The 115343-nt window shown below is 71.3% G+C and carries 80 protein-coding genes, 1 tRNA gene and 3 rRNA genes (2 of these 84 running past the window's edge); 61 read left to right on the forward strand and 23 right to left on the reverse strand.

Annotation, left to right across the window (positions count from 1 at the left end):
* The 11 genes from B446_RS26730 to B446_RS26780 all read left to right on the forward strand — a co-directional run.
* A protein-coding gene (locus B446_RS26730; RefSeq protein WP_043476509.1) for an ATP/GTP-binding protein crosses the window boundary here: on the forward strand, positions 1-1759 show its 3' portion. Its footprint begins 671 nt before the window's first position; the window shows 1759 of its 2430 coding nt (coding positions 672-2430); its start codon lies beyond the left edge, outside the window; its stop codon occupies positions 1757-1759.
* A 144-nt stretch (positions 1760-1903) separates the two neighbouring features.
* Entirely contained in the window at positions 1904-3475 is a 1572-nt protein-coding gene (locus B446_RS26735) for a PucR family transcriptional regulator (protein WP_020942547.1), read from the forward strand.
* 131 nt (positions 3476-3606) lie between these two features.
* On the forward strand, positions 3607-5052 hold the full coding sequence (locus B446_RS26740; RefSeq protein WP_020942548.1) for an aldehyde dehydrogenase family protein: 1446 nt from the start codon (positions 3607-3609) through the stop codon (positions 5050-5052).
* A gap of 256 nt (positions 5053-5308) precedes the next feature.
* Complete coding sequence (locus tag B446_RS26745; protein WP_020942549.1) at positions 5309-6685, forward strand: S53 family peptidase; 1377 nt, start codon at positions 5309-5311, stop codon at positions 6683-6685.
* A 564-nt stretch (positions 6686-7249) separates the two neighbouring features.
* Positions 7250-9187, forward strand: a complete 1938-nt coding sequence (locus tag B446_RS26750) for an acyl-CoA dehydrogenase family protein (RefSeq protein ID WP_020942550.1) — start codon at positions 7250-7252, stop codon at positions 9185-9187.
* A gap of 311 nt (positions 9188-9498) precedes the next feature.
* Complete coding sequence (gene dxr / locus B446_RS26755) at positions 9499-10764, forward strand: 1-deoxy-D-xylulose-5-phosphate reductoisomerase (RefSeq protein ID WP_043479164.1); 1266 nt, start codon at positions 9499-9501, stop codon at positions 10762-10764.
* Positions 10761-12065, forward strand: a complete 1305-nt coding sequence (locus tag B446_RS26760) for a M50 family metallopeptidase (RefSeq protein ID WP_020942552.1) — start codon at positions 10761-10763, stop codon at positions 12063-12065. The genes dxr and B446_RS26760 overlap by 4 nt, the downstream gene beginning before the upstream one ends.
* A gap of 170 nt (positions 12066-12235) precedes the next feature.
* Positions 12236-13393 (forward strand): flavodoxin-dependent (E)-4-hydroxy-3-methylbut-2-enyl-diphosphate synthase, encoded by a 1158-nt coding sequence (gene ispG, locus B446_RS26765; protein WP_020942553.1) that lies wholly within the window; start codon positions 12236-12238, stop codon positions 13391-13393.
* A 152-nt stretch (positions 13394-13545) separates the two neighbouring features.
* Positions 13546-14394, forward strand: coding sequence for a GNAT family N-acetyltransferase (locus B446_RS26770; RefSeq protein WP_020942554.1), 849 nt, complete (start codon positions 13546-13548; stop codon positions 14392-14394).
* Between the two features lie 92 nt (positions 14395-14486).
* The gene (locus B446_RS26775; protein ID WP_043479167.1) at positions 14487-15017 is read left to right on the forward strand and encodes a GNAT family N-acetyltransferase; all 531 of its coding nucleotides are present in this window, start codon (positions 14487-14489) and stop codon (positions 15015-15017) included.
* A gap of 73 nt (positions 15018-15090) precedes the next feature.
* Entirely contained in the window at positions 15091-16794 is a 1704-nt protein-coding gene (locus tag B446_RS26780; protein WP_020942556.1) for a proline--tRNA ligase, read from the forward strand.
* Positions 16795-16912: 118 nt separating this feature from the next.
* Here B446_RS26780 and B446_RS26785 read toward each other — a convergent pair whose 3' ends face one another.
* The 3 genes from B446_RS26785 to B446_RS26795 all read right to left on the reverse strand — a co-directional run bounded on the left by B446_RS26785 (position 16913) and on the right by B446_RS26795 (position 19467).
* Positions 16913-17821 (reverse strand): aminoglycoside phosphotransferase family protein, encoded by a 909-nt coding sequence (locus B446_RS26785; protein WP_020942557.1) that lies wholly within the window; start codon positions 17819-17821, stop codon positions 16913-16915.
* Between the two features lie 567 nt (positions 17822-18388).
* Positions 18389-18868 (reverse strand): ferritin-like domain-containing protein, encoded by a 480-nt coding sequence (locus B446_RS26790; RefSeq protein ID WP_043479169.1) that lies wholly within the window; start codon positions 18866-18868, stop codon positions 18389-18391.
* 74 nt (positions 18869-18942) lie between these two features.
* Entirely contained in the window at positions 18943-19467 is a 525-nt protein-coding gene (locus B446_RS26795; RefSeq protein WP_020942559.1) for a hypothetical protein, read from the reverse strand.
* A gap of 217 nt (positions 19468-19684) precedes the next feature.
* Here B446_RS26795 and rimP point away from each other — a divergent pair, with 217 nt between their 5' ends.
* The 9 genes from rimP (at position 19685) to B446_RS26840 (ending at position 31735) form a co-directional block, all read left to right on the forward strand.
* The gene (rimP, locus tag B446_RS26800; protein ID WP_020942560.1) at positions 19685-20194 is read left to right on the forward strand and encodes a ribosome maturation factor RimP; all 510 of its coding nucleotides are present in this window, start codon (positions 19685-19687) and stop codon (positions 20192-20194) included.
* 2 nt (positions 20195-20196) lie between these two features.
* Positions 20197-21195, forward strand: coding sequence for a transcription termination factor NusA (nusA, locus tag B446_RS26805; RefSeq protein ID WP_020942561.1), 999 nt, complete (start codon positions 20197-20199; stop codon positions 21193-21195).
* 112 nt (positions 21196-21307) lie between these two features.
* Positions 21308-21589: a YlxR family protein gene (locus B446_RS37420; RefSeq protein ID WP_020942562.1), complete on the forward strand. Its 282-nt coding sequence runs from the start codon at positions 21308-21310 to the stop codon at positions 21587-21589.
* A 163-nt stretch (positions 21590-21752) separates the two neighbouring features.
* The gene (gene infB, locus B446_RS37425; RefSeq protein ID WP_078614809.1) at positions 21753-24818 is read left to right on the forward strand and encodes a translation initiation factor IF-2; all 3066 of its coding nucleotides are present in this window, start codon (positions 21753-21755) and stop codon (positions 24816-24818) included.
* Between the two features lie 197 nt (positions 24819-25015).
* Positions 25016-25309, forward strand: coding sequence for a DUF503 domain-containing protein (locus tag B446_RS26820; RefSeq protein WP_020942564.1), 294 nt, complete (start codon positions 25016-25018; stop codon positions 25307-25309).
* Between the two features lie 49 nt (positions 25310-25358).
* Positions 25359-25829: a 30S ribosome-binding factor RbfA gene (rbfA, locus tag B446_RS26825; RefSeq protein WP_020942565.1), complete on the forward strand. Its 471-nt coding sequence runs from the start codon at positions 25359-25361 to the stop codon at positions 25827-25829.
* Positions 25826-26731: a tRNA pseudouridine(55) synthase TruB gene (gene truB, locus B446_RS26830; protein ID WP_020942566.1), complete on the forward strand. Its 906-nt coding sequence runs from the start codon at positions 25826-25828 to the stop codon at positions 26729-26731. Before rbfA ends, truB begins: the two co-directional genes overlap by 4 nt.
* 298 nt (positions 26732-27029) lie before the next feature.
* A complete protein-coding gene (locus tag B446_RS26835; RefSeq protein ID WP_020942567.1) occupies positions 27030-30647 on the forward strand; it encodes a trypsin-like peptidase domain-containing protein in 3618 nt (1205 codons plus the stop codon).
* A 140-nt stretch (positions 30648-30787) separates the two neighbouring features.
* Positions 30788-31735, forward strand: a complete 948-nt coding sequence (locus B446_RS26840; RefSeq protein WP_020942568.1) for a bifunctional riboflavin kinase/FAD synthetase — start codon at positions 30788-30790, stop codon at positions 31733-31735.
* A gap of 72 nt (positions 31736-31807) precedes the next feature.
* Here B446_RS26840 and B446_RS26845 read toward each other — a convergent pair whose 3' ends face one another.
* From B446_RS26845 to eccE, 3 genes are all read right to left on the reverse strand, one after another.
* Entirely contained in the window at positions 31808-35269 is a 3462-nt protein-coding gene (locus B446_RS26845) for an SCO5717 family growth-regulating ATPase (protein WP_052352190.1), read from the reverse strand.
* 329 nt (positions 35270-35598) lie between these two features.
* On the reverse strand, positions 35599-36339 hold the full coding sequence (locus B446_RS26850; protein ID WP_043479177.1) for a hypothetical protein: 741 nt from the start codon (positions 36337-36339) through the stop codon (positions 35599-35601).
* Positions 36340-36374: 35 nt separating this feature from the next.
* The gene (gene eccE, locus B446_RS26855; protein ID WP_193384501.1) at positions 36375-37712 is read right to left on the reverse strand and encodes a type VII secretion protein EccE; all 1338 of its coding nucleotides are present in this window, start codon (positions 37710-37712) and stop codon (positions 36375-36377) included.
* A gap of 196 nt (positions 37713-37908) precedes the next feature.
* Between eccE and eccB the strand changes: the two genes are divergently transcribed.
* Positions 37909-39438 (forward strand): type VII secretion protein EccB, encoded by a 1530-nt coding sequence (gene eccB / locus B446_RS26860; RefSeq protein ID WP_020942572.1) that lies wholly within the window; start codon positions 37909-37911, stop codon positions 39436-39438.
* Positions 39439-39449: 11 nt separating this feature from the next.
* Positions 39450-40712, forward strand: a complete 1263-nt coding sequence (gene mycP / locus B446_RS26865; protein WP_020942573.1) for a type VII secretion-associated serine protease mycosin — start codon at positions 39450-39452, stop codon at positions 40710-40712.
* A gap of 126 nt (positions 40713-40838) precedes the next feature.
* Here the strand turns inward: mycP and B446_RS40430 are convergent, their stop codons facing one another.
* The 3 genes from B446_RS40430 to B446_RS26880 form a co-directional block, all read right to left on the reverse strand.
* Entirely contained in the window at positions 40839-41132 is a 294-nt protein-coding gene (locus B446_RS40430) for a hypothetical protein (protein WP_234967560.1), read from the reverse strand.
* Between the two features lie 242 nt (positions 41133-41374).
* Positions 41375-43681 carry a hypothetical protein gene (locus tag B446_RS26875; protein ID WP_020942575.1) on the reverse strand — a complete coding sequence of 769 codons (2307 nt, stop codon included), beginning with the start codon at positions 43679-43681 and terminating at the stop codon, positions 41375-41377.
* 11 nt (positions 43682-43692) lie between these two features.
* Positions 43693-44163 carry a hypothetical protein gene (locus B446_RS26880; RefSeq protein WP_020942576.1) on the reverse strand — a complete coding sequence of 157 codons (471 nt, stop codon included), beginning with the start codon at positions 44161-44163 and terminating at the stop codon, positions 43693-43695.
* 507 nt (positions 44164-44670) lie between these two features.
* On the opposite strand from B446_RS26880, the gene B446_RS26885 reads away from it, so the two are divergent.
* The 8 genes from B446_RS26885 (at position 44671) to B446_RS26920 (ending at position 54461) form a co-directional block, all read left to right on the forward strand.
* Positions 44671-45132, forward strand: a complete 462-nt coding sequence (locus B446_RS26885) for a hypothetical protein (protein WP_020942577.1) — start codon at positions 44671-44673, stop codon at positions 45130-45132.
* Positions 45129-46901, forward strand: a complete 1773-nt coding sequence (locus tag B446_RS26890) for a hypothetical protein (RefSeq protein ID WP_020942578.1) — start codon at positions 45129-45131, stop codon at positions 46899-46901. Before B446_RS26885 ends, B446_RS26890 begins: the two co-directional genes overlap by 4 nt.
* A 198-nt stretch (positions 46902-47099) precedes the next feature.
* Positions 47100-48197 (forward strand): S8 family serine peptidase, encoded by a 1098-nt coding sequence (locus tag B446_RS26895; RefSeq protein WP_052352191.1) that lies wholly within the window; start codon positions 47100-47102, stop codon positions 48195-48197.
* A 112-nt stretch (positions 48198-48309) separates the two neighbouring features.
* On the forward strand, positions 48310-48651 hold the full coding sequence (locus tag B446_RS26900; protein ID WP_020942580.1) for a WXG100 family type VII secretion target: 342 nt from the start codon (positions 48310-48312) through the stop codon (positions 48649-48651).
* 37 nt (positions 48652-48688) lie between these two features.
* The gene (locus B446_RS26905; protein WP_020942581.1) at positions 48689-48991 is read left to right on the forward strand and encodes a WXG100 family type VII secretion target; all 303 of its coding nucleotides are present in this window, start codon (positions 48689-48691) and stop codon (positions 48989-48991) included.
* A 140-nt stretch (positions 48992-49131) separates the two neighbouring features.
* Positions 49132-50094 carry a serine/threonine protein kinase gene (locus B446_RS26910; RefSeq protein ID WP_020942582.1) on the forward strand — a complete coding sequence of 321 codons (963 nt, stop codon included), beginning with the start codon at positions 49132-49134 and terminating at the stop codon, positions 50092-50094.
* Between the two features lie 10 nt (positions 50095-50104).
* Positions 50105-52333, forward strand: a complete 2229-nt coding sequence (locus B446_RS26915) for a protein kinase domain-containing protein (protein ID WP_020942583.1) — start codon at positions 50105-50107, stop codon at positions 52331-52333.
* Between the two features lie 34 nt (positions 52334-52367).
* The gene (locus B446_RS26920) at positions 52368-54461 is read left to right on the forward strand and encodes a protein kinase domain-containing protein (protein WP_020942584.1); all 2094 of its coding nucleotides are present in this window, start codon (positions 52368-52370) and stop codon (positions 54459-54461) included.
* Positions 54462-54584: 123 nt separating this feature from the next.
* Here the strand turns inward: B446_RS26920 and eccCa are convergent, their stop codons facing one another.
* Positions 54585-58550: a type VII secretion protein EccCa gene (eccCa, locus tag B446_RS26925; protein ID WP_078614811.1), complete on the reverse strand. Its 3966-nt coding sequence runs from the start codon at positions 58548-58550 to the stop codon at positions 54585-54587.
* Between the two features lie 311 nt (positions 58551-58861).
* Between eccCa and eccD the strand changes: the two genes are divergently transcribed.
* The gene (eccD, locus tag B446_RS26930; RefSeq protein ID WP_020942586.1) at positions 58862-60358 is read left to right on the forward strand and encodes a type VII secretion integral membrane protein EccD; all 1497 of its coding nucleotides are present in this window, start codon (positions 58862-58864) and stop codon (positions 60356-60358) included.
* An 80-nt stretch (positions 60359-60438) separates the two neighbouring features.
* Here the strand turns inward: eccD and B446_RS26935 are convergent, their stop codons facing one another.
* The gene (locus tag B446_RS26935) at positions 60439-60732 is read right to left on the reverse strand and encodes a DUF397 domain-containing protein (protein WP_020942587.1); all 294 of its coding nucleotides are present in this window, start codon (positions 60730-60732) and stop codon (positions 60439-60441) included.
* Positions 60733-61082: 350 nt separating this feature from the next.
* Between B446_RS26935 and rpsO the strand changes: the two genes are divergently transcribed.
* The 5 genes from rpsO to B446_RS26960 all read left to right on the forward strand — a co-directional run bounded on the left by rpsO (position 61083) and on the right by B446_RS26960 (position 66562).
* Entirely contained in the window at positions 61083-61370 is a 288-nt protein-coding gene (gene rpsO, locus B446_RS26940; RefSeq protein ID WP_005479656.1) for a 30S ribosomal protein S15, read from the forward strand.
* A 313-nt stretch (positions 61371-61683) separates the two neighbouring features.
* Entirely contained in the window at positions 61684-63906 is a 2223-nt protein-coding gene (locus B446_RS26945; protein ID WP_020942588.1) for a polyribonucleotide nucleotidyltransferase, read from the forward strand.
* On the forward strand, positions 63903-65282 hold the full coding sequence (locus B446_RS26950; protein ID WP_020942589.1) for a M16 family metallopeptidase: 1380 nt from the start codon (positions 63903-63905) through the stop codon (positions 65280-65282). The genes B446_RS26945 and B446_RS26950 overlap by 4 nt, the downstream gene beginning before the upstream one ends.
* Positions 65283-65331: 49 nt before the next feature.
* Complete coding sequence (gene dapB / locus B446_RS26955; RefSeq protein ID WP_020942590.1) at positions 65332-66084, forward strand: 4-hydroxy-tetrahydrodipicolinate reductase; 753 nt, start codon at positions 65332-65334, stop codon at positions 66082-66084.
* A gap of 25 nt (positions 66085-66109) precedes the next feature.
* Positions 66110-66562: a tetratricopeptide repeat protein gene (locus B446_RS26960; RefSeq protein WP_020942591.1), complete on the forward strand. Its 453-nt coding sequence runs from the start codon at positions 66110-66112 to the stop codon at positions 66560-66562.
* A 79-nt stretch (positions 66563-66641) separates the two neighbouring features.
* Here B446_RS26960 and B446_RS26965 read toward each other — a convergent pair whose 3' ends face one another.
* The gene (locus tag B446_RS26965; protein WP_020942592.1) at positions 66642-67196 is read right to left on the reverse strand and encodes a hypothetical protein; all 555 of its coding nucleotides are present in this window, start codon (positions 67194-67196) and stop codon (positions 66642-66644) included.
* A gap of 90 nt (positions 67197-67286) precedes the next feature.
* Positions 67287-67523, reverse strand: coding sequence for a hypothetical protein (locus B446_RS26970; protein ID WP_020942593.1), 237 nt, complete (start codon positions 67521-67523; stop codon positions 67287-67289).
* Positions 67524-67680: 157 nt separating this feature from the next.
* Here B446_RS26970 and thyX point away from each other — a divergent pair, with 157 nt between their 5' ends.
* The 8 genes from thyX (at position 67681) to B446_RS27010 (ending at position 77934) form a co-directional block, all read left to right on the forward strand.
* A complete protein-coding gene (gene thyX, locus B446_RS26975; RefSeq protein ID WP_043476511.1) occupies positions 67681-68424 on the forward strand; it encodes an FAD-dependent thymidylate synthase in 744 nt (247 codons plus the stop codon).
* Between the two features lie 209 nt (positions 68425-68633).
* Positions 68634-69533: a 4-hydroxy-tetrahydrodipicolinate synthase gene (gene dapA, locus B446_RS26980; protein ID WP_020942595.1), complete on the forward strand. Its 900-nt coding sequence runs from the start codon at positions 68634-68636 to the stop codon at positions 69531-69533.
* 155 nt (positions 69534-69688) lie between these two features.
* A complete protein-coding gene (locus B446_RS26985; protein ID WP_020942596.1) occupies positions 69689-71374 on the forward strand; it encodes a ribonuclease J in 1686 nt (561 codons plus the stop codon).
* A 493-nt stretch (positions 71375-71867) separates the two neighbouring features.
* Positions 71868-73393, forward strand: a 16S ribosomal RNA gene (locus B446_RS26990).
* A gap of 301 nt (positions 73394-73694) precedes the next feature.
* A 23S ribosomal RNA gene (locus tag B446_RS26995) occupies positions 73695-76814 on the forward strand.
* Positions 76815-76883: 69 nt separating this feature from the next.
* Positions 76884-77000 (forward strand): 5S ribosomal RNA (rrf, locus tag B446_RS27000).
* The 16S, 23S and 5S rRNA genes sit together here, the layout of an rRNA operon.
* A 115-nt stretch (positions 77001-77115) precedes the next feature.
* Positions 77116-77778, forward strand: a complete 663-nt coding sequence (locus tag B446_RS27005) for a DegT/DnrJ/EryC1/StrS family aminotransferase (protein WP_020942597.1) — start codon at positions 77116-77118, stop codon at positions 77776-77778.
* Between the two features lie 83 nt (positions 77779-77861).
* Positions 77862-77934, forward strand: a tRNA-Thr gene (locus B446_RS27010).
* 66 nt (positions 77935-78000) lie between these two features.
* Here the strand turns inward: B446_RS27010 and B446_RS27015 are convergent.
* A complete protein-coding gene (locus B446_RS27015) occupies positions 78001-80757 on the reverse strand; it encodes a SpoIIE family protein phosphatase (protein WP_043476512.1) in 2757 nt (918 codons plus the stop codon).
* Between the two features lie 421 nt (positions 80758-81178).
* Here B446_RS27015 and B446_RS27020 point away from each other — a divergent pair, with 421 nt between their 5' ends.
* The 9 genes from B446_RS27020 (at position 81179) to B446_RS27060 (ending at position 95790) form a co-directional block, all read left to right on the forward strand.
* Complete coding sequence (locus B446_RS27020) at positions 81179-86641, forward strand: HAMP domain-containing protein (protein WP_106960623.1); 5463 nt, start codon at positions 81179-81181, stop codon at positions 86639-86641.
* Between the two features lie 273 nt (positions 86642-86914).
* Positions 86915-87595, forward strand: a complete 681-nt coding sequence (locus B446_RS27025) for a response regulator (protein WP_020942600.1) — start codon at positions 86915-86917, stop codon at positions 87593-87595.
* Positions 87596-87758: 163 nt separating this feature from the next.
* Positions 87759-90530 carry a DNA translocase FtsK gene (locus B446_RS27030; protein WP_043476513.1) on the forward strand — a complete coding sequence of 924 codons (2772 nt, stop codon included), beginning with the start codon at positions 87759-87761 and terminating at the stop codon, positions 90528-90530.
* 385 nt (positions 90531-90915) lie between these two features.
* Positions 90916-91758, forward strand: a complete 843-nt coding sequence (locus tag B446_RS27035; RefSeq protein ID WP_043476514.1) for a helix-turn-helix domain-containing protein — start codon at positions 90916-90918, stop codon at positions 91756-91758.
* Positions 91759-91852: 94 nt separating this feature from the next.
* Positions 91853-93325 carry a 30S ribosomal protein S12 methylthiotransferase RimO gene (gene rimO / locus B446_RS27040; RefSeq protein WP_078614814.1) on the forward strand — a complete coding sequence of 491 codons (1473 nt, stop codon included), beginning with the start codon at positions 91853-91855 and terminating at the stop codon, positions 93323-93325.
* Complete coding sequence (pgsA, locus tag B446_RS27045) at positions 93322-94095, forward strand: CDP-diacylglycerol--glycerol-3-phosphate 3-phosphatidyltransferase (RefSeq protein ID WP_020942604.1); 774 nt, start codon at positions 93322-93324, stop codon at positions 94093-94095. The genes rimO and pgsA overlap by 4 nt, the downstream gene beginning before the upstream one ends.
* Complete coding sequence (locus tag B446_RS27050; protein ID WP_020942605.1) at positions 94092-94637, forward strand: CinA family protein; 546 nt, start codon at positions 94092-94094, stop codon at positions 94635-94637. Before pgsA ends, B446_RS27050 begins: the two co-directional genes overlap by 4 nt.
* A gap of 109 nt (positions 94638-94746) precedes the next feature.
* Positions 94747-95121, forward strand: a complete 375-nt coding sequence (locus B446_RS27055; protein WP_016432287.1) for a helix-turn-helix domain-containing protein — start codon at positions 94747-94749, stop codon at positions 95119-95121.
* 198 nt (positions 95122-95319) lie between these two features.
* A complete protein-coding gene (locus tag B446_RS27060) occupies positions 95320-95790 on the forward strand; it encodes a Dps family protein (protein ID WP_020942606.1) in 471 nt (156 codons plus the stop codon).
* A gap of 311 nt (positions 95791-96101) precedes the next feature.
* Here the strand turns inward: B446_RS27060 and B446_RS27065 are convergent, their stop codons facing one another.
* The 3 genes from B446_RS27065 to B446_RS27075 form a co-directional block, all read right to left on the reverse strand.
* Positions 96102-96866, reverse strand: a complete 765-nt coding sequence (locus tag B446_RS27065; RefSeq protein ID WP_020942608.1) for an SDR family NAD(P)-dependent oxidoreductase — start codon at positions 96864-96866, stop codon at positions 96102-96104.
* A 163-nt stretch (positions 96867-97029) separates the two neighbouring features.
* Complete coding sequence (locus B446_RS27070) at positions 97030-97884, reverse strand: Fpg/Nei family DNA glycosylase (RefSeq protein WP_020942609.1); 855 nt, start codon at positions 97882-97884, stop codon at positions 97030-97032.
* Between the two features lie 57 nt (positions 97885-97941).
* The gene (locus B446_RS27075) at positions 97942-102948 is read right to left on the reverse strand and encodes an ATP-dependent helicase (RefSeq protein WP_020942610.1); all 5007 of its coding nucleotides are present in this window, start codon (positions 102946-102948) and stop codon (positions 97942-97944) included.
* 110 nt (positions 102949-103058) lie between these two features.
* Here B446_RS27075 and B446_RS27080 point away from each other — a divergent pair, with 110 nt between their 5' ends.
* Genes B446_RS27080 through B446_RS27090 form a run of 3 tightly spaced genes read left to right on the forward strand, consistent with a single transcriptional unit; the run spans position 103059 to position 105033 of the window.
* Entirely contained in the window at positions 103059-103898 is an 840-nt protein-coding gene (locus B446_RS27080) for an AraC family transcriptional regulator (protein WP_020942611.1), read from the forward strand.
* 23 nt (positions 103899-103921) lie between these two features.
* Positions 103922-104728 (forward strand): AzlC family ABC transporter permease, encoded by an 807-nt coding sequence (locus B446_RS27085; RefSeq protein WP_020942612.1) that lies wholly within the window; start codon positions 103922-103924, stop codon positions 104726-104728.
* Positions 104725-105033, forward strand: a complete 309-nt coding sequence (locus B446_RS27090; RefSeq protein WP_020942613.1) for an AzlD domain-containing protein — start codon at positions 104725-104727, stop codon at positions 105031-105033. Before B446_RS27085 ends, B446_RS27090 begins: the two co-directional genes overlap by 4 nt.
* Before the next feature lie 46 nt (positions 105034-105079).
* On the opposite strand, the gene B446_RS27095 is transcribed toward B446_RS27090, so the two are convergent.
* A complete protein-coding gene (locus tag B446_RS27095; RefSeq protein ID WP_043476515.1) occupies positions 105080-106024 on the reverse strand; it encodes a hypothetical protein in 945 nt (314 codons plus the stop codon).
* An 80-nt stretch (positions 106025-106104) separates the two neighbouring features.
* Between B446_RS27095 and B446_RS27100 the strand changes: the two genes are divergently transcribed.
* A complete protein-coding gene (locus tag B446_RS27100; RefSeq protein ID WP_020942615.1) occupies positions 106105-106299 on the forward strand; it encodes a DUF3046 domain-containing protein in 195 nt (64 codons plus the stop codon).
* A gap of 59 nt (positions 106300-106358) precedes the next feature.
* Positions 106359-107609, forward strand: coding sequence for an AI-2E family transporter (locus B446_RS27105; protein WP_078614816.1), 1251 nt, complete (start codon positions 106359-106361; stop codon positions 107607-107609).
* A gap of 39 nt (positions 107610-107648) precedes the next feature.
* Here B446_RS27105 and B446_RS27110 read toward each other — a convergent pair whose 3' ends face one another.
* A complete protein-coding gene (locus B446_RS27110) occupies positions 107649-108392 on the reverse strand; it encodes a hypothetical protein (protein ID WP_020942617.1) in 744 nt (247 codons plus the stop codon).
* Between the two features lie 290 nt (positions 108393-108682).
* On the opposite strand from B446_RS27110, the gene recA reads away from it, so the two are divergent.
* From recA to B446_RS27125, 3 genes are all read left to right on the forward strand, one after another.
* Entirely contained in the window at positions 108683-109807 is a 1125-nt protein-coding gene (recA, locus tag B446_RS27115) for a recombinase RecA (protein ID WP_020942618.1), read from the forward strand.
* Between the two features lie 3 nt (positions 109808-109810).
* A complete protein-coding gene (gene recX / locus B446_RS27120) occupies positions 109811-110632 on the forward strand; it encodes a recombination regulator RecX (RefSeq protein ID WP_020942619.1) in 822 nt (273 codons plus the stop codon).
* A gap of 270 nt (positions 110633-110902) precedes the next feature.
* A complete protein-coding gene (locus tag B446_RS27125; protein ID WP_020942620.1) occupies positions 110903-113431 on the forward strand; it encodes an FtsX-like permease family protein in 2529 nt (842 codons plus the stop codon).
* Between the two features lie 85 nt (positions 113432-113516).
* Here B446_RS27125 and B446_RS27130 read toward each other — a convergent pair whose 3' ends face one another.
* From B446_RS27130 to B446_RS27140, 4 genes are all read right to left on the reverse strand, one after another.
* Positions 113517-113927 carry a rhodanese-like domain-containing protein gene (locus tag B446_RS27130; protein WP_020942621.1) on the reverse strand — a complete coding sequence of 137 codons (411 nt, stop codon included), beginning with the start codon at positions 113925-113927 and terminating at the stop codon, positions 113517-113519.
* Positions 113924-114469, reverse strand: a complete 546-nt coding sequence (locus B446_RS27135; protein ID WP_043476517.1) for a cysteine dioxygenase — start codon at positions 114467-114469, stop codon at positions 113924-113926. The genes B446_RS27130 and B446_RS27135 overlap by 4 nt, the downstream gene beginning before the upstream one ends.
* Before the next feature lie 67 nt (positions 114470-114536).
* Positions 114537-114698, reverse strand: a complete 162-nt coding sequence (locus B446_RS41175; protein WP_388065958.1) for a putative leader peptide — start codon at positions 114696-114698, stop codon at positions 114537-114539.
* On the reverse strand, positions 114695-115343 hold the final stretch of the coding sequence (locus tag B446_RS27140; protein ID WP_020942623.1) for an FAD-dependent monooxygenase. The gene runs 971 nt beyond the window's last position; the window shows 649 of its 1620 coding nt (coding positions 972-1620); its start codon lies off the right edge, out of view; it ends in the stop codon at positions 114695-114697. Before B446_RS27140 ends, B446_RS41175 begins: the two co-directional genes overlap by 4 nt.

Consider the following 115343-nt stretch of genomic DNA (forward strand, 5'->3'; position numbering starts at 1 on the left):
CTCACTCATCGTCCTGGTCACCGGCAGTTACGACGTCTTCGGCTCGCGACTGCTCACGGACGGGCTGGACGCGCTCGTGGTCGTGCTGGTGCTGTGGCCGTTCTCGCGCGTCGGCGGCTGGTGGCCGCTCGCGAAGGAGGCCCTTGCCGCGCGAGCCGGCACCGCCCAGGTCGCTCAGCCGGTCGTGGACCGGCGCCCTTCGCAATGGCCCGAGCTGCGGGAAGCCGGTCAGCACCAGGCAGCCGACGTGCTCGGCGCCGAACTGCATGGTGGCCGGATGAACGACGTGGACTGCGCCCGGATCGGCCACATGTGGTCGACGGCCAAGGCCCGGGCCCAGCTCGCCTCCTTCACCGATACGGTGCTGCGCGAGGGCGCCGCCGCCTGGACGCACCCGTCGGGCGCCCGCGACCTGCCGGGGGGCCGGACCGCCCAGCACGACCTGCTCGCCGCACAGGTGCGTCTGGGACAGTGGGCGCCGGGGGACCGCACCCCGCTTGCCTACGCCGGCGCGGGAGCGGCACTCGCCCCGGACAGCCTCGGCACCTCACTCCTGGCCGTCGGGCCCTCCGGCTCCGGCAAGACGCGTCACCTGGTCCGGCCCGTCGTCGAGTCGCTCGGTCTGCAGGCGCTCGCCGGACGGTGCGCCGTCGTCGCCGTCTGCGCGGCCGGCACCCCGCTCGGACCCGACTCCGCCCACGACGTCGTCGTACGCCTCGGTGATCCCGCCTCGGTCCACGACCTCGACCCCTACGCGGACTCCGAGGACCCCGATGAGGCGGCCTTCTTCCTGGCGGAGGGGCTGGCCGGTGACCTGGACGCGACGACCGGACAGCGGGCGGCCACCGCGCTGGCCCAACTGCTCGGCCCGTACCGGGCGGCGTACGGACGCTTCCCGGCACTGCCCGTGCTGCGAGAACTCCTGGAAGGCGAGCCCTCGGCTCTCGCTGCTCTCCGCGACGCGCTGGGGGAGGACGGGCAAGCCGCGATGCGCCGCGAACTCGACGCCCGCGCCCGGCAGTCCGGCACCGCAGGCGACCCCGGCCCGGTGCTGGCCGACCGGCTCGCCGTGCTGGACCGGCCGGCTTTCGCCGAGTTCCTCGGCGCGGACGGAGGTGGCGCTCGGCCGTTCTCGCTGCGTGCCGTCGCCCACCACCCGCTGCGCGTCCGCATCGACCTGCCCGACCGCGGACACGAGGAGGCGTCCCGGATCATCACACGGCTGGTGCTCGCCCAGTTCGGCGCCGTGGCGGTGTCGGGCGAACGGAACCACTTCGCCTGCCTCGTCCTGGACGACGCCACCGGAGCCGTCACGACCGCATCCGTGCGCTGCATTCAGCGGCTGCGCTCCCGCAACGCGGGCGTGGTACTCGCGCTGCGCACGGTCGGCGACGTTCCCGAGGCGCTGCACGGGCCGCTGTACGCCGCCGTCGGCTGCCGCATGGCCTTCTCCGGGGTCACCACCTGGGACGGCAGCAGGTTCGCGGAGGCCTGGGGCACGCAGTGGGTGGAGACCCGTGACGTGGCCCGGCACACCGTCTTCGCGGACCAGCCGATGACCCGCGCCATCCACGCGCTGCGCAAGCTGGTGACCGGAAAGGCGGTGACCACGGAGGCCGTCACCGTCCGCCAGGTCGAGCGTGAGCGCTGGTCGGCCTCCGAGTTGGCGCACGGGGTGCCGCCGGGGCATGCGGTGCTGTCGCTGACGACCGTGCGGGGCGAGCACGCGCCGCCCCTGCTGGTGGACCTGCGCGGCTGAGGCGCCCGGGTCCGGCCGTCTCCGGTAGGTCCCTTCCGGAATAGCCGTAGCGTCAGCGGGCGATCGTACGGTGAGGCAGAATCGCCATAGGCCGTTCATACGCTGCGGCCAAAAGATCTCGGTTCTCCCAGACCTGAAGGCCCGATGCCCCCGACTCTCGCCTCGCTCGTCCACCACTCCGCGCTCAAGCTGACCGTGCGGGCCGGCGAGGACCGCCTCGACGTCCCCGTGCGCTGGGCGCACGTGAGCGAGCTGGCCGACCCCGTGCCTTACATGGAGGGCGGCGAGCTGCTGCTGATCACCGCGCTCAAGCTGGACGCGGAGGACCCCGAGGTCATGCGGCGCTACGTCAAGCGCCTGGCCGGGGCGGGCGTGGTCGGGCTCGGGTTCGCCGTCGGGGTCAACTACGAGGAGATCCCCAAGGCGCTCGTGGACGCCGCCGAGGAGGAGGGGCTGCCCCTGCTGGAGGTGCCCCGCCGCACCCCGTTCCTCGCCATCAGCAAAGCCGTCTCCGCCGCGATCGCCGCCGACCAGTACCGGGCTGTGACGGCGGGCTTCGCCGCCCAGCGCGAGCTGACCAAGCAGGCCCTCAACGCCGGCCCCGAGGGCCTCCTCGCCGCGCTCGCCGCCCAGGTCGACGGGTGGGCGGCCCTGTACGACGCCTCGGGCGCCGTCGTCGCCACCGCACCCGAGTGGGCAGGCCGCCGGGCCGCCCGGCTCACCGCCGAGGTCGAGCGGCTGCGCGAGCGGCCCGCGCCCGCCTCCTCCGTGGTCGGCGGCCCCGACTACGAGGACCGGGTGGAACTGCACTCCCTGGGGACCGGCCGCCGCCCGCGCGCCGCGCTCGCCGTGGGCACCGCCGCCGCCCTCGGCACCGCCGAGCGGTACGCCGTGCACTCCGCGATCGCCCTGCTCACCCTCACCACCGAACGCTCCCGCTCGCTGCACGCGGCCGAGCAGCGCATCGGCGCCGCCGTACTGCGCATGCTGCTCGCCGGGGAGCCGGACCACGCCCGGGCCGTCGCCGGGGACCTGTACGGGGGACTGCTCGACGCGCCCTTCCGGATGGTCGTCGCCGAGCCGGTCTCGGGTGCCGACCCGCTCGGCGCGCTCGCCGAGACGGTCGAGGCGGCAGCGGCCCGCTCCGGCGAGGCGGTGCTGGCCGTGCCCGAGGGGGAGCGGCTCGTGGTGCTGGCCGCCGACGGGGGCGCGGCGGTGGCCGCGTGCGTCGCGCACGCGACGGCGCTGGAGACCGCGCGGGCCGTCCCCGAGCAGACGACGGGCGAGGAGGACGAACTGGTCGTCGGCCTGTCCGCGCCGTCCGGGCCGATCGCCGCGGCCGCCGCCTACAAGCAGGCCGAGCAGGCGCTGTCGGTGGCCCGGCGGCGCGGCCGGTTCCTGGTGGAGCACGAGCAGCTCGCGGCCGGCTCGGTGCTGCCGCTGCTCGCCGACGACGCGGTCAAGGCGTTCGCCGACGGGCTGCTGCGGGCGCTGCACGAGCACGACGCGACCGGCCGTGGCGACCTGGTGGCCTCCCTGCGCGCCTGGCTGTCCCGGCACGGCCAGTGGGACGCGGCCGCGGCCGACCTCGGGGTGCACCGGCACACCCTCCGGTACCGGATGCGCCGGGTCGAGGAGATCCTCGGGCGCTCCCTGGACGATCCCGACGTACGGATGGAGCTGTGGCTGGCGCTGAAGGCGACCACGAGCGAGTAGCCGCGTAGGACAAACCGGCGTGTCCCCAAGCCGTACTGCTACGGCTCGGACAAGCCTCCGTCCGCCGGGCCGGCCCTACCGTGGAGCACGAGAGCAGGAACCACCTTCGACGCGGAAAGGCCGGGACGTACATGACTTCCAGCCACGCCTTCTGGCTCGCCGGCCGCCAGGTCACCGGCGAGGACACCTTCGACGTCACCTCCCCGTGGGACGGCCGGGTCGTCGGCACGGTCAGCGTGCCGACCGAGGCCCAGGTCGAGGAGGCGGTGGCCGCCGCGTACGCCGTACGGGACGAGTTCGCCGCCACCCCGGCGCACGTCCGCGCCGCCGCCCTCGACCACGTCAGCAAGCGCCTGGTCGAGCGCACCGAGGAGATCGCCCAGCTGATCTCCGCCGAGAACGGCAAGCCGATCAAGTGGGCCCGGGGCGAGGTCGGCCGCGCCGTCTCCGTGTTCCGCTTCGCGGCCGAGGAGGCCCGCCGCTTCAACGGCGGCGAGGCCCAGCGCCTCGACACCGACGGGGGCGGCCAGGGCCGTCTGGCGCTCACCCGCCGCTTCCCCAAGGGCGTCGTCCTCGGCATCGCGCCGTTCAACTTCCCGCTGAACCTGTGCGCCCACAAGGTCGCCCCGGCCATCGCCGCCGGCGCGCCGATCATCCTCAAGCCGGCCCCGGCCACCCCGCTGTCCGGCCTGATCCTCGGTGACCTGCTCGCCGAGACCGAGCTGCCCGCCGGCTCCTGGTCCATCCTGCCGGTCTCCAACGACCGCATGCCCGCCCTGGTCCAGGACGAGCGCCTGCCGGTCATCTCCTTCACCGGTTCGGAGAAGGTCGGCTACGCGATCATGGACTCCGTGCCGCGCAAGCACTGCACGCTGGAGCTGGGCGGCAACGGCGCGGCCGTCGTGCTCGCCGACTTCGCGAGCGACGCCGACCTGGACTGGGCCGCGACCCGCATCGCGACCTTCTCCAACTACCAGGGCGGCCAGTCCTGCATCTCGGTGCAGCGCGTGATCGCCGACGCCTCCGTCTACGACCGCCTGCTGCCGCGCATCGTGGCGGCCGTCGAGGCCCAGGTCACCGGTGACCCGTCCGACGCCTCCACCGACGTCGGCCCGCTGGTCAGCGAGGACGCCGCCAAGCGCGTCGAGTCGTGGGTGGACGAGGCCGTCTCCGCGGGGGCGAAGCTGCTGGCCGGCGGCAAGCGTGACGGCGCCTCCTACGCGCCGACCGTGCTGACCGAGGTGCCCGCCGACACGACGATCTCCTGCGAGGAGGTCTTCGGCCCGGTGCTCACCGTGCAGAAGGTGGACGGCGAGGCCGAGGCGTTCGCCGCGGTCAACGACTCCAAGTACGGCCTCCAGGCGGGCGTGTTCACGCACGACCTCCAGGCCGCCTTCCGCGCCCACCGCGCTCTGGAGGTCGGCGGTGTCGTCGTCGGCGACGTCCCCTCCTACCGCGCCGACCAGATGCCCTACGGCGGCGTCAAGCAGTCCGGCGTCGGCCGCGAGGGCGTGAAGTTCGCGATGGACGACTACACCTACGAGCGAGTGCTGGTCCTCACCGGACTCGCCCTGTGACCTGTCACGGACGGGTCCGCAAGGACTGACCTGCCACGGACAGGTCGGACAGGACGGCCGCAGCCCACTGTGCGGGGGCTGCGGCCGTCACTGCGTCCGGGCGGTGCCGCACCCCGGCCCTGAGGTGCTCCGGGCAATGCTGTGCCTGGGTAAAGGATTCGGCATCGACGGGTCAACTGTCTTGTTATGTGCATGACTCACTCGATGGGATGCGTGTGGACCACTTCGTCCGACCGCGGACCACTCAGGGGAACACATGCACATAGCCCGTACCGGGCGCGGCGTCGCGGCCTGCGCCGCCACCGCCGCCCTCGCCGCCGCCGCGCTGGCGACCACCTCGGGAGCCGGCGCCACCGCCGCCGCGCCCGCCGCCGTCCCGCACACCAAGGCGGTCCCGGCCGTCGCCGGCCACACGCTGGTGCACGATGTGGCCGACCCGCTGCCCATCGGGCAGTGCGAGACCAAGTGGCACATCGCCTGCTACAACCCGCTCCAGTACCGCACCGCGTACCACCTGAACGGGCTGTACCGGCAGGGCGTCACGGGCAAGGGACGCACCATCGTCATCGTCGACTCGTTCGGCTCCCCGACCGTCCAGCACGACCTCGACGTCTACAGCAGGCAGTTCGGCCTGCCCAGCACCAAGGTCAAGGTGGTCAAGTGGGGCCACGTCCCCGCCTTCGACCCCAAGAACTCGGACATGACCGGCTGGGCCGGCGAGACCACGCTCGACGTCGAGCTGGCGCACGCCGTGGCGCCCGGCGCGAAGATCGTCCTGGTGGAGACGGCGGTCTCGGAGACCGAGGGCACCACCGGCCTGCCGGAGATGATGAGCGCCGAGAAGCACCTCGTCGACCAGGGCGTCGGCGACGTCATCAGCCAGAGCTTCGGCGCCACCGAGAACACCTTCCCCGGCTTCGCCCGAGGTGACTTCTCCAGCATCAAGAAGCTCCGCTACGCCTTCGAGGACGCCCACCGCAAGCACGTCACCGTGCTCGCCGCCTCAGGCGACGGCGGCGCCACCGACATGAAGGCGGACGGCAAGCACTACTACGACAAGCGGGTCAACTCCTGGCCCTCCTCGGACCCGCTGGTCACCTCGGTCGGCGGCACCCAGCTCCACCTGAACGACCACGGCGACCGGGTCAGGCCCGACAGCGTCTACAACGACTACGGCGCCGGCGGCGGCGGCCAGTCCCACGTGTTCACCCGCCCGTCCTTCCAGAACGGCGTGCGGAACACCGTCGGCACCCGCCGCGGCACCCCGGACGTGTCGATGACGGCCGCGGTCGACGGCGGCGCGTGGATCTACTCCAGCTACGACCCGACCGCCACGGGCTGGGACGTGACCGGCGGCACCAGCGAGGCCACCCCGATCTTCTCGGGCATCGTCGCCCTCGCCGACCAGGTCGCCGGCCACCGGCTCGGCGACATCAACGCGGCGCTCTACGAACTCTCCGCCCACCACGCCGCCACCAACGGCGTCGTCGACGTCGCCGACGGCACGAACAACAGCTACGAGGGCGTCACCGGCTACAAGGCGGTCAAGGGCTACGACATGGCCACCGGCGTGGGCACGGTCGACGCCCAGAGCTTCGTGCCCGCCCTCGCCCGGGCGGCCCGCCACGGCTGACAGGGCTGACACGACACCCTGACGAAGGGACCCGGCACCGCTGCCTGACCGCCGCCGGGTCCCTTCCCCGTGCCGGGCTCCTGCGGACCCTCTACCGCCACCCGTGCCGTCACCTCGGTGACACCGTCCCCGAAGTCGCAGCCACGACGGACGAGTTCGGCACCGGCACCGGCCGTCGGGGTCACCGCGTCGCCCGCCGTCCCGGCGCGGTCGACGATCGCGATGCCGGAGTGCTCGTCCAAGTCCGCCGCCTCCGGACCCTGCCGGGTCACCGGCCGCGTGACCGGGGCCTCGCCGTCCAGGGCGACGGCCGTACGCAGCCGGACTCCCGCGCTGGTCCCGCCCGACGCCGGCAGCCCCTCGCAGAAGGAGTGAGGGTGTCTCGACAGTAGCTCCAGCACGACGCCCCGACCGTCTCCGGACGACGGCCGGTATCCGTCCGGCCCGACCCGATCGGACCGCGAGGGGTGGTGGGGTCGGCCCGTTTCGGGTACCAACGATCCAGTAGCACCGGTCGGTAAGGACCGGTCCCCATCGTCCCTCTTCGTGACGAGGTGAGCCTCCATGTCCGCCACCACCACCCCACGCACCACCGTCACCGAGCGCGAGGCGCGCGAGGTGGCGGAGGCCGCCCGGGAGCAGGACTGGCGCAAGCCAAGCTTCGCCAAGGAACTGTTCCTCGGCCGCTTCCGGCTCGACCTCATCCACCCCCACCCGCTGCCCGACGCCGAAAGCGTGCGCCGCGGCGAGGAATTCCTCACCAAGCTGCGCGCCTTCTGCGAGTCCACCATCGACTCCGCCCGCATCGAACGCGAGGCCCGCATCCCCGACGAGGTCGTCGCCGGCCTGAAGGAACTCGGCGCCCTCGGCATGAAGATCGACCCCAAGTACGGCGGCCTCGGCCTCACCCAGCTCTACTACAACAAGGCCCTCGCCCTCGTCGGCTCCGCGAGCCCCGCCGTCGGCGCCCTGCTCTCCGCCCACCAGTCGATCGGCGTACCGCAGCCCCTGAAGATGTTCGGCACCCAGGAGCAGAAGGACACCTTCCTGCCCCGCTGCGCCCGCACCGACATCTCCGCCTTCCTGCTCACCGAGCCCGACGTCGGCTCCGACCCGGCCCGCCTCGCCACCACCGCCGTCCCCGACGGCGACGACTACGTGCTCGACGGCGTCAAACTGTGGACCACCAACGGAGTCGTCGCCGACCTGCTCGTCGTGATGGCCCGGGTGCCCGCCTCCGAGGGCCACAAGGGCGGCATCACCGCCTTCGTCGTCGAGGCGGGCTCCGAGGGCATCACCGTCGAGCACCGCAACGCCTTCATGGGCCTGCGCGGCATCGAGAACGGCGTCACCCGCTTCCACCAGGTGCGCGTCCCCGCCGCGAACCGGATCGGCCCCGAGGGCGCCGGCCTGAAGATCGCGCTCACCACCCTCAACACCGGGCGGCTCTCCCTGCCCGCGATGTGCGCCGGCGCCGGCAAGTGGTGCCTGAAGATCGCCCGGGAATGGGCGGCCGAACGCGAGCAGTGGGGCAAGCCCGTCGCCCTGCACGAGGCCGTCGGCTCCAAGATCAGCTTCATCGCGGCCACCACCTTCGCCCTGGAGGCCGTCCTCGACCTCTCCTCCCAGATGGCCGACGAGGACCGCAACGACATCCGCATCGAGGCCGCCCTCGCCAAGCTCTACGGCTCCGAGATGGCCTGGCTGATGGCCGACGAACTGGTCCAGATCCGCGGCGGCCGCGGCTACGAGACCGCCGAGTCGCTGGGCGCCCGCGGCGAACGCTCCGTCCCGGCCGAGCAGATCCTGCGCGACCTGCGCATCAACCGCATCTTCGAGGGCTCGACGGAGATCATGCACCTCCTCATCGCCCGCGAGGCGGTCGACGCCCACCTCTCCGTCGCCGGCGACCTCATCGACCCCGACAAGTCCCTCTCCGACAAGGCCAGGGCGGGCGCCAACGCCGGCGTCTTCTACGCCAAGTGGCTGCCGAAACTGGTCGCAGGACCCGGCCAGCTCCCCTCCGCCTACAACGAGTTCAAGCACGCCGTCGACCTCTCCGGCCACCTGCGCTACGTCGAACGGCACGCCCGCAAACTCGCCCGGTCCACCTTCTACGCCATGTCCCGCTGGCAGGGCCGCATGGAGACCAAGCAGGGCTTCCTCGGCCGGATCGTCGACATCGGCGCCGAGCTGTTCGCCATGAGCGCGGCCTGCGTACGCGCCGAACGGCTGCGCAGTGAGGGCGAGCACGGCCGCGAGGCCTACCAGCTCGCCGACGCCTTCTGCCGCCAGGCCCGCATCCGCGTCGAGGAACTCTTCGCCCGGCTGTGGACCAACACCGACGACCTCGACCGCAAGGTCGTCATGGGAGTCCTCGGCGGGGCCTACACCTGGCTGGAGGAGGGCGTCGTCGACCCCTCCGGCGAGGGCCCCTGGATCGCGGACGCCACCCCCGGCCCCAGCGAACGCGAGAACGCCCGCCGCCCCTACGGCGCCTAGCCACACCGGACCAGGTCGGGCTCCCGCCCCGGGGTGGGAGCCCGACCTGGTCGGCGCGGGATCCGGACCACGCCCCGCACGCCACCACGCGCCACACCGCACCCAGTGCACCTCGACGCACCTCAGCGCACCCCACCGCGCCCCAACGCACAGCAGCGCGCTCCAGTGCGCCCCCAGCCGTTGTCCCCCGTCACCCCTCACCCGCCCCTCACAAGCGGACAACCACTCCATCCGGCGACGAAACCCGCCAACGCACCCGCCCGGGGGACGCCCTGTCCAGGCGGCCACGGCTTACGGCCACAATGGGGGGCATGACCGACAGTCCCGCCAGTCCCGCACCCCTAGCCGACCCGCACCTCGTGTACGACCCCCTCGCGGGGGACGGCCCGAAGGACGTGGTGATCCTCGGCTCCACCGGGTCCATCGGAACGCAGGCCATCGACCTCGTGCTGCGCAACCCGGGCCGCTTCCGGGTCACCGCCCTCTCCGCGAACGGCAGCCGCACGGCCCTGCTCGCCGAGCAGGCCCACCGGCTGCGGGTGCGCGCCGTGGCGGTCGCCCGCGAGGACGCCGTGCCGGCCCTGCGCGAGGCCCTGACCGAGCGGTACGGCGCCGGGGAGGCGCTCCCCGAGATCCTCGCCGGACCGGACGCGGCCACCCACGTCGCCGCCTCCGACTGCCACACCGTGCTCAACGGCATCACCGGTTCCATCGGCCTGGCGCCCACCCTCGCCGCCCTGGAGGCCGGCCGCACCCTCGCGCTCGCCAACAAGGAGTCGCTGATCGTCGGCGGGCCCCTGGTCAAGGCGCTGGCCAAGCCCGGGCAGATCATCCCGGTCGACTCCGAGCACGCCGCGCTCTTCCAGGCCCTCGCCGCCGGCACCCGCGCCGACGTGCGCAAGCTGGTCGTCACCGCCTCCGGCGGCCCCTTCCGCGGCCGCAGCAAGGCGGAACTGGCGAACGTCACCGTCGAGGACGCCCTCGCCCACCCCACCTGGGCCATGGGCCCGGTCATCACGATCAACTCGGCGACCCTCGTCAACAAGGGCCTCGAAGTCATCGAGGCGCACCTGCTCTACGACATTCCCTTCGACCGCATTGAGGTCGTCGTGCATCCGCAGTCGTATGTCCACTCGATGGTCGAGTTCACCGACGGATCCACGATCGCCCAGGCGACGCCCCCCGACATGCGGGGGCCGATCGCCGTCGGTCTGGGCTGGCCCGAACGCGTTCCCGACGCGGCGCCCGCCTTCGACTGGAGCAAGGCCTCCACCTGGGAGTTCTTCCCCCTGGACAACGAGGCCTTCCCCTCGGTGAACCTCGCCCGGCACGTGGGACAGCTCGCGGGGACCGCCCCGGCGGTGTTCAATGCGGCCAACGAGGAGTGCGTCGAGGCCTTCCGCACCGGCGCACTGCCCTTCAACGGCATCATGGAGACCGTCACCCGGGTCGTCGAGGAGCACGGCACCCCGGTCACGGGAACTTCACTCACCGTGTCGGACGTCCTCGAAGCGGAGACCTGGGCACGGGCCCGGGCGCGCGAACTGACTGACCGGACCGCGGAGGCGCGTGCATGACGACCCTGATGTTCATCCTCGGCATAGTGGTCTTCGTGGTCGGCCTGCTCGTCTCGATCGCCTGGCACGAGCTGGGGCACCTGTCCACGGCCAAGCTCTTCGGCATCCGCGTCCCGCAGTACATGGTCGGGTTCGGCCCCACCATCTGGTCGCGGAACAAGGGCGAGACCGAGTACGGCATCAAGGCCGTCCCGCTCGGCGGCTACATCCGCATGATCGGCATGTTCCCGCCCGACGAGGCCGGCCGGGTCTCCGCCCGCTCCACCTCGCCGTGGCGCGGCATGATCGAGGACGCCCGCTCGGCGGCCTTCGAGGAACTCAAGCCCGGTGACGAGACGCGCATGTTCTACACGCGCAAGCCGTGGAAGCGGGTCATCGTCATGTTCGCGGGTCCGTTCATGAACCTGATCCTCGCGATCGGTCTGTTCCTGACCGTCCTGATGGGCTTCGGCATCCAGCAGCAGACCACCACCGTCGCCTCCGTCTCGCCCTGCATCATCGCGCAGAGCGAGCACCGCGACAGCTGCAAGAAGAGCGACCCGGCCTCCCCGGCCGCGGCCGCCGGGATACTGGCGCGCGACAAGATCGTCTCCTTCGGCGGCAAGCCGACCCCGGACTGGAACACGCTGTCCGACCTCATCCGCGACAGCGCCGGCCGGACCGTGCCCATCGTCGTCCAGCGCGACGGCAGGGAACTCACCCTGCACGCGACGATCGCCACCAACCAGGTCACCCGGAAGGACTCCAGCGGCACCTACGTCCAGGGCGAGTACGTGAAGGCCGGCTTCCTCGGCTTCAGCGCCGCCACGGGCGTCGTCAAGCAGGACTTCGGCCAGTCCGTGACCTGGATGACCGACCGCGTCGGCGACGCCGTCGACTCGCTCGTCGCCCTGCCCGGCAAGATCCCGGCCCTGTGGAACGCGGCCTTCGGCAACGGCCCGCGCGAACCCGACTCCCCGATGGGCATCGTCGGCGCGGCCCGCGTCACCGGCGAGATCGCCACGCTCCACATCCCGGCGTCCCAGCAGCTGGCCATGGCCCTCTTCGTGGTCGCCGGCTTCAACCTCTCCCTGTTCCTGTTCAACATGCTCCCGCTGCTCCCGCTCGACGGCGGGCACATCGCCGGCGCCCTGTGGGAGTCCCTGAGGCGCAACGTGGCCCGAGTCCTGCGCCGCCCCGACCCGGGCCCCTTCGACGTCGCCCGCCTGATGCCGGTGGCCTACGTGGTGGCGGGCATCTTCGTCTGCTTCACGATCTTGGTCTTGGTGGCGGACATCGTTAACCCCGTCAAAATCAGTTAGCCGTCCGGCGTTCGAGGCGGCCCGGAAGGCTGGGATTTCGGGCCGCCTCCCATAGAGTGGGTTTACCGGGTGGGATGTGCTGCCCTACGGGGCCGTGCCGTAATCTCGAAGTCTGGAGCCCGCCGTTCACGGGACCGGACCTTGATCCACGACTTGGGGTTGCACAGCAGATGACTGCGATTTCTCTCGGCATGCCGTCCGTTCCGACCAAGCTCGCCGAGCGCCGGAAGAGCCGGCAGATCCAGGTCGGGTCCGTCGCGGTCGGCGGGGACGCGCCCGTCTCGGTGCAGTCGATGACGACGACCCGTACGTCCGACATCGGTGCCACCCTCCAGCAGATCGCCGAGCTGACCGCCTCCGGCTGCCAGATCGTCCGTGTCGCCTGCCCCACCCAGGACGACGCCGACGCCCTCGCCACCATCGCCCGCAAGTCGCAGATCCCGGTCATCGCGGACATCCACTTCCAGCCCAAGTACGTCTTCGCGGCCATCGAGGCCGGCTGCGCCGCCGTCCGCGTCAACCCCGGCAACATCAAGCAGTTCGACGACAAGGTCAAGGAGATCGCCAAGGCCGCCAAGGAGCACGGCACCCCGATCCGCATCGGGGTCAACGCCGGCTCCCTGGACCGCCGGCTGCTCCAGAAGTACGGCAAGGCCACCCCCGAGGCGCTCGTGGAGTCGGCCCTGTGGGAGGCGTCCCTCTTCGAGGAGCACGACTTCCGGGACATCAAGATCTCCGTCAAGCACAACGACCCGGTCGTCATGATCGAGGCCTACCGCCAGCTCGCCGAGGCCTGCGACTACCCGCTGCACCTCGGCGTGACCGAGGCCGGCCCGGCCTTCCAGGGCACCATCAAGTCGGCCGTCGCCTTCGGCGCCCTGCTCTCCCAGGGCATCGGCGACACCATCCGCGTCTCCCTCTCGGCCCCGCCGGCCGAAGAGGTCAAGGTCGGCCTGCAGATCCTGGAGTCGCTGAACCTCAAGCAGCGCGGTCTGGAGATCGTCTCCTGCCCGTCCTGCGGCCGCGCCCAGGTCGACGTGTACAAGCTCGCCGAGGAGGTCACCGCCGGCCTCACCGGCATGGAGGTCCCGCTGCGCGTCGCCGTCATGGGCTGCGTCGTCAACGGACCCGGCGAGGCCCGCGAGGCCGACCTCGGCGTCGCCTCCGGCAACGGCAAGGGCCAGATCTTCGTCAAGGGCGAGGTCATCAAGACCGTCCCCGAGTCCAAGATCGTGGAGACCCTCATCGAGGAGGCCATGAAGCTCGCCGAGCAGATGGAGGCCGACGGCGTCACCTCCGGCGAGCCGTCCGTCTCGGTGGCCGGCTGAGCGCCCCGCGGGGCCGCCGGGAACCGCGCGGCCGGCCACAGCCGGCGCGCGGCCGCCCGGCGACCGGCAAGCACCCTGACTCCGGGGCGCAGCGCCCAGACGGCGCGGCTATAGTGCGGAGATCAGCAGAACCCCAGGGTGAGGCCCCGCACGTGTTGACCCAGACCACCTCACGGGTGCTCGAACCGAGCGACCTTGACGCCGCGCTCGCCGTCCTCGACCGCGAGCCGGTCGCGAACGCCTTCGTGACCTCCCGGGTCCAGGTCGCGGGCCTGGACCCGTGGCGGCTCGGCGGCGAGATGTGGGGCTGGTACGAGGACGGCATGCTCACGTCCCTGTGCTACGCGGGCGCCAACCTCGTACCGATCTGCGCCACCCCGCGGGCCGTGCGCGCGTTCGCGGACCGGGCCAGGAGGGCCGGGCGGCGCTGCTCCTCCATCGTCGGGCCCGCCGGACCCACCGCCCAGCTGTGGCGCCTGCTCGAACCGCAGTGGGGCCCCGCCCGCGAGGTCCGCGCCCACCAGCCGCTGATGGTCACCGACCGGATGCCCGCCGACATCGTCGCTGACCCCTACGTCCGTCGCATCCGCAAGGACGAGATGGAGACGATCATGCCGGCCTGCGTGGCGATGTTCACCGAGGAGGTGGGCGTCTCCCCGCTGGCCGGGGACGGCGGGCTGCTCTACCAGGCCCGGGTGGCCGAACTCGTCGGTTCCGGCCGCTCCTTCGCCCGCCTCGACGAGAACGGCAAGGTGGTCTTCAAGGCGGAGATCGGCGCGGCGACGCGCCACGCCTGCCAGATCCAGGGCGTGTGGGTGGCGCCGGAGTACCGGGGCCGCGGCCTGGCGGCGCCCGGTATGGCCGCCGTCCTGCGGTACGCCCTCGCCGACGTGGCCCCGGTGGTCAGCCTCTACGTCAACGACTTCAACACGGCGGCCCGGCGGACGTACCAGCGCGTGGGCTTCCGGGAGACCGGCGCGTTCATGAGCGTGCTGTTCTAGCCCGGGCCCCGCCCAGGGCGCGCGAGCCGTACCCGGCGGGTGCGGACGCCGGTGCCGGCCGCCGATCGGTGACCGCCCTGTACGCTCCCCGCATGGACGTCGTGATCGGCCCCCTGGACCTCACCGCCCACGTCGACGAGGCCCTGGCGGTGCAGGCCGTCGCCTTCGGGCTGGGCCCCGAGGAGGTCGCCGTACGCCGCCAGATCGTCCAGCGGCACATGCAGTACCGCGGGGCGCGCGCGCTCGGCGCCACCAGCCGGGGCCGCCTGGTCGGCTTCGTCTACGGGATGCCCAACTCCCGCACTCACTGGTGGTCCACCGTCGTGGAGCCCTACCTGCGCGCCCGGGACAACGACCTCTGGCTGGACGACTCCTTCGTCATCACGGAGCTGCACGTCCACCCCGACCACCAGAACCTGGGCGTCGGCCGCCGGCTGATCACCGCGATCACCGACGGGGCCGCCGAGCCGCGCTCGATCCTCTCCGCGATCGACATGGACAGCCCGGCGCGGGGCCTGTACCACTCCCTCGGCTACGTCGACCTCGCCCGTCCGGTCCACTTCCCGAGCGCGCCCAAGCCCTACGCCGTGATGGGCGCCCCGCTGCCGCTGCGGCGCCGTTAACCGATTTCCACCGGCACAGGCGGCCCGGCTAACCTCCTTGCCATCACCCTTTCCCGTCAGGAGTAAGAGAGCCATGGCCAACGCACCGGTCCAGCGCATGTCCCAGTTGATGGCGAAGACGCTGCGCGACGACCCGGCGGACGCCGAGGTCCTCAGCCACAAGCTCCTCGTCCGCGCCGGCTACGTCCGCCGCACCGCCGCCGGCATCTGGAGCTGGCTGCCCCTGGGCAAGAAGGTCCTCGCCAACGTGGAGCGGATCGTCCGCGAGGAGATGGACGCCATCGGCGCCCAGGAGGTCTCGCTGCCCGCCCTGCTGCCGCGCGAGCCCTACGAGGCCACCGGCCGCTGGGACGAGTACGGCCAGGAGCTGTTCCGGCTCCAGGACCGCAAGGGCGGCGACTACCTCCTCGGCCCCACCCACGAGGAGATCTTCACCCTGCTGGTCAAGGACCAGTGCACGTCCTACAAGGACCTGCCGGTGATCCTGTACCAGATCCAGACCAAGTTCCGCGACGAGGCCCGGCCCCGCGCCGGCATCCTGCGCGGCCGTGAGTTCCTCATGAAGGACTCGTACTCCTTCGACCTGGACGACGAGGGCCTGGGCAGGTCCTACGCGCTGCACCGCGAGGCCTACCGGCGCGTCTTCGAGCGCCTCGGCCTCGACTACCGCATCGTCGCCGCCACCGCCGGCGCGATGGGCGGCTCCAAGTCCGAGGAGTTCCTGGCCCCGGCCGAGGCCGGCGAGGACACCTTCGCGGACTGCCCGAACTGCGACTTCGCGGCGAACACCGAGGCCGTCGTGTACGAGCTCAAGGCGGTGGACGGCTCGGCCGTGCCCGCGCTGGAGGAGATCCCCACCCCGGACACCCCGACCATCGAGACCCTGGCGGCCTCGCTCGGTGTCCCCGCCTCCGCCACCCTGAAGAACCTGCTGGTCAAGGTGGACGGCGAGATCGTGGCCGTCGGCGTGCCCGGTGACCGCGAGGTCGACCTGGGCAAGGTCGAGGCGCACTTCGCCCCGGCCACCGTCGAGATGGTCACCGAGGCGGACTTCGCGGGCCGCCCCGACCTGGTGCGCGGCTACGTGGGCCCGCAGGGCCTCGGCGAGAAGGTCACGTACATCGCCGACCCGCGCGTGGCTCCCGGCACGTCCTGGATCACCGGCGCCAACAAGGACCAGACCCACGCGAAGAACGTCGTCGCCGGCCGTGACTTCGAGGTCGACGCGTACGTGGACGTCGTGGTGGTCCAGGAGGGCGACCCCTGCCCGAAGTGCGGCACCGGCCTGAAGCTGGACCGCGCCATCGAGATCGGTCACATCTTCCAGCTCGGCCGCAAGTACGCCGACGCCCTCAAGCTCGACGTCCTCGGCCAGAACGGCAAGCCGGTCCGCGTCACCATGGGCTCCTACGGCATCGGTGTCTCGCGTGCCGTCGCCGCGCTCGCCGAGCAGACCGCCGACGACAAGGGTCTGGTGTGGTCCAAGGAGGTCGCCCCGGCCGACGTGCACGTGGTCGCCGCCGGCAAGGCCCTGCAGACCGAGCTGGCGCTCGACGTCGCCGACAAGCTGGCCGCCGCGGGCGTCCGTGTCCTGGTGGACGACCGGGCCGGGGTCTCCCCGGGCGTGAAGTTCACCGACGCGGAGCTGATCGGCGTGCCCCAGATCCTGGTGGCCGGCCGCCGCTCCGGCGAGGGCGTCCTGGAGCTGAAGGACCGCAAGACGGGTGAGCGCGAGGAGCTCTCCGTCGAGGACGCGATCGCCCGTCTGACGGCCTGATCGCCTCGCGGCCGTCTCCGGCGGCCCGATCATCCGGCAGTCGTACCGACGGCCCGGCGCGGACACGGCCCCGCCGCCCACAAGGGCGCGGGGCCGTGTCCCGTTTTCTGTCCGCCGTCTACAGCCAGCCGGCGAACTCCAGCAGCAGCTCGCCGTCCTTGGGCCGTCCCACCCGGAAGGCCCGTACGCCGGACTCCACGGCCCGGAACAGCGTCCAGCCGCGCAGCCGGTCCTGGTCGACCTCCAGGGACTCCGCGAGCCGCTTGATGCGCCGCCGCGTGGTCGAGGGGCCGGACTGCACGGCGATCAGGTCCTCCACCCGGTCGCGCACCAGGCGCGCCAGGTCGAACGCGACCTCGCCGACCACCGGGTCCGGGCCCACCGCGAGCCACGGCATCCGGTCCCCGGCGAGCACCTTGCTCTGCCGGAACGTCCCGTGCAGCAGCCGGTGGTCGGGCGGCGCGGCCAGCAGGTCCGCGCGGGCCGTGAGCGCCGCCTCCACCAGGGGCGCCGCCTCGGGTTCGGACAGGGCGCCGGCCCGCATGGCCTCGGCCTGCCGCCCGGTGCGCTCCGCCACGGTCTCGAAGGTGTGGTGGCCCGGCGGTTCGACCCACAGCCGGCGCAGTGTCCCGGCCGCCTCCAGCAGGGCCTTCGCCTCCGGCAGCGACCGTACCGACACGTCCGGGTGCAGCCGCTCCAGGAGCAGCGTCCCGTCGGCGGTGTCCTCGTCGTCCGACTCCAGCAGCTGTACGGCGCCCAGGCCGGCCCAGTGCGCCAGTGCGGCCCGCTCGCTCTCGGGGCGCGCCCGGGCGGGGGCCAGCTTCAGTACCGCGGGGGTGCCGTCGGCGCGCCGGACCAGCACCACGAGGCTGCTGCGCCCGCCCGGCACCTGGACCCGCTCCGCGGTCAACTCGCGCCGGGCGACCGCTTGCTCGGCGGTCCCGGGGAGCCGGGCCAGCCAGTCGTCGCCGGCCGGCGCCGTCTCACCGAGCGCCCGCACCAGTCGCTGCGGCGGTTCGAAAACCATGCGCGAGTCCGTTCCCTTCTCTCCGGTCTCCCTGACCCTTCCCGGCCCCGGCCCTTACGGGACTTGGCCCGGCCCTGTCCCGGTCCCTTTCCGTCCGGGACCCGGACCGGCCCTTCGTAGCCCTGTCCGGACCCGGCCCTGTCCGGACCCGGCCCTGTCCGGACCCGGCCCTGTCCGGACCCGGCTCTGTCCGGACCCGGCCGGATGCGAGCCCGGCCCGGCCCTCCCCGGGCCCATCCTGGCCCGTCCTTCCCGGCCTCGTCCGCGTGGCTCGGCCCTTCCTGGTCCCTTCCGGACCTGGCTCAGCCCTTCCCGTCCTGTTCGGACCTGGCCCGGTCGTCCCCGGTCCCGTACGGGACCTGTTCGGACCCGGCCGGCCTTTCCGAGCCCGGCCCCGTCCGGCCCGGTCCTCCCTGGCCCTGCCCGGACCCGGCCCGGTCAGTCCTGGCCCCTCCGACCCGGTCCGGCCCGTTCCTGCCGCCCGGCGCCGCACGTTCCTCCCCGGCCCTTCCCGGTTCCGGGGCCGGCCCTCGTGGTCACCGCGCCGCGGACGCGGTCACCGTGCCGTCACGGCGACGGGGACGCCGACCCGCCCGCCCCGGCCGCGCCGGTGTCGCCGGTGCCGGTGCCGGTGCCGTCGGTGGTCCGTTCGGCGAGCCCAGGGAAGGCTACGCTCTCCCCGCTCCAGCGCACCGCCCGCACCGCGGCCTCGCGCAGCGCCCCGGCGGCCGTGCCGCGCCGCTCACCGGTCGCCGCCCGCACCAGGTCGGAGTACACACCTGCCACCCGCTCCTCCAGGCGGGCGGCCAGCCGTACCGCCGTGGCCGCGTCCGGCACCTGGAACGGCAGCGCGTACGCGGCGCTCGCGGCGACCGGTGCGCCGCCCAGGTCACGCACCTCGCGCACCAGCGCGTCGCGCCGCGCGCGGTGGGCGTCGTACGCCGCGCGCGCCTCGGCCCGCCGGCGCTCGCCGATCCGGCCGCCGACGACGCCGTACCCGTACACGGCCGCGTGCTCGGCCGCGAGCGCCGACTGCAGTGCGGTCAGTTCGGCCGTTCGGCCGGTGTCCCCGGACGATCTCCGCGAGGTGGTCGCGCGGTCCGTCCTGCGCTGTTCGTCGCTCACTTGGCCGCCTCCGTCAGCAGGTACGCGTGCGCCGCACCGGCGGCGGCCACGGACGCCATGAGCCGGGCCAGTTCGCCCGGCACGTCCAGCAGGGCCCGCGCGCGCCGGTCGGCGAGATCGCGCTCGGCGGCGGCGAGGGAGGCGAGGGCGTCCTTGGGGGCGGCGGGCACGGCCGGCGGGCTCGCCGTGGCGGAGACGGAGGCGCCGGCGGCCGCGGGGGAGGGGGACCTGGTGGCGCCGGCGCCGCCGAACGCCTCTGCGTGGGCCGCCACCGCGGCGCGCAGCGGCCGCAGCCGGTCCGCCAGGGCCGGGTGGGCGGCGGCCACGGCGTCGTAGTGCTCCAGCAGGGACGCGCTGTCCCGGGCCGCACGCGCGCGTGCCCGCGCGGCGCGCGAGGGGCCCTCGTCCCCGGAGTCCTCGGCGGCCGAGCAGCCCACCAGCAGGGCGGCTCCGGCGGCCGACGCGATCAGGGATCTTCTGCGCGGCCCCGAAAGGGTGCGCGGCGGTGGGGAGTACGGCACTGCAGACGTCCTCGGGGCACTCGTACGGAGGGAACGGCGAAGGAAGAACAGCCGGCGGGCGGCACGCCCGTGATCACCGTACCCGCGCGCCCCGCGCACACCACCCACCGGCACCGCGCGAACACAGGTGGACGGCAACACTCTCCTCGACCGGATACCCTTTGATCAGACACGCGCCCCATCCCACAACAGCACACGCGGCCGAGGAGTCACCCGGATGAGCACCACCCAGAGCGAGAGGCTGCGAGAGCTGCTCGAACCGCTCGTCACCTCGCAAGGGCTGGATCTCGAAGAGATCGCCGTGGACTCCGTGGGACGCAAGCGGGTGCTGCGTGTGGTCGTCGACTCCGACACCGGAGCGGACCTGGACGCGATCGCCGATGTGAGCCGCGCGCTCTCGGCGAAGCTCGACGAGACCAACGCGATGGGCGACGCCGCGTACGACCTGGAGGTCGGCACCCCCGGCGCCGAGCGCGCCCTGACCGAGCACCGGCACTTCGTGCGCGCCACCGACCGGCTGGTGAGGTTCCAGCTCGCCGAGGGCGGCGAACTGGTCGCGCGGATCCTGACGGTCGACGAGGACGGTCTCGACGTCGAGGTCCCGGGTGTGAAGGGCCGCAAGGCCACCACCCGCAGGCTCGGCTTCCCGGAGATCGCCAAGGCGCGGGTGCAGGTCGAGTTCAACCGCAAGGACAAGAAGGACATGAAGGAAGAGGAGGAGGCGTAGCCGTGGACATCGACATGAGCGCCCTGCGGGGCTTGGTCAGGGAGAAGGAGATCTCCTTCCCCCTGCTGGTCGAGGCGATCGAGTCGGCCCTCCTCATCGCCTACCACCGCACCGAGGGAAGCCGCCGGCACGCGCGCGTGGAGCTCAACCGGGAGACCGGGCATGTGACCGTGTGGGCGAAGGAGGACCCGGAGGACCTCGAGGAGGGCCAGGAGGCCCGCGAGTTCGACGACACCCCGTCCGGCTTCGGCCGGATCGCCGCGACCACCGCCAAGCAGGTGATCCTGCAGCGGCTGCGCGACGCCGAGGACGACGCCACGCTCGGCGAGTACGCGGGCCGTGAGGGCGACATCGTCACCGGTGTGGTCCAGCAGGGCCGCGACCCGAAGAACGTGCTGGTCGACATCGGCAAGCTGGAGGCCATCCTGCCGGTGCAGGAGCAGGTGCCCGGCGAGACGTACCCGCACGGCATGCGGCTGCGGTCGTACGTGGTCCGCGTGGCCAAGGGTGTCCGGGGTCCCTCGGTGACGCTCTCGCGCACGCACCCGAACCTGGTGAAGAAGCTCTTCGCCCTGGAGGTGCCGGAGATCGCCGACGGCTCGGTGGAGATCTCCGCGATCGCCCGTGAGGCCGGTCACCGGACCAAGATCGCCGTACGGTCCACCCGTTCGGGCCTGAACGCCAAGGGTGCCTGCATCGGCCCGATGGGCGGCCGGGTGCGCAACGTGATGGGTGAGCTGAACGGCGAGAAGATCGACATCGTCGACTGGTCGGACGACCCGGCGGAGATGGTGGCGAACGCCCTGTCACCCGCTCGGGTGAGCAAGGTCGAGGTCGTGGACCTGGCCTCCCGGTCGGCCCGGGTGACCGTGCCGGACTACCAGCTGTCGCTGGCGATCGGCAAGGAAGGGCAGAACGCCCGGCTCGCGGCCCGGCTCACGGGCTGGCGGATCGACATCCGCCCGGACACCGAGCAGGCCGGGGACCGGGACGGGGAATAGCCGGGGAATAGATCTCGGCCGTGAGCCGCTGAGATCACGTCAGCCTGGTGCAAGCAAGTGTTCGACTTCTGCCCCGGAGGGGTGAGGTCGGTCCGGGGAGGTAGACTTAGGAGTGTCTGGCCGGACGCGAGCCCGCGCATGCCCTGAGCGCACCTGTGTGGGGTGCAGGCAGCGAGCGGCCAAAGACGTTCTGCTGCGGACCGTGGCGGATCAGGAACAGTGCGTTCCCGATCCTCGCGGTACGCTGCCCGGCCGGGGTGCGTACGTTCACCCCGACCCGGTCTGTCTCGACCAGGCGGTGCGCCGCCGGGCGTTCCCGAGGGCGCTTCGCGTCCCGGGGCCGCTCGACATAAAGGCGTTGCGCCGGTACGTCGAGCAGACGGACAGTTGCTGAGCAGGCAACACGGTAAGAAAGCGTCGCGCGGAAGCCCCCGTGCGGCCTGGTACCTCGCGAGTCGAAAGCAGGTCGAGATTGCGATGAGCACTCGATGAGTACGCGATGAGTACGCCCATGAAGTAGCGACGGTCCGGCTTCACCCGGACCTCAAAGGAGCGAAGTGGCTAAGGTCCGGGTATACGAACTCGCCAAGGAGTTCGGCGTGGAGAGCAAGGTCGTCATGGCCAAGCTCCAAGAACTCGGTGAATTCGTACGTTCGGCGTCTTCGACCATCGAAGCGCCCGTTGTACGCAAGCTGACTGACGCCTTCCAGGGAGGCTCCGGCAAGTCCGCCGGCAAGCCCGCCCCGCGCAAGGCTGCCCCCAAGCCCGCCGCGCCCGCCCCGGCGCAGGCGGCCCGTCCGGCTGCTCCGAGGCCGGCGGCCCCCAAGCCCCCGACGGCCCCGGCCCCGGCTGCCCAGCAGCCCGCCGCGCCGCCGGCTCCCTCGGCGCCCGCGCCGGCCCAGGGCCCGCGTCCGGTTCCGGGTCCCAAGCCCGCGCCGCGTCCGGCTCCGGCCGCGCCGGAGTTCACCGCTCCGCCGGCTCCGGCCGCCCAGGCCCCGCAGGCTCCGGCCGCGCAGGGTCCGCGTCCCGGCGCCCGTCCGGGTGCTCCCAAGCCCGGCGGCCGTCCGTCCGGTCCGGGTCAGGGCCAGGCGGCCCGTCCGGGTCAGGGCGGCGCGCGTTCCGGTGGCCAGGCCCCGCGTCCGGGTGCCCGTCCGGCCGGTCCGCGTCCGGGTAACAACCCCTTCACCTCCGGTGGCTCCACCGGCATGGCCCGTCCGCAGGCCCCGCGCCCGCAGGGCGGTCCGCGTCCGGGTGGCCCCGGTGCCCCCGGCGCCGGTCCCCGTCCGCAGGCCCCCGGCCAGCAGGGCGGCGGTCCGCGTCCGCAGGCTCCGGGCGGTTCCCGTCCGTCGCCGGGCGGCATGCCCCGCCCGCAGGGCGGCCCGCGTCCCGGCCCGGCCGGTCCGCGTCCGAACCCCGGCATGATGCCGCAGCGTCCCGCTGCCGGCCCGCGTCCCGGCCCCGGTGGCGGCGGTCGCGGTCCCGGCGGTGCCGGTCGTCCCGGTGGCGGCGGCGGTCGTCCCGGTGGCGGCGGCTTCGCCGGTCGTCCCGGTGGCGGCGGTGGCGGCTTCGCCGGTCGTCCCGGTGGTCCCGGTGGCGGTGGCGGCGGCTTCGCCGGCCGTCCGGGTGGTCCCGGCGGTGGCGGCGGTGGCCGTCCCGGCTTCGGCGGCCGTCCCGGTGGTCCCGGTGGCCGCGGTGGCACGCAGGGCGCCTTCGGCCGTCCCGGTGGTCCCGCGCGTCGTGGCCGCAAGTCGAAGCGGCAGAGGCGCCAGGAGTACGAGGCCATGCAGGCCCCGAGCGTCGGCGGCGTGATGCTGCCGCGCGGCAACGGCGAGACCATCCGTCTCTCCCGCGGCGCGTCGCTCACGGACTTCGCGGAGAAGATCAACGCCAACCCGGCGTCGCTCGTCGCGGTCATGATGAACCTCGGCGAGATGGTCACGGCCACGCAGTCCGTCTCCGACGAGACGCTGCAGCTCCTCGCGGGCGAGATGAACTACACGGTTCAGATCGTCAGCCCCGAGGAGGAGGACCGCGAGCTGCTCGAGTCCTTCGACATCGAGTTCGGCGAGGACGAGGGCGACGAGGAGGACCTGGTGGTCCGCCCGCCGGTCGTCACCGTCATGGGTCACGTCGACCACGGTAAGACCCGACTGCTCGACGCCATCCGCAAGACGAACGTCATCGCGGGCGAGGCCGGCGGCATCACCCAGCACATCGGTGCCTACCAGGTCGCGACCGAGGTCAACGACGAAGAGCGCAAGATCACCTTCATCGACACCCCGGGTCACGAGGCGTTCACCGCCATGCGTGCCCGTGGTGCGAAGTCGACCGACATCGCGATCCTGGTCGTCGCGGCCAACGACGGCGTCATGCCGCAGACGGTCGAGGCGCTCAACCACGCCAAGGCGGCCGACGTGCCGATCGTGGTCGCGGTCAACAAGATCGACGTCGAGGGCGCCGACCCGACCAAGGTGCGCGGTCAGCTGACCGAGTACGGCCTGGTGGCCGAGGAGTACGGCGGCGACACGATGTTCGTCGACATCTCCGCCAAGCAGGGTCTGCACATCGACTCGCTGCTGGAGGCCGTGGTCCTCACGGCCGACGCCTCGCTCGACCTGCGGGCCAACCCGCACCAGGACGCGCAGGGCATCTCGATCGAGTCCCGTCTCGACCGCGGCCGCGGTGCCGTGGCGACGGTCCTCGTCCAGCGAGGCACCCTGCGGGTCGGCGACACGATGGTCGTGGGCGACGCCTACGGCCGCGTGCGCGCCATGCTCGACGACAACGGCAACAACGTCGCCGAGGCCGGCCCGTCGACGCCGGTCCAGGTCCTGGGCCTGACCAACGTCCCGGGTGCGGGTGACAACTTCCTGGTGGTGGACGAGGACCGTACGGCCCGTCAGATCGCCGAGAAGCGTGCCGCCCGTGAGCGCAACGCCGCCTTCGCCAAGCGCACGCGCCGCGTGTCGCTGGAGGACCTGGACAAGGTCCTGAAGGCCGGCGAGGTCCAGCAGCTGAACCTGATCATCAAGGGTGACGCGTCCGGTTCGGTCGAGGCCCTCGAGTCCTCGCTGCTCCAGCTGGACGTCGGCGAAGAGGTCGACATCCGCGTCCTGCACCGCGGCGTCGGTGCGGTCACGGAGTCCGACATCGACCTGGCGATGGGTTCCGACGCCATCGTGATCGGCTTCAACGTCCGCGCGGCCGGCCGCGCGGCGCAGATGGCCGAGCGCGAAGGTGTGGACGTCCGGTACTACTCGGTCATCTACCAGGCGATCGAGGAGATCGAGGCGGCCCTCAAGGGCATGCTCAAGCCGGAGTACGAAGAGGTCGAGCTGGGCACGGCGGAGATCCGCGAGGTCTTCAAGTCGTCCAAGCTGGGCAACATCGCCGGTGTCCTGGTCCGCTCGGGCGAGGTCAAGCGCAACACCAAGGCGCGCCTCATCCGCGACGGCAAGGTGGTCGCGGAGAACCTCACCATCTCCGGTCTGCGTCGCTTCAAGGACGACGTCACCGAGATCCGCGAAGGGTTCGAGGGCGGTATCAACCTCGGCAACTTCAACGACATCAAGGTCGACGACGTCATCGCGACGTACGAGATGCGGGAGAAGCCGCGGGTGTAACACCCACGGTGGCTGACGCTGGCCGACGGGACTTCCGGTCCCGTCGGCCAGCGTGCCGTTCCCGGGCCCGCCACGGTGGGCCCGGGAACGGCAAAACCCCGTCGAGCCCCAGGCGGGAACGGGGTACCGTTCTTGATGTCCCCGGCCATACGGACCCGGGGCCATCGATCCCGGACCGGCGGGTGAACCGGTGACACATGTACGTGGGGACTCTGTCCTTCGACCTGCTCCTCGGCGACGTCCACTCGCTGAAGGAGAAGCGCTCCGTCGTCCGCCCGATCGTCGCCGAACTCCAGCGGAAGTACACCGTGAGCGCGGCGGAGGTGGATCATGTGGACCTCCACCGGCGGGCGATCATCGGCCTCGCCGTGGTCTCCGGCGACGCGACGCACCTCACCGACGTACTCGACCGGTGCGAGCGGCTGGTCGCCGGCCGCCCCGAGGTGGAACTGCTGTCCGTGCGACGGCGCATCCACGGCGACGACGACTAGACCCAGAACACCTGAGAACGCAGAAGAAGAAAGAACGGGAGACGGACCAGTGGCCGACAACGCGCGGGCGAAAAGGCTGGCGGACCTCATCCGGGAGGTGGTGGCCCAGAAGCTGCAGCGCGGGATCAAGGACCCGCGGCTCGGCTCGCACGTCACCATCACGGACACCCGGGTCACGGGCGACCTGCGGGAGGCGACCGTCTTCTACACGGTCTACGGGGACGACGAGGAGCGGAAGGAAGCGGCCGCCGGCCTGGAGAGCGCCAAGGGCATCCTGCGCTCCGAGGTGGGCCGCGCCGCGGGCGTGAAGTTCACCCCGACCCTCACCTTCGTCGCGGACGCGCTCCCGGACACCGCCAAGACCATCGAGGACCTCCTCGACAAGGCGCGGCAGTCCGACGCCCAGGTCCGCGAGGCCTCCGCGGGCGCCGCGTACGCCGGTGGCGCCGACCCGTACCGCAAGCCGGCCGACGACGAGGTCGCCGACACGACCGACACGGACGGCGACGCCGCGGAATGACCCAGAAGCACACCACGCCCGACGGCCTCGTCATCGTCGACAAGCCGTCGGGCTTCACTTCGCACGACGTGGTCGCCAAGATGCGCGGTATCGCACGCACGCGCCGCGTCGGCCACGCCGGCACCCTCGACCCGATGGCGACGGGCGTTCTCGTCCTCGGCGTCGAGCGCGCCACCAAGCTCCTCGGGCACCTCGCCCTCACGGAGAAGGAGTACCTGGGCACCGTCCGCCTGGGCCAGAACACCGTCACCGACGACGCCGAGGGGGAGATCACCTCCTCCACCGACGCCTCCAAGGTGACCCGCGACGCCATCGACGCCGGCATCGCCAAGCTGTCCGGCGACATCATGCAGGTGCCGTCCAAGGTCAGCGCCATCAAGATCGACGGCGTGCGCTCCTACAAGCGGGCCCGCGAGGGCGAGGACTTCGAGATCCCCGCCCGCCCGGTGAGGGTCTCCTCCTTCGCCGTGTACGACGTCCGCGACGCCGTGGCCGAGGACGGGACCGCCGTGCTCGACCTGGTGGTCTCCGTGGTCTGCTCCTCCGGCACCTACATCCGCGCCCTCGCCCGGGACCTCGGCGCCGACCTCGGCGTGGGCGGCCATCTGACCGCGCTGCGCCGCACCCGCGTCGGGCCGTACAAGCTGGACGCCGCGAAGACGCTCGAACAGCTCCAGCAGGAGCTGACCGTGATGCCCGTCGCCGAGGCCGCCTCGGCCGCGTTCCCGCGCTGGGACGTCGACGCCAAGCGCTCCCGGCTGCTCCTCAACGGTGTGCGCCTCGAGATGCCCGAGGAGTACGCGGGCACCGGTGCCGTCGCCGTGTTCGGCCCCGAGAACCGCCTCCTCGCGCTGGTCGAGGAGCACAAGGGCAAGGCGAAGAGCCTGGCCGTCTTCGGCTGACCCGCAGTCACCCCGTCACCGGCGGGACGCAACCGCTCCACGGGCGTCTGCCCGTGGAGCGGCGGCCACGGGGTACTGCCACTCGCCGCCGCTCCACGGTCCCCCCTCGGTTCCCCCACCCCTAGCCTGTGTCCAGGCGCTCCCGCCTATTCACCCGACCGGGCAGGCGCTCGGAGTGAAGCGGGGGAGCGGAAGGGGGCGCTTTCTCCGCGCGACCTGTCCCACTGATCATCACGTGCCTACCGTCGAAGGTGAGGACACGTGGACAGGGGCGTGGCAGGCGCGGGGAGGTACGGCCATGGCGGGACCGATCGGTGAGGCGGACCGCACCGGCGCCCCCGGCGCGGTGGCCGACCGTACGCAGGCACGCGCCCCGGGCGACCGTACGCATGAGACGGATGTCGTGACGAGCGCCGACGCCTGCGGTGCGGGAGCGGGCCCGCTCCCGGACCGAGCCGAAGGCGCCGGCCCCGCCGTCGCGCGGGCTCGCACCGACGTCCTCGTCCGGATCCACGACCTGGCCGGCCGCCCGCGCGGCATCGGCTTCCTCGCCGACCACGACGGCACCCTCCTCACCAGCCACGAGGCCGTCGACGGCCTCGCCCGGCTGGTGCTGCACGCGGGCCCCGGCCGCACCTGCGTGGTCGGCGCAGACGCCGTCACGGCGCTGCCCGAGCAGGACCTGGCCCTGATCCGCACCGAGGGCCTGGACGTCGAGCCGCTGCCCCTGACCACCCGCGAACGCGTCGAGGCCGGCACCTACGTCCGCATCGCCGCGGGCTGCTGGCGCGAGGCACGGGTACTGGCCGCGACCCAGGTGACGTACACCGCGACCGACCGCTTCCACCTCATCGAGGACGCACTGGAACTGGCCGTGGGCACGGCCGGGCAGGACGCGCTCCGGCTCGGCGGAGGGGCCGCCGGGGGACCGGTGCTGGACGCGGAGACCGGCACGGTGCTCGGCGTCCTCGGCACCGCCCTGCACTCCGCCCGGCGCGACTGCGGCTTCGCGGTCCCGCTGCGGCCCGCCGACGGCCCCCTGGCCGAGCTGCTCGTCCGCAACGCGACCACCGTGCCCGCCTACGGCGCCGACCTCAACCTGGCCGGCGTCCTGGAACTGACAGCCACCTCGGTGGGCGAGGACGGACCCACGTTCAGCGACCTGGGACACACCGGCGCCACCGGCCCCGCCCATCCGGTACGCCCGGTCGAACGGGCGGGCGTGGCAGCGGAGTTGTCCGCCTTCACCACCGGCGACCGCCACGTGCTCGGCCTCGTCGGCGCCCCCGGCAGCGGCCGTACGACGGAACTCGCGGCCCTCGCGTCCCGCCGCGCCCGGACCGGGCCGCCCGAGCCCACCCTGTGGCTGCGCGGCGCCGACCTGAAGGACACCGACGACTCGGTGGCCGACGCCGCCCGCCGCGCCCTGCGCCGCGCCGCCCGCATCGTCGCCGCCTCCCGCGGCACGCACCACACCGGCCTGGGCGACCTCACCCCCACCCGCGTGGCCCGCCTCGCCCGGCAGGCGGGGCGCCCGCTGCTGCTCCTGCTCGACGGCCCCGAGGAGATGCCGTCCGCCCTCGCCCACCGGCTGCCCGCGTGGACCTCGGGCACGGCCGACTGGCTGCGGGCGAGCGGGGCACGCCTGGTGGTGGCCTGCCGGGAGGAGCACTGGGAACGGGCCGGCGCCGAGTTCCCGGCCGACCTGCTGCACGGGCAGCGGCACGGCGGGCCCGCCCTGCCGCCGTGCGTACCGCTCACCGGCCTCGACGAGGACGAGGCCCGCCTGGCCCGGGCCCGCCACGGCGTCCCCGACGGCGCCCTCACCGGCCGCGACGCCCGCCACCCGCTCACCCTGCGCCTGTTCTCCGAGGTCCGCGCCGCACTCCCCGACGCGGCCCCCACCCGGCCCGTCGACCGGCACGAGGTCTTCGCCGCCCACCTCGACCTCGTGTGCCTGCGCGTCGCGGTCCGCCTCGCCGCCGGGAACGGGCTGCGGGGCACCGCCGTACGGCGGCTCGCGGCCCGGGTCGCCGGCCAGGTGCACGAGGCCGCGCGGCGCAGCCTCGGCCCCGGCCAGGGCCACCTGGACCGCTCGTCCTTCGAGGAGCTGTTCCCCTGGGGACCCGCCCCGGCCCGGCTCGGCGGCGGCTCCGGCTGGGCCTCCGCCGTCCTCACCGAAGGTCTCCTGGTCCCCGCCGGCCCCGGCTACCGCTTCGCACACGAGGAACTGGCCGACTGGATCCAGGGCACCCACCTCGACCTCGACGAGGCCCTGGACGCCCTGATCCACCGCCCCCACCCGCCGGGCGGCACCGAACCACTCCCCGTCCCGCACCACCGGGCAGGCCCGGTCGTCCAGTCCCTGCTCCTCCTCGGCCGCCAGCAGGGGCCCGGCGCACTCGGCGCCCGCCTGCGCGACCTGGCCGACGCCCTGGACCGGGACCCCGCCTCCTGGTGGGCCGCCCGGCTGCTGGGCCGCACCCTGCTCCAGGTCCCGGACGCGACGCCGTACACGGACGTCCTGCGCCTCCTCGCCGACCACATCGTCGGCCGCCGCCGCGAACAGCGGCCCGTACCGGCCGAGTTCGGCCCCGCCTTCTGGACCGAGCTGCCCCTGCCGGACGCGGAGCGCTGCGCGCTGCTGCGCCGCCTGGTCCTGGCCGACGGAGCCCCACCCGGCCCCGGCGACCGCGAGGAACACGCCGGCGAGCGCTACCTCGACGCCGCCGCCCGGCTGCTCGCCGCCGACCCCACCGCCGTACAGCCCCATCTGATCGCGTGGTTCGACGACGAGCGGCCACTGCCCGCGACCCCGCACGCCACCGTCGCCACCGCGGCGCAGGCGCTGCTGCACACCCACCGCCACGGCGCCCTGGACGAACTCACCGAACAGCTCGTGCGCAGCCCGCACCCCCGGGCCGACGAACTGCTCGCCGTCCTCGCCGAGGACGAGCCCTCCGCCGTCTGCCGGGCCGTCGACCGCTGGGCGCACCACGAGCACCCCGCCCGCCGGGCCGCGGCCCTGGCCTGCGGGCTGCGCGTGGCCGCCCACGCGCACACGCCCGCCGACCGCGAGCTGCTGCGCTACGCCGCTCTCGCCCTGCTCGCCCGCCCCGTCGACCGCCCCCTGCACGGCGGCGCGCTCACCCTCCTGGTCCGCGACCCGCAGACCCGCGCCCGGTATCTCGCCGAGGCCCTGCGCCACTTCGCCGACGGCGACCCGCGGATCCCGCCCGACGCCCTGATCCCCGTCCTGACCACCCACGCCGGACCCGTCCTGGAGGCCTTCGGGGCCCGCCTGGCCGGCGGTCCGGACACCGGGGAGACGCTGCGGGCCCTGGCCGGCGTCACCAACCCGGCGCTCACCGGCAGGATCGCCGCGCTGATCCAGGAGACGGCGGCACCGCGCCCCGAGGCCGCCGGTCATCTGGCCGCCTACGTCGACCGCCGCCTCGACGCCGGCCCGACCTCCCGCGCCACCTTGCTGCCCCTGGTCACCGGCCTGGCCGACAACGGCTCCGAGCGCCTCAGGGCCGCCCTCGCCGGCGTCCTCGCCACCCCCGGCGCCCCGGCGTCCCGTGCCCTGCGCGAGGAACTGCTGGACATCCTGCTCGCCCACGAGCGTGACCCGGACGTCCTGGACGCCGTCCTGCACGCGGCGGCCCCCCACGGCGACGGCCGCGACGCGGAGCTGCGCGCCCTGGTCCACCGCACCGGCCTGCTCCTCGGCCGCACGCCCGACGGCGCCACCCGTTTCGACTGGAGCCTGGTCGTCCTGGCCCGGCACGTGCCCGGCTTCGCCGCCCGGATGGCCCGCTGGCTGGGCGAGACCCCGCAGGACTGGGCCGCGGTGGTGGGCCCCAGCGCCCACCGCATGATCGAGAACCTGGCGGGGGTACGGGTGCCGGCCTGACCGGCGGGGCCCGCGGGTGGGAACGTGCGCCCGGTCACAGCCTCCATGCCGATGCGGGCCCGAGGCACCCGGCATGGCACCCTTAGACCTGCACAACAGGTCAACGGTAGACACGGACACGGGTTCGAGGAGCGGTCACAGTGCAGCGCTGGCGTGGCTTGGAGGACATCCCCCAGGACTGGGGGCGCAGCGTCGTCACCATCGGTTCCTACGACGGCGTCCACCGCGGCCACCAGCTGATCATCAGGCACGCGGTCGACCGCGCGCGTGAGCTGGGCGTCCCGGCCGTCGTCGTCACCTTCGACCCGCACCCCAGCGAGGTCGTCCGCCCCGGCAGCCACCCGCCGCTGCTCGCCCCGCACCACCGCCGCGCCGAGCTGATGGCGGACCTGGGCGTCGACGCGGTCCTCGTCCTCCCCTTCACCACCGAGTTCTCGAAGCTGTCGCCCGCCGACTTCGTGGTCAAGGTCCTGGTCGACAAGCTGCACGCCAAGGCGGCCGTCGAGGGCCCGAACTTCCGCTTCGGCCACAAGGCCGCCGGTGACGTCGAGTTCCTCGCCGAACAGGGCAAGATCTACGACTTCGAGGTCGAGGTCGTCGACCTGTACGTCTCCGGCGAGGCGGGCGGCGGTCAGCCGTTCTCCTCCACGCTGACCCGGCGCCTGGTCACCGAGGGCGACGTGGCCGGCGCCCGGGAGATCCTGGGCCGCCCGCACCGCGTGGAGGGCGTGGTCGTCCGCGGCGCCCAGCGCGGCCGCGAACTGGGCTTCCCGACGGCCAACGTCGAGACGCTCCCGCACACCGCGATCCCCGCCGACGGCGTCTACGCGGGCTATCTGCACGCGCAGGGCGAGATCATGCCGGCCGCCATCTCGGTGGGCACCAACCCGCAGTTCGACGGCACCGAGCGCACGGTGGAGGCGTACGCCATCGACCGCGTCGGGCTCGACCTGTACGGCCTGCACGTCGCCGTCGACTTCCTCGCCTACGTGCGCGGCCAGGCCAAGTTCGAGTCGCTGGAGGCCCTGCTGGAGCAGATGGCCGAGGACGTGAAGCGCTGCCGGGAGATCGTCGCGTCGGAGGCGTGATCCTCCCGCGGTATCCGTGACACACGAGGGCGGCCGGTGCACTGCGCACCGGCCGCCCTCGGTCGTCCCGCCCTACTGCTGCGGGGGCCGGCCCTGGCCCTGCGGAGGCTGCTCGCCCTGGTGGGGCTGGGGCTGGGCCTGCGGGTACGGCTGGGGGTGCGGAACCTGAGCGGCCTGCTCCGGCTGCGGCTGGGGCTGCCCGGGCTGCGGGTGGCCGGGCTGCGGCGGATACGGCTGCCCGGGGGCGCCCTGCGCGTAGGGCTGCGGTGCCGGCTGCTGCCCCGGATAGGGCTGCACCGGCTGCGGCGGGTAGGGCTGCTGCGCCTGATGCGGCGGGTACGGCTGCCCGGCCTGGCCCTCCTGCGGCGGGTAGGGCTGCTGCCCCGGCGCGGGGTACGGCTGACCGGGGGCGGGCGCGGGCGGGTAGGGCTGGCCCGGCGCCTGCGGGTACGGCTGCCCGGGGGCCGGGGCCTGCGGGTACGGCTGACCGGGGGCCGGGGCCTGCGGGTAGGGCTGTCCGGGGGCCTGGCCGTACAACTGGTCCGGCATCGGCTGTCCGGGCATCTGGTGGCCCGGCATCGGTGGGGCGGCCACCGGCGGCGGGTTGCCGTCGTTGGTCCACAGGCCGTGCGCCTGCTGGTGCCGTACGAAGTCCTCGGCCACCATCGCGGCGAGGTTGAAGTACGCCTCCCGCACCTTCGGCCGCATCATGTCGAGGTCCACCTCGGCACCGGCGGCCAGGTGCTCGTCGAACGGCACCACGATCACGCCGCGGCAGCGTGTCTCGAAATGGGACACGATGTCGTCGACTTTGATCATCTTGCCGGTCTCACGGACCCCCGAGATGACGGTGATCGACCGCGAGACGAGATCCGCGTACCCGTGCGCAGACAGCCAGTCCAGCGTCGTGCTGGCGCTGCTCGCACCGTCGACGGACGGGGTGGAGATGATGATGAGCTGGTCGGCGAGGTCCAGCACCCCGCGCATCGCGCTGTAGAGCAGACCGGTGCCGGAGTCGGTGAGGATGACCGGGTACTGCCTGCCGAGCACGTCGATGGCGCGCCGGTAGTCCTCGTCGTTGAACGTGGTCGAGACGGCCGGGTCGACGTCGTTGGCGATGATCTCCAGACCGGAGGACGCCTGGGACGTGAACCGGCGGATGTCCATGTACGAGTTGAGGTACGGGATCGCCTGGACCAGGTCACGGATGGTCGCGCCGGTCTCCCGGCGCACCCGGCGGCCGAGCGTGCCGGCGTCCGGGTTGGCGTCGATGGCGAGGATCTTGTCCTGCCGCTCGGAGGCGAGCGTGGAGCCCAGGGCGGTGGTGGTGGTCGTCTTGCCGACGCCGCCCTTGAGGCTGATGACCGCTATCCGGTAGCAGGACAGCACCGGCGTGCGGATCAGCTCGAGCTTCCGCTGCCGCTCGGCCTCCTCCTTCTTCCCGCCCAGCTTGAAGCGGGACGACGCGGCGGTGGGCCGGCCGCTCTTGGCCTTCTGCTTGCGGTTGTTGAGCAGCCGGTCCGAGGACAGCTCCACGGCCGCGGTGTAACCCAGCGGCGCGGCACCCGGGTTGGTCGGCTGCCGCTGGTCGTGCTGGATGGGCTGTGGCCAGGAGGCACCGGCCCGCGGGTCGACCGCCTGCGGCTGAGCGGCCTGCTGCGGCACCTGTCCCGGCTCGCCACCCTGCGGGGGCGCACCTTCCTGTCCGGGCTGCGGGAAGCCGTAACCGCCAGGCCGCGCGACCGAGTCGGGCGAACCGGGCTGCTGCGGGAAGCCGTAGCCACCGGGGGGAGTGGGCCCGGTGGGCCCGCCGGGTGCGGCGGACCGCTGCTCGGACTGGGGGAAGCCGTAACCGCCCGGCTGGGCCGGGGGGTTGGGCGCGCTGGGCTGCTGCGGGAAGCCGTGACCACTCGGCGGGATGGCCCCGTTCGGAACCGGCTGCTGCCCCTGCTGCGGGAAGCCGTAACCGCCGGGGGGAGTGGGACCTGGCTGCTGCGCGGCGGCCGACGGCTGTCCGGGCACCGGGCCGGGCACGCCCGGCTGGTTCCAGGCGGCGGGCGCGGGCTGCGGAGCCTGCGGCTGGAACGGCTGCTGCGGCCCGGCCACACCCTCGGGCCCCTGCCCTGCGGTGGGCTGCGGCTGACCGGGGACGGGCCCCGGCTGCTGCGGCGCGGGCTGCGCGGGCCACTGGGCCGCCGGGGCGGGAGCGGCGGGCTGGTACGACGGCGGCAGCGGCGGCAGCCCGCCCTGCGGCGAGGACGGCGGCGGCGCCCAGCCGGGCGGAGCACCCTGGGGCTGGGGCTGGGGCTGGGGCTGCGGCTGCTGCCCGGGTGCGGGAGGTGCGACGGGCGGGGCGCCCTGGTCGGCAGCGGCGCTGTCGGATGCGGTGTGCTCGGGCGTGCTGTTGCGCGCGCCGGCGTCCGTGGACTGCGGCGCGAGGGGCGCGCCGTCGGAAGACGGGATGTCAGGGGACTCGGCGTCGAGGCCCTCGGCGTCGGCGTCGGCGGACTCGGCGTCGGTGGGCTCGACGGGCTCGGCGGAGGCGGCGGCCGTACCGTCGGCCTGCGGCGAAGCGAGACCGGCGCCCTCGGCGTCACCGGCGTCCCCGGCCTCGGACGTGTCCCCGGCCGGACGGCCCTCGTCGGCCTCGTCCTCGGCCTTGGCGTCGACCCGGGCCGGGTCGGTGGCCGTGCCGTCCTGGTCACCGCTGCCCTCGGCCTCGGCCGCAGCCGTACCGGGCTCGCCGTCCCCGGCGTCATCCGCAGAGGAGGCCTCGGCCGGAGCCTCACCCGCGGACACGACGCTGTCGCCGCCCCCTTCGCCGTCCCCTCCGCCAGAACCCCCGGCGGGACTCTCGTCGGCACCGCCGGACGTCTCACCGGCCGCCGCGCGCTCGGCGATCTCGGCCATCTCACGCTTCAGGGCGACGGCGGAGAACCGCATGGTCGCCCCGCTCTCCAGGTCCCCGTTGTCCGGCTCAGGGGCCGGTACGGGCGCCGCGGCAGCGGCCGGAGCCTCCGGCTGCGCCGGCTGCTGGGACTGCTGTGACTGCTGGGGCTCGAACCCTTCGGGCAGCCTCGGCATCGGCACCGGATTCCCGGCCGGGGGCACGGGCACGGGCGGAGCGTACGGAGCACCGGCGGCAGGAGCGGGAGCGGCGTAGGGAGCACCGGTGGGCGGAGCGTAGGGCGCACCGGGCCCGGGCGCGGGCGGTGCGGGAGGAGCCGGCGGGGTGTACGGAGGATAGGGAGCCCCGGACGCCGCCGTACCGGCGGCCGGCGTCGCGTGCGGCGGCGGGGGAACCGCGCCGCCCCCGGCAGCCGCGCCGCCCCCGGGGCCGGCCGGCCCCGCGCCGCCGGAGGTGCCGCCTCCTCCCGCCCCCGTGGACGCGCTCTGCGCGTTCTGCGTGTACCAGGCGGGCGGGGCGTAGTCGATGGTGAACTCGCCCGTGGTCTCGATGGCCGACTCCGCGTCGGGCTGGTCATCGTCGGGTGTGGCCCAGCCCCCGCGGATCCCGTCCCGATCGCTGCTCACAGTTCCTCCTGGTGTGGTCGAGCACCCTCATGGCGTGCCGGGGCGACCATGTCGTGTCGTTCAAGTCGTCCGTGGTCGTTCGAGGCGGTCCGTACCACCGGCCCTCCCCGTGGGACGACGCCTGGTCCACGGGTTCGGCATCGCGCCCGCACCCAGCCTAATCACCAGAAGGCACACCTCGGCAGGCCCGCCCGCCCCTCAGCTCGCGCGGACCGGCCCGAGCCGTGGCCGAACCACGGGCAAACCGAGGGGAATCCACCTACGCGCGGCACACGGACGCCACATGGGCGACACAAGGGGGCCGGGCAAAGGGGACGGGCGGGGGCGGTTCAGTCCATCCGGCGGGGTGTGCCCAACAATCCGATCTCGGCGTCGGTGGGTTGGGTCATCACGTACTGCCGGTCACGGTCGGTGCACCACAGTGTGACGCCGTCGGGCAGGCCCGGCAGCGACTCGACCTCGGTGCGCGAAAGCCCCATGGTGCGCCCGAGTTCGGCGGCCTCGTCGGGCGATACCCGCTGGATGCCGGTGAGCCGGGCCTGCCGCAGCAACCGGGGCGCTACGGGACTGAGATACGGCAGCAGCGTCAGCACCGACTGCCAGGGCCCCGACACCACCCGCCCGCGCGGCGGGCGCATGCCGCAGTCCCGCACCACCAGAACGGGCGTGCCCGCCGAGGCGCCCTGCGGGGGCACCCGCCCCACCTCGTACACGGCGAGGCCGTTCTGCCCGCCGCCCATGGCGTGCACCATCTGCATCCACGCCTGCGGCCGACCGGTCTCCACGGCCACCCGCGCCCCCGTGGCCGCCGTACGCAACGCCAGCACCTGGGCCGTCCACAGACCACCGATGAGCACGACGTCGTACGGCGTGGGCCGGTTGATCCCCAGCACCGCCGGCTGCCCCTCGGCATCCACCCCCGCGACCACACCGTCGTCCCCGATGGGGAGGGCGAGCGTGTCCAACTGCTGCAGCGGCAGCCCGTGTCGGCCGTGCCGGGGGCCGATCAGCCCGAGCCCGTGCCGCAGCCGCTCACCCATCCGCCGCATCCCGGAGGCCGTCGGCCGCATCGCGTCCTGACCGGACGTCGTCGTCGGGACGGTCGTCACCGCGCACCTCCCAGGGGCAGCGTGGCGAGCATGCCGGGAAGCTGCTCGCGGTCGAGCCGGGCGAGAACGGCCCCGGCCTGCCGTGCCGCGCCCTCCAGGGCACGCCGCGCGGCGACGAGTTCGTCGTCGCTGCGGCCGGTCACCCGCAGGTGCCCGCACAGCGACGCCTCCTGCCGCTCGCCCTGCGCGAGCGTCAGGCTGAACGTGGTGGCCAGCGCCGGTACGGCGGTCACCCGGGCCACGAACTGGGGCAGCGACTCGCCCCGTTCACCGCCCAGCTGGGGCCAGCGCCTCACCCAGTACGTCGTGTGGCGCCGGTTGTCGCACCGCCAGCTGCGCCCGGACTCCTCCGTGCGCCGCTCGCGCGTCTCACTGCGCCCGGCCTCGGCGGTGACCAGCGGGTTGGCGCAGGCCGAGGTGGCGAGGGCGGCGATCAGCTCCTCCTCGTCGAGCACCCGGGCACGGAACCCGGCCCCGGTCAGCCGGCTGGCCAGATGGTCCGCCACCCGCACGACACACTTCTGTGCCCCGGTCAGGCCGCCCCCGCGCGCCGCCACGGCCTCGGCGCACAGCTCGGGGTCCAGCTTCAGCGCGATCCAGGTGATGCGCACCGCGGGCGACCCCGTCTGCTCCTGGAGCGGCTGGTAGTTGGCGACGGCCACGGACTGCTGGGGAAGATGCAGCGCGGGCGCCGGCTGCGTGTGCAGCACGATCTGCGCCGACTCCAGCCGGATGCCGTCCACTTCGAGGGCGTCCCGCACCAGCCCGAGCGGCAGCGGCTGCCGGGTGCGCTCCGCGCGCAACGCCGTCGCGTCGGCCTCCACCTGAAGGACGGCGGTGACGAAGGTGCCGTCCCCGACGATCCCGACCGGCCGCCGGTCACGCCCCCCGTAGGAGTGGGTCCGCAGTGCGGGCTCGCACTCGAGGGCTGGGACCAGAGCAGGCTCCGTGCCGGGAGGTATCGGCGTGCTCGCCGCACGGCGGCGACGCGCCTTCAACTCCCGTGCCGTACTCAGCCACTCGGGCAGCGAACGGCCCCGCCGCCGGACGAAGGCCACCAGGAGCAGAGCGAGAGCGACGACCGCGGCCGGAACCAGCGCCATCGGCCCGACGAGCCAGCCGACGAGCAGCAGGGCGGCGGCGATCTCCACCAGCACCAGCCGTTGCAAACGGAACGAACCGGCGTGCCCCGGGCGGGACCTGAGGCCGAGTGCGACCGGTTGCCGGGGCGTTCCCTGCCGGGAGGCCGCTCCGGCCGGCACCGGGGCGGACGCATCAGCCCGGCCCCGCCCCACCGACCGGCCACGCGATCGCGACCGCGTTCCGGAAGCCATCACTCCATCCCCCCGATTTGCTCACAACTCGCTGGAACCAGGCGCCTGCACCGACCCTGGAGGGCCCAGGTACCCTACCCGCTCCACAGGACCCGCCCCGTACCAGGCATAGTAGGGGCCGGGTCCGACAACGGAGGGCGGGGGAGCGGGTTCCCCCGGAGCGCTCCGCGTGAGACACGGGGAGAAACGGGCACAGATGGCATCTCGGCGGGACCAACTCAACGCCTACACCTTCGCGAAGCGACGCATGCTGGCGTCCTTCGTCCAGTCGTCGCCGGACACCTCGGACGAAGGGGCGCCGCGGCCGCTGCGCGCCGTCCTGCCCGGAGCGATCGTGGGCGTGGTCGTCCTCGCGGCCTTCGGAGCCTGGGGCATGTTCAAACCGACGGCCCCGCAGGGCTGGGACACTCCGGCGACCAAGGTGATCATCGCCAGCAAGTCCACGACCCGGTACGTGGTGCTGAAGACGAAGGGCAAGGCCGAGCTGCACCCGGTCCTCAACATGGCTTCGGCCAAGCTCGTCCTCAACGGCCAGAGCGACGTCGACGTCGTCACCGTCGACGAGTCGATCCTCGACAACGGCACGATCCCGCACGGGGTCACCATCGGCATCCCCTACGCCCCCGACCGGCTGCCGTCCGCGTCGGAGGCCGGCGCGGACCACACATGGGCCGTCTGCGAACGCCCCAGCGGCAGCGGCAGCTCCATCCAGAAGGCCGCGTTCGTCCTGGCCGAGCGCGACCGGAAGAAGACCGAGAAGCCCGGTCAGAAGCTGCACGGCGGTGAACTCCTCTACGTCACCACTGTGTCGGACGGCAAGCAGTACGTGGTCGACGCACACGGCACCGCGTACCCGGTGGACGCGTCCGACAGCCACCTGGTGGAGACGCTCGTGGGCTCGGACCGCAAGCCGCAGCAGGTGACCAGCCAGTGGATCGACACCCTGCACCCGGGGGACCCGATCAGGTTCCCGCGGATCGAGGGCGTCCCGAACGCCGCCGCGAACGCACCGGGCGAGCTGGGCGACGCCAACCGGGTCGGCATGGTCCTCCGCGCACCCGTCAACGGCCATGAGCAGTACTTCGTGGTCCTGCCCGGCCGGGTCGCCCCCGTGAGCGACTTCGTCGCCCAGCTCCTGCTGGCCGACACGAATCTCGTGAAGGTCGGACAGGCCGGCCACTTCCGGGAGGTCAGCGCGGGCGCCATCAGCCGGGACAAGCCGTTCGCCTCCCAGTACAACTGGCCGACCCAGGAGCCCACCGCGGTCAACGACGCCTCCACCGCCACCGGCAGCAGGAACACGGTGTGCAACGTCCTGCACCACGTGGACCCCCGCAACGGGGACACCACACTGACCACGTGGGCGGGCAAGGACTTCCCCGCAGAGCTGGCCACCGACTCCTCCAGCGCGTACGTCACCCCGGGCTCGGGTCAGCTCTACCGGCAGTTCCAGGGCAGGGAGACGGGGGTGGGCCCGGTCTTCCTGGTCACCGACACCGGACTGCGGTACGCCCTGCAGTCCAACGCCGACAGCGCCAGCGAGAACGAGGGCATCGGCATGACCGCCAAGCAGCGCCGGCAGATGCAGACGGAGGCCAAGCTGGCGCAGACCCGCCTCGGCTACGCCGACGTGAGGACGACCCCCGTCCCCGCCCCGTGGTCGAAGTTCCTGCCGACGGGACCGCGGCTGTCGACGGCGGGCGCGAGCCAGCCGCAGGGTTCGTGAGGGGTACGCCGATGCGGTCCACACCGAGCACCCGTACCAGCCTGGCGTCGGCGCTGGCCGTCACCGCGTGCCTGCTCGCGGCTCCCGCGGCCGCGGCGGACCCGGTCACCGACCAGTGCACCTTCTCCAGGACGAACCACAAGTACAGCGGCACGCCCTGGTCGTTGCAGCGCGTCAACCTGGACGAGTTGTGGACCCAGTCGAAGGGCAAAGGCGTGAAGGTGGCCGTGATCGACACGGGCGTCGACACGGCCAACCCGCAGCTGACCCACGCGGTCGACGCCTCCCGGGGTGCCAACTACCTGCCCGCCAAGGACGGCAAGGGTCAGCCGATCGAGCGCGGCAACAAGCAGGGCACGACCGACACGGTGGGCCACGGCACCCGCGTCGCCGGCATCATCGCGGCCCGCCCCATGAAGGGCACCGGCTTCGTCGGACTCGCCCCCGAGGCCACGATCATCCCGATCAAGCAGAACGACGCCGAGGGCCACGGCACGTCGGGCACCCTGGCCACGGCGATCAACCACGCCGTCGCGGCCGGGGCCCAGGTCATCAACATCTCCCAGGACACGGCGAACGCCGTGGCACCCGGCGGCCCCTTGCAGAACGCGGTCGACGAGGCGCTGAGGCACAAGGTCGTCGTGGTCGCCTCGGCGGGCAACGACGGCATCGACGGCAACTCCAAGCGGACCTACCCGGCCTCCTACCCGGGCGTCCTCGCCGTCGCCGCCTCGGACCGCAACAACGAGAAGGCACCCTTCTCCCAGGCCGGGGACTGGGTGGGCGTCGCCGCACCGGGCGTCGACATGATCTCGACGGTGCCCAAGGGCGGCCACTGCTCCGACAACGGCACGAGCTTCTCCGCACCGTACGTGGCCGGTGTGGCCGCGCTGATCAAGGCCAAGCACCCTCGGTGGACGGCTCAGGAGGTGACCGCCCAGATCGAGCAGACGGCGGAACGCTCCATCACCGGCCACGACCGTCTGGTCGGCTGGGGCGTGGTGGACCCGGTCCGCGCCCTCACCGAGGACGACCACCCGATCGAGACCCCCCACGCCGACCCGGGCCTCACCCACGTGGAGGCCCCCACCCCGGCCAGACTCACCCTCGGCGAAACACCCCAGGAGCGCATCGCCCGCATCGCCACCTACGTGGCCGTGGGCGTGGCGGTCCTGGTGGCGGCCATCGGCGGCGGTGCGGTGGCACTGCGGGACGCGCGGCGCAGGCGCGGTGGCCGGGCGAGCACAGGGTCATGGACGCGCCGACCGAGTTGATCCGGTCAGCGACACACGTCGGATCGCTCGACCGCCGCGGTGTTTACGTGGCGATCGACTTCTTCATGGATGTGGTGTCCTCCTCAAGAGTCATGCCCCGGGCGAAGGAGGGAGGAGGCGCCTTCGTCACGACGCCGCGTGACATGGATGCTGTTTCCTCAACGACGCCGTATAGCCCGTGATCAGATCCTTCACAGCTGATTCGTTCCGTCGTGCCGGCTCCAGGATCTTGACGAGCGTGCTGATGTCTTCCTGCTGCACATCAGACCCTCGACACTTCACCAACGACACCGCGGCACGATCGGCGTATGCGATCGAGTCGCCCTCCGCGGACTTCTGCTGCTGGATCGAGAGCCGGCTCCGCAGAATGTGACCCGCCGAGTCCCCCATGCTGATGCGCTCGCTGCTGACGATGAGCACCGAGTCTCCGTCGACCCTGATGTCGCAGAGTGCGGCCCCATCGTCCGAACTCCCCCTCTGCTGAGCGGTGAGGCGCTTGCCGGACGCCGGCAGGAGGCGAGCGAGGGCCCCGGTAGGGACAGGCACTCCGCACAGTGCCCCCGGGACCGCGAATTCCCGCTTCGGCTTCTCCGAAGCGCAACCGGCCACCGCGACGGCGGCGAGGAAGAGGCAAACACCACGGCGGGCATACGATGCCGCGTTCAATGGCCACTCTCCGATTTCCACTGGGCGCCGTCCGAGTGACTGTGGCCGGCAGAAGTGCGTGCGGCTCGCCTCAAGTCGTCGGCGGTGTCAGGATCGATGGTGTTGTTCTTCGTCAGAGCGTGATCGACCGCGGCGCCGGCCGAGTCCAGTGCCGCGGTACGCCCGTTGGTGTACTCCTCGCCCGCCTCTGTCTCGGCCTCGCTCGTCGTGTCCTGTTCGATGCTCTTCATGATGGACTCCTGGATGTCTTCCGAGGCCCACTCCAGAGGAGCACCGGCGATGGGAACGCGCTCGCCGACTTTCTCGATGCCCATGCCCAGGATTCGATTCACCCATTTCTGCTTCTCCGCCGCAGCGTCGTTGAACTCCGTGTCGGAAGCAGTGTGGTAGTGGTAGATCGCATGCGCCCGGGCGTCACTCATGATGCCGGCGATCGCGGAACCGGGAGCAACGGCCGCGCCGACACGTCCGTCCATGGACGCAGTCGAATGGCTCGAGCCGTTGATGACGTGGTCCACGACATCCGTGGTGTAGGCCTGCTGAGCGGTCGTGATGGCCGAATAGGCGTCAGGATCCTGTCCCACCTCGCCCAGGAAGCGGGCGACATGGTTCGGGTCGAGGTCGGCTGCGGACCCGAACGTCGGGAACAGATCGCTGCCGGAGTCTTCCTGGTACATGGCTTGCTGGAAGTCACCCATGTACTCGGCGGTGATGTCCCCCAGGCTTCCGCGCAAGGCGTACAAGGGGCCGCTCTCCTCGTCCTCCAGGTCCCCGTTCTCGTTGTGCCGGATGAGTTCCGGGTCGCCTCCGAACTTGTCGACGATCTCACTGACCAGGTGCGCCTGCGCGTCGGTGTGCTTGATCGCGTCGGCCGTGGCGTCGCTGTCGTACGGTCGGCCGGTGGTCGCGGACTCCAGTGCGTGGCCCAGAGCCTCCGGGCCGAAGGTCAGGGCCGCCTTGGTCTTGTCCTCGTCGGCCAGGACGTTCGCGGCATTGGTGTCGATCGTCCACTCGAAGTCCTTGTCGGTGAACAGATCGAGATACGAGGTGAAGCCCGGGTCGCCCCCCTTCTTCACCGTGCCGTCTTCGTTGTAGGCGGTCGGAGGGGTGGTGAAGAACTTCTGTGAGGCCTCCGGACTGTGCCCCAGAGCCTCGAGGACGCTGTTCAAGGGGTCGTTTCCGGAACCGAGCCTGCCGGAGGGGTTGAAGCCGTAGGCGTCCGGGCTGCCGGCCGGCTTGTTCGACAGGAAGAAGTACGGGTCCTTCTTGTGGAGCTGGGTGATGTGCTCCGCGATCGGGTTGATGAACCGTGGGTCGTAGTCGCCGTACCGCAGTAGCCCGCCGAGCACCTGGTAGCCGTACGGCTTGTTCCACTGTCCCTTCTCCCAGCCGATCTGCTGGGTGCCGAGGCGCCGGAAGTCCGCGCTCCACGTGTCGGGCAGATGGTGCGCGTGGTCCGGGTCCGTGGCGTTGGCGAGGGTGTACCCCATCACCTTCTGGAGGTCCCGCACTTCGTCGAGCCGGGTCTTGGTCGCACCGGCGTCGGTGCCGTCGATCGACATCTCGGCGTAGAACTGCAGCGTCTTCTCCGGCCCACCGAGCCCCTGGTAGAACTCGGTGGCGAACTCGCCATCCTTCTCGGCCGAGTTGAAGCGCAGCAACTCATTGAGCTCCCGCAGTTCGGCGTCGGACATCTTCTTGCCCTTGTGCGCCAGCTCCAGAGCGCGCTCGACCTCGGCGTCGTTCAGGGACTCGTACGTGCTGTGGCCCGCGTTGTGGCGGTCGTTCCCATGGCTCTTCGCCAACGCCCGCGCGACCGACGCGTCGATTTCGTCGGCATGGGCCAGGATCCGGTTGATCCGGTCCTCCAGCGCCTGCCTGCCGTCGAGCTGTTCCTGGGTGCGTTCGTCGGTGTCGCCCCGGACATGGGGAAAGAAGCAGCGCACCTTGCCGCCGCCGATGTCCTCGACGCGGATGCCCTGCGACACGGCGTCGTTCTGGACTGCCGCCTTCATCTGGTTCTGCAGCGAGAGGAGTTCGGTGTGCCCGTCGTCGAGGACCTGGTAGATGCTGTTCGCCTCGGCGTGGAGGTCCGAGACCTCCTTGGCCGTCTTCGTGACGAACTCCCGGGTGACCGTCGCGTTCACACCGGCCCACCGGGCGGAGTCCGACTTCGCCTGCATCCCCGTGCGGGCGCTCTCCGCCGACTTCTTGAGACCTTCGACGGCCTTCTTCCAGTCGGAGACCGCGGTGGCGAGCTTGCCGAGGTCGACCTCGATGAGGTCCGTGAAGGTGAGTGCCATCAGAGCCCCTCCTACTTGAAGTACTCGTCGAGCTGCGACACGGACACGGTCGAACCATCACTCCCACGGAGGACGGCGCCGATCTTGGCGTCGTCCTCCGCATGCCGCTTCTGTGTGTAGTCCAGGTGGTCGGAAATGTGGGCGCAGGCCTGCAGCACGGAGTTCACCTGCGAGGACCACACCTCCACCGTGGTCGCGAGGGCGCCGCCCGTCTGGAACCCGTGCGACTTCAGCGTCGTCGCGGCCTGCGGCGTCGCGCCGCCGCCCGGGCCGGCGGCGATGTCGGCCTGGCTCTTGACGTCGTGGTACAGGAGGTTGGCCTCGTGTCCCACGGCACCCAGATCGTCCTGGTTGACCACAAGGTCCCCGCCTGCGCCTGCGCCTGCGCCTCCGCCGTCCGCCGGCAGCTGGTTGAGTCGCATACGGGTCGACTGCTGCTCAGCGGCGTGTGCCTTGAGTTGCTCCCACTCGTCCCAGGCCATGGACGAACCCTCCCCCGTGCGGATGTTCCGGTGCCGGGTCAAGTTAGCAACCCGCTGCAGGAAAAATCTGCCCCATGCCGTTGATGCGCCACTTGCCGGTCGTGAAGGCTCGGGGTGGGTGCGCCCGCCCGGCCATTCCCTCGCCCGCGCGGAGCCTGGTCCTCCTGCCCGGCCGGCCGGCCCGCGCATCCCGATCGCGCCTCGTCAGGGTGGGTTTTGTAGTTGCAAAGTTCACGTCCGGGCGGCGCGGAGCATCCGACTCTCCGGAGGGATGTGAAACTTCTGCGTAGATGCCTGAACGCATCTGTCTGCATTGACCGCCTTGTCGGTCATGCATGGCTCAGAGCCGGTCACTTCGGGACAGCATTGCAACTGGACTGTCGCAGAGTTCAGTTGGCCGAGATTTACACAGTGACTACAGTGGTAAGCGATGGATCCGGGGGAGTGGAGGTCGCTGCCCTGGGCTGTTGAGAGCTGTACGAACGGGGAAACGGGGAAGGGGTAGCGGTGGGTGACAGTGGCCGCTCAGATCTGAAGCGCGGCGTCGAGGTGCTGTCCAAGTTCAGGGACGACATCAACAAGGCTCTGCTCAAGTTCGAGGAATCTCCGGGCAGTTCGTCCAAGCTCGCCGATCACGCGCTCTCGCGCCCCTCCTTCAGTGGTGCCCAGATCCCGTTCGCTGAGGCGCAGGACCTGCACCTGCAGTACGAGCATGTCCACACGCGCCTCATGCACCTGTCGAAGACCCTTGCCCTGCAGATCGAGGCGATGACACTCGCCGCGCACTCGGCCGACGCCACGTACGACGGCACCGAGGACGAGGTGAGGCGTCGCTTCTGGAAGATCAAGACGCAGCTTGACGCCGAGTACGACAAGGCGACGCGCAAGGACGAGCACAAGGCCGAGCAGCCCGCCAAGGACACGAGGCATCACACGGACCACTCGTCCGCGGGGGTGAGCACCAAGTGAGCGACAACTGGCAGAAGCAGCCCCAGTACAAGACCGGTCTGGAGCAGGCGAACACAGAGTCGGTCGTGGCCAACGCGGTCAGCGGCGTGAAGAACCTGTTCAGGGGCACGCCCCTCGGCTCCACCCACTTCGACGACGCCGCCCTCAATGCCATGATCGACCTTGTCGAGCACGCCAATCCCGAGCATCTGGAGATGGCCGGCAAGGCACTGTGGGACGCCCGTGACGCCGTCGGCAGGGCTGCGACGGACTTGACCAAGAACATCCGCGCGGTCCTGGCCGACTGGGAGGGCGAGGGCGCCGATCAGTTCGACACATGGACCCAGTCGCTCCTCACGTACACCAAGCAGCTCGAGACGTATGCGCACGTTGCCGGCACGCAGATCTCCACTGCCGCCACGGGTTTGGCCTCGGTACGCAAGTCCATGCCGCCCAGGGACACCCGTCCGGCCGCTGAGCAGAAGAAGCCCTCCGAGCTGCCCCATGCGAAGCGGGTCGACAGCAACCCGGACTTCGTGCTCGCCAAGCAGGTCGAGAAGAACCGCCAGGACGCCATCAACCAGATGGTCCGGCTGGGGTCGTTCTACTCGGTGGCTGCTGCAGGGTTGCAGAGCAACCAGGAGCCGAAGCCGATCCAGGCGATCCCGGACGTCGGGGTGGCCCGGGCGCGCGATGGAGTCGATGCGCAGCGACGCGTGATCAGCCCCGAGGCGTCGACATCGACGCCGGCGTCCACGGTCCGGCGAAGCGTGGCGGACGGCCACGGCCCGACGCCTGTGTCACACGGAACGGAGAGCGGTGGGGGTGTACCGCCGCTCCAGCAGGTTCATGAGCCCCACGCACCTGCTCACCACGATGTCGGCACTGAGATCAACACCGCGGGCACGCTGCCTTCCACGGCTCCTGCAGCACCGTCCGGGCCCTCCGCGCCCACGCTTCCGACTGCCGGTGGTGGAGGTCAGTCGACGCCCTTGCCTTCTGGGCCCATGACGCCTCCGATCGTGCCGACCGTCGGACGCACGACGGGTTATGGTCCGACGAGTCGGCTCCCGATCTCGGCGCAGGGGCGGACCGGTCCTTCCGGTACCGTGCGCGGACGAGTGCCGCAGGAGCCTGAGGGACAGTCGGGTCGTACCGTCACTGGCGGCCGCAGTCCGCAAGGGCCCGAGGGGCAGGCTGCTCGTGCCATGGGTCGTACGACTCCGGCCGGTCAATCGGCTGTACGTGGGGCCACTCAGCAGACGGGTCGTTCTCCCATGGGCCGCAGCATCACCGGTGGAACGCCGAGGACTTCCAACACGCCTGGCGGGCGTCCCGGGGTCGCTGGTCCCGCCGGTGCGGCCCGAAACGGGGTCGTGGGCGGTAAGCCCGTCACAGGCCGTTCGTCGGCAGGCACCTCCAACACTCGTGTCCCGCGCGGTATGGTCGTCGGCGCTGAGGAACCGGTCTCCGCGACGCAGCCGAAGGGGGCTCTCGGGCAGAGGGGGGTTGTCGGCGCGTCTGCGGCAAAGGCGGACCCCGGCACAAGCCAGTCGGTGCTGCGTTCGGCGAGCAACCCCGAGGGTGCGATCGGTGCGCAGCGGAATGCCGCCGGTTCGAAGTCCGGAGGCCCCGAGAGCGGCGTCCGCGGGGCGCGCCTCGGCCGAGGCGCGGTCGGGAACCGCCAGAACGCGAACGGTGAGACGGACGGTGCCGGAGCACCTGGTGAGAAGCAACAGCATCCCAGGCAGCAGAAGCAGCGGCGCGAAGTGCAAGAGAAGCGTGACTGAACACAAGCGAGGACGTACACAGGCATGAAGCCAGGGACCGGCCGACGTGGCATAAGAGATGCCCTCTTGACGGGGCGCGATGTGAGACGTCTGGCAGCGGTGTGTTCGGCACTTGGCACGCTGGTCATCGCATCGGTTGGGCTCGCTCCGGGTGCAGCAGCAGAGGACATCCATTCGAGGCAGTGGTACCTGAATTCCATGGGTGCCGACGAGATGTGGAAGTACAGTACCGGTAAGGGCGTGAAAGTCGCCGTTATCGATTCGGGCGTGAATGCGGCGACCTCCACCCTCAAGGGTCAGGTTCTGGCGAGCCAGGTCCCCAAGTCCGTCGCGTACAAGGCGACTGAGGACAATGACGGTCACGGCACGGGTATGGCTGAAGTCATCGCCGGCACAGGAGCTGGTGGAGGTGTGAAGGGGTTGGCACCGGGTGCCAAGATCGTCCCCATTCACATTCAGTACTCCAAGGGGAAATACGACGGCAAGTTGCCTGAGCTCGCGGATGCGATTCGGGCGGCCGCCGACAGTGACGCAAAGATCATCAATATGTCCTTTGCTGGCCCTTACCCGGATTCCCAAGAGGAAGCCGCTGTCAAATACGCTGCTTCCAAGGGAAAGCTGATGTTCGCGGGCATCGGTAACGACGGCCCCAAGGGGAAGGCGTCATATCCGGCCACCTACCCGTACGTCATCGGTGTATCCGCCATAGACAAGTCCGGAACCGTGGCCAAGTTCTCCACGAAAAGCAACTACGTGGACTTCGCGGCCCCAGGCGTTCACATTCCCGGCTGGTGTGACGGCAAGTTCACCCAGTACTGCGACACCGACGGAACCAGCCCCGCCACCGCCCTCGCCTCCGCCTCCGCCGCGTTGGTCTGGTCTGTTCACCCCGACTGGACGGCCAACCAGGTGCTCCGGACCCTCATCGACACCGCGGGTCGCTCCTGGGCGAAGGACGAACCGAGTACGTACCTCGGCTACGGCATCATCCGCCCGCGCCGCGTGCTGATCGACAAGAACATCGATCCGGGCCCGGCCAACAGGGACCCCCTGTACGCCGAGAACGGAACGGACGCGGACGAAGACGTCACGGCCACCCCGAGCCTGTCGGCCGCGCCCGCCCCCGGTCATCCGTCGAAGGACGCCGGCTCCTCCGGCGGCCCGACCTCCGCCGCCGCCAAGAGCTCCGGCTCCGGCGGCAACAGTCAGACCTGGGTGATCATCGGTGCCGCGGCAGCCGTACTCATCATCGGAGGCGCCGGTTTCGCCGTACTGCGCGCACGCCGCAACGCCTGAGTGCTCTCCCGAACACCTGCTCCTCGCCGAGTGAGCAGAAGCCCGCTTGCCTTCAGTGCTGGCGCCAGAAATCAGCGCAGGGCAAGGTCGATTCACAACGAAAGGCATGGCAATGGCGACAGGGCGTCAGAAGGTAAGTGACAAGGACATCATCGTCCTCGAAAAGGAGCTTCTGCACCGTTTCGAGGGTATCAAGGGCCAGCTGAAGGACCTGCAGAGCCTCATCGACAGCCTCGAGGGCCACTGGAAGGGCATCGGCGCGGGCGCCTTCAACGCCAAGCAGACCGAGATCAACGAGCGCATGGTCCGCATCGGCAACATCCTCGCCAAGTTCATCGAGGGGATGAGCAGCACGCGGAAGATCAAGGACGGCACCGAAGACGAGGTCCGCGCCCAGGTCCAGGGTATCGACGTGGACCTCGGCGGCTCGCACTCCGCACTGTCCAGCTACTGATCCCGGCCAGCCACAACTTCCCAGCTACGGAGTAATCATGGGCGCCAACAACCTCGGCGAACTCGAAGTCTCGTACCACAACCTCGACCACACCGCCACGCAGCTGGCCAACCACGCCAAGCGGCTCGAGGAGAGCCTCGAGGCCATCAAGCACAAGGTCGCCGCCGTCGCCAGCATGTGGGAGGGCGAGGCCCACAGCGCGTACACGGAGCAGCAGGCCGCCTGGGACCGTGAGGCCCAGGGCATCCACGAGGCCCTGATGGCGATCGGCCGCGTCGTGCACGCCGCCGGCGGTGACTACCAGGGCGGCGACAAGAAGGCCGCCAGCTACTTCATGTAAGGCTCGAACCCGGGCCGGACGTGCAGGACGCAGTACCGGGGTGGGCACGCACGGGAGGTGCCCACCCCGCGCCATGCCCGGAAGACGGCCCGGCGCGAAGACCCGCCCAGAAGACGACCGACGAAACAGGACAGAGGAACGTGCACGCCACGGGTGGCGCCGCCGATGTGGTGGACGCGGGAGGTCAGGGCGGGCCCGGCAGAAGCCGGTACGTCGGCCCGTACGTCCTGATCACCGGACTGGACGACTCGCACAGCAGGATCCCCGTCCCCGAGCGCCGCTACGTCGCCCGCTCCGCCGACGGGGAACACACCGTCCTGCTCTCTCTCCCGGGGACCGGCGGCGACCCCCAGCGCTTCCTCGCCGAGGCCGAGGCCTCCCGATACCTGCTGGGCCCCTCCGCCGCTCCGGCAACGGCCTTCTCCGGACCGGGCGAGCCCGCCTGGTACGCCCGGCCGTACCAGCCCGCTCTGCCCCTGCCGACCGTCCTCGCCGTGCACGGCGGCCCGCTCCCCGAGCGGACTGTACGCGCCCTGGGCGTGGCCCTCGCCGAGACCCTGACCGTCGTGCACGGACAGGGCCTGACGTTCGCAGGCGTGTCGCCGGCAGCCGTCCTCTGCGCCGCCGACATGCCACAACTCACGTGCTTCGGCGCGGTGCGCGCGGCGGCACCGGACGGCACGCCCCGCTCGGGGCTGCCGGGGCTGGAGACGGGCAGCCTCCCCCCGGAGCAGGCGTCCGGCGGGCGCCCGCGCCCCCTCGGGGACGTGTACGCCCTGGGGGCGACGCTCGCCTACGCCGCGACCGGTTGCACCACCCCGGAGCGCGACGAGATCCCGGCCGGCATCCGCATGGTCATCGCCCGATGTCTCTCCCGCGATCCGGGCGATCGTCCCCAACTGAACGAATTGATGGACGAGTTGGTCGGTGATCCGGCCCCGGACGAGACCGGTGCCGAGTCCCGCTCGGCCGCCCTGCTCACCCCCGGCTGGCTACCCGGCCGCGTGATCGCCGCCCTCGCCCACCAGGCGGCGGCCGTCCTCGCGGCGGAGCTACCCGCCGTGTCCGCACCCGCCGCCCATCCCTCCCACAGCCGGAACTGACGACGGCCCCATGCCTTCTCCCCTCACACACGACGATCCACAGGCGTTCGGTCCCTACCGCCCCATCGCCCGCCTCGGCAGCGGCGGCATGGGCACCGTCTACCTCGCCCGCACGGCAGGCGGCCGTACCGTCGCGTTGAAGACGATGCACGCCGGCATCGCCTCCGACCCTGCCTCCCGCACCCGGTTCCGGCTGGAGACCGACGCGGCCCGGGTCGTGGGCGAGCGGTTCGGTGCCGGGGTCGTGGACGCGGACCCGCGGGCGGAGACGCCCTGGCTGGCCACCGAATACGTGATCGGGCCACCCCTCGACGAAGCCGTCCAGCTGTGCGGCCCGTTGCCCGAGGCCTCGGTACGGGCGCTGGGCGCCGCGCTGTGCGGGGCCCTGGGCCAGTTGCACGGCTCCGACGTCGTCCATCGCGACCTCAAGCCGTCCAACATCATGGTCACCGCCTACGGGCCGAAGGTCATCGACTTCGGCATCGCCCGCGCGGCCGGTGACGAGCACCTCACGCGCGTCGGAGCCGCGGTCGGCACCCCCGCGTTCATGTCGCCGGAGCAGGCGAGCGGGCAGGACCACACCTCGGCGGGCGACGTCTTCGCGCTCGCCGGCGTTCTCGTCTTCGCCGCCACCGGGCACCCGCCTTTCGGTCACGGGCAGGCCGCGGACCTGCTGTACCGGGTGCAGTACGCCGAGCCCGACCTGAGCGGGGTCCCGGCCGGCCTGGTGCCCGCACTCGGCCAATGCCTGGACAAGAATCCCTTCCGGCGGCCGACGACCGGTTGGCTCGCCTCCCATCTTCACGACGGCAGCGGGGAGTTCGCCGACCATCTGCCGGACGGCCTCCTGGCCGACATCGGGAGACGGGCCACCGAGGTCTGGCACATCACCCCGCAGCGGCTGCCGGCCCCGGCCGGCGAGCCCGGGACCGCCTCGACAGCGGTGCCGACGCGGTGGTCCCGTCGGCGGTTGCTGTCGACCGGTGGTGGCGCTGCCGTGGCCGTCGCGGCCGCGACGGCGGGCACGTTGACCTGGGGCGGGTGGCCCGGCGGTGGAGAGCCACAGCCGACACCGGGGCCCAGTAACAGCCTGCTGCCGGAGAAGCAGTTGGACTCCCTCTGGCAGATCCAGGTCACCGACCCCGACAACCCCTATTTCACGGACGACATGGCGTCGCTTCCCTCGCAACCGCGCGTCGTCGGCGACCTCGTGGTGCTGATGGCGGGGATGAACCTGAACGGCGTCGTCGCAGGCACGGGAAAGATCGTCTGGAAGTCGGACGACGTGGAGTGGACCTGGCAGACCACGGCCGACGCGAAGAGCATCCTCCTGGTGACGTCGGGGGACGACCACTCCTCGGGGCTTCACACCTCCAAGGCGAAGCCACTGGCCCTGAGCTGGATCGATCCCGTCACCGGCGCGGCGAGTGATCCCTTCGTCCAGTTCACCGACCTCGACTACCTGCCGCTGGACCAGGCCCTGTGCATCGCGGACGGAGTGCTCTACGTGGTCGCGGGGCGAGGCGAGTACTCCCTCAGCTTTCTCGCCTCCCAGTCCTGGTACGTGGCCGCCGTCGACGTCAGCACGGGCAGACGGCTGTGGACGGCACCGCTGTCTCCGCGCCGCCAGGATCCCCCCAGGTTGTACGTCCTCGCCGCCGGAGTCGTGGGCGGTCGTCTCGTGACGATGCAGGAAGCGACCGACGGCAGTGTGCACGCGGTCGCACGCGACACCCGTACGGGCACCGTCCTGTGGGACCGCGAGCTGGACGGTGTCGACCCGGACAGCGTCAGGCGGCCCGTGGTCACCGACGCGCAGCACCTGTACGTGGGCGCCGGCCGGCTCAGGGCGCTACGGCTCGGCGACGGCGGCGTGGCCTGGGACTCCGGCTCCGAGCGCCCGGGACGTACCCACGGCCTGCCCGCGCTCTCGAACGGCACCGTGTACGCCGTCGAGCAGGGCCTCGGGCTCGTCGCGTTCGATGCGGCGAGCGGGCGCGTCAAGTGGCGGGAGAGGGGCGGCGGAAAGGCGACGAAGGCGGACCTCGGGGCCGCGCCCGTGGTCGGCTCCGCCTACGTGTACAGCAAGCGGGGGACGCGGCTGTGGGCCACCGGTCTGTCCTCCCACGCCCCGGCCCACTCCTACCGGACCACCGGTGACCAGTTCCTGATCCATGAGAAGGCGGGCGAGATCATCGCACTGGGCGGCCACTTCCTCGCGGCCTTCCCGCTGCGGTGAGCTGTCCGGTACCGAGAACAGAAGGCGACGCGCGATGAGACCCCTGGGGACCGGCGACCCTGTCCGCCTCGGCCCGTACCGGCTGCTCGGCGTGCTGGGTGAGGGCGGCATGGGCAAGGTGTACGTGGGACAGGACCACGCGCGCACCGTCGCCGCCGTCAAGGTGCTCCGACCCGAACTCACCCATGACGCCGGTCTCGCCCAGCGGTTCGTGCGCGAGGCGCTGGCGGCCCAGGGTGTGCGAAGTCCGGGGGTGGCCGCCGTGCTGGGCGCGCAGACCGAGGGCGGGCGCCCGTGGATCGCCACCGAGTTCCTCGCCGGACCGACCCTCGACCAGATCGTGGACCGGCACGGACCGCTGGACGATGCGAAACTGCGCGCCCTGGCCGTGTCCCTCGCCCGCACGATCCGCGACATCCACGCCGCCGGCTTCATCCACCGCGATCTCAAGCCGCCGAACATCGTGCTCACTTCCACCGGCCCCCGGGTCATCGACTTCGGCATCGCCCGCCCGGAGCACGGTCTCACCCTCACGACCACCGGCCAGATCCCGGTCACTCCGGGATACGGTGCCCCCGAGCAGGTGCTCGGCCGGCGCGTCACCCCGGCCGCCGACGTCTTCTCCCTCGGCGCCGTCCTCGTGTACGCGGCCACCGGCCGACGGGCGTTCGAGGGTACGCACATGGCCGCCGTGCAGTACGAGGTCGTCCACGGCGAACCCCGCTGGCACGGCCTCGCCCCCGAGCCGCACGCCCTGATCGCCCCGTGCCTGGCCAAGGAGGCGGCGGCGCGGCCCACGCCCGAGCAGATCGCCGGCGCCTTTGACCCGCCCAGGAGACCCCGCGCGGAGTGGAAGCGTGGCCCTGTGGGCGATGCGATCAGGGAGCGGGAGCGTCAGATACGGGACCTGACCGCGCCGCTGCTGACGACGCGGGCGGGATCGGCGCCGAGCCGGCGCCGACTGCTCACCGGGTTCGCGGCGGGTGGCGCGCTGCTGGCGGCGACCGGGGGTACGGGGTGGTGGCTGCTCCGGGACGGTGGCCCGAGCCGGACGGACCTGTTCACGGTCCCGCCCGCGGTGAGGACACCGTCGGCACGTCTGCTGTCCGCCGACGCCGGCGACTACATCGTCGGTGACCCGGTCAAACCGCTCTGGCAACGCAAGGCGGCTGTCGCGACCGACGCCCCGGCCCCGCTTCCGGTGCGGGACGTCGTCGTCGCCGCCGCTCCGGGCGGTGGCATCGCGGCGTTCAACGTCGTCGACGGCAGACGTCGCTGGCAGACCTCGACCGTGGAGAGCAGGACCCGCTGCCTCTCCCTCTCCGACCGTCTGCTCGTGGCCGCTGACGCGGAGGGGACGCTGCGCACCTTCGTCCCGTCCACGGGCGAGGCCAAGTGGACGGCACGGGCGGACGCCGCGGTGCTGCTGGCCGCCGACGAGGAGGCCGTGTACGTCGTGACCAAGGACCACCGGCTGCGCTCGGTGGGTCGCTCGGACGCGAGAATCCGCTGGACCGTGCCGGTACCGGCCCCGTTCCGGACGCATGTGCTCCCTCGAGGGGCGGCCGACGGCGGAACCCTGGTCGTCTCGACGACGCATGGGCACGCCCTTGCCCTCAGCACGAGGACCGGCCGCTCCCTGTGGACGCTGTACAACCAGGCGAGGAAGAAACAGCTCGTCCCGGTGGCACGTGACGGCGTCGTGTACCTGAACGGCAAGTCGCTCTCCGCGCGCAGGATCTCGGACGGTAAGGAGCTCTGGCAGGCGACGAACGCATACGCGACCCCGCCGGAATGGGGTCCCGCCGAGGTGCACGGTGACTTCGTGTATTCGATCGTCGGCGACATGCTCACCCGGTGCCACATCCGCACGGGCGACGATCAGGGGTGGTCGTCGTCGGAGCCCGCGGAAGGGCAGGTCGTGGTCCAGGGAAGTGGCGCGTGGGTGGTCCACCAGGAGTACGACGCCACAACAGTACGCACCGTGAGCCTCAACGACGGCTCGGCGATCTGGCACTACGACGTCTACCAGTTCCTGGGCCAGACGTTCCCCGTCCACCTCGCGGCCGACGGCAACCGGGCCTTCGCCACGACCACCGGCAGTCTGATCGCGTTCCCGGTCTTCTGACGGCACGGAAGACCTGCGCGCCGCTCAGTGCGCCTTGTATCGGGGCAGTTCCGCGGAGGGCGGTGCGGGCGTGACTTCATAGAAGTCGGCACAGGCCTTCCGGTCGAAACCGGAAGGCGTACCTCAGTACTCCACATCCACCAGCCCGGTCTGGACCAGCGGCCTTCCCCGCTTGCGGGAGACGAAGACACCGCGCCCCGCGGGCATCGGCCGGGGCCGGACCCCGTTGAGGACGTCGCCCTCCGCCGGGTCGCCGGCGAGTACGAGTCCCTGGGCGCCGAGTTCCTTCATGCGCTGCATGAACGGCTCGTAGGAGGCCCGGCCCGCGCCCGCGGAGGAGCGGGCGATGACGAAACGGACGCCGACGTCGCGGGCGAACGGAAGCAGTTCCGTCAGGCCGCTGAGCGGATTGCCGCTGGACGTCGAGACGAGGTCGTAGTCGTCGATGACCACGAACACCTGCGGGCCCCGCCACCAGCTCCGGTCCCGCAGCTGCTGCGCGGTGACGTCGGCCGTCGGCGTACGGCGCTGCATCAGATCGGCCAGCGCCGTCATGTGGTGGTCCATCTGGCTCGACATCGGGATGTACTCGGCCAGGTGCGAGGACGGGGTGACGTCCAGCAGCGAGCGCCGGTTGTCGACCACGAAGAACTTGGCCTCGTCGCCGCCGTAGCGCAGCGTCAGCTGCTTGATGAGCAGCCGCAGCAGGTTGGACTTGCCCGACTCGCTCTCGCCGAAGACGAGCAGGAACGGGTCCTGCTCGAAGTCGAGGAACACCGGCTCCAGGTTGTCCTCGTCGAGCGCGAAGGCGACGCCACGCTTCGGGAAGCGGTCACCCGGCGGAAGCTGGACGGCCTCCAGCCGGCGGGGCAGCAGCCGCACCTTCGGCGCGCCCGGAGCCTGCCAGTGCCGGCCGACCTCGGTGGTGAGCGCCGCCGTGGCCTCGGCGAGGTCCGTGTCGGAGGTCAGGCCGTCGATCCGCGGCACCGCCGCCATGAAGTGCAGCTTCTGCGGGGACAGACCACGGCCGGGGACGCCCGCGGGGACGTTCGCCGCCACCTTGCGGTCGATCTCGGAGTCCATGACGTCGCCGAGCCGCAGCTCCAGGCGGTTCATGAGGTGGTCCTTCAGGTTCGCCCGCACCTCCATCGAGCGGGACGCCGTGATGACCACGTGGATGCCGTAGCCCAGGCCCCGGGCGGCGATGTCCAGGACGGCGGGCTCCAACGCCTCGTAGTCCGTACGGAAGTTGCCCCAGCCGTCGATGACGAGGAAGACGTCGCCCCAGGGCTGGTCGGTGACGGAGATGTCGCCGCGCGCCCGGCGGGCCCGGAACTCGGCGACGGACGGGATGCCGGCCGAGCGGAAGTACTCCTCGCGGCGCGTCATGACGCCGTAGACCTCGGAGACCGTACGGCGCACCCGCTCGGGGTCCAGGCGCGAGGCCACGCCGCCCACGTGCGGCAGGTCCTCCACCGACGCCATACCGCCGCCACCGAAGTCGAGTCCGTAGAACTGCACCTCGTGCGGCGTGTGCGTGAGCGCGAACGAGCAGATGAGGGACCGCACGAAGGTCGACTTGCCGGACTGCGGGCCACCGATGATCTGCATGTGGCCCGCGGCGCCGGAGAAGTCCAGGAGCAGACGGTCACGGCGCTGCTCGTACGGCTTGTCGACAAGGCCGACCGGCACCACCAGGCGGCCGGCGCCCTCGTAGCCGGGCTGGGTCAGGCCACGGTCCGGCACCGCGGCGAGGCCGGGCAGCAGACCGTCGAGTGCGGGAGGGCTCTCCAGCGGCGGCAGCCACACCTGGTGGGCCGCCGGGCCCTGGGCCTCCAGCCGGCGCACGATCACGTCGAGGACCGTGTCGGCCAGCGCGTCGTCCACGGCGGGCGCGGACTCGGTGCGCTGCTGCGGCACGGCCGTGTACCGCACCGGTACCTCCGCGGCCGTGAACAGCACCGGGCGCCGGTCCACCGGCAGCGGCCCGCCCGGGTGCGCCGCCTGCCGGGAACCGGAGCGGTAGGCCCCGGAGACGTAGGCCGCCTTGAACCGGACCATCTCGTCCGTGCCGAACTTCAGGAAGCCGGAACCGGGGATGTTGGGGAGCTCGTACGCGTCGGGGACGCCCAGCGCGGCGCGGGACTCCGCGGCGGAGAACGTGCGCAGACCGATCCGGTACGACAGATACGTCTCCAGACCGCGCAGCCGGCCCTCCTCCAGGCGCTGCGAGGCGAGCAGCAGGTGCACGCCCAGCGACCGGCCGATACGGCCGATCTGCACGAACATCTCGATGAAGTCCGGCTTGGCGGTGAGCAGTTCGCTGAACTCGTCGATGACCAGGACCAGGGACGGGATCGGCTGCAGCGGCGCGCCGGCCGCGCGGGCCTTCTCGTAGTCGTGGATGTTCGCGTAGTTGCCCGCGTCGCGGAGCATCTCCTGGCGGCGGTTGAGCTCACCGCGGATCGAGTCACCCATCCGGTCGACCAGGGTCAGGTCGTCGGCCAGGTTGGTGATCACGGCGGCGACGTGCGGCATCTGCGCCATGCCGGCGAAGGTGGCGCCGCCCTTGAAGTCCGCGAGGACGAAGTTCAGGGTCTCCGAGGAGTGCGTGACGGCGAGGCCCAGCACCAGGGTGCGCAGCAGCTCCGACTTGCCGGAGCCGGTCGCGCCGACGCACAGGCCGTGCGGGCCCATGCCCTCCTGGGCGGCCTCCTTGAGGTCGAGCATGACCGGGCGGCCGTCCTCACCGAGGCCGATGGGCACACGCAGGCGCTCGGCGAGGGCACGGGGCCGCCAGGTCCGCTTGGTGTCGACGGAGGCGGCGTCCCCGAGACCCAGCAGATCGGTGAACTCCAGGTTGGCGAGGAGCGGTTCGTCGTCGTCGCCGCCGGACGCCATGCGCAGCGGCGCCAGTTGCCGGGCCAGCGCCTCGGCCGACTCGTACGACATGACGTCGGGAACGCCCTCGTAGACCATCCCGTGCCCGGACTCCAGGCTGAGCGAACCCGGCTGCACGACGACGGACAGGTCGCCGCCCGCGCCGCCGAGTTCGCCCGGCACCACCTCGACCACGGTGACGCCCTGCAGGCCCTCGGGGTTGGCGAGCACGGAGTCGGGCAGCAGCGAGAGGTCGTCGAGGACCAGCACGATGTGCGGCTCGTCCAGCAGCGGCGCGGCACCGGGGTGGAAGCGCGGGCGGCCGGTCAGCCGGGCGGCCAGCAGGTCCTCGAGGTCGCGGGGGTCGGTGCCGATCAGCCGGCGGGTGCCCGCGCCGTCCAGTTCACCGGGCGCCTGCACGTGCGGCAGCCACTTCACCCAGTCCCAGTGCGGCAGCGCCTCCCGCCCGGCGGCGACCGCGATGATCAGGTCCTCGGGGGAGTGCAACGAGGCGAGCGAGCCCACCAGGGCCCGGGCCGACGCCCGTACCGAGCGCGCCTCACCGCTGACGGTGACGTGGTAGAAGGCGCGCAGCGAGACGGCCATCGGCAGATCGCCGAGCGTGCTGTGCGTGGCGAGGAAGCGCTGCATCGCACCCGCGGTCAGCGGCTCGAGCTGCTCGACGGGACCCGTCTCCGGCGGCACCAGCGGTGTCGCCAGCGGCTGCGGACCGAGCCCGATGCGGACGTGCGCGAAGTCCTCGTCGCCCGGGCGGCGTTCCCACACCCGGCTGCCCTCGGCGACGAGCGCCCACAGCTGTTCGGGGGAGGGATGCAGGTAGTACTGCGCGTCGCGCTGCGTCCTGCCGGTCTCGACGGCCGACTTGCGGGTCTGGGCGAGGTAACTCAGGTAGTCGCGGCGCATGTCGGCCAGTTGGCCCTGGGACCCCCGGCGGAAGCGGACCACCATGGCGATGGACATCGCCACCGTCGAGGCGATCATGATCATGCCCATGATCTTCATGAACGGCTGGCCGTTCGTGAAGAAGAAGACCACCGAGCCGCCCATGCCGAGCGTCGGCAGCAACTGCATGAGCACGCTCTCCTGATGCCCCCGCGGCAGTTCCGGCGGCGGCTGGACAGCGACCTCTCCCGTGGGCACTTCGGACGGAAGCGCCCTTGGGGGGCGCTTGACGACAATCTGGCTCACAGCTCACCAATTCCCTTGCCCGACCCAGGCTTTCCGCCCACCGCCCCGTGTCCGGCGGGCGCAGGCCGCCGCGTGATCCTACTGAGTTCACGGGACGCGGGTGAGCGGTAGGGTGCCGGATGTTCGCGTGAGCACACGCCGAACCGACCGGACGAACCGGGGCACCTCGCCCGTTGCGGGAGCGGAGCCGCCCGGGAACCCGGCCGTTCGGCACCCGCGCCACCGTCCTCGCGGAAGGCACGGGGCGCACCCGCACGAGACTTTCACGAAGCAGACGCACCACCACCACTGAGGGGGAGCAGCAGGTGAGCATGACGGCCGCCGCCACCGGCGGACCCGGGACGGGAGCCCCTTCCGGATCCGGCACGGGAACCGGCTTCTGCCGGGTGACCATCGTCGCGCCGGACAGCCGTATCGACGTGGCACTGCCCGACGACGTCCCGGTCGCCGACCTCTGCCCGGAGATCCTCCGGCTGTCCCAGCAGAGCCCCGACGCGGGCGCCCCGGTCGGCTACCACCTGGTCCGCACCGACGGCACCGTCCTGGACGGTTCCCGTTCGTTCGCCGCCCAGCGGATTCTCGACGGTGAACTCCTCACCCTGCGTCCCTTCGCGGACTCCCTGCCGCCCGCCGTCTTCGACGACGTGGCCGAGGCGGTCGCGTCCGCCGTCGGCCGGCAGCACACGCTGTGGAGCGGCGACCTGACCCGCGCCGCGGGCCTCGTCGGCGGCGGAGTGCTCCCGGCGCTGCTCGCCTTCGTCGCCTGGACCGCCGATCCGCGCCACGACATGAACGGCCTGGCGGGCATCCTCGCCGCGGTCACCGGCATCCTCCTGGTCGTCCTGGCCGCCGTCCGGGCCCGCGTCTACGACGACCGGGGTTCGGCCGTCGCCCTCGGCCTCGGGGCGCTGCCCAACGTGGGGGTCGCGGGCAGCGGACTGCTGCCGCTGGCGGCCGGAGAGGGCATCGGCAGGCTGCAGTTCCTGCTGGCGTGCGCGGCCGTCCTGGTCGCCGCCCTCGTCCTCACCCTGTGCTCCCCGCAGGGCGACGGCCCCTTCGTCGCCTTCGTCTTCGCCTCGGCCGTCGCCCTCGTGGTCGTCTTCGTCGCCACCCTGGCGCACTGGACCCCGACCGAGATGGCCGGGCTGTGCGCACCGATCGCGGTCGGCGGCCTCGCCTTCCTGCCGGGCATGTCGATGCGCTTCGCGCGCCTGCCCATCGGCTTCGAGGCCCCCAGCAACGCGCCCCGCGCGGCCTACGGCACCGAGTCCGTCCAGGAGCCCGTGGACATCGAGCGGATCGAGGCCCAGGCCCGGCGGGGCCACGAACTGCTCGTCGGGCTCGTCGGCGGCTGCGCCCTGCTCGCCGTCGGCGCCGCGGCGGTACTCGGCTTCTCCGACGGCGTCTGGGCCCAGCTGCTGGCCTTCGCCACCGGCGTGGCCATGCTGATGCGCGCCGGCCTCTTCCGCTACACCGCCCAGGTGGCGTCCGTCCTCGCGGCGGGCCTCGGCGCCCTGGTGCTGCTCGGCCTCGGCCTCGCCCTCAACCCGCCGCAGTCGGTGATGCGCGCGGCGCTGGCCGGCGACCGCACGGACCTGGACATCCGGACCGTCTGGCTGATCGCGGTGATCGCCGCGGCCGCCGCCCTGGTCACCGCTCTGGGGCTGATCCTGCCGCGCGGTGGCCTGACCCCCTTCTGGGGCCGCTTCCTGGAGATCTGCGAGGGATTCGTGCTGCTGACGCTGATCCCGCTGGCCCTGGCGGTCTTCGACGTGTACGCCACCGCGCGGGCGATGACCAGCAAGTAGCCGGCTCCGGCACCTCCGGGCCCCGCTCCGCCACGAGCCGGGGCCCGGTCACCTCTTCCGGTCTTCCGGTGTGCTGCCACTCACCCCACCGGGTCCGGACCGCCCTCCGCCCCCGCGCCCAGATCGAACTCCCCGTCCCGGGCCCCCAGCACGAACGCCCGCCACTCGGCCTCCGTGTAGCGCAGCACCGTGTCCGGGTCGAGGGAGGACCGCATCGCCACCGCCCCGGCCGGCAGGTAGGCGATCTCGACACGCTCCTCGTCCTGCTCCGTGCCCGGCGCGCAATGCCACTCGACGTCCGAGATGTCCAGCGCGTAGAGCTCGTCCCGCTCCCGGTCCTTGCGCGCCCTGGTCTCCGCTTCCGTCTCCGTCATCCCGAGGAGTCCCCTTCCCGGCCGTTCCCGGCTGTCCCGCTGTCCCGGATGGTCCCGCCGTGATCGCGCGATCGCGTGATCCGGCGGTCGCGATGTACGCGGCACGTACGATCAGCGCGGTTCACCCTAGTGGCCGCCCGCCGCCGGCCCCGGCCGTTCCGGAACGCCGGTGAAGAGGGCCGTATCCGCCTGGTACCCTGGTCGACGGCCGTTTGTGTACGCACTTCCGGAGACCCCCGAGGACTCTGGAGGCCGCGCCCAGCGGAACCCCGCCTCCCGAGTCGTGGAAGCTCCCCCGAGAAGTGGACCGGGGGCACTCGGTGGCCCTTTACAGACTACGAGGAGTACGCGTGTCGCTCGACGCCGCTACGAAGAAGCAGATCATCACCGAGTTCGGTACCAAGGAGGGCGACACCGGCTCCCCCGAGGTCCAGGTCGCCATGCTCTCGCGTCGCATCTCCGACCTGACGGAGCACCTCAAGACCCACAAGCACGACCACCACTCCCGTCGTGGTCTGCTGATCCTGGTCGGTCAGCGCCGTCGCCTGCTGCAGTACCTGGCGAAGAAGGACATCCAGCGCTTCCGTGCGCTGGTCGACCGCCTGGGCATCCGCCGCGGTGCGGCGGGCGCCAAGTAAGACGCCGTGAGGGGAGCGGTTCCCGGTAGGACTGGGGACCGCTCCCTTTGCCGTACGTGGGGAAACGTGCAGAGTGTCACCGACGCTTTGTAGTGTGGTAGCACAACGCATTACGGACGACACAGCACGACAACGAAAGGGAGAAGCGCGCCTAGCCGCCGCCGGTCCTCGGTAGTGGCCCCCGGGGGGAAGCGAGCCCCGGGTGCTTCGATCGAAGACCGGCCCGCACCGCACGGAGCGCTTCTCCGCCACCGTCCCCCTGCCACACGGGCAGCCGAGGGACGAAAGACGACAAGTAACGGAGAAAACGCTAGTGGAGAACGAGACCCACTACGCCGAGGCCGTCATCGACAACGGCGCCTTCGGCACCCGCACCATCCGCTTCGAGACGGGCCGCCTGGCCAAGCAGGCCGCCGGCTCCGCCGTGGCGTACCTGGACGACGACACCATGGTGCTGTCGGCCACCACCGCCTCCAAGAACCCCAAGGACCAGCTCGACTTCTTCCCCCTGACGGTGGACGTCGAGGAGCGGATGTACGCCGCCGGCAAGATCCCCGGCAGCTTCTTCCGCCGTGAGGGCCGTCCCTCCGAGGACGCCATCCTCACCTGCCGCCTGATCGACCGCCCGCTGCGCCCGTCCTTCAAGAAGGGCCTGCGCAACGAGATCCAGGTCGTCGCCACGATCATGGCCCTCAACCCCGACCACCTGTACGACGTCGTGGCGATCAACGCCGCGTCCGCGTCGACGCAGCTGGCCGGCCTGCCCTTCTCCGGCCCGATCGGCGGCGTCCGCGTCGCGCTGATCCGCGGCCAGTGGGTCGCCTTCCCGACGCACACCGAGCTCGAGGACGCCGTCTTCGACATGGTGGTCGCCGGCCGCGCCCTTGAGGACGGCGACGTCGCGATCATGATGGTCGAGGCCGAGGCCACCGACAAGACCATCAAGCTGGTCGAGGGCGGCTCCGAGGCGCCGACCGAGGAGGTCGTCGCCGCCGGTCTCGAGGCCGCGAAGCCTTTCATCAAGGTCCTGTGCAAGGCCCAGGCCGACCTCGCGTCGAAGGCCGCCAAGCCGACCGCCGAGTTCCCGATCTTCCTGGACTACCAGGACGACGTCCTCGAGGCCCTGACGGCCGCCGTCAAGCCCGAGCTCGCCCAGGCGCTCACCATCGCCGGCAAGCAGGAGCGCGAGGCCGAGCTGGACCGCGTCAAGGGTCTGGCCGCCGAGAAGCTCCTGCCGGAGTTCGAGGGCCGCGAGAAGGAGATCTCCGCCGCGTACCGCTCGCTGACCAAGACCCTGGTCCGTGAGCGCGTCATCAAGGAGAAGAAGCGCATCGACGGCCGCGGTGTCACCGACATCCGCACCCTGGCCGCCGAGGTCGAGGCCATCCCGCGCGTGCACGGCTCCGCGGTGTTCGAGCGTGGCGAGACCCAGATCCTGGGCGTCACCACCCTCAACATGCTCCGCATGGAGCAGCAGCTGGACACCCTCTCCCCGGTGACCCGCAAGCGCTACATGCACAACTACAACTTCCCGCCGTACTCCACCGGCGAGACCGGCCGCGTTGGCTCCCCGAAGCGCCGCGAGATCGGCCACGGCGCCCTCGCCGAGCGCGCCCTCGTGCCGGTCCTGCCGACGCGCGAGGAGTTCCCCTACGCGATCCGCCAGGTCTCCGAGGCGCTGAGCTCCAACGGCTCGACGTCCATGGGCTCGGTGTGCGCCTCCACCATGTCGCTGCTGAACGCCGGTGTGCCGCTGAAGGCCCCCGTCGCCGGTATCGCCATGGGCCTGATCTCCCAGGAGATCGAGGGCGAGACGCACTACGTCACCCTCACCGACATCCTCGGTGCGGAGGACGCCTTCGGCGACATGGACTTCAAGGTCGCCGGCACCAAGGAGTTCGTGACCGCCCTCCAGCTCGACACCAAGCTGGACGGCATCCCCGCCTCCGTCCTGGCCGCCGCCCTCAAGCAGGCCCGTGACGCCCGCCTCCACATCCTCGACGTGATGATGGAAGCGATCGACACGCCGGACGAGATGTCCCCGAACGCCCCGCGGATCATCACCGTCAAGATCCCCGTGGACAAGATCGGTGAGGTCATCGGCCCCAAGGGCAAGATGATCAACCAGATCCAGGAGGACACGGGCGCCGAGATCACCATCGAGGACGACGGCACGATCTACATCGGTGCCGCCGACGGCCCGTCCGCCGAGGCCGCCCGCACCACGATCAACGGCATCGCCAACCCGACGATGCCCGAGGTCGGCGAGCGCTACCTCGGTACGGTCGTGAAGACGACCACCTTCGGTGCGTTCGTCTCGCTGCTGCCCGGCAAGGACGGTCTGCTGCACATCTCGCAGATCCGCAAGCTCGCCGGCGGCAAGCGCGTGGAGAACGTCGAGGACGTCCTCGGCGTGGGCCAGAAGGTCCAGGTCGAGATCGCCGAGATCGACTCCCGCGGCAAGCTCTCCCTCATCCCCGTGATCGAGGGCGAGGAAGGTTCCGACGAGACGCAGAAGGACGACGCCGAGCAGTGACGTCCCGTAGCTCCAAGGCGACGGCCCGCACCTCCACCGAGGCGCGGGCCGTCGCCCGTACCCAAACCCTCATCAAGGGAGCCAACGGCATCGGCACGGTCCGCAAGACCACCCTCCCGGGCGGCCTGCGCATCGTCACCGAGACCCTGCCCTCGGTCCGCTCCGCGACCTTCGGCATCTGGGCGCACGTGGGCTCCCGCGACGAGACCCCCTCGCTGAACGGTGCCACGCACTACCTGGAGCACCTGCTCTTCAAGGGCACCGGCCGCAGGTCGGCCCTCGACATCTCCGCCGCCCTCGACGCGGTCGGCGGCGAGATGAACGCGTTCACGGCCAAGGAGTACACGTGCTACTACGCGCGCGTGCTCGACACCGACCTGCCGCTCGCCATCGACGTCGTCTGCGACATGCTGACCGGCTCGCTCATCCTCGAAGAGGACGTCAACGTCGAGCGCGGCGCGATCCTCGAAGAGATCGCCATGACCGAGGACGACCCGGGCGACTGCGTGCACGACCTGTTCGCGCACACCATGTTCGGCGACAACGCCCTCGGCCGCCCGGTCCTCGGCACGGTCGACACGGTCAACGCGCTCACCGCCGACCGCATCCGCCGCTTCTACCGCAAGCACTACGACCCGACACACCTCGTCGTGGCCTGCGCGGGCAACATCGACCACAACAAGGTCGTACGGCAGGTCCGCGCGGCCTTCGAGAAGGCCGGCGCCCTCGGGAACCCGGAGGCGCTGCCCATCGCCCCGCGCGACGGCAGCCGCCGGCTGCGCACGTCCGGCAAGGTCGAACTGCTGGGCCGCAAGACCGAGCAGGCGCACGTCGTCCTCGGCATGCCGGGCCTGGCCCGCACCGACGACCGCCGCTGGGCCATGGGCGTGCTCAACACCGCCCTGGGCGGCGGCATGTCCTCCCGCCTCTTCCAGGAGGTCCGGGAGAAGCGCGGCCTCGCCTACAGCGTGTACTCGTACACCTCGGGATTCGCCGACTGCGGCCTGTTCGGCGTGTACGCGGGCTGCCGCCCGAGCCAGGTCCACGACGTGCTGCGGATCTGCCGGGACGAGCTCGACCACGTCGCCGCCGAGGGCCTGTCCGACGACGAGATCGGCCGCGCGATCGGCCAGCTCCAGGGCTCCACCGTCCTGGGCCTGGAGGACACCGGCGCGCTGATGAACCGTATCGGCAAGAGCGAGCTGTGCTGGGGCGAGCAGATGTCCGTCGACGACATGCTGGCCCGGATCGCCGCGGTCACCCCGGACGAGGTCCGGGCGGTCGCCCGCGACGTCCTGGGACAGCGCCCCTCGCTGTCGGTCATCGGCCCGCTGAAGGACAAGCAGGCCGCGCGGCTGCACGACGCGGTCGCCTGACCCCTCCCGAACCCCCTCGGTAACCCCCTCCGGTCTAAGGAAGCAAGAGATGAGCAAGCTGCGTGTGGCGGTCCTCGGCGCCAAGGGCCGGATCGGGTCCGAGGCGGTACGGGCGGTCGAGGCCGCCGAGGACATGGAGCTGGTCGCCGCCCTCGGCCGGGGCGACAAGCTGGAGACGCTGACGGAGACCGGCGCCCAGGTGGTCGTGGAGCTGACCACCCCGGCGTCGGTCATGGACAACCTCGACTTCTGCGTGCGCCACGGCATCCACGCGGTCGTCGGTACGACGGGCTGGACCGACGAGCGCCTGGCGCGGCTCAGGGGCTGGCTCGACGGGTCCCCGGAGACCGGCGTGCTCATCGCGCCGAACTTCTCCATCGGCGCCGTGCTGACCATGAAGTTCGCGCAGATCGCCGCGCCGTACTTCGAGTCGGTCGAGGTCGTCGAGCTGCACCACCCCAACAAGGTGGACGCCCCGTCCGGGACCGCCACCCGCACGGCCCAGCTCATCGCCGAGGCCCGCCGCCGGGCCGGCACGGCCCCGGCGCCGGACGCCACCACCACGGCCCTGGACGGCGCTCGCGGCGCCGACGTGGACGGCGTCCCCGTGCACGCGGTCCGCCTGCGCGGCCTCCTGGCCCACCAGGAGGTCCTGCTCGGCGGCGAGGGCGAGACCCTCACCGTCCGCCACGACTCCCTGCATCACAGCAGCTTCATGCCGGGCATCCTGCTCGGCGCCCGCCGGGTGGTGACGACTCCGGGCCTGACCTTCGGCCTGGAGCACTTCCTGGACCTGAGCTGAGACCCGAGCCGAACCCGAAGACGTCATGCGCGCGAAGATCACCTACCTCGTCACGGCCGCCGTTCTGCTGTTCTACTTCGTCCTGGTCGGCAGCCGCGGCGTGATGCTCATCCAGTCCGGCACGGTCGTCACCGTCACCTTCGGGGTGGCGGTGCTGATCCTGCCGGTCATCGGGCTGTGGTTCCTGTGGAAGAACACCCAGTTCGTCCGCAGGGCCAACCAGCTCGCCGCCGAGCTCGACGCCGAGGGCGGCCTGCCCGTCGACGAGCTGAAGCGCACCCCGGCCGGCCGTATCGACCGTGATTCGGCCGACGAGGTGTTCGCCAGGCGCAGGGCCGAGACCGAGGAGGCGCCGGACGACTGGCGCAGCTGGTTCCGGCTCGCCGTCGCCTACCACGACGCCCGGGACACCCCCCGTGCCCGCAAGGCGATGCAGCGGGCCATCGCGCTGCACGACGGCAAACCCGTCCGGGTCTGAGCCGGGGACCCGGCAGGCACACACGACGAAGGGGCCGGTCCGCGGTGGCGGACCAGCCCCTTCAGCATGCCCGCGAAGGTCAGCCGTGCCGGTACTCCGCCGCCCACGCCTCCACGGCGTCCGCGGCCCGGTCGAAGGCGGCGGGACGGCTCAGGAAGTCCAGACCGTGCGTGGTCATCAGGGGAGCGGTCTCGTCGGGGGACCGGTCCTTGCGCACGAACGTGAGGGCCTGCCCCTGGACCGTGCGCGGCAGCCCCAGCCAGCGCACCGGCTGCTGCGCGGTGCGCACCGAGACGACCCGCTGCCAGGGCACCGTGCGCGTCAGCAGGAAGCCGACGTGGCGCAGCCCGCGCGCGCTCACCCACACGCCCATGCGCAGCACGCGCAGCGCGGACGCGATGACGGCCAGCGCCACCACGAGGACCACGACGGCGTCGGACACCGAGCCGGTCAGCGCGATGAGGACCGCCCCGAACAGGATGAACGACGAGAGCAGCAGACCGAGGGCCGCGCCGGCCACGCGCCAGGGCCCGGGCCGGTAGGGGCGCCGCCAGCGATCGCGATCGTCGTACGGAAGCGGGCTCTCGGAAGCCGCCTCGAAGCTCCGGTCGGCCGTCAGGAAGGGCAGGGGCACGGCTGGTCCTCACTCAATCCTTGCTGGGGCTGTGCCCGGTGAGGCTATCCGGCCGCGTTCGCGCCCACCACCCGTGGGCGGCCGGAAGAGTCAGTGCCCCTGCGAGGCCTGGGACTGCGGGGACGGCGTGCCGGACGGCGTGGACATCGCGGGAGTGCCCAGGACGACCGAGCCGACGAGCCCGGCGACGATGGTGAGCCCCAGCAGCCAGTGCCCGGTCACCTCGCCCACGGAAGCCCGCCGGCGGGGCGGGGGAGTGACATTGCTGCGGAACCTGTCCGCCTCGGCCAGGAAGGCGAAGGGTACGGGCTCACGCCTACGGAACATGGTGGTACGTCTCCTCTCGGGACCGAATGTGCGGACCTCACCGGTACAGACGCTCGAGTGACGCAAAAGGTGCCCATGTCCGGAGAAATCCGTGGCGAGGTCACTGTCCGGGACTGTCAGGGGTGCCCCGTACAGTGGGCGCGAACCTGAAGAAGTGATGGGAAGGACCCCCGTGACCACCCCCGAGTCGCTCACCCTGCGCGGTGACGTCACCGTCGAACTCGTGAAGTCCAGCGCTTCGGATGCCGACGTCCTCTTCGCCGCCCGCGTCTCCACGCTCGGCGAGCAGTCCCTGGACGAGCTGAAGAAGGACCCCGAGCGCTCCAAGGGGCTGATCAACTACCTGATGCGGGACCGGCACGGCAGCCCGTTCGAGCACAACTCGATGACCTTCTTCATCAGCGCTCCGATCTTCGTGTTCCGCGAGTTCATGCGGCACCGGGTCGGCTGGTCGTACAACGAGGAGTCGGGCCGCTACCGGGAGCTCGAGCCGGTCTTCTACGTCCCCGACGCCTCCCGCAAGCTCGTGCAGGAGGGGCGCCCGGGCAAGTACGTCTTCGTCGAGGGCAGCCCGGCCCAGCACGAGGCCGTGCGCGGCACCCTGGCGGAGTCCTACGAGCAGGCGTACGCGGCCTACCAGAAGCTCCTCGCCGAGGGCGTGGCCCGTGAGGTCGCCCGCTCGGTCCTGCCGGTGGGCCTCTTCTCCTCGATGTACGCCACCTGCAACGCCCGCTCGCTGATGCACTTCCTCGGCCTGCGCACCCAGCACGAGCTGGCCAAGGTGCCGTCCTTCCCGCAGCGGGAGATCGAGATGGTCGGCGAGAAGATGGAGGCGGAGTGGGCCCGGCTCATGCCGCTCACCTACGCCGCCTTCAACGGCAACGGCCGCGTGGCCCCCTGAGGCAGCCCGTTCCCCACGCGGAACGGATGTACGGGTCAGCCTGGCGAAGTGTCCGTATTGCGGCATTTAGAGAAGTTCATCTAGCCTGATCAAACGGACCCGGCACTGCTTGAACCCCCGAGCAGGCAGTGCCGGGCTCCATATTTGTCCTGACTTTCCCGGCACCCCGAGGGCAGACCACGCATTGAGCACCGAGTAGCGTGTTACCCATGGCTCCGACCTCGACTCCGCAGACCCCCTTCGGGCGGGTCCTCACCGCCATGGTCACGCCCTTCACGGCGGACGGCGCACTCGACCTCGACGGCGCGCAGCGGCTCGCCGCCCACCTGGTGGACGCAGGCAACGACGGCCTGATCGTCAACGGCACCACCGGCGAGTCCCCCACCACCAGTGACGCGGAGAAATCGGACCTGGTACGAGCCGTGGTCGAAGCGGTCGGCGACCGCGCCCACGTCGTGGCCGGAGTCGGCACCAACGACACCCACCACAGCATCCAGCTCGCCCGCGAGGCCGAGCGCGCCGGCGCACACGGCCTGCTGGTCGTCACGCCGTACTACAACAAGCCCCCGCAGGAGGGCCTGTACCGGCACTTCACGGCCGTCGCCGACGCCACCGGCCTGCCGGTCATGCTCTACGACATCCCTGGCCGCAGCGGCGTCCCGATCAACACCGAGACGCTCGTCCGCCTCGCCGAGCACCCGCGGATCGTCGCCAACAAGGACGCCAAGGGCGACCTCGGCCGCGCGAGCTGGGCCATCGCCCAGTCCGGCCTCGCCTGGTACTCGGGCGACGACATGCTGAACCTGCCCCTGCTCTCGGTGGGCGCCGTCGGCTTCGTCTCGGTCGTCGGCCACCTCGTCACCCCCGACCTGCGCGCCCTCGTCGACGCGTACACCTCGGGCGACGTGGTCAAGGCCACCGAGATCCACCAGAAGCTGCTCCCGGTCTACACGGGTATGTTCCGCACCCAGGGCGTCATGACCACCAAGGCGGCACTCACCCTTCAGGGCCTGCCCGCCGGACCGCTGCGCGCCCCCATGGTCGAGTGCTCGACCGAGGAGATCGCCCAGCTCAAGATCGATCTTGCCGCCGGCGGGGTACAGCTCTGACAACAGACTTCGCACCACCCGGGCTTCACAACTGAACAACAACCGCATACGCAGGCCACCGGTGCCCGCATCCCACAACGACAACTGCTTCTGCACGAACGTCACGCGCGCCACGTGCCCTACCGGTACGTGGCGCGCGTGGTGAGGAGAGTCTTTTGAGTCATCCGCACCCTGAACTCGGCTCGCCCCCGCCACTCCCGGAGGGCGGCCTGCGGGTCACCCCGCTCGGCGGTCTCGGCGAGATCGGCCGCAACATGACGGTCTTCGAATACGGCGGCCGCCTGCTGATCGTCGACTGCGGAGTGCTCTTCCCCGAGGAGGAGCAGCCCGGAATCGACCTGATCCTGCCGGACTTCTCGTCCATCCGGGACCGCCTCGACGACATCGAGGGCATCGTGCTCACGCACGGCCACGAGGACCACATCGGCGGCGTGCCCTACCTGCTCCGCGAGAAGCCGGACATCCCGCTGATCGGCTCCAAGCTGACCCTGGCCCTCATCGAGGCCAAGCTCCAGGAGCACCGGATCCGGCCGTACACCCTGGAGGTGGCGGAGGGGAACCGCGAGCGCGTCGGCCCCTTCGACTGCGAGTTCGTCGCGGTCAACCACTCCATCCCGGACGCCCTGGCGGTCGCCATCCGCACCCCCGCCGGCATGGTGGTGCACACCGGCGACTTCAAGATGGACCAGCTTCCGCTGGACCACCGCCTCACCGACCTGCACGCGTTCGCCCGGCTGAGCGAGGAGGGCATCGACCTCCTGCTCGCCGACTCCACGAACGCCGAGGTGCCGGGCTTCGTCCCGCCCGAGCGGGACATCTCCAACGTCCTGCGCCAGGTCTTCGCCGGCGCCCGCAAGCGGATCATCGTGGCGAGCTTCGCCAGCCACGTCCACCGCATCCAGCAGATCCTGGACGCGGCGCACGAGTACGGCCGCAGGGTCGCCTTCGTCGGCCGCTCCATGGTCCGCAACATGGGCATCGCCCGGGACCTCGGCTACCTGAAGGTGCCGCCGGGTCTGGTGGTGGACGTCAAGACGCTGGACGACCTGCCCGACCACGAGGTGGTGCTGGTCTGCACGGGTTCCCAGGGCGAGCCGATGGCGGCCCTGTCCCGCATGGCCAACCGCGACCACCAGATCCGCATCGTCGACGGCGACACGGTCATCCTGGCCTCGTCCCTGATCCCGGGCAACGAGAACGCGGTCTACCGCGTGATCAACGGCCTGACCCGGTGGGGCGCCAACGTCGTCCACAAGGGCAACGCCAAGGTGCACGTCTCCGGCCACGCCTCCGCGGGCGAGTTGCTGTACTTCTACAACATCTGCCGCCCGAAGAACCTGATGCCGGTCCACGGCGAATGGCGTCACCTGCGCGCCAACGCCGAGCTGGGTGCCCTGACGGGCGTCCCGCACGACCGGATCGTCATCGCCGAGGACGGCGTCGCGGTCGACCTGATCGAGGGCAAGGCCAAGATCTCGGGCAAGGTCCAGGCGGGATACGTCTACGTCGACGGCCTGTCCGTCGGTGACGTCGGCGAGCCGGCCCTGAAGGACCGCAAGATCCTCGGCGACGAGGGCATCATCTCGGTCTTCGTGGTCGTGGACTCCTCCACCGGCAAGATCACCGGTGGCCCGCACGTCCAGGCCCGCGGCTCCGGTATCGAGGACTCGGCCTTCGCGGCCGTGCTGCCGAAGATCGCCGAGGTCCTGGAGCGGTCCGCGCAGGACGGCGTCGTGGAGCCCCACCAGCTCCAGCAGCTCATCCGCCGTACCCTCGGCAAGTGGGTCTCCGACACCTATCGCCGCAGGCCGATGATCCTCCCGGTCGTCGTGGAGGTCTGACGCCTCGTCAGCGTGAACAGGGAGCGGGGCACCTCGATTTGCATCGGGGCGCCCCGCTCCAGTACGTTTACGGCTCCGCCCGAGCGGGAACCCCAGTGCCTCAGCCCTGGACCACGGTTCCCCGGACCGGGTGGGAAATCCGGCTCAGAACTTCTGATAAAGTCGGAACCGCCGGAAAGGGAAACGCGAAAGCGAAGACCTGGAAAGCACCGAGGAAATCGGATCGAGAAAAGATCTGATAGAGTCGGAAACGCAAGACCGAAGGGAAGCGCCCGGAGGAAAGCCCGAGAGGGTGAGTACAAAGGAAGCGACCGTTCCTTGAGAACTCAACAGCGTGCCAAAAATCAACGCCAGATATGTTGATACCCCGTTTCCGGCCGTCATGGCTGGGACGAGGTTCCTTTGAAAAACACAGCGAGGACGCTGTGTGCGAGGGGACTATTCCTCCTCTCGCACCGCTCTCGTGTGTGTTGATCCGGATTACCGGTAAACATTCACGGAGAGTTTGATCCTGGCTCAGGACGAACGCTGGCGGCGTGCTTAACACATGCAAGTCGAACGATGAACCACTTCGGTGGGGATTAGTGGCGAACGGGTGAGTAACACGTGGGCAATCTGCCCTTCACTCTGGGACAAGCCCTGGAAACGGGGTCTAATACCGGATATGAGCTTCCACCGCATGGTGGAGGCTGTAAAGCTCCGGCGGTGAAGGATGAGCCCGCGGCCTATCAGCTTGTTGGTGAGGTAATGGCTCACCAAGGCGACGACGGGTAGCCGGCCTGAGAGGGCGACCGGCCACACTGGGACTGAGACACGGCCCAGACTCCTACGGGAGGCAGCAGTGGGGAATATTGCACAATGGGCGAAAGCCTGATGCAGCGACGCCGCGTGAGGGATGACGGCCTTCGGGTTGTAAACCTCTTTCAGCAGGGAAGAAGCGAAAGTGACGGTACCTGCAGAAGAAGCGCCGGCTAACTACGTGCCAGCAGCCGCGGTAATACGTAGGGCGCAAGCGTTGTCCGGAATTATTGGGCGTAAAGAGCTCGTAGGCGGCTTGTCACGTCGATTGTGAAAGCCCGAGGCTTAACCTCGGGTCTGCAGTCGATACGGGCTAGCTAGAGTGTGGTAGGGGAGATCGGAATTCCTGGTGTAGCGGTGAAATGCGCAGATATCAGGAGGAACACCGGTGGCGAAGGCGGATCTCTGGGCCATTACTGACGCTGAGGAGCGAAAGCGTGGGGAGCGAACAGGATTAGATACCCTGGTAGTCCACGCCGTAAACGGTGGGAACTAGGTGTTGGCGACATTCCACGTCGTCGGTGCCGCAGCTAACGCATTAAGTTCCCCGCCTGGGGAGTACGGCCGCAAGGCTAAAACTCAAAGGAATTGACGGGGGCCCGCACAAGCGGCGGAGCATGTGGCTTAATTCGACGCAACGCGAAGAACCTTACCAAGGCTTGACATACACCGGAAACGTCTGGAGACAGGCGCCCCCTTGTGGTCGGTGTACAGGTGGTGCATGGCTGTCGTCAGCTCGTGTCGTGAGATGTTGGGTTAAGTCCCGCAACGAGCGCAACCCTTGTTCTGTGTTGCCAGCATGCCCTTCGGGGTGATGGGGACTCACAGGAGACCGCCGGGGTCAACTCGGAGGAAGGTGGGGACGACGTCAAGTCATCATGCCCCTTATGTCTTGGGCTGCACACGTGCTACAATGGCCGGTACAATGAGCTGCGATACCGTGAGGTGGAGCGAATCTCAAAAAGCCGGTCTCAGTTCGGATTGGGGTCTGCAACTCGACCCCATGAAGTCGGAGTCGCTAGTAATCGCAGATCAGCATTGCTGCGGTGAATACGTTCCCGGGCCTTGTACACACCGCCCGTCACGTCACGAAAGTTGGTAACACCCGAAGCCGGTGGCCCAACCCCTTGTGGGAGGGAGCTGTCGAAGGTGGGACTAGCGATTGGGACGAAGTCGTAACAAGGTAGCCGTACCGGAAGGTGCGGCTGGATCACCTCCTTTCTAAGGAGCACTTCTTACCGAGCCTGCTCGGTCAGAGGCCAGAACATCAGCGAACGTCTGATGCTGGTTGCTCATGGGTGGAACGTTGATTATTCGGCACGGTCCAGGATGGACCAGGCGCTAGTACTGCTCTTCGGAGCGTGGAACGCTGATCTGGTCAGCTGATCGTGTCGGGCACGCTGTTGGGTGTCTGAGGGAATGAACTTCCTCAGTCGCCGGCCCCGGTGAAGCATCGCGTAAGTGGTGTGTGACGGGTGGCTGGTCGTTGTTTGAGAACTGCACAGTGGACGCGAGCATCTGTGGCCAAGTTTTTAAGGGCGCACGGTGGATGCCTTGGCACCAGGAACCGATGAAGGACGTGGGAGGCCACGATAGTCCCCGGGGAGTCGTCAACCAGACTTTGATCCGGGGGTTTCCGAATGGGGAAACCCGGCAGTCGTCATGGGCTGTCACCCGCTGCTGAACACATAGGCAGTGTGGAGGGAACGAGGGGAAGTGAAACATCTCAGTACCCTCAGGAAGAGAAAACAACCGTGATTCCGGGAGTAGTGGCGAGCGAAACCGGATGAGGCCAAACCGTATGCGTGTGAGACCCGGCAGGGGTTGCGTATGCGGGGTTGTGGGATCTCTCTTTCACAGTCTGCCGGCTGTGAGACGAGTCAGAAACCGTTGATGTAGACGAAGGACATGCGAAAGGTCCGGCGTAGAGGGTAAGACCCCCGTAGTCGAAACGTCAGCGGCTCGTTTGAGAGACACCCAAGTAGCACGGGGCCCGAGAAATCCCGTGTGAATCTGGCGGGACCACCCGCTAAGCCTAAATATTCCCTGGTGACCGATAGCGGATAGTACCGTGAGGGAATGGTGAAAAGTACCGCGGGAGCGGAGTGAAATAGTACCTGAAACCGTGTGCCTACAAGCCGTGGGAGCGTCGGATGCAGCTTGCTGTATCTCGTGACTGCGTGCCTTTTGAAGAATGAGCCTGCGAGTTTGCGGTGTGTTGCGAGGTTAACCCGTGTGGGGAAGCCGTAGCGAAAGCGAGTCCGAACAGGGCGTTTCAGTAGCACGCTCAAGACCCGAAGCGGAGTGATCTAGCCATGGGCAGGTTGAAGCGGAGGTAAGACTTCGTGGAGGACCGAACCCACCAGGGTTGAAAACCTGGGGGATGACCTGTGGTTAGGGGTGAAAGGCCAATCAAACTCCGTGATAGCTGGTTCTCCCCGAAATGCATTTAGGTGCAGCGTCGTGTGTTTCTTGCCGGAGGTAGAGCACTGGATAGGCGATGGGCCCTACCGGGTTACTGACCTTAGCCAAACTCCGAATGCCGGTAAGTGAGAGCACGGCAGTGAGACTGTGGGGGATAAGCTCCATGGTCGAGAGGGAAACAGCCCAGAGCATCGACTAAGGCCCCTAAGCGTACGCTAAGTGGGAAAGGATGTGGAGTCGCACAGACAACCAGGAGGTTGGCTTAGAAGCAGCCACCCTTGAAAGAGTGCGTAATAGCTCACTGGTCTAGTGATTCCGCGCCGACAATGTAGCGGGGCTCAAGCGTACCGCCGAAGTCGTGTCATTCATGCAACAGCCCCAACGGGTGTATGGATGGGTAGGGGAGCGTCGTCTGCCGGGTGAAGCAGCACCGGAAGGTAGTTGTGGACGGTTGACGAGTGAGAATGCAGGCATGAGTAGCGATACAAACGTGAGAAACGTTTGCGCCGATTGACTAAGGGTTCCTGGGTCAAGCTGATCTGCCCAGGGTAAGTCGGGACCTAAGGCGAGGCCGACAGGCGTAGTCGATGGATAACCGGTTGATATTCCGGTACCCGCTGTGAAGCGTCAAACATCGAGCATCGTGATGCTAAGGCCGTGAAGCCGCCCTGATCTCTTCGGAGTTGAGGGGAGTGGTGGAGCCGCCGAACCAAGCGGTTAGTAGGTGAGTGATGGGGTGACGCAGGAAGGTAGTCCATCCCGGGCGGTGGTTGTCCCGGGGTAAGGGTGTAGGACGCGAGGTAGGCAAATCCGCCTTGCACATAGTCTGAGACCTGATGCCGAGCCGATTGTGGTGAAGTGGATGATCCTATGCTGTCGAGAAAAGCCTCTAGCGAGTTTCATGGCGGCCCGTACCCTAAACCGACTCAGGTGGTCAGGTAGAGAATACCGAGGCGTTCGGGTGAACTATGGTTAAGGAACTCGGCAAAATGCCCCCGTAACTTCGGGAGAAGGGGGGCCACACTCGGTGATCGGATTTACTCCGTGAGCTGGGGGTGGCCGCAGAGACCAGCGAGAAGCGACTGTTTACTAAAAACACAGGTCCGTGCGAAGCCGTAAGGCGATGTATACGGACTGACGCCTGCCCGGTGCTGGAACGTTAAGGGGACCGGTTAGCTTGGATTCGTCCAGGCGAAGCTGAGAACTTAAGCGCCAGTAAACGGCGGTGGTAACTATAACCATCCTAAGGTAGCGAAATTCCTTGTCGGGTAAGTTCCGACCTGCACGAATGGCGTAACGACTTCTCGACTGTCTCAACCATAGGCCCGGTGAAATTGCACTACGAGTAAAGATGCTCGTTTCGCGCAGCAGGACGGAAAGACCCCGGGACCTTTACTACAGTTTGATATTGGTGTTCGGTTCGGCTTGTGTAGGATAGCTGGGAGACTTTGAAGCTCATACGCCAGTATGGGTGGAGTCGTCGTTGAAATACCAGTCTGGTCGTGCTGGATGTCTAACCTGGGTCCGTGATCCGGATCAGGGACAGTGTCTGATGGGTAGTTTAACTGGGGCGGTTGCCTCCTAAAGAGTAACGGAGGCGCCCAAAGGTTCCCTCAGCCTGGTTGGCAATCAGGTGTTGAGTGTAAGTGCACAAGGGAGCTTGACTGTGAGACCGACGGGTCGAGCAGGGACGAAAGTCGGGACTAGTGATCCGGCGGTGGCTTGTGGAAGCGCCGTCGCTCAACGGATAAAAGGTACCCCGGGGATAACAGGCTGATCTTCCCCAAGAGTCCATATCGACGGGATGGTTTGGCACCTCGATGTCGGCTCGTCGCATCCTGGGGCTGGAGTCGGTCCCAAGGGTTGGGCTGTTCGCCCATTAAAGCGGTACGCGAGCTGGGTTTAGAACGTCGTGAGACAGTTCGGTCCCTATCCGCTGTGCGCGTAGGAATATTGAGAAGGGCTGTCCCTAGTACGAGAGGACCGGGACGGACGAACCTCTGGTGTGCCAGTTGTTCTGCCAAGGGCATGGCTGGTTGGCTACGTTCGGGAGGGATAACCGCTGAAAGCATCTAAGCGGGAAGCCTGCTTCGAGATGAGTATTCCCACCTCCTTGAGAGGGTAAGGCTCCCAGTAGACGACTGGGTTGATAGGCCGGATCTGGAAGCCCAGTAATGGGTGGAGGTGACCGGTACTAATAGGCCGAGGGCTTGTCCTCAGTTGCTCGCGTCCACTGTGTTGGTTCTGAAACCACGAACAGCCTTTTCGGTTGTCAGTTTCATAGTGTTTCGGTGGTCATAGCGTGAGGGAAACGCCCGGTTACATTCCGAACCCGGAAGCTAAGCCTCACAGCGCCGATGGTACTGCAGGGGGGACCCTGTGGGAGAGTAGGACACCGCCGAACTCCTTTTGAAAAGGGTCGGACCCTGAACTTCGGTTCAGGGTCCGACCCTTTTTTGGTATGCGTAACTTCAAGTTCACGTTGCGCGCTCAGCATCGCAGCCATGGGTACTGCTGCAATGCTCAGGGCCGCCGGCGTCGGAGCCGGTGACGAGGTCGTCGTACCGGCCTTCGGGAACGTCGAGCTGGCCGAGGCCGTGAGCCTCGTGGGTGCGCTCCCCGTGTTCGCCGACATAGATCCGGCCACCTACTGCCTGGACCCGTCCGCCGTCGAAGCGGCCGTAACTCCGCGTACGGCGGCCGTCGTTGTCGTACACCGCTTCGGCCGGTGTGCCGACATCACGCGGCTGCGCGAGCTGGGCCGGCGGCACGGGGTGCTCGTCCTGGAACAGGGCGAGTCCGAGGCGCCGTACGACGAGATGGCGCAGCGCAGGGAGCGGGCCGCCTACCTCGACGCCAAGCTGAAGGGCGTGCGCACGCCAGACGGTGGTGACGGGCACAGCTACCAGCAGTACGTGGTGCGGGTGCCGGGCAACGGCCGGCCGGACCGGGACGCCTTCGCACGGGCCCTGCGGGCCAGGGGAGTTGCCTGCCGTGTGCCGGTGAAGACACCCGTGCACCGGCTGCCCGAGTTCCGGCGCTGCGTGACGCTGCCGGAGACCGAGCGGGCCGCGGACGAGACGCTCGCGCTGCCCGTGGACGCCGCACTGACCAAACGCGAGATGCAGCGCATCGTGTCCGCGTGCAACGCCCTCGGCGGACTGCTCCAGCCCGCCTTCTGACCGCCGCCGAACGAGTTTGGGAAATGCGGCCTGTTCAGGGTATGGTTTTCTTGTTGCCGCGAGGGAAACCTCGAAAGCGACAGGCCCCCATAGCTCAGTCGGCAGAGCGTCTCCATGGTAAGGAGAAGGTCAACGGTTCGATTCCGTTTGGGGGCTCTTAGAAAAAGGCCTCGCCCTTATGGGCGGGGCCTTTTCGGTGTGTCCGGGCGGGCCCGGGGGGCCTCAGTCGTGATGCAGCCCCGGGACCCGCATCGCCAGGATCGCCATGTCGTCCGAGGGCGCGTCGGACGCGAAGCGCTCCACGGCGCGCATGATGCGTGCCGCGACCGCGCCCGCCGTCAGACCCGTACACGTGGTCAGGACGTCGGCGAGGCCGTCGTCGCCCAGCATGCGGGTGCCCTCACGGCGTTCGGTGACGCCGTCCGTGACGCACAGCAGGACGTCGCCCGGGTCGAGGGTGACCGTCTCCTCGTACAGTTCCAGGTCCTCGATGACGCCGAGCAGCGGCTGGGGTTCGGCCGCCGGGACCACCGTGCCGTCCTGGCGCAGGCGCAGCGGGAGCGGGTGGCCCGCGCAGACCACCTTCAGTTCGGCGCTGCCGTCCTCCTGGGGCCGCATCTCGCCGTAGAGCAGGGTGAGGAAGCGGCTGCGGTCGCCCTCGTCGAGGATCGCGGAGTTGAGGCGCTCCAGCACCGCGGGGCCGGACAGGCCCTCGCGGGCCAGCAGGCGCAGCGCGTGCCGGGCCAGGCCCGTGACCGCCGCCGCGTTCGGTCCGGTGCCGCAGACGTCGCCGATGGCGAAGCCGTAGGCGCCGTTGCCGATGGGGAAGAGGTCGTAGAAGTCACCGCCGACCTCGTTGCCCTCGCCGGCCGCGCGGTAGATGACCTCGACCTCGACGCCGTCGATCTGCGGCAGGCCGGGCGGGAGCAGGCTGCGCTGGAGGGCCTGGCTGATCGCGGTGCGTTCCGAGTACAGGCGGGCGTTGTCCAGGGCGAGCGCGGCCCGGCGGGACAAGTCCTCGGCCAGTTCCAGGATTTCCTGCCGGAAGTGCTCGTCCGTGGGCTTGCCGAGAGTGAGCATGCCGATCACGCGGTTGCGGGCGACCAGCGGCAGGACCACCGTCTCACCGCCGACCGCGGAGGCCGTGGTGAGGGTCGGGCCGATGCCCGAGGCGAGCTGGCGCGTGGGGCCGCCGGACAGGCCGAGGCTGCGCATGGAGCTGCGCAGGGCCGCCTGGTGGGCGACCTCGCCCGGGGTGGTCCAGACGCGGGCGCCGGGCGTGGGCACCGGATCGGGCGGGGCGACCTTCGACAGCAAGGACTTGATGCCGTCGATGAGTTCCTCGTCCTCGTGCAGCACGTACGAGAGGTAGGGCTCGGAGGCCTGGTCGGCGATCGTGTAGACCGCGCACCAGGTGGCTAGGGTCGGCACGGTCATCTGGGCCATCAGGGCCAGCGTCTGGTCCCGGTCCAGGGTGCCGGCGAGCAGGTCGGAGGCCTCGACCAGGAAGCTCAGGGAGCCGCGGCGCAGCCGTTCCAGTTCGCCGAGGCGGGCCGACTCCACGGCCAGGGCGATGCGGTCGGCGGCGAACTGCAGGCGCAGTGCCTCCTCGTTGGAGTACCGGCCCGGTGCCTCGGCCGCGACGCCGAGGGAGCCGGTGAGGCGGCCCTCGACCTTCAGCGGGACCGTGACGACCGAGCGCATGCCGGTGCCGTTGAGCAGCGGTACGGCGCCGGGCACGGCGTTGAGGTCGTCGTGGACGGCCGGCATGCGGGCGGAGCCGTAGCGGCCGGGGCCGGCCTCCACGGGGACGCGGGCGAAGCGCTGGCGGGCGGAGGGCAGGCCGGTGGAGGCGCGGACCTCGAGCTCGGTCTCGTCGTCGGTGGCCAGGAGCAGGAAGGCGGAGTCGCCGTCGAGCATGTCGCGGGCCCGTTCGACCGTGCGCTGCAGCAGGCCGTCTAGGTCGTCCGGGGCGGGGGAGCCGATGAAGACCTCGAACGGGTCGGCGTTCTGGCCGTCGGAGGCGGTCGCCTGGTCGCCCGCGGGGACGCGCTGCGGGGTCTGCAGGACGGCGCGCTCGTGGTCCCGGACCAGCAGGCACACGGTGGACGGCTCGCCGCCGGTGTCGCGGACCCTGAGGTGGGAGGCGTAGACCTGGGCCACCCGTCCGTCGGCGCCGCGGATGCCGTAACTGCCCTCCCATCGGGAGAGCTGGAGCGCCTCGGCGACGCCGGTGCCGGTGCCGGGGGTGTGCGGCCAGGCGGCGAGGTCGGTGAGGGGCCTGCCGATGACCTCGGCCGCCGGGTAGCCGAACAGCTCCTCCGCGTCCTCGTTCCAGGCGTTGATCGTGCCCTTGCGGTCGATCTGCAGGACGGCGACGCGGACCCGGCCGTCGGCCAGCGGGAGCAGTTCGGCGGGCAGCGAGGGGCCGGCGGCGCGGGTGCCGACCGGACGTTCGGGCAGGTCGAGCTGGAACCAGACGTTCTTGTGGGTGGGTGTGTAGTCCACGCCCCAGCGGGCGGCCAGGGCCGCGCACAGCTGCAGGCCGCGTCCGCCCTCCCGGTCGGGGCTGCCCATGGCGGCGGGCGAGCCCTGGACGGGGACCTCGCGCTCGGGGTAGCGGTCGGAGACCTCGACGCGCACGCCGTCCTCGGTGCGCAGGCAGAGCACCTCGGCGTGGGTGCCCGCGTGCACGACCGCGTTGGTGACCAGTTCGCTGGTGAGGACCACGGCGTCGTCGACGACGTCAGCGAAGCCCCAGCCCTGGAGGGTGTCGCGGACGAAGGACCGGGCGGTCGCGACCGATCGCCCGACGGGCTCGAAACTGGCGGCCGCGCGCGCGGTGATCACAAAACTCCTCGGCCGGTTGTCTGCGTGCAGGGCTGCGGGGCCGGCCGGCTCGCGCCGCTGCTGCGGCATCAGCTCGCCCGTCGGCCGTGGCTCCGGGGGAAGTCCCTCGGGGATCACTCCGGTGGTCATGGTCTGCGGCCGCCCCTCCGATGCCCGCTCGTTCTCGTGCCACCGCCCAGGCCGGTGGGACCGGTGCGGCTGGACAGCCGCATGCAAGGTTACTTACCTTCCCCGTCCCCGTGGATGCCGGTCGCCGGTGATTACGCCCCCAGGGTGTGCGGACGATGTGCGAAGCTGCCGAACTGTTATGGCCTGGTTCGGCCGGGGTGAAACACTGGGCAAGCTTCTGACGAAGGTCCGGTCATGCTGCGTGTGTTCCGTGTACGGCGGGCAGCAGCCCCTGGTGTGTCCGGATCTCGTCTGACAGAAATACTCATGGGTAACGGGTACGCGGAAGTAACCGGTAGGCCGGGATCCGGCGGACCGGGCCGGCGTGGCCGGGCACGGCAGTGGCACAGCAGTAACGGTCTACCCCTTCGGGAGGGACACAGTGGAGTCTGGCGCAGCGACGCGGGGCACGAAGACGCGCGCGAAAGGCGGACCGTCCCTGGGCAGGAACGGCGGCGGCACCACCGCCGTGGACACGGCTGCCCTGAACCGCCTGCGGGCCGCCCTGGTGGCGATGCGCGACGGGAACTTCCGCAAGCGGCTCACGGTCTCCGGCGACGGCGTGATGTCGGAGATCGCGGCGGTGTTCAACGAGGTGGCCGACCGCAATCTGCACCTGACCGGTGAGCTGTCGCGGGTGCGGCGCATGGTGGGGCGTGAGGGCAAGCTCACGGAGCGGCTGGAGACGGGTGCCTGCGAGGGCTCGTGGGCGAACGCGATCGACAACTCCAACGCGCTGGTCGACGATCTGGTGTGGCCGGTCTCGGAGGTCAGCCGGGTCCTGACGGCGGTCGCCGAAGGTGATCTCTCGCCGCGCATGGACCTGCGCACCCAGGCGCCGGACGGCTCCGGGCACCCGCTGCGGGGCGAGTTCCTGAAGGTCGGCCGTACCGTCAACAACCTGGTCGACCAGTTGTCGACGTTCACCGACGAGGTCACGCGGGTGGCCAGCGAGGTCGGCACGGAGGGCAAGCTCGGCGGGCAGGCACGCGTGCGGGGGCTGTCCGGTTCGTGGAAGGACCTCACGGACTCCGTCAACACGATGGCGTCGCGGCTGACGGCGCAGGTGCGGGACATCGCCCTGGTGACCACCGCGGTGGCCAAGGGCGACCTGTCGCGCAAGGTCACCGTGCACGTCGCCGGCGAGATGCTGGAGCTGAAGAACACCGTCAACACGATGGTCGACCAGCTCTCCGCGTTCTCCTCGGAGGTGACGCGGGTCGCGCGTGAGGTCGGCACGGACGGCATTCTCGGTGGTCAGGCGCATGTGCCGGGGGTGGACGGCACCTGGAAGGAACTCACCGACTCGGTGAACCTGATGGCCGGCAACCTGACGGCGCAGGTGCGCGGGATCGCTCAGGTCACCACGGCGGTGGCCAACGGTGATCTGTCGCAGAAGGTGACCGTGCCGGCGCGCGGCGAGGTCGCGCAGCTGGCCGAGACGATCAACCAGATGACCGAGACGCTGCGGATCTTCGCGGACGAGGTCACGCGGGTGGCCAACGAGGTCGGTGCCGAGGGACGGCTGGGCGGCCAGGCGACCGTGCCGGGCGTCGCCGGCACCTGGAAGGACCTCACCGACTCCGTCAACACGGTGTTCCGGAATCTGACCACACAGGTGAGGGACATCGCCGCCGTGACGACGGCGGTGGCGAGCGGTGACCTGTCGCAGAAGGTCACCGTGGACGTGGCCGGCGAGATGCTGGAGCTGAAGAACACCGTCAACGGCATGGTGGACCAGCTGTCGTCGTTCGGCGCCGAGGTGACGCGGGTCGCGCGCGAGGTCGGTGTCGAGGGTGAGCTGGGCGGTCAGGCGCAGGTGCCGGGGGCGGCGGGGACCTGGAAGGACCTCACGGACTCCGTCAACACCGCGTTCCGCAACCTGACCGGGCAGGTGCGCAACATCGCCCAGGTGACGACGGCGGTGGCCAACGGTGACCTGTCGCAGAAGGTCACCGTGGACGTGTCCGGCGAGATGCTCCAGCTGAAGAACACCGTGAACACGATGGTGGACCAGCTGTCGAGCTTCGCCGACCAGGTCACGCGGATGGCGCGGGACGTGGGCACGGAGGGCCGGCTCGGCGGTCAGGCGCGGGTGGACGGGGTGTCGGGCACCTGGAAGGAGCTGACGGACTCCGTCAACTTCATGGCCGGGAACCTCACCTCGCAGGTGCGGCAGATCGCCCAGGTGACGACGGCGGTGGCGCGTGGTGACCTGTCGCAGAAGATCGACGTCGACGCGCGCGGCGAGATCCTGGAGCTCAAGAACACGATCAACACGATGGTCGACCAGCTCTCGGCCTTCGCCGACCAGGTGACCCGGGTCTCGCGGGACGTGGGCACGGAGGGGCGGCTCGGCGGTCAGGCGCAGGTACCGGGCGTGGCCGGTGTGTGGCGTGACCTGACGGACTCGGTGAACGGCATGGCCGGGAACCTCACCGCCCAGGTGCGCAACATCGCCCAGGTCGCCACGGCGGTGGCCCGCGGTGACCTGTCCCAGAAGATCACCGTGGACGCGCGCGGCGAGATCCTGGAGCTGAAGAACACCCTGAACACGATGGTGGACCAGCTGTCGTCGTTCGCCCAGGAGGTCACGCGGGTGGCCCGTGAGGTGGGCACGGAGGGCATGCTCGGCGGCCAGGCGGAGGTGCAGGGTGTCTCGGGCACCTGGAAGGACCTCACGCAGTCCGTGAACTTCATGGCGAACAACCTGACGATCCAGGTGCGCAACATCGCCGAGGTCACGACGGCGGTCGCCAAGGGCGACCTGTCGAAGAAGATCACCGTGGACGCGAAGGGCGAGATCCTCGAACTCGTCACGACGGTCAACACGATGGTGGACCAGCTCTCCAGCTTCGCCGAGCAGGTGACCCGGGTGGCCCGTGAGGTGGGCACCGAGGGCATCCTGGGCGGCCAGGCGCACGTGCCGGGCGTCACGGGCATCTGGAAGGACCTGAGCAACAACGTCAACCTGATGGCCAACAACCTGACCATGCAGGTGCGGAACATCTCGCAGGTGGCCGCGGCCGTCGCCAACGGCGATCTGACCCGGCAGGTGACGATCGAGGCGAGCGGTGAGGTCGCGCAGCTCGCGGACACGATCAACACGATGGTGAAGACGCTGAGTTCGTTCGCCGACCAGGTCACCAAGGTGGCCCGTGAGGTGGGCACGGACGGCATCCTGGGCGGTCAGGCGCATGTGCCGGGGGTGGCCGGCACCTGGAAGGACCTCACCGAGTCGGTGAACCAGATGGCGTCCAACCTGACCGGTCAGGTGCGCAACATCGCGATGGTCACCACGGCCATCGCCAAGGGTGATCTGACGAAGAAGATCGACATCGACGCGCGCGGTGAGATCCTCGAACTGAAGACGACGATCAACACGATGGTCGACCAGCTCTCCAGCTTCGCCGAGGAGGTCACCCGGGTGGCCCGCGAGGTGGGCACCGAAGGGCAGCTCGGCGGTCAGGCACGCGTGCGTGACGTCGACGGCACCTGGCGGGACCTCACCGAGTCGGTGAACGAGATGGCCGGGAACCTGACGCGGCAGGTGCGGGCCATCGCGCGCGTGGCGACCGCGGTCACCCGGGGCGACCTGAACCTGAAGATCGACGTCGACGCGTCCGGCGAGATCCAGGAGCTGCAGGACTACATCAACAAGATGATCGCCAACCTGCGCGACACCACGATCGCCAACAAGGAGCAGGACTGGCTCAAGGGCAACCTGGCCCGCATCTCCGCGCTGATGCAGGGCCGCCGGGACCTGGAGGACGTGGCCTCGCTGATCATGAGCGAGCTGACGCCGGTGGTGTCCGCGCAGCACGGGGCGTTCTTCGTGGCGATGCCGCTGATGGAGGGCCAGGACATCAGCGGTGAGTCCGGGGAGCAGTACGAACTGCGGATGCTCGGCTCGTACGGCTACTCGATGGGCTCCATGCCGACGTCGTTCCGGCCGGGTGAGGCGCTCATCGGCACGGCCGCCGAGGAGCGGCGCACGATCCTGGTGGAGAACGCGCCCAGCGGCTACCTGAAGATCTCCTCGGGGCTCGGGGAGGCGCCGCCGGCGCAGGTGATCGTGTTGCCGGTGCTGTTCGAGGGCACGGTGCTCGGGGTGATCGAGCTGGCGTCCTTCACGCCGTTCACGCAGATCCAGAAGGACTTCCTGAACCAGATCGCCGAGATGATCGCGACCAGCGTCAACACCATCTCGGTCAACACCAAGACCGAGCAGCTGCTGAAGCAGTCGCAGGAGCTGACCGAGCAACTGCGGGAGCGGTCGGCGGAGTTGGAGAACCGGCAGAAGGCGCTGCAGGCCTCCAACGCCGAACTGGAGGAGAAGGCGGAGCTGCTGGCCCGGCAGAACCGGGACATCGAGGTGAAGAACACCGAGATCGAGGAGGCCCGGCAGGTCCTGGAGGAGCGCGCCGAGCAACTCGCGGTGTCGATGCGCTACAAGAGCGAGTTCCTGGCGAACATGTCGCACGAGCTGCGCACTCCGCTCAACTCGCTGCTGATCCTGGCGAAGCTGCTCGCCGACAACGCCGAGGGGAACCTGTCGCCGAAGCAGGTGGAGTTCGCGGAGACGATCCACGGCGCCGGTTCCGACCTGCTCCAGCTGATCAACGACATCCTCGACCTGTCGAAGGTCGAGGCGGGCAAGATGGACGTCTCCCCGACGCGCATCGCGCTCGTCCAGCTCGTGGACTACGTGGAGGCGACCTTCCGGCCGCTGACCGCGGAGAAGGGCCTCGACCTGTCGGTGCGGGTGTCCCCCGAGCTGCCGGCGACCCTGCACACCGACGAGCAGCGGCTGCTGCAGGTGCTGCGCAACCTGCTGTCGAACGCGGTGAAGTTCACCGACTCCGGGTCGGTGGAGCTGGTGATCCGGCCCGCGGGCGTGGACGTGCCGCAGAAGATCCGGGAGCAGTTGCTGGAGGCCGGTTCGCTCTCCGATCCGCAGGCCGACCTGATCGCGTTCTCGGTGACCGACACGGGCATCGGCATCGCGGCCAGCAAGATGCGGGTGATCTTCGAGGCGTTCAAGCAGGCGGACGGCACGACCAGCCGCAAGTACGGCGGCACCGGCCTCGGTCTGTCGATCTCGCGGGAGATCGCGCAGCTGCTCGGCGGTGAGATCCACGCGCAGAGCGAGCCGGGCCGCGGTTCGACGTTCACGCTGTACCTGCCGCTGCACCCGAGCGAGCTGCCGCCGCAGGGCTACCAGCAGTCGGTGACCCCGCTGGAGGCCGGTGAGCTGGTCGCCTCCGAGGCGCGGCTGTCCTCGGAGCTGTCCGCCGCGGAGATCGTGACGCCGGCCGAGGTGAAGTCGTACCGGGAGACGCAGAACGGGGCGGCCGCGCTCTTCCGGCGCCGGCGCCGGAGTCTGCCGCCGGCCGAGCAGCGGCCCGAGCAGTGGACGACGGTCGCCGAGCAGGAGAGTGCGCCCGAGCCGGCCCGCGCGGTGCGGTTCGGCGGGGAGAAGGTGCTGATCGTCGACGACGACATCCGCAACGTGTTCGCGCTCACCAGCGTCCTGGAGCAGCACGGTCTTTCGGTGCTGTACGCCGAGAACGGCCGGGAGGGCATCGAGGTGCTCGAACAGCACGACGACGTGGCGGTCGTGCTGATGGACATCATGATGCCCGAGATGGACGGGTACGCGACGACGACGGCGATCCGCCGGATGCCGCAGTTCGCCGGGTTGCCGATCATCGCGCTGACCGCGAAGGCCATGAAGGGCGACCGGGAGAAGGCGATCGAGTCGGGTGCCTCCGACTACGTGACCAAGCCGGTCGACCCCGATCATCTGCTGGCGGTCATGCGGCAGTGGATGGGGGCGGAGTGACGGGTTGACCGGTGCGAACGTGAACGGGGTGGGAACCCGGGGTGTGCGCGCGGAGTCGCCGGTGCGGGGGCTCCGGGCGCGTGCGGGAATCGCGGATTCCGGGAACCTTCCGGTCTCCCGCCGCGTTTCCCTTGTGTGCACAGTGACATCGCGGTGACAGGGTGTGGCGACAGGCGGGGTGCGGCTACGATGACCGGCACAAGGACGGACGGCGAAAGGGAGTCGTCCCCTGGGGCGGCGCCCGGTGTACCGCCGGGGCGAGGAGGGCGGGCCATGGTGCAGAAGGCCAAGATCCTCCTGGTCGATGACCGGCCGGAGAATCTGCTGGCGCTGGAGGCCATCCTCTCTGCGCTCGATCAGACACTGGTGCGGGCATCGTCCGGGGAGGAAGCGCTCAAGGCACTGCTCACGGACGATTTCGCGGTCATTCTGCTGGATGTCCAGATGCCGGGCATGGACGGGTTCGAGACGGCCGCGCACATCAAGCGGCGGGAGCGGACACGGGACATCCCGATCATCTTCCTGACCGCGATCAACCACGGCCCCCACCACACCTTCCGGGGTTACGCGGCGGGCGCGGTGGACTACATCTCGAAACCGTTCGACCCGTGGGTGCTGCGTGCCAAGGTCTCGGTCTTCGTCGAGCTGTACATGAAGAACTGCCAGCTGCGGGAGCAGGCGGCGCTGCTCAGGCTCCAGTTGGAGGGCGGCGGCAAGAACGCGGTGGGCGGCAAGGAGTCCGCCGGGCTGCTCGCGGAGCTGTCGGCGCGGCTCGCGGCGGTGGAGGAGCAGGCGGAAGCGCTGTCCAAGCAGTTGGACGACGAGTCGGCGGACGCGGCCGCGGTGGCCACGGCAGCCCATCTCGAACGCAAACTCACGGGGTTGCGCCGGGCGCTCGACGCGCTGGAACCGGGCACGGCCGGCGGTGCCGCGTCGATGCCGCCGCAGAACTGACGCGCGCCCGGAGCACAGTTGTCCGTGAGCGTGCGTCAGTTCCGCGCCCCCGCAAGGGGGACACGAACGGGTGAAGCCGACGGGCGCCCCTGTTCGAGCGAAGTCGAGAACTCGGGGGCGGGCACACGTGTCCGCCGTCGTCTCCCCCGGTAACCTCACACCCATGGCCTCACGTCCCTCCGCAGCCAAGAAGCCCGCCAAGAAGGCGGCCGCTCCGTCGAAGGCTCCGGCGCGGAAGGCCGCCGCCAGGAAAGCCCCCGCCAAGAAGGCGCCCGCGAGGAAGGCCCCGGCCAGGAAGGCCGCGCCGCCCCGGCCGGCACCGAGCCCGACCGGGGGCCTGTACCGCGTGGTGCGCGCCCTGTGGCTGGGCCTGGCGCACGCCGTCGGCGCCGTCTTCCGTGGCATAGGGCAGGGCGCGCGCAACCTCGACCCGGCGCACCGCAAGGACGGCGTGGCGCTGCTGCTGTTCGGCATCGCGCTGATCGTCGCCGCCGGCACCTGGGCCGATCTGCGCGGTCCGGTCGGCGACCTGGTGGAGATCCTGGTCACCGGCGCCTTCGGCCGGCTCGACCTGCTGGTGCCGATACTGCTCGCGGTGATCGCGGTGCGATTCATCCGGCACCCGGAGAAGCCGGAGGCCAACGGCCGCATCGTGATCGGCCTGTCCGCCCTCGCCATCGGCGTGCTCGGCCAGGTCCACATCGCCTGCGGCTCGCCCGCCCGCAGCGACGGCATGCAGGCCATAAGGGACGCCGGCGGCCTGATCGGCTGGGCGGCGGCGACCCCGCTGACGTACACCGTGAGCGACGTGCTCGCCGTACCGCTGCTGGTGCTGCTGACCGTCTTCGGACTGCTCGTGGTCACCGCCACCCCCGTCAACGCCATCCCGCAGCGGCTGCGCGCGCTCGGCGTGCGGCTGGGGCTGCTGCCCGACCCGGAGGAGTACGAGACCTCAGAGGACGACGAGCGCTACGACGAGCAGTGGCGCGAGGCGCTGCCCGCGCGCCCGCGCAGGCGCCAGGGCGCCCCTCAGGGGTACGACCCCGACGGCGCCGAGGAGGAGGCCCTCTCGCAGCGCCGCGGCCGCCCCAGGCGGTCCGCGGTGCCGCAGCCCGACCCGCAGCGCCGGATGGACGCCGTGGACGTCGCGGCGGCCGCCGCGGCCGCCCTCGACGGCGCCGTCATGCACGGCATGCCGCCGTCGCCGCTCGTCGCCGACCTCACCCAGGGGGTCGGTGTGGGGGAGCGGGAGGACACCACACCCGTGCCCACCCCGGCGGCCGCCCCCGACCCGGCGCCCGCGTCCACCCCGGCACCGGCGTCCGCGCCGGTTCCCGCGCCCGCCGCGCGGCCCGAGCGGGAGACCGTCCAGGTCGCGAGCGTTCCCGACCTCACGAAATCGGCCCCCGACGCACCCCGCGAGCTGCCCCCGCGCGCGGAGCAGCTCCAGCTCGCCGGGGACATCACCTACGGGCTGCCGGCGCTCGACCTGCTCACCCGCGGCGGGCCCGGCAAGGCGCGCAGCGCGGCCAACGACGCGATCGTCGACTCCCTGCGCACCGTCTTCTCCGAGTTCAAGGTGGACGCCGACGTCACCGGCTTCACCCGGGGCCCGACCGTCACCCGCTACGAGGTCCAGCTCGGCCCCGCCGTGAAGGTCGAGCGGATCACCGCGCTCACCAAGAACATCGCCTACGCCGTCGCCAGCCCCGACGTGCGGATCATCAGCCCCATCCCGGGCAAGTCCGCGGTCGGCATCGAGATCCCGAACACCGACCGGGAGATGGTCAACCTCGGTGACGTGCTGCGCCTCGCGGAGTCCGCCGAGGACGACGACCCGATGCTGGTCGCCTTCGGCAAGGACGTCGAGGGCGGGTACGTGATGCACTCGCTGGCGAAGATGCCGCACATGCTGGTCGCCGGCGCCACCGGCTCCGGCAAGTCGTCCTGCATCAACTGCCTGATCACCTCGGTCATGATGCGGGCGACCCCGGAGGACGTCCGGATGATCCTGGTCGACCCCAAGCGCGTCGAGCTGACCGCGTACGAGGGCATCCCGCACCTGATCACGCCGATCATCACCAACCCCAAGCGGGCCGCGGAGGCCCTGCAGTGGGTCGTGCGCGAGATGGACCTGCGCTACGACGACCTCGCCGCGTACGGCTTCCGGCACATCGACGACTTCAACCGGGCCGTCCGCGAGGGCAAGGTCAAGCCGCCGGAGGGCAGCGAGCGGGAGCTGCAGCCGTACCCGTACCTGCTGGTGATCGTGGACGAGCTGGCCGACCTGATGATGGTCGCCCCGCGGGACGTCGAGGACGCGATCGTGCGCATCACGCAGCTCGCGCGCGCCGCCGGCATCCACCTGGTGCTGGCGACCCAGCGCCCCTCGGTCGACGTGGTCACCGGCCTCATCAAGGCCAACGTGCCCTCGCGGCTGGCGTTCGCCACCTCCTCGCTCGCCGACTCCCGGGTCATCCTCGACCAGCCCGGCGCCGAGAAGCTGATCGGCAAGGGCGACGGGCTGTTCCTGCCGATGGGCGCGAGCAAGCCGACCCGTATGCAGGGCGCGTTCGTGACCGAGGCCGAGGTCGCCGCCGTCGTCCAGCACTGCAAGGACCAGATGGCGCCCGTCTTCCGGGACGACGTCACCGTGGGCACCAAGCAGAAGAAGGAGATCGACGAGGACATCGGCGACGACCTCGACCTGCTGTGCCAGGCGGCCGAGCTGGTGGTCTCCACCCAGTTCGGGTCGACGTCCATGCTCCAGCGCAAGCTGCGCGTCGGCTTCGCCAAGGCGGGCCGGCTGATGGACCTCATGGAGTCCCGCAACATCGTCGGACCCAGCGAGGGCTCGAAGGCGCGTGACGTCCTCGTGAAGCCCGACGAGCTGGACGGCGTGCTCGCGGTGATCCGCGGGGAGTCCGACGGATAGGTCGCACGGGGCGCCCCGACCTCGCCGAGCGGGAGGTCCGGGCGGACCGGAAGGGCCGGGAAGGGCCGGGCGGGGCCGGTGGAGCGGAGTGGGCCGGTTGCCCGCCCGGCGTGTGGAACCCGGCGTGTCGGGTTACGCCGGCTGGCGGCACGACCGTGATCCACCCGTTAGAGAGAAGCGGGCAACCGTTTCCCTTTGCTGTACGTCAAGTTGAGCGAAAGGACAGCTACCGACCCCGATACGGGGTAGGTGACTGTCCCCGCCGTCGGGATGACCGGCCTTTCCGATTGGCGTACAAGTACACCGCCCGGTTGCCCCACCCTTTCGCTCCCGCCCTAGACTGATCCTCCAGCACAGGTGGCTCACACGCTCGAAAGGCGCCCCCGTGTCCATCGGCAACTCCCCTGAAGACGAGCGTCCGTTCCCAGACATGTCCGAGGAAACCCATACCTCCGTCGGGCGCGCCCTGCAGCAGGCGCGCATCGCGGCCGGGCTCACCGTCGACGCTGTCAGCAGCGCCACTCGTGTCCGTATCGCCATCGTGCACGCCATCGAGGCGGACGACTTCGCCCCCTGCGGCGGTGACGTGTACGCGCGCGGGCACATCCGCACGCTGGCCAGGGCCGTGCACCTCGACCCCGCACCACTGATCGCGCAGTTCGACGCCGAGCACGGTGGACGGCCCGCGCCGACCCCGGCGGCCCCCCTCTTCGAGGCGGAACGTATCCGCCCCGAGCGCAGGGGCCCGAACTGGACCGCTGCCATGGTCGCCGCGATCGTCGCCGTCGTCGGTTTCGTCGGGTTCACCGCCTTCAAGGGCGGCGGCGACGGGAACGACGCGAAGTCGCAGGTCGCCGAGGGCGCCACCACCACGCCCGGCAAGGCCGCCTCGCCCACCCCCAAGAAGGACAAGCCCGCCGACCCGACCCCTGAGGCGTCCGACAGCGCCATCGCGGCCGCCCCGCAGGACAAGGTCACCGTGCGGGTCAGCGCGCCGGGCGGACGCAGCTGGATCTCCGCCAAGGACCACAACGGCCGGATGCTCTTCGACGGGCTGCTGAAGAAGGGCGAGTCCAAGACCTTCCAGGACAACTCCAAGATCAACCTGATCCTCGGCGACGCCGGCGCGATCCAGCTGTACGTCAACGGCAAGAAGATCGAGGACAACTTCCGGCCCGGCGCCGTGGAGCGCCTCACGTACACCAAGGGCGACCCCGAAGCCGGATGAGGGGCCCTCGGGCGGAGCGGATGTGACGGGGTTGGCCGGGATCGGCCAACCCCGTCGACGTGGGTCGTCAGTGAGACAAAGTAGTCTTGAGCCCATGCCTGAACGCCGTACCGTCGCACTAGTCACTCTCGGCTGCGCCCGTAACGAGGTGGACTCGGAGGAGCTCGCAGGCCGTTTGGAGGCGGACGGCTGGCAGCTCGTCGAGGACGCCGCGGACGCCGATGTCGCCGTGGTCAACACCTGTGGCTTCGTCGAAGCCGCCAAGAAGGACTCCGTCGACGCCCTGCTGGAGGCCAACGACCTCAAGGACCATGGCAGAACCCAGGCCGTCGTGGCGGTGGGCTGCATGGCCGAGCGGTACGGCAAGGAACTCGCCGAGGCGCTGCCCGAGGCCGACGGCGTGCTCGGCTTCGACGACTACGCCGACATCTCCGACCGCCTGCAGACCATCCTGTCGGGCGGCATCCACGCCGCCCACACCCCGCGCGACCGCCGCAAGCTGCTGCCGATCAGCCCGGCCGAGCGCCAGGAGTCGGCCGCCGCCGTCGCGCTGCCCGGCCACGGCCCCTCCGACCTCCCGGAGGGCCTCGCGCCCGCCTCCGGTCCCCGCGCGCCCCTGCGCCGCCGGCTGGACGGCTCCCCGGTCGCCTCGGTCAAGCTCGCCTCCGGCTGCGACCGGCGCTGCTCCTTCTGCGCCATCCCGTCCTTCCGCGGCTCCTTCATCTCCCGCCGCCCCAGCGACGTGCTCAACGAGACGCGCTGGCTGGCCGAGCAGGGCGTGAAGGAGATCATGCTGGTCTCCGAGAACAACACCTCCTACGGCAAGGACCTGGGCGACATCCGCCTGCTGGAGTCCCTGCTGCCCGAGCTGGCCGAGGTCGACGGCATCGAGCGGGTGCGGGTGAGCTACCTGCAGCCGGCCGAGATGCGCCCCGGCCTGATCGACGTGCTGACCTCCACCCCGAAGGTCGCCCCCTACTTCGACCTGTCCTTCCAGCACTCCGCGCCCGACGTGCTGCGCGCGATGCGCCGCTTCGGCGACACCGACCGCTTCCTGGAGCTGCTCGACACCATCCGGAGCAAGGCCCCGGAGGCCGGCGTGCGCTCCAACTTCATCGTCGGCTTCCCCGGCGAGAGCGAGGCGGACCTGGCCGAGCTCGAGCGCTTCCTGACCGGCGCCCGCCTCGACGCCATCGGTGTCTTCGGGTACTCGGACGAGGAGGGCACGGAAGCGGCGACGTACGAGAACAAGCTCGACGAGGACGTCGTCGCCGAGCGCCTCGCCCACATCTCCCGGCTCGCCGAGGAGCTCGTCTCCCAGCGGTCCGAGGAGCGCGTCGGGCAGACCGTGAGCGTCCTCGTGGAGTCCGTCGACGACGAGGAGGGCGTGTACGGCCGTGCGGCGCACCAGGCGCCGGAGACGGACGGCCAGGTGCTGCTCACGAGCGGCGCGGGCCTGAGCGTCGGACGTATGGTCGAGGCGAAGGTGGTCGGCACGGAAGGCGTCGACCTGGTCGCCGAGCCGCTGGCGGGCTCGTTCGGGTGTAGCGAGGAGGCGGGCAGATGACCGGAGTCCCGGCATCCGCCGCGGGCGGCTCCTCCGGCGCGCAGGGCGCCCGGGGCGCCGCCGCTGCCGACGGCGCCGCCTCCGGGGTCACCGGCCCGGTCACCGGCCACGCGGGCCGGTCCGCGGAGTCGGAGGACACGCGGCCCGCGCGCGGCGGCAAGCTGACGGCCGCTGCCGTCAACCAGGCGAGCGTCTGGAACGTCGCCAATCTGCTGACGATGCTGCGGCTGCTGCTCGTGCCCGGATTCGTGGCGCTGATGCTGGCCGACGGCGGCTACGACCCGGCCTGGCGCTCGCTCGCCTGGGCCGCCTTCGCCGTCGCCATGATCACCGACCTGTTCGACGGGCATCTGGCGCGCACCTACAACCTGGTCACCGACTTCGGGAAGATCGCCGATCCCATCGCCGACAAGGCGATCATGGGTGCGGCGCTCGTCTGCCTCTCGGCCCTGGGCGATCTGCCGTGGTGGGTCACGGCCGTCATCCTCGGCCGGGAACTCGGCGTCACCCTGCTGCGTTTCCTGGTCATCCGCTACGGCGTGATCCCCGCGAGCCGGGGCGGCAAGCTCAAGACGCTCACCCAGGGCGTGGCCGTCGGGATGTACGTCCTGGCGCTGACCGGGTGGCTGGCCAGCCTGAGGTTCTGGGTGATGGCAGCGGCGGTCGTCCTCACCGTCGTCACCGGCCTCGACTACGTGAGACAGGCCATTGTGCTGCGCCGGCAGGGAATCGCCGAGCGCGCGGCGGCGTTGGGGGAGAAGCAGGCGTGAGTTCACCGGCCACCGAAGTGGTGCGACTACTGACCGTGAAGGGCGAGAGCCTCGCCGTGGCGGAGTCGCTCACCGGTGGACTGGTGGCGGCGGAGATCACCACGGTCCCCGGGGCCTCCAAGGTCTTCCGGGGTTCGGTCACCGCGTACGCCACCGCGCTCAAGCACGAGCTGCTGGCGGTGGACGCCACTCTCCTGGAGCAGCGGGGAGCGGTGGATCCGCAGGTCGCGGCCCAGATGGCGGCCGGGGTGCGCAAGGCCCTGGGAGCCGACTGGGGCATCGCGACGACCGGTGTCGCGGGCCCCGATCCGCAGGACGGACAACCCGTCGGGACGGTGTTCGTGGCCGTCGACGGCCCCCTCGCGCCGGGCCCTGGTTCTGCCGGTGGCGGAAAAGTGGAGGCCCTGCGGTTGAACGGCGACCGTGCGGAAATTCGTATGGAGAGTGTACGGAGCGTACTCGCACTGCTTCTGAAGGAGCTTGCGGGCGAACAGACCGGGAATGAGCGGGCACAGGATACGGAACGGAACGGGGGGTTTTGATGTTTACAGCCCTGAGTGAACACGACATCGCTCCCCGCACGGCCGCGGCGCGAGGCGGTACGGTGGGGCGAGAAGGATGCGGCTACGCGGTCCGAGGAGGGAGCCACCGATGATTCTGCTCCGTCGCCTGCTTGGTGACGTGCTGCGTCGGCAGCGCCAACGCCAGGGCCGTACTCTGCGCGAAGTCTCCTCGTCCGCCCGAGTCTCACTCGGCTATCTCTCCGAGGTGGAGCGGGGGCAGAAGGAGGCTTCCTCCGAGCTGCTCTCCGCCATCTGCGACGCGCTGGACGTACGGATGTCGGAACTGATGCGAGAGGTGAGCGACGAGCTGGCGCTCGCCGAACTGGCCCAGTCCGCCGCGGCCACCGAGTCCGTGCCCGCGCCGGTCCGTCCGATGCTGGGTTCCGTGTCGGTGACCGGTGTGCCACCGGAACGGGTGACCATCAAGGCGCCCGCCGAGGCAGTGGACGTCGTCGCGGCGTGACGTCGGCCCGCGCGGCCTGACGACCCCCCGATACATGCGAAGCCCCGGCCGGGCTTCCCAGGGAGACCTGGGAGGTCCCGGCCGGGGCTTTCGCGTGGTGTTCACCGTGATCCGTGTCTCTTTTTCGTCCATTTGCCGGTATTCGGCGCGGCCGTCATGGTGGAGGGACGTGCCTGCCCCGAGCCCCGGAGGAAACGGATGTACGTCGTGAAGAGCCCGCTGCCCGACGACGACCTGAAGACCGTGGCCGAGGCGCTGCAGGGCGCCCTGGTCGACCTGGTCGACCTCGCCCTGGTCGCCAAGCAGGTCCACTGGAACGTCGTCGGACCCCGCTTCCGCTCCATCCACCTCCAGCTCGACGAGGTCGTCGACTCCGCGCGCACCCACTCCGACACGGTGGCCGAGCGTGCCTCCGCGCTCGGCGTCCCGCCCGACGGGCGTGCGCCCACCGTGGCCTCCGGCAGCGGCATCGGCACCACCCCGGCCGGCTGGATCAAGGACACGGACGCGGTACGAGCCCTGGTGGACGCCCTCGGTGCGGTGATCGTCCGGATGCGGGCACGGGTGAACGGGACCGGTGACGCGGACCCGGTGTCCCAGGACATCTTCATCGGGATCACCGCCGACCTCGAGAAGCACCACTGGATGTTCCAGGCGGAGAACGCCTGAGAGGCGGGTCCTGCACCCGTGAGCCCTCGGTGCGCCTCCCGCACGGGTCTCGTGGCGTTCTAGCGTCCGGCTGGAGGTGACGGCCATGGTGAGGCGGGTGGCGCGCTGGGGGGTCGCACTCGGGCTCGGAGTCCTGTGGTGGTGGGCGGTGCTGCGCATAGCCCTGGGCGCCGGCTCCGGTGTGATCGAGGGAGCCGTGGTGGTCGGCGGCTGGGGGCTGAGCGTGCTGCCCGTGCACTGTGTGCCCAAGAGGCAGGCGGCCGGTGCCGTCGAGAGGGGGCGCTGGGCGACCGCCTGGCGGACGGCGGACGCTACCAGGGCATCGCCACGCCCCCGTTCGGGCGCAGGATCTGACCCGTCATGAACGCCGACGCGTCCGACGCCAGGTACAGCACGGTGTGCGCGACGTCGTCGGGCTCGCCGACCCGGCCCAGCGGGGACATCCGCGCCATCAGGCCCTCGGTGTGGGCCTGGACCTGCCGGTCGTGGCGGGCGGTCATGGGCGTGCGGACCCAGCCCGGGGCGACCGCGTTGACCCGGATGCCGTGTGGGCCCACCTCGGTGGCCAGCGTCTTCGTCAGCTGCACCACGGCCGCCTTGGCCGCGCCGTAGCACAGCAGCCCGGGTCCGCCGGTGTCGACGGCGCCGGAGGCCATGGTGACGATGCTGCCGGGCATGTCGTGGGCGAGCATCGAGCGGGCCGCCTCCTGGCAGGCGTACAGCACGCCCTTGAAGTTGACGTCCAGCACCCGGTCCAGGTCCTCGTCACGGGTGTCCAGGACGGAGCTGCTGTGCATGATCCCGGCGATCGCCGCCATGACGTCCAGGCGCCCGGCGGCGCGGACCGCCGAGGCGAGCGCGGTCCGGTCGGTGACGTCCAGGACGTGGGTACGGGCCGTGCCGCCGCCCTTGCCGATCAGCTCGGCCGTGCCGTGCAGGCCCTCGGCGTCCCGGTCGGCGCAGTGCACCGCGGCGCCCGCCTCGGCGAGCAGGACGGCGCTGGCCCGGCCGATACCGCCGGCGGCTCCGGTGACGAACGCGGTGCGTCCGGTGAGGTCGTACGCCTGGAGGGGCATACGACGACCGTACGAGCGTTTCTGACGGTCCGTCAATCAGTGGTCCCCGATCGGTGGGGCGGCGATGGGGCGGCGGGCGGTGACCCGGCGATCAGGGGCCGGCGGTCGGGGATCGACGCAGTGGAGCCTGCGATCGGGGCGTCGGGCGTTCGGTGGCCGTCGGCTAGCCGGACGCGGACGGGCGGCGGGGATAGCGCTCGCGGAACTTCTGCGCCTGCCCGGGTGCCGGAGCGGGGCCGGCCTGGCAGTTCGGGCACCAGTAGGTGGGACGCTCCTGGGAGCCGTCGCCCTGGTCGGCCACCCGGATCCGCGTCCCGCAGCGCAGACAGGGGCGGCCCGCCCGGCCGTAGACGAACAGGTCCTGCCGGGGCAGGCCCGTGGTCCTGCGGACCGGGCGCTCGCGGTTCGCCTCCAGCAGCTTCTTGGAGAGCGCGGTCAGCGCGGTGGCACGGTCCTCGGGCAGGGCCCCGATCGGCAGATAGGGGGTCACGCCGAGCAGGAAGCACAGCTCGCTCTTGTACACGTTGCCGATCCCGGCGAGATTGCGCTGGTCGAGCAGGGCCTCCCCCAGGGCGCGGCCCGGATCGGCGAGCAGGTTGCCGAGGGCACGCTCGGGGTCCCAGTCCGGGCCGAGCAGGTCCGGGCCCAGATGGCCGACCACGCGCTCCTCCTCGCCGGTGCGCAGGAACTCCAGCACCGGGAGGCGGTAGCCCACCGCCGTGCGGTCGTCGGCGCCGAGGATCACCCGGATCTGGTGCCCCGGGCCCCCGCGCCAGCGCTCGTCCGGGGCGTACACCTTCCAGGCGCCCTCCATGCGCAGGTGCGTGTGGAGGGTCAGGTCGCCCTCGAAGCGGGTGAGCAGGTGCTTGCCGCGCGCGATCGTGTTCAGGACCGTGCGGCCGGTGAGGTCGACCGTCGCGTACGTCGGCCACCGGAAGTCGCTGCGGTTCAGCACCCGGCCCGCGAGGGCCTCCTGCAGCCGCCGCGCGGCCTGCCAGACCGTGTCACCTTCGGGCATGCGTCAAGGGTGCCACGACCGGGTGAGGCGCGACGGTCCGCCGCTGGACCGGCGTGGTCATGCCCGCAGGCGCAGACCGCGCGGGGTCGCGACGAAGCCCGCCGCCTCCAGCAGGGTACCCATCGGGGAGGTCAGGGACTGGGCGCCGTTGACCCGCTCCACGGTGACCGTGCCGAGAGAACCGGCGCGGGCGGACGCGGCCAGGGCCTCCGCCGCGATCCGCAGACGCGGATCGTCGGTGGCGGCGGTGTCCGGGGTGGAGGGCCAGGCCAGCAGGGTCTTGCCGCCCCGCTCCATGTACAGCGTGAGCTCGCCCTCGACGAGCACCACCAGCGAGCCGGCCTTGCGGCCCGGCTTGTGCCCGGCCCCGGTCGGCGGCTCGGGCCAGCCGAGGGCGGCGCCGTAGGCGTTGGCCGGGTCGGCCGCGGCGAGGACCACGGCCCGGGGATCGGGAGACGACGAGCGCCCACCGCGGGCACCGAAGCCGCGGCCCGCGGCCGAGCCGTAGGGCGCGCCCGGGCCCGCGCCACCGCCCCGCGGGCCGCCGTAGCCGGGGGAGGCGAAGGGGTCGGCGGCCGGCTCCAGGTCGCGCGGCGACACGTAGTCGCCCGGGTGCCGCTTCTGGGCGCGGCCGAAGTCGCCCGGGCGCGCGGGGTGATCCTCGGGGGGCCAGCTGAAGTCGCTGTCGAACCCCGGGTGGGCCAGGCCGCCGTCGGCCTGCTCGAAGACGTCCGGTGCCGTGTGGCCGCCGTCCGGGAAGGGCGCCGGGGTGCCGTCGCCGCCGAAGCCGTTCGGATACGCGGGGGCGGGCGGCTGCTCGCCCCGCTCACGGGCGTTGGACACCGCACGGAGGCGGTCGACCGCGCCGTCCATCGCGAACTGGGCGGCGCCCAGCCCCTCGACCACGTAGCCGCGTCTCGCCTGCCCGCTGTCCTCGAAGACGGACAGCACGCGGTACACCGCGGAGAAGCCGCCCTCGACACCCTCCGCGCCGACGGCGCCCCGGGTGACCACCCCGTGCCGGTCGAGCAGGGTGCGGGCCAGCGCGTGGGCGCGCACCGTGGCGTCCGGTTCGGCGGCGGGCAGCAGCGACCAGCGGCCGGCCACGGTGGGCGGTCCGGTGCGGGAGGCGGCCCGGGCGGCGGACGTCAGGGAGCCGTAACGCCCGCGCGGGACCGAGCGCTTGGCCCGGTGGGCCGTCGAACCCGCCGTGCGGCCCGAACCCAGCAGGGAGCGCATCGGGGCCAGGGTGTCGTTGGTCAGCCGCCCCGACCACGCCAGGTCCCACAGGGCGTCGGCGAGCTGAGGGTCGGTGGCCTCGGGATGGGTGGTGGCCCTCACCTGGTCGGCGATCTGACGGAAGAACAGGCCGTAACCACCCGACAGCGTGTCCAGGACCGCCTGGTGCAGCGGCGTCAGCTCCAGGGGGTGGGGCGGCGGCAGGAGCAGGGGAGCGGCGTCCGCCAGGTACAGCGAGACCCAGCCGTCCTTGCCGGGCAGCGCGCCCGCCCCGGCCCACACCACCTCGCCCGCGGCCGTGAGTTCGTCCAGCATGGAGGGGGTGTAGTTCGCCACCCGGGACGGCAGGACCAGCTTCTCCAGCGCCGAGGCGGGCACCGAGGCACCCTGCAACTGCTCGACGGCGCGCACCAGTCCGTCGACTCCGCGCAGACCGTGCCCCTTGCCGATGTGCTGCCACTGCGGCAGGAACTGCGCGAGCGCGGCCGGCGGCACCGGCTCCAGCTCGTGCCGCAGCGCGGCCAGGGAGCGGCGGCGCAGCCGGCGCAGCACGGTCGCGTCGCACCATTCCTGGCCGATGCCCGCCGGATGGAACTCGCCCTGCACGACCCGGCCGCTCGCGGCCAGCCGCTGCAGAGCGCCCTCGGTGACCGCCACGCCCAGGCCGAAGCGGGCGGCCGCGGTGGCCGACGTGAACGGGCCGTGCGTCCGCGCGTGCCGGGCTAGGAGGTCGCCCAGCGGGTCCTTCACCGGCTCGGTGAACGCCTCGGGGACGCCGACCGGCAGCGCCGTGCCGAGCGCGTCGCGCAGCCGGCCCGCGTCCTCGACCGCCGCCCAGTGGTCGGCGCCGGCGATACGGACCCGGATGGCCCGGCGGGCCGCGGCCAGCTCCCGCGCCCACTGCGGGTCGGCGCCCCGCTCGACCAGCTCCGCGTCGGTCAGCGGCCCGAGCAGCCGGAGCACGTCCGCCACCCCCTCCACGTCCTTGACCCGGCGGTCCTCGGTCAGCCACTGCAGCTCGCGCTCCAGCTCGGCCAGCACCTCCGCGTCCAGCAGCTCGCGCAGCTCCGCCTGGCCCAGCAGCTCGGCCAGCAGCCGGGAGTCCAGCGACAGCGCGGCGGCACGGCGCTCGGCGAGCGGCGAGTCGCCCTCGTACAGGAACTGGGCCACGTACCCGAACAGCAGCGAGCGGGCGAACGGGGACGGCTCGGGCGTGGTCACCTCGACCAGGCGGACCTTGCGGGACTCGATGTCGCCCATCAGCTCCACGAGCCCGGGGACGTCGAAGACGTCCTGGAGGCACTCGCGCACCGCCTCCAGGACGATCGGGAACGAGCCGAACTCACTGGCCACCTGCAGCAGCTGCGCCGCCCGCTGGCGCTGCTGCCACAGCGGCGTGCGCTTGCCGGGATTGCGGCGCGGCAGCAGCAGCGCGCGGGCGGCGCACTCACGGAACCGGGAGGCGAACAGGGCGGACCCGCCCACCTGTTCGGTGACCACCTGGTCGACCTCGCCCTTGTCGAAGGCGATGTCCGCGGCGCCCACCGGGGCCTGCTCGCCGTCGTACTCGGCGCCGGACCGCGCGGGCTCCTGGTCGAGCAGGTCCAGGCCCATCAGATCGGCGTCGGGCAGGCGCAGCACGATGCCGTCGTCGGCGTGCATCACCTGCGCGTCCATGCCGTACCGCTCGGACAGCCGGGCGGCGAGCGCCAGCGCCCAGGGGGCGTGGACCTGGGCGCCGAACGGGGAGTGGACGACCACCCGCCAGTCGCCCAGCTCGTCCCGGAAGCGCTCGACCACGATCGTCCGGTCGTCCGGGACATGACCGCACGCCTCGCGCTGCTCGTCCAGGTACGACAGCACGTTGTCCACCGCCCAGGCGTCCAGGCCGGCGGCGAGCAGGCGCAGCCGGGCGTCGTCCTTGGACAGCGAGCCCACCTCGCGCAGGAACGCGCCCACCGCGCGGCCCAGTTCCAGCGGACGGCCGAGCTGGTCGCCCTTCCAGAACGGCAGCCGGCCCGGGACACCCGGTGCCGGGGAGACCAGGACCCGGTCCCGGGTGATGTCCTCGATGCGCCAGGAACTCGTGCCCAGGGTGAAGACGTCCCCCACCCGGGATTCGTACACCATCTCCTCGTCCAGCTCGCCGACCCGGCCGCCGCCCTTCTTGGGGTCGGAACCGGCGAGGAAGACCCCGAAGAGGCCGCGGTCGGGGATGGTGCCGCCGGAGGTGACGGCGAGGCGCTGGGCGCCCGGCCGGCCGGTGATCTCGCCGGTCACCCGGTCCCACACCACGCGCGGGCGCAGCTCCGCGAACGCGTCGGACGGGTAGCGGCCCGCGAGCATGTCGAGGGTGGCCGTGAACGCCGACTCGGGCAGCGAGGCGAAGGGGGCCGCGCGGCGGACCGCGGCGAGCAGGTCGTCGAACTGCCAGGTGTCCAGCGCCGTCATGGCCACGAGCTGCTGCGCCAGCACGTCCAGCGGATTCGCGGGGATCCGCAGGGACTCGATGGCGCCCGTGCGCATCCGCTCGGTCACCACCGCCGACTGGACCAGGTCCCCCCGGTACTTGGGGAAGACCACGCCGGTGGAGACGGCGCCCACCTGGTGCCCCGCGCGGCCCACGCGCTGCAGCCCGGACGCCACCGAGGGCGGCGACTCGACCTGCACGACCAGGTCCACGGCGCCCATGTCGATGCCCAGCTCCAGGCTGGACGTGGCGACCACGGCGGGCAGCCGGCCCGCCTTGAGGTCCTCCTCCACCAGGGCGCGCTGCTCCTTGGAGACCGAGCCGTGGTGCGCGCGGGCGATCACCTGGGGGGCGCCCTGGGCCGCGCCCGAGCCGCCCATCAGCTCGGCCGGCGAGTGGTGCTCGTCCAGCGGCTCCCCGGTCGCCCGCTCGTAGGCGATCTCGTTGAGCCGGTTGCACAGCCGCTCGGCCAGCCGCCGGGAGTTGGCGAACACGATCGTGGAGCGGTGCGACTGCACCAGGTCCGCGATGCGCTCCTCCACGTGCGGCCAGATCGACGGCCGCTCGGCGCCCTCGGCCCCGTCGGCCGCGGGGGAACCGCCCAGCTCGCCCATGTCCTCGACCGGGACGACCACGGAGAGGTCGAACTCCTTGCCCGACTCCGGCTGGACGATCTCCACCTTGCGGCGCGGCGAGAGGTACCGGGCCACCTCGTCCACCGGGCGCACGGTCGCCGACAGACCGATCCGGCGGGCCGGCTTCGGCAGCAGCTCGTCCAGCCGCTCCAGGGACAGCGCGAGGTGCGCGCCGCGCTTGGTGCCCGCGACCGCGTGCACCTCGTCGAGGATCACCGTCTCGATGCCCGTCAGCGCGTCGCGGGTGGCGGACGTCAGCATCAGGAACAGCGACTCGGGGGTGGTGATCAGGATGTCCGGCGGGCGCGTGGACAGCGCGCGCCGCTCGGCGGGCGGGGTGTCGCCGGAGCGGATGCCCACCTTGACCTCGGGCTCGGGCAGGCCCAGGCGCACGGACTCCTGGCGGATGCCGGTCAGCGGGCTGCGCAGGTTCCGCTCCACGTCCACCGCGAGGGCCTTGAGCGGTGACACGTACAGCACCCGGCAGCGCTTCTTCGGGTCGGCCGGGGGCGGCGTCGAGGCGAGCTGGTCCAGGGCGGCGAGGAACGCGGCCAGCGTCTTGCCCGAGCCGGTGGGAGCCACCACCAGCACGTCCGAGCCCGCACCGATGGCCTGCCAGGCGCCCGCCTGGGCCGCGGTGGGCGCGGAGAACGCCCCCGTGAACCAGCCGCGGGTCGCGGGCGAGAAGTCGTCGAGGGCTCGGTGTGCGGGGCTGACCATGCCCTCAATCCTGCACCCGGGCGCTGACAAACGCGCTGAGCTGGGCGAACGATCGGGCAGCCGGCTCGGCGGCCGGCCGTCGTCCCGCCGGCGTGGCGGAGAATGGACGCATGGCGGGATCGGCGGAACGGGCACGGCACTGGCGGTACGAGCAGCTGCCGGGCGTCGACCTGCTGCGGGCCAGGTACGTCCGGAAGACCTTCGTCCGGCACACCCACGAGAACTTCGTGATCGCGGCCATAGCCGACGGCGTCGAGGTCTTCCACCACCGCGGCTCCGACGTGTCCGCGGGCGCCGGGGCCCTCGCCCTGGTCAACCCGGACACCCCCCACACCGGCCGGGCCGGAGTGCCCGAGGGCTGGCGGTACGGCGCGGTCTACCCGCCGCCCGAGGTGGTGGCCGAGATCGCGGCCGAGACCACCACCGTCCGCGGCGCGCCCGGCTTCGTCAGCCCCGTCCTCGACGACCCCTACACCGTCCGCCTCGTCCACCAGGTGCTCCGCGCCGCCGACGAGGGCAACGCGCTGGCCGCCGACACCCTGCTGCGGGTGGCCGTGACCCGGCTGCTGCGGCTCAACGGCGGACCGCTGCCCCAGCGGCGGACCCGGACGGCCGGCGAGCGGATCGCCGCACGCGCGCGTGAGGTGCTGGAGGGGCGGATCACCGAGCCGCCGACCCTGGAACGCCTCGCCGCCGACCTGGGGACCAGCCCGTTCGCCCTGCTGCGGGCGTTCCGCGACACCTACGGCATGCCGCCGCACACCTGGCTGACCGACGCCCGGGTACGGCGGGCACGGCTCCTGCTGGACGCGGGCACGGCACCCGCCGAGGCGGCCGTCGCCGTCGGCTTCACCGACCAGCCGCACCTCAACCGGCACTTCACCAGGATCGTCGGCGTGCCTCCGGGCGCCTACCAACGCGAGCGCAAGAACGTACAAGACCGGGACTGACGTCCGCGCGTACGGTGCGAGGCGTGGCACAACAGACAGCACCCCCGGACACGTCCGCCGAGGACGCCCACAAGCCCGACTCCGCCGTCGTACGGGACGCCCTGGGCGTCGGCGTCGCCGTCGGGCTCTCCGGGTTCGCCTTCGGCGTGACCTCGGCCGGCAGCGGACTGAGCCTGCTCCAGAGCTGTGCGCTCAGCCTGCTGGTGTTCACCGGCGCCTCCCAGTTCGCCCTGGTGGGCGCGCTCGCCGCCGGCGGCAACCCGTTCACGGCCGCCGCCGGCGCCTTCTTCCTGGGGGTGCGCAACGCGTTCTACGGACTGCGTCTGTCGCAGTTGCTGGCCCTCCCGCGCGCGGTACGGCCGCTGGCCGCGCAGTGGGTGATCGACGAGACCACGGCGGTGACCCTGGCCCAGCCGACCCGGCGGGCCAGGCGGCTCGGCTTCACCGTCACCGGGCTCACGCTGTACCTGCTGTGGAACCTCACCACCCTGCTCGGCGCGCTGGGCGCGAAGGCCATCGGCGACACCGACGCCTGGGGCCTGGACGCGGCCGGCCCCGCCGTCTTCCTCGCCCTGCTCGCCCCGATGCTCAGGACACCCACCGAACGCGCGGTCGCGGGCCTCGCGGTGCTCCTCGGCCTCGGCCTGCTGCCGGTGCTGCCGGCCGGCGTACCGGTCCTGGTGGCGGCGCTGGCGGCTCCGCTCGCGCTGGTCGCCGAGGGGCGGCGGCGCGGTCGTGGAGCCGATGACGCGGGCCGTTCGGACGAGCCGGACGCGACCGATGGCGCGGACGGACCGGGTGGATCGGCCCGATCGGAGGAGGGACGTTGAACACCTGGATCGCGATCGGCGTGACCGCGCTCGGCTGCTATGTCGTCAAGCTGGCCGGCCTTCTCGTCCCGGCGCAGGCGGTGGAGCGGCCGCTGGTCCGGCGGCTCGCCGCCCTGCTGCCCGTCGCCCTCCTCGCCGCGCTCACCGCGCAGCAGACGTTCGCCCACGGGCACACGCTGGTGCTGGACGCCAGGGCCGCCGGGCTCGCGGCGGCCGCCGTGGCGCTGGTGCTGCGCGCACCGTTCCTGCTGGTCGTCGCGGCGGCCGTGGTGGTGACGGCGGGAGTACGGGCGATCGGCGGCTGAACCCGGCGGGACCACGGCGGCCGCGCACCGGATCGGGCTTCTCGGATCAGCCCACGAAGCGGCCGTGGGCCCTGAGCGTGCGCAGGGCCTCGATCGTCACCATGGGGCGTGCCTCGAGCGCCGGGACCGGTGCCCACCGGCGCCAGCGGATCGGCCAGCCGCCGTCCTCCTGCTGCTCGGCGGCGAGGAAGTCCAGGGAGCGGGCCATCTCCTCGTCCGTGAACCACGCGCGCGCGAGCGAGCGCGGGGTCCTGGCGAAGTCGTGCGGGAAGTGGTGCTCGCCGGGGGCGTAGCCGGGCGCGACCGGGTAGGTGTCCAGCCGGTCCGGGTCCAGGGCCGCCAGCCGCTGCTCGCGCACCAGGCGGCCGAGCCGGTCGGCGGCCGCCTCCGCGCGCGGGCGGTCCGGGGCGGAGTCCAGGAAGGCCACGGCGGCCTCCACCTCGTAGGGATGGGACTTGTCCAGGGACTCCACGGCCTGCCAGCAGAAGTCGGTGGCCCGGAAGAGCCAGGCGTGCCACACCTCGTTGCGGTGCAGCACGCCCACCACGGGCCCGGTGGCGAGCAGGTCACTGGGCGGGTCCTCCAGGACCGGGACGAACGGCGCCGCGGGATAGCCGCGCTGGCTGGGATGGATGGCCGGCAGGGCGCCGTCCGCCGTGGAGACGGAGGTCAGGTAGCGGCACACGCGTTCCACCCGCTGCCCGCCGCACCGGCCGGTGGCGTCCAGGACGCGCAGCGCGTGCGCCGTGTGCAGGGGCTGGCTCACGGGGCCGCGCAGATCGGGTTCCAGCGCGTGGCCGTACCCGCCGTCCTCATTGCGGTAGGCGTTCAGCGCGGCCTCCACGGGATCGGCGGCGCCGTTCAGGAAGTGGTACGCGAAGAGCCGCTGCTCCAGCACGCGCGCGGTGAGCCAGACGAACTGTTCGGCGCGGAAGAGCGGGGAGCGCGCCGGGGGCGTAGGGGGGAGTGGGGAAGCTCCGGTTTCGGCCATGCGACAGACCGTAGGACGGAAAGCGGTCTCGGCAGGCGGTCACCGGCAGGGCCCACCCCCAGGGGCGGGATACTGGAGTCATGCGGTTGACGGTCTTCTGGCAGCGGATGGCGGAACACTTCGGTCCGGGGTACGCCGACACCTTCGCGCGTGATCACGTGATGACGGAACTCGGCGGACGCACGGTGAACGAGGCGCTCGACGCCGGCTGGGAGGCCAAAGAGGTGTGGCGCGTGGTCTGCTCGGTGATGGACGTGCCCGGTGAGCGGCGCTGAACGGCCCCGAGGGTCCCGGGCCGGGGCGTGCTGTCGGTGGCGTGGGCGACACTTGGCCCGTGGCACCCACTGACGACGACGAGCCGGCCGACCGGCACGCAGCATCCCCGACCGTGACGACGCCGCCCGCCCGGCGGCCGGCCGACGACGCCGTCGCGCAGGCGGGCCGCCGCATGCCGCACTGGCTGCCGCGCGCCATGGTGCTCGCACTCGCGCTCATCGCCGCGTTCCAACTGGGCAGCTGGGCGTTCCACCAGCTCACCGGACTGCTGATCAACATCCTGATCGCGTTCTTCCTCGCCCTCGCCATCGAGCCCGCGGTGAGCTGGATGGCCTCCCGCGGCATGCGCAGGGGGCTCGCCACGTTCCTCGTCTTCCTCGGACTGACGATCGTCACCGCCGGCTTCGTCACGTTGCTCGGCTCGATGCTGGCCGGCCAGATCATCAAGATGGTCGAGGGCTTCCCGGACTACCTGGACTCGGTGATCCACTGGATCAACCAGACCTTCCACACGGACCTCAGACGCGTCGACGTCCAGGAGGGCCTGCTCCACTCCGACTGGCTGCGCAAGTACGCGCAGAACAGCGCGGCCGGAGTGCTCGACGTGTCCGCCCAGGTGCTCGGCGGCCTCTTCCAGCTGCTCACCGTCGCGCTGTTCTCCTTCTACTTCGCCGCCGACGGCCCCCGGCTGCGCCGCGCCCTCTGCTCCGTCCTGCCGCCCGCGCGCCAGGCGGAGGTGCTGCGCGCCTGGGAGATCGCCGTCGACAAGACGGGCGGCTACCTCTACTCTCGCGGCCTGATGGCCCTCATCTCCGGGATAGCGCACTACATCCTGCTCCAGGCCCTGGGTGTGCCCTACGCGCCCGTGCTCGGCGTCTGGGTGGGGCTCGTCTCACAGTTCATCCCGACCATCGGCACCTATCTCGCGGGTGCGCTGCCCATGCTGATCGCGTTCACCGTGAACCCCTGGTACGCGGTGTGGGTGCTGATCTTCGTCGTGGTGTACCAGCAGTTCGAGAACTACATGCTGCAGCCGAAGCTGACCTCGAAGACCGTCGACATCCACCCGGCGGTCGCCTTCGGCTCGGTGATCGCGGGCACCGCGCTGCTGGGCGCGGTCGGCGCGCTGATCGCCATCCCGGCGACCGCCACGCTCCAGGCCTTCCTGGGGGCGTACGTGAAGCGGTACGCCGTCACGGACGACCCGCGGGTGCAGGGACACCGGCCGCGGGGGACCGGCGGTACGGGGGCGGGTGGGCGACTGCGGCGCCTGTGGGCACGTCGGCCGCGCACGGAGGAGTCCGCGTAAGGGTCTCGCCGTGGGAGGGGCGGCAGGGGCGGCGCGCCTTCAGTACGTGAGGACCGCCCACACCGCCGCACCCGCGACGGCCGCCGCGTAGCAGCCCGTCGCGGCGGCCACGATCCGCCACCGCGTCCGCTCGCTCCAGGAGGTGCGGGACAGCGCCCGGGCCAGCAGCGGCAGGACCAGGACGGCGTGCACGCTCACCCCGTGCAGCGGCTTGAGCGGAGCCGTCGAGTGATAGGCGGCCTCCTGGTGGCCGGTCCGCGTCAGGACGACCCCGCGCGCGATCATCGCCGCCCCCGAGGCCAGCGCCGACAGCAGGATCGCGAACCCCGAGCGCACCGCCAGCGGCATGCCGGCGGGGCCCGTCGGCCGGCGCCGGAAGGAGGCGGCGGCGAACACGCTGAGCAGCACCACCAGGACCCCGCCGCCCACCGCGAGCGTCATGGACACCGCCGTGTCGAAGGGGGTCTCCATGTTCAGGTGCGAGGGCACCCGGCGCCACGCCTGGAGCGTGATCCCGCCGACCTCCACCACGCAGTCCACGGCGAGGACGAGCAGCAGGGCGGCGCGCGTCCGCGGTGCCGTCCGCAGGTACGACGTGACCCGGGTGAGCGCGATCAGCGTCAGCCCGAAGGAGAGCCCGAAGGTCACGGGCTTGCGCCAGGAGACCGGGCCGTACCAGGGCCCGCCGTCCACCGCGAACACCAGCAGATGGACGAGTCCGGAGAGCACGAGGAGCGCTCCGGTGACGTGGCACAGGCGCTCGACGCGGCGCGGATTCTTCATGGCCCAAGGCTCTGGCCGACGCCCCCGCGCGGTCGTCGTCCGGTCGGAGACACCTGGTCTACGACCCCGGGAGCAGCCGCCGGGCCGTGCGTGGCACGCTTGACACGAAAATCGAACATCCATTCTTATGGAGGTTCAGGCGCGGTACCCGACAGGGATTTTCGGCAGGGTTTGATCCGATATGTCCCCCCGTTATCCACAGGCCGGGCCGACGTCGGGGCGCATTGTCAGTGGCAGGCGTTAGCGTCTTTGACGTGAAGCGATCGACTCAAGCAAACCGGGTGGAACCCATGGCAGGAACCGACCGCGAGAAGGCGCTCGACGCCGCGCTCGCACAGATTGAACGGCAATTCGGCAAGGGCGCGGTCATGCGCATGGGCGAGCGGTCGAGGGAGCCCATCGAGGTCATCCCGACCGGGTCGACCGCGCTGGACGTCGCCCTCGGCGTCGGTGGTCTGCCGCGTGGCCGTGTCGTGGAGATCTACGGCCCGGAGTCCTCCGGTAAGACGACCCTGACCCTGCACGCCGTGGCCAACGCCCAGAAGGCCGGCGGCCAGGTCGCCTTCGTGGACGCCGAGCACGCCCTCGACCCCGAGTACGCGCGCAAGCTGGGCGTCGACATCGACAACCTGATCCTCTCCCAGCCGGACAACGGCGAGCAGGCGCTCGAGATCGTGGACATGCTGGTCCGCTCCGGCGCCCTCGACCTGATCGTCATCGACTCCGTCGCCGCGCTCGTCCCGCGTGCGGAGATCGAGGGCGAGATGGGTGACAGCCACGTCGGCCTCCAGGCCCGGCTGATGAGCCAGGCCCTGCGGAAGATCACCAGCGCGCTCAACCAGTCCAAGACCACCGCGATCTTCATCAACCAGCTCCGCGAGAAGATCGGCGTCATGTTCGGCTCGCCGGAGACCACGACCGGTGGCCGCGCGCTGAAGTTCTACGCCTCGGTGCGCATCGACATCCGCCGCATCGAGACCCTGAAGGACGGCACGGAGGCGGTGGGCAACCGCACTCGCTGCAAGGTCGTCAAGAACAAGGTCGCCCCGCCCTTCAAGCAGGCCGAGTTCGACATCCTCTACGGCCAGGGCATCAGCCGCGAGGGCGGCCTGATCGACATGGGCGTGGAGCACGGCTTCGTCCGCAAGGCCGGCGCCTGGTACACGTACGAGGGTGACCAGCTCGGCCAGGGCAAGGAGAACGCGCGCAACTTCCTCAAGGACAACCCGGACCTGGCCAACGAGATCGAGAAGAAGATCAAGGAGAAGCTGGGCGTCGGTGTCCGGCCGGAGGAGCCCGCTGCCGAGCCGGGCGCGGACGCGGCGGTGACCAGCACGGCCGACGACGCCAAGACGGCACCCGCCCCGGCGGCCGCCAAGGCCACCAAGCCCAAGGCCGCCGCCGCCAAGAGCTGACCCGTGACGCGACGAACCGACTGGGCCGAGTACGAGTACGCCTCACCCGGTGCCCCCCGGGGGAGGGGCGCCGGGAGCGACACGGGCTCCGCCGCGGCCGGTGACGACGGATACGGGGGCGAAGGGCACGACGGACACGGTGACGGCGGCACGGAGCCGGGCGGCGGGCCCTACGGGGGAGACTCGCCGCGCCGCGGCTCCCGGGGGGCCGCCGGACCACGCGGCGGCCGGGGACGCGGACGCCGCAGGGGCGGCTTCGGGGAGCCGTCCGCGGAGGACGAAGGCGCCCCTTCCTCGTCGAGGGCCGAGCGGGGGGAGTCTTCGGGGGACCCGGCTGAGCGGGCGCGGGCGATCTGTCTGCGCCTGCTCACCGGGACCCCGCGCACCCGCAAGCAGCTCGCGGACGCACTGCGCAAGCGGGAGATCCCCGAGGACGTGGCCGAGGAGGTGCTGTCCCGCTTCGAGGAGGTCGGGCTCATCGACGACGGCGCGTTCGCGGACGCCTGGGTGGAGTCCCGGCACCACGGCAGGGGGCTCGCCCGGCGCGCGCTCGCCCGGGAACTGCGCACCAAGGGAGTCGACTCCGCGCTGATCGACGAGGCCGTCGGGCAGCTCGACTCCGAGCAGGAGGAGGCGACGGCCCGCGAACTGGTCGCGCGCAAGCTGCGGTCCACCCGTGGCCTCGACCGGGACAAACGGCTCCGGCGCCTCGCCGGCATGCTCGCCCGCAAGGGCTACTCCGAGGGCCTGGCCCTGCGCATCGTCCGGCAGGCCCTGGAGGAGGAGGGCGAGGACACGGAGTTCCTCCAGGACGAGGGCTACTGACGGCCGGACGCCGGCCGAGGCGAGGCGTCCGGCTGAGCGTGAAGTGCCCGGCCGGCGCCCCCGCGTCGCGGCCCGGGCCCCGCTCGCAGGCCCAGATCCGCAGGGGTGACACGTACGGGGGTGGGGCTAGCCCCCGCTCAAGACGCCAGGCCACCGCAGTGATTCCGGACCCGGGCACGAGCGAGTCTGTAGGCACGCCCCGGAACACGGTCACGCCGTGACCGGCAGGCGCACGGACTCCGCGACGCACAACAGAAGAGGCCCGCCCCCATGATGCTGCGATACGCCCTTCAGACCGTCCGCGCCCGCATGGCCGGCTTCCTCGGCGCCTTCCTCGCCCTGATGTGCGCGGCCGCCCTGATCACCGCCTGCGGCACCCTCCTGGAGACCGGGCTGCGCGGCGCGATCCGCACCGAGCGCTACGCCGCCGCTCCCGTCGTGGTCTCCGCCGACCAGTACGTCCACCACACCAAGGTCAAGCACAAGAAGGGCAAGACCAAGGTCAAGCACAAGGCGAAGCCCATCGCCGAACGCGCCTGGCTCTCCGCGGACCTCGGTACGACACTCGCCCACACCCCCGGCGTCGCCCGCGTCGTCCCCGAACTCACCTTCCTCGCCCAGCCACTGCCCCCGTCCGGCACCGGCGACCGCACCGCCTACGGGCACGCCTGGGACTCCGCCGCGCTGACGCCCTACCGGCTGACCGCCGGCCGCGCTCCCCGGGCGGCCGGGGACCTCGTCATCGACGACGGCCTCGCCGCGCGCGCCCACCTCCGGCCCGGCGACCGCCTCACCGTGCAGTCGACCCAGTCCCCGCGCAGCTACCGCGTCACCGGTGTCGCCACCCCGGCCACGCCCGTACGCCACCAGACCTCCCTGTTCTTCTCCACCGCCGAGGCCCGACGGCTCGCCGCCCACCCGGGACAGGTCACCGCCTTCGGCGTCCTCCCGGCCGAGGGCACCGACCCGGCCACCGTGCGCCAGGCCGTGACCCGGGCGCTGCACGGCACCACCGCTCAGGTCAGCACCGAAGACGCCCGCGGCCCCGTGGAGTTCCTCGACGCGGCAGCCGCCCGCACCCGGCTGGTCAGCATGGGCGGCGCGATGGGCGGCACCTCGCTGCTGGTCGCGGTGCTCGTGGTCGTCGGCACCTTCGCGCTCACCGTCCAGCAGCGCCACCGCGAACTCGCCCTGCTCCGCGCCATCGCCGCCACGCCCGGACAGATCCGCAAGCTGCTCGGCCGGGAGGCGCTGATCGTCGGCGCCGCCGCGGGAACCACCGGCGCACTGCTCGGGCTGCCGCTGGGCGGCTGGCTGCACTCCCGGTTCGTCGCCCTCGGCGCCGTACCCGTCACCCTCCAGCCCAGTGTCAGTGCCTTCCCGCCGCTGGCCGCTCTTGCCGCCACCCTGCTGGGCGCCTGGGCCGCGGCCCGGATCGCCTCGCGCAGGATCACCAGGATCAGGCCGGCCGAAGCCCTGGCCGAGGCCAGGACCGAACGCACCCGCCCGGCCTGGGGCCGGATCACCGCCGGGCTGTTGCTCCTCGCCGGCGGGATCTTCCTCGTCGCCGTCCTCACCTCCCTGCGCACCGAGCCCGCCTCGACTCCCGTGACCTTCCTCGCCGTCGTCGTTCTGTGCACCGCGGTCGCCCTGCTCGGCCCGCTGCTCGTCAGGGCCGCCGCGCTGCTGCTCGCCCTCCCGCTGCGGCTCACCGGCCAGGGCGGCCGCCTCGCCACCGCCAACCTGCGTGGTAACGCCACCCGGATGGCCTCCGTCGTCACCCCCCTCACCCTGCTCATCGGCATGACCTGCACCGTGCTGTTCGTCCAGTCGACCCTCGGCGGTGCCGCCCGCGCCCAGGCACGCGAGGGCGTCACCGCCGACTGGGTGGTCGCCGCCCAGGGGCCCGGCGTCCCCGCCGAGGCCGCGCAGCGGCTGCGTGCCCAGCACGACACCGTCACCGAAGTCGTCCGCACCACCGTCCGGGTCGGCCTCGACAAGTACTCCGCCCAGGGCGTCACACCGGCCGGCCTGACCCGTACCTGGGATCCGAAGGTGACCGCCGGCTCCCTCGGCGATCTCGCCCCCGGCACCGTCGCCGTCAGTGAACTGGCCGCCGACCAGCACGACCTGAAGCCCGGAAGCAGCCTGAAACTCACGCTCGGCGACGGCACGCCCGCCACGCTCACCGTCGCCGCCGTCTACGCCCGGGGTCTCGGCTTCGGCGATCTCACCTTCGCCCACGACCTCGTGGCCCACCACGTCGACAACCCGCTCGCCTCCTCCGTCCTCGTCAGCACGCCCCGTACACAGAAAGAACTCGCGACTACGCTCCGTGAGTTCCCGGGACTCCGGATTCTTTCTCCGGCCGCCGCGGACTCCCTCCAGGCCGACCGGCAGCAGGCGAACGCCGAGGTCAACTACCTGGCCATGGGGCTCGTCCTGGCCTTCACCGCCATCGCGGTCGTCAACACCCTGGCGATGTCGGTCGCGGAACGTGTCCGGGAGTTCGCCCTCCTCCGCCTCGCCGGCGCGACCCGCCGTCAGGTGCTGCGGGTCCTGCGCACCGAGGTGCTGACCGTGCTGCTCCTCGCCACGGCACTCGGCAGCGGCATCGCCCTCGCCGTGCTCTGCGCCTTCAGCCTGGGCATGACCGGCCGGGCCGCTCCCACCGTCACGCCGCTGCTGTACGTCACGGTGGTCGCGGTCGCCGCCCTCCTCGCCCTCGTCTCCAGCGCCGTACCCGGGCGCGCGGCGTTGCGGGTGCCGGCGGTGACGGTGGCCACGGCGAAGGAGTAGGGCAGCCGGAAGGGAGCCGGGTCCGCGGCCTGATGAGTGCCCGTCAGACACGCGGGACCCGTCCGCCGGCCGGCCGCCGGTCCCGTCAGCCCTCGGGCGGCTCCACCGGCAGCCCCGCCGCGCGCCACGCCTGGAAACCACCCACCAGGTCGGTCGCGCGGCCCAGGCCCAGCTGGTGCAGGGAGGCGGCGGCCAGGCTGGAGGCGTAACCCTCGTTGCAGATCACGACGACCCGCAGGTCGTGGCCGGTGGCCTCGGGGACCCGGTGGCTGCCCTGCGGGTCGAGGCGCCACTCCAGTTCGTTGCGCTCGATGACGAGGGCGCCGGGGATCAGCCCGTCCCGCTCGCGCAGGGCCGCGTACCGGATGTCGACCAGCAGGGCCTCACCCGTGCGGGCCGCCTCGTGCGCCTGCTCCGCCTCGATGCGCCGATAGCCCGCGCGGACCCGCTCCAGCAGATCGTCGATGCCTACCGGCTGTTCGTCCGCGGCGCTCACTGCCAGTCCTCCGGACGCTCGACCTGCTCGAGGCGCAGCACCGGGCCCGTGCGGCTGTAGCGGCGGATCCGCGGCAGCGGCGGGTAGTAGGCGTGGACCGAGATCGCGTGCCGCTCGGTGGACTCGTTGAGCACCTCGTGCACATGGTGACGGCCGAAGGCGCGGCCCTCACCGGCGGGCAGCCGGCGCTTGCGGTCCACGTCCTCGGCGAGTTCCAGCGTCTTCCAGCCGTCGGTGGGCAGCCGGGCCGCCAGCGAGTACTCCGCGAGCTCGCCCGACGCGGTGACGAACGCGCCGACCGAGTCGGCGTGGTCGTGCCAGCCGGTGCCGGAGCCGGGCGGCCAGCCGATCAGCCAGGCCTCGCTGCCGCCGGGGCCGTCCAGCCGCACCCAGGTGCGGCCCTCCGGGTCGAGCGGGAGCGAGGCGATCAGCTCGGTGTCGGCGGCCGTGCGCCGCACGAAGTCGAGGAGGGCCGCCTGGGTCGGCGCGGAGCCGGCGGCACGGGCCGCGGCAGGGGAGGAGAGAGCGGGGGAGACAGACACGTGCACCGTCCTGAATGGGTTCGCCGAACGGGCGCGCGAGGGCGCCCGGAAGAAGGGGGAAGCGAATTCAGCGGGACGGGCGACACACGCAGCCCGCGTAGCGGACGAGGTCCATATGGACCCTCCGCCACAGGCGTACACAGGTGTCGGTCACGATCCGGAGTACAGCACGCCGCCGCAGGACGGTCAACTCACTGTCACCATCTGGACAGAGGGTGACGGGCCTCACGGTCGGCGGGCGCCAGAGCCGGCCTCCGCCGCCTCCGCCTCCTCCTCCTTCCCGGGGCCGCCCACGGTCGCCTCGGCGGCCGCGTAGAGATCGGCCGGACGTACTCCGCTCAGCGCGGTGACCAGATGGCCGTCGGGGCGCACGAGCAGCACGCTGTGCGCCGGCGCGCCCGGGTACTCCTCGGCGACCAGGAGCTCGGCCGGGTGCGGCAGCGCCGTCACCGCCGCCGCGAGCCGCGGCATCACCCCGGCGGACATCCAGTGCCTGCGGTCCCACACGCCCGTGCCCGGCGCGATCAGCACGACCAGAAGGGCCCCGCGTCCCAGCCGGTCGCGCAACCGCACGAAGGAACCGTCCTCCGCCGTGACCCGCACGTCGGTGACCGCCGCGCCGGGCGGGGTCTCGACGGCGATCTCGCCCTCCAGATGGCGTGGGGTGAGCGGCGAGTCGGCGTACGCCCCCGGCGCACCCAGCACGCCGCGCCCCAAGTGGCCGTCCACGAGCAGCAGCTCCTGGCCCCGGGCCGTGCCGGGCACGATGCTGCGCAGCCCGCCCGAGCCGCGGAGCACCGGCAGCGCCTGGTCGGCGGCGCGCAGCCGGGCGGAGACCACCGCGCGCCGCTCGGCCTGGTAGCTGTCGAGCAGT

It is taken from the genome of Streptomyces collinus Tu 365, assembly GCF_000444875.1.
Lineage (GTDB): Bacteria > Actinomycetota > Actinomycetes > Streptomycetales > Streptomycetaceae > Streptomyces > Streptomyces collinus_A.

Coding starts and splice junctions, on each gene's coding strand:
- B446_RS26735 (WP_020942547.1), top strand. CDS start 1,904: ATGCCCCCGACTCTCGCCTCGCTCGTCCACCACTCCGCGCTCAAGCTG.
- B446_RS26740 (WP_020942548.1), top strand. CDS start 3,607: ATGACTTCCAGCCACGCCTTCTGGCTCGCCGGCCGCCAGGTCACCGGC.
- B446_RS26745 (WP_020942549.1), top strand. CDS start 5,309: ATGCACATAGCCCGTACCGGGCGCGGCGTCGCGGCCTGCGCCGCCACC.
- B446_RS26750 (WP_020942550.1), top strand. CDS start 7,250: ATGTCCGCCACCACCACCCCACGCACCACCGTCACCGAGCGCGAGGCG.
- dxr (WP_043479164.1), top strand. CDS start 9,499: ATGACCGACAGTCCCGCCAGTCCCGCACCCCTAGCCGACCCGCACCTC.
- B446_RS26760 (WP_020942552.1), top strand. CDS start 10,761: ATGACGACCCTGATGTTCATCCTCGGCATAGTGGTCTTCGTGGTCGGC.
- ispG (WP_020942553.1), top strand. CDS start 12,236: ATGACTGCGATTTCTCTCGGCATGCCGTCCGTTCCGACCAAGCTCGCC.
- B446_RS26775 (WP_043479167.1), top strand. CDS start 14,487: ATGGACGTCGTGATCGGCCCCCTGGACCTCACCGCCCACGTCGACGAG.
- B446_RS26780 (WP_020942556.1), top strand. CDS start 15,091: ATGGCCAACGCACCGGTCCAGCGCATGTCCCAGTTGATGGCGAAGACG.
- B446_RS26785 (WP_020942557.1), bottom strand. CDS start 17,821: ATGGTTTTCGAACCGCCGCAGCGACTGGTGCGGGCGCTCGGTGAGACG.
- rimP (WP_020942560.1), top strand. CDS start 19,685: ATGAGCACCACCCAGAGCGAGAGGCTGCGAGAGCTGCTCGAACCGCTC.
- B446_RS26820 (WP_020942564.1), top strand. CDS start 25,016: ATGTACGTGGGGACTCTGTCCTTCGACCTGCTCCTCGGCGACGTCCAC.
- truB (WP_020942566.1), top strand. CDS start 25,826: ATGACCCAGAAGCACACCACGCCCGACGGCCTCGTCATCGTCGACAAG.
- B446_RS26835 (WP_020942567.1), top strand. CDS start 27,030: ATGGCGGGACCGATCGGTGAGGCGGACCGCACCGGCGCCCCCGGCGCG.
- B446_RS26850 (WP_043479177.1), bottom strand. CDS start 36,339: ATGCGGCCGACGGCCTCCGGGATGCGGCGGATGGGTGAGCGGCTGCGG.
- eccE (WP_193384501.1), bottom strand. CDS start 37,712: ATGGCTTCCGGAACGCGGTCGCGATCGCGTGGCCGGTCGGTGGGGCGG.
- eccB (WP_020942572.1), top strand. CDS start 37,909: ATGGCATCTCGGCGGGACCAACTCAACGCCTACACCTTCGCGAAGCGA.
- mycP (WP_020942573.1), top strand. CDS start 39,450: ATGCGGTCCACACCGAGCACCCGTACCAGCCTGGCGTCGGCGCTGGCC.
- B446_RS26875 (WP_020942575.1), bottom strand. CDS start 43,681: ATGGCACTCACCTTCACGGACCTCATCGAGGTCGACCTCGGCAAGCTC.
- B446_RS26880 (WP_020942576.1), bottom strand. CDS start 44,163: ATGGCCTGGGACGAGTGGGAGCAACTCAAGGCACACGCCGCTGAGCAG.
- B446_RS26895 (WP_052352191.1), top strand. CDS start 47,100: ATGGGTGCCGACGAGATGTGGAAGTACAGTACCGGTAAGGGCGTGAAA.
- B446_RS26900 (WP_020942580.1), top strand. CDS start 48,310: ATGGCGACAGGGCGTCAGAAGGTAAGTGACAAGGACATCATCGTCCTC.
- B446_RS26905 (WP_020942581.1), top strand. CDS start 48,689: ATGGGCGCCAACAACCTCGGCGAACTCGAAGTCTCGTACCACAACCTC.
- B446_RS26915 (WP_020942583.1), top strand. CDS start 50,105: ATGCCTTCTCCCCTCACACACGACGATCCACAGGCGTTCGGTCCCTAC.
- B446_RS26920 (WP_020942584.1), top strand. CDS start 52,368: ATGAGACCCCTGGGGACCGGCGACCCTGTCCGCCTCGGCCCGTACCGG.
- eccD (WP_020942586.1), top strand. CDS start 58,862: ATGACGGCCGCCGCCACCGGCGGACCCGGGACGGGAGCCCCTTCCGGA.
- B446_RS26935 (WP_020942587.1), bottom strand. CDS start 60,732: ATGACGGAGACGGAAGCGGAGACCAGGGCGCGCAAGGACCGGGAGCGG.
- dapB (WP_020942590.1), top strand. CDS start 65,332: ATGAGCAAGCTGCGTGTGGCGGTCCTCGGCGCCAAGGGCCGGATCGGG.
- B446_RS26960 (WP_020942591.1), top strand. CDS start 66,110: ATGCGCGCGAAGATCACCTACCTCGTCACGGCCGCCGTTCTGCTGTTC.
- B446_RS26970 (WP_020942593.1), bottom strand. CDS start 67,523: ATGTTCCGTAGGCGTGAGCCCGTACCCTTCGCCTTCCTGGCCGAGGCG.
- thyX (WP_043476511.1), top strand. CDS start 67,681: ATGGGAAGGACCCCCGTGACCACCCCCGAGTCGCTCACCCTGCGCGGT.
- dapA (WP_020942595.1), top strand. CDS start 68,634: ATGGCTCCGACCTCGACTCCGCAGACCCCCTTCGGGCGGGTCCTCACC.
- B446_RS27005 (WP_020942597.1), top strand. CDS start 77,116: ATGCTCAGGGCCGCCGGCGTCGGAGCCGGTGACGAGGTCGTCGTACCG.
- B446_RS27015 (WP_043476512.1), bottom strand. CDS start 80,757: ATGACCACCGGAGTGATCCCCGAGGGACTTCCCCCGGAGCCACGGCCG.
- B446_RS27025 (WP_020942600.1), top strand. CDS start 86,915: ATGGTGCAGAAGGCCAAGATCCTCCTGGTCGATGACCGGCCGGAGAAT.
- B446_RS27030 (WP_043476513.1), top strand. CDS start 87,759: ATGGCCTCACGTCCCTCCGCAGCCAAGAAGCCCGCCAAGAAGGCGGCC.
- rimO (WP_078614814.1), top strand. CDS start 91,853: ATGCCTGAACGCCGTACCGTCGCACTAGTCACTCTCGGCTGCGCCCGT.
- pgsA (WP_020942604.1), top strand. CDS start 93,322: ATGACCGGAGTCCCGGCATCCGCCGCGGGCGGCTCCTCCGGCGCGCAG.
- B446_RS27055 (WP_016432287.1), top strand. CDS start 94,747: ATGATTCTGCTCCGTCGCCTGCTTGGTGACGTGCTGCGTCGGCAGCGC.
- B446_RS27060 (WP_020942606.1), top strand. CDS start 95,320: ATGTACGTCGTGAAGAGCCCGCTGCCCGACGACGACCTGAAGACCGTG.
- B446_RS27065 (WP_020942608.1), bottom strand. CDS start 96,866: ATGCCCCTCCAGGCGTACGACCTCACCGGACGCACCGCGTTCGTCACC.
- B446_RS27070 (WP_020942609.1), bottom strand. CDS start 97,884: ATGCCCGAAGGTGACACGGTCTGGCAGGCCGCGCGGCGGCTGCAGGAG.
- B446_RS27075 (WP_020942610.1), bottom strand. CDS start 102,948: ATGGTCAGCCCCGCACACCGAGCCCTCGACGACTTCTCGCCCGCGACC.
- B446_RS27080 (WP_020942611.1), top strand. CDS start 103,059: ATGGCGGGATCGGCGGAACGGGCACGGCACTGGCGGTACGAGCAGCTG.
- B446_RS27095 (WP_043476515.1), bottom strand. CDS start 106,024: ATGGCCGAAACCGGAGCTTCCCCACTCCCCCCTACGCCCCCGGCGCGC.
- B446_RS27100 (WP_020942615.1), top strand. CDS start 106,105: ATGCGGTTGACGGTCTTCTGGCAGCGGATGGCGGAACACTTCGGTCCG.
- B446_RS27110 (WP_020942617.1), bottom strand. CDS start 108,392: ATGAAGAATCCGCGCCGCGTCGAGCGCCTGTGCCACGTCACCGGAGCG.
- recA (WP_020942618.1), top strand. CDS start 108,683: ATGGCAGGAACCGACCGCGAGAAGGCGCTCGACGCCGCGCTCGCACAG.
- B446_RS27125 (WP_020942620.1), top strand. CDS start 110,903: ATGATGCTGCGATACGCCCTTCAGACCGTCCGCGCCCGCATGGCCGGC.